Origin of the sequence: Faecalispora anaeroviscerum (assembly GCF_947568225.1) — a bacterium.
Lineage (GTDB): Bacteria > Bacillota > Clostridia > Oscillospirales > Acutalibacteraceae > Faecalispora > Faecalispora anaeroviscerum.
The window spans coordinates 57,672-171,808 of sequence record NZ_CANOOQ010000001.1 but is presented as its reverse complement, the minus strand read 5'-3'; the positions used below and the strand labels follow the sequence as shown (position 1 = coordinate 171,808).

The window sequence follows — 114,137 nt, the reverse complement described above, 5'->3', positions numbered from 1 at the left end:
AGCCGTAGTTGGCCGGGTAGTGCGTAGAGGTATACAGAATGCGATCCAGAATGATCAGACCGGTCTCTTTGTCGAGCTCATACTTTTTCTTGCTTCCCTTGGGAATTTCGATTACCGCGAGAAAGTCGTTGGGGTTGATCCTTTTCGGTGAAACATCATGCCAAATATTCATTTTTGAAACTCCTGTTCACAGTATATGCAGCGGTAAAGCTGCGAATTTTCGTTGCAAAGCTGAAAAATATGATCGACACCCTCCTCCGCATTGCTGATGCAGCGAGGATTTTTGCAGCGGATCACATTTGTTACCTGCTTTGGAAGCTCAAAGCTTCTTTTTTCCACTATTTTCCCCATATCAATTACATTGATGGTAATATTATGGTCTATTACCCCCAGAATGTCAAGATTCAGATCGGTTTTTCCCTCAATCTTGATAATATCCTTTTTGCCAAATTTGTTGCTCTTGGCGTTTTTAATGATTGCCACGCTGCAATCAAGTGAATCGAGCCCGAGCAGATGATAGATTTGCATTCCGGAGCCCGCGTGAATGTGGTCGATGACGATTCCGTGTTCCAGGCTGTCGATATTTAGCATGCTGCCACCTCCAAAAGCTTCAGAATCAGGGCCATTCTTACATAAACGCCGTTCTGCGCCTGCTCAAAATAGGCGGCGCGGGGGTCGTTATCTACCTCCGGCGTTATTTCATTAACGCGCGGCAGCGGGTGCAGCACCGCGAGATCGCTCTTGGCAGCGCGGAGCTTGTCCACAGTTAAAATGCAGCTGTCTTTCAGGCGGACGTAATCCTCTTCATTGAAAAAGCGTTCCTTTTGAATACGGGTCATATACAGAATGTCGAGCTCGGGCATGGCCTCTTCGAGTGTTTCCACTTCCTTATATGGAGCGCTGTGCGCCAGAAGAACATCCTGCATGATATAGTCTGGCACGCGCAGCTCTTCGGGTGAAATGAGCACAAAGCGGATGTCGCCGAATCGAACCAGAGATTTCATAAGCGAATGCACCGTGCGCCCGAATTTCAAATCCCCACACAAGCCGATGGTCATTTTGTCAAGGCGGCCCTTTTTTCGGCGAATCGTCATCAAATCCGTCAGCGTCTGGGTAGGATGCTGGTGCCCGCCGTCGCCCGCGTTAATCACCGGAATACCGGAATAGTGCGACGCCACCAGCGGCGCGCCCTCCTTCGGGTGCCGCATAGCACAGATGTCTGCATAGCACGAAACCGCACGGATGGTATCCGCTACGCTTTCCCCTTTGCTCACCGAGCTGCTCTCCGCAGAGGCAAACCCCAAAACGCTGCCGCCAAGGCGCAGCATAGCCGATTCAAAGCTGAGCCGCGTACGCGTGCTGGGCTCGTAAAACAGCGTGGCCAAAATCTTGCCGCGGCAGGCCTGGGCATAAGGCGATGAATCCAAAGCGATCTGATCTGCCAGTCGCAGCAGCTCAAGCGTTTCCTCCACCGTAAAGTCCAACGGGTCTATCAGGTGCTTCATTCCGGTCTTCCTTTCTTTTCCCGCGCGCTCAAAAGAAGCACACCTTGAAAATCCCTGATCTTTCAAAGTGTGCCCGTTCTGTGCTATTGTTTTTCTGTTTTTTCTTTCCACAGTATAGCGGAAAAAGTGACAACTGTCCATACCCTGCACCGGGAAATACACTAAAATTTTTCTGGCCGCTCCGCTCGTACACGCTCCATGGCACAGCCCAAATCCTGCAGCAAAGCGGTAATTTCCTGAATTTTCTGATCCCCAAACAGCTCCGCCACCGCATTCACGCGCTCTAAAAAGCGTTCAATCGCATCTGAAAAGATTTTTTCTCCAGCCGGGGTGAGCGCCACATACACTACGCGGCGGTCGTCTGTGGCGGCCGTACGCGTCACCAATCCCTTTTTTTGCAGGGATTTCAGCATTTGTGATACCGCCGGCATCGACATTCCCATCCGCGAGCTCAAATTAGATACCTTCACCCCGGGCAGCTCTCCCCGACACTCCCCTTCCTGAAGACAGCAATGAATCTTGTGCATCATCATAAATTCACCCTGCGGTACTCCCGGAACCTCAGGGATAAGATCCTTTGCCTTTTTCAGATAATGCAGCACCCCGAACAGCTCGTCTGTCCGATCCTTCGCAGCCATAACAGTCCTCCCCACCAGTTTCTGAACCCCTATACTGATCTTCCATCAAAACAGCGAATCATGTCAACGATCTCTCTGCCCTCGGCGGGAGAAAACATCATTGATTCCTTTTGAATCGCAGATTTCATATTGACTGAAATTAGTTAAGTATATGAAATAGTATAGATCGTTTTTTACTTTTGTCAAGGAAGGACCAGATTTTTCCTATTATATATAAAACTTCTTCCCCCGTCTTTGGCGGGGGAAGAAGTTTTATACTCTATCAAATGCTGTCAAAGCGCTTAAAATTCAGCCTTTTGGCTGCGCAGGAAAAGATCGGAAAGCACTTTGTCTGCGGCCTGCCCGCCATGGATCACCGCTTCCACCGCCTTGCAAATCGGCAGCTCAACGCCGTACTGCTCGCCCAGACGAAGCATTGCGCGGGTGGTGGCGACGCCCTCCGCCAGTTCGCCGTAGTGCTCGCCCCGCACAAAGCGCTCGCCAAAGGCGCGATTGTGGCTGTACGGTGAAAAAACCGTCGCCTGGTAATCGCCGAGGTGCGCCAGACCGTAAGCAGAAATCTCGTTGCCACCCATCGCCTTGATCAAACGGGCAATCTCGCGGGTACCGCGCGACATCAACGCCCCCTTGAGAGCCGTTTTATTCAGGCCGTCCAACATTCCGGCGGCAATGCCAATCACATTTTTGGAGGCGGCGCCCACTTCATTCCCGAGCAGATCGTCCCCGTAATAAAAGCGGATCATGCTGCCGGAAAACTGCTTAATCAGAAACCGCTTGGTTTCCTGGCTCTTGCTGTCGATCACCATGCAGTTGGGGATTCCGGCGGTAAAATCCTGCACATGGCCGGGGCCCACCCAAATGGCCAGACCCGTTTCGGGCGGAAGAAATTCCTCCGCCACCTCCGTCAGCCGTTTGCCGGTGGAGGCCTCAATGCCCTTCATACACAGCACGACGGTCTTCCCCGCCATCGAAAGCTGCGAGAGCTGCTGCATCAGCCCGCGCAGGCTTTGGGATGGAATCGAAATCACTACGATTTCAGCGCCCTCCAGTGCCTTTTGCAGATCATCACAAAACAGAACGGCATCGGAAAAGGTGACAAGCCCGTTGGTACGGGTTTGCCGCAGCTTGGAGAACTGCTCGCTGGTCGACCTGCCATAAATGGTAACTTCCTTTTTCAGCCCCGAAAGGTACCACGCGATAAAGCTTCCCCAACGTCCGCTGCCGATGACTGTTATTTTCATTCGCTTTTGCTCCTTTTACAATTCCTAATGCTTTTACTTGACCGCCGTTCTGCCGGGCGGCTCAAACAATACTCTTTTTTATCATAGGGTCTTTGCGTTACATTGTCAATCAAAGGCCATTTCAGTACCCGCCCTGCGGAAGCCGAGCGATGAGAAAAAGCCGGGGCAGTGTATCGGTGCGTACCGCATTTTCCGCCTCCGCGGAGATTCCCGGGAGCGCGGCGGCAAGATACTCCGCGGTACGCTTCCGAAGTGAAAGCGCAAGGTTCACCTTCTCAAACGCCGCCTGCAGCAACGGGAGAAGCTCCGTGTTTCCCCGGCCGCTCAGTTTTTCTTGCAGAGCGATCAAATCGTCCTCCGAAAGTTGCAGTGTGAAAGGATTCTTCCCGCACAGCACACACCCGAGCGCTGCCGTCAGTACCGGGCCGCACAGGTTCAGCGGGAGTTCCCGGTAATCCACCGGGAGACCGCACAGCAGTCTATGGATCACAGCCGGCGAAAAGCAGGTGCAGAATTGGTTTTCGCAATCCACACGCTCCACATATTCCCGAATAAATTCAACCCCAACAAGATCGGTCACCGGGTGCAGCAGCGGGTAATCCGCCGTAATGTGAATCTGCTGCGCACCGAACTGCGGCCGGTACAAATGAAAAAATCCGTTGATACCATCCTTCACCGTCGAGCGGTAAAACACATTCGGGGTTTCCATCAGCCGGCGAACAAGGCCGGCGTGAAACAGCCTGGTTGTTTTCAGCATCCGGTCTATTTTTTTGCCACCGCGCACAAACAGCGCTTCCGCTCCTTCGCTGACAAGCGCCAGAGCGGCATCCTCCGCATTTTCGTATTGCTTCAGACAAATGCCGATGGTAAACAGTGCCGATTCAAAAATACTCTCCGCTTCCTCTACCCGAACAGAACTGCTCTCCATCCCGTTATAAAGCTGGGTCTGCCGCGCCAGAACGGAAAGGCAGGCCATCTGCACCGCCTCGATCTGTGATGCGGAAAGTACCTGTGCCAGAAAAGCCTGTTCCAGCAGAGAAGTGAGATAATGCTCGCCGCTGAGCAGCGAACGGTCAATCCTGCTGATCCGTTCAAGAGAGTCCATCGTAATCCTCCTCGTCGTCCTCATCGAGCGCTTCGCTGTCAAAACTTGCAGGGCGGCCCCAGCGCAGATTTTCCGCCAGGTGGTACATCTCCCGCCCTGCCAAAAGCTCCAAAGAGCCGCCACAGGGGCCATCATACGCTTTCTTCATAAAATCGATCAGTTCATCATCGGAGATGCGGTCTGCCGTTTCGTTTTTATACGAATAAAACAGCTCCACCAGTTCGTGGAGCGTAGATTCATAATTTTGGCCCATTAAATAGGGAGAATCGCAGAAGGCATAAATCAGCTTCTGAATGACTCCGCCGCCAAACTCGATTCTGCCGGCCGTTTTCAGTGCGAACGCGCGGGTTTCCACCAGCTGCGCCGCCTGCCGCTCCGTCAGCTCCATGCCAAAGTGCGCCGAAATCTCGTTGCATTTCATAATTTCGTTGATCGCCTGTTTCTGTATCAGCCCCTGATTCAAAAATCCCAGCTCAAACCCCAAAGTGAATCACTCCTCCCTTAGCAGCAGAACGGTGCTGCGCACCGCTTGACAAACAACGGACTCACAAAACGCCTCTGTATCCTCAATCACGCGACGCCCTGAAATATAATTTGAGATTTCCCCAACAAGATAGCAGTGAATAAAATGTACAGTTTCCTCCACTTTACCGGGGGCCGCAGGATGACCGGACAACTCCTGCCAAATTTGAGCAACCGCGCGGTTCATTTTCTCCCGAGCCGCCGTTACAGCAAAAGTATTGCTCTCAGGACGCTGCTCCCCCAGATATTCGAGCCAGACCAACCGGAACCAGCCTGTATTTTTGAGATACACCTGCACCACGGCGCAAAAAAACGCTTGCAATTTGCACTCCGGCTGGAGCGCGGTATGGGTAGCATCGTCGATCTGTGCCGACATCCGCTCCACACAGGCAGTATGCGCCTCCCACAGCAGCTGCGGGTACGAGGAAAAATAATTATACAGATTTGTGTGGGCGCAGCCCAAAGCCCGCGCAATCTCGCGCAGATTCAGGCTTTGAACGTCGCGGCGGTTTCGCAGCAGCTTCAGCGCCGTATGGATGATCTGTTCCCTTGAAATGGGTTTCCGGCTATTCACACGTTCCCTCTCCAATCTATTACCATTGGTAATTACAGGTGGTAATAGATTGTATCACGCTTACCGCCCACTGTCAACCGGAAACAACGGTAAAAAAGCGATGCCTCAGACTACGCCTCTTCCCTGCGGGCTTTACCGTGCGTTCAGGATACAAGATTGAGCTTCTGCGGAGTAGGCCCTTTGCAGAAAAAAGAAATCTTAGTAATTCTGCGGATAGGATTGCAAAATAATCTGCGTTTGCTGTATGATAAAGGAATCAATGATCAGGAGGGAAACACAGCATGAGGGACGAAACCAAATGCATTCACTGCGGGTATACCCCAAAAAACTCAGAACCGAAAATGGTTCCGATCGTTCAAAGCACCACCTATGTGTTTGATTCGACACAGGAGGTCGGCGACGTATTCGACGAACCGACCAAAGCGCTGATTTATTCGCGCTTTGCCAACCCCACCGTGATGGCGGTCGAACAGAAAATCGCCGATCTGGAGGGTGGCGTGGGTGCGATGTGCACCTCCTCCGGTCAAGCGGCCACACTGCTTTCCGTTTTGAATCTGTGCAAGGCGGGCGACAGCTTTATCAGCACCTCGCAGATTTATGGCGGAACCATAAATTTATTTGCCGTCACCCTGAAAAATTATGGGATTGACTGCATTTTTGTGGATGCCGACGCGGACGAAGAAACCATCAGCGCCGCGGTACAGGAAAACACCAAGCTGATTTTCGGCGAAACGATCGCGAACCCGGCCCTGAGCGTGCTGGACATTGAGAAGTTTGCGCGGGTAGCCCACAGCCACGGGATTCCCCTGATTATGGACAACACCTTTGCCACCCCCATGCTGTGCAAGCCGTTTGAGTTCGGTGCGGATATTATCGTACACTCCACCTCCAAATACATGGACGGCCACGCGGTGCAGGTGGGCGGCGTGATTGTAGACAGTGGAAATTTTGACTGGACGAACGGCAAATTCCCGGAGTTTACCGAGCCGGACGAATCGTATCACGGCATTACCTATGTGGGAAACTACGGCAAGGCCGCCTACATTATCAAGGCCAGAATGCAGCTGATGCGCGATTACGGCGCATACCCGGCGGCAAACTCCGCGTTCCTTCTGAACCTTGGGCTGGAAACGCTCGCCGTGCGCATGGAGCGCTACTGCAAAAACGCGATGGAAGTCGCAAAATATCTTGAGACCTGCGACAAAATTGAAAAGGTGATTTATCCCGGCCTGGAAGGCGACAAATATTATCCGCTCGCAAAGAAATACCTGAAGGGCACCAGCGGAGTCATTTCGTTCATCATCAAGGGCGGCAAGGACAACGCGGTCAAATTCATGGACGGCCTGAAGCTGGCTTCGATTGAAGTACACGTAGCAGACATTCGCACCTGCGTGCTGCACCCCGCCAGCGCCACGCACCGCCAGCTGACTGACGAGCAGCTGTTTGCGGCAGGCATTAATCCCGGCATGATCCGTTTCTCCGTCGGGCTGGAAAGCGTTGAGGATATTATTGAAGATATTGAGCAGAGCCTGAGCAAAGTGTGATTCAGGCCGCAGAATAAGAGAAGCTTTTCAACATTTCTTATCAAAATGTTGAAAAGCTTCTTTCTTTTACCAGTTTAAAGGCAGTCCGCCCTCCCAATCGGGGGGACTGCCTCGTGTTTTCTGATTACTTCAGCGCCTGACGGATCCGGTCGATCAGCTCCGCGTTCTTCTCCGCATCAAAATACACCTGGTCGAGATTCATGGCAAATGTTCCGCCCCACTCGGCGCCGTCACGGTACTTTGGCACCAGATGGAAGTGCAGGTGATGCCCGGTATCTCCATAGGCGCCGTAGTTGATTTTATCCGGATGAAACACCTCGTGCAGCACCTTGGCCACACGGTTCACATCGGTAAAGTAGGCGTTTCTCTCTTCGTCTGAAAGCTCGACCATCTCGCTCACATGCTTTTTATGGGCCACGACAACCCGGCCCTCGTGGCTTTGCTCTTTGAACAAATACACCTTTGAGGTTTCCAGCTCACAAATTTTGATTCCAAATTTCTCCAGAAGCTCGCCTTCCACGCAGTATGCGCACGTTGCATCCATGTTATTTGCTCCTTTTATTTTAGTTTGATCAGCCTGTTATTTCCAATAGCGAATCAATTATAAATCGAAACACCTCCCGCGTCAACCGAAATCCCATGATTGCTGCGGGTTCTTTCCGATGATTTTTTTAGATAAAAACGAAGCGGAGACTTCCGAAGGAATCCCCCGCAAAGCCGGAAGCGGTACAGAATAAATCTTACTTCTTTTTCTGCGCTTTTTCAAAGGCGGCCTGCACGGAATGTGATTTTTCTTTCCGGTTGATCTGCGCGAGCAGCTCCGCAATCTCGCCGCCGACCATCTCCACCTCCTGGTGGAACAACCTGGCCGAAACACGAAGCGCTCCGTGACCGAGAATGATCATCTGCTCCATGCCGTCGGAGGTGGCAACCCGCACCCGGTACTGTTTGGCAAGCTCATAGGTTGTTTTCTCAATATAGGCGTCAGCCGTTTCGGCCTGCTTGGTATACACTACGCTGATGTTATGGTAGCGCTGTACCTCGCCTGTATTGCGGGGAACACGGTAGGCGTCGAACACCAGAATCAACTCACATTTGCGGTACCCCTGATAATTGCAGAGCAGATCCATCAGCAGCTTTCGCGCGGTGTCAAGACTCTCCCGCGCTACCGTTTTCAGCTCGTCCCACGCAAAAATAATATTGTAGCCGTCCACCAGCAGATATTCCGGCCCGGTCATAATCGGGCGGACGCTTTCCCGTGTCGTCGACGATTCCACCCCGCGCAAAAGCTGCTTCTGCGGCAAAAGCTCACGCTGTTTGGCCGGGCCATAGGTTCGCTCAAAAATGGCCTGCAGCTCCTTGTCCTGCTCCAAAGCACCGGTGTAAGAAACGGACGGCCGCGCTGAAAAAGTGGGAGAAGCTTTCGTTTGCTGATTCTCCCCGCCAAGGTGAAGCACGCTTTCTACGTGCATATAGTCCCGCACCCGGTTCCATGGAACGGAAAAGCCCGCTCCATGCTCGCAGAAAATAGAATCCGCCGGCTGTTCTAAATCCCGCTCTGGGTCATAGCCAATAGCGGCAACCACCGCCGCCTGATTGCGGCAGGGCTCATACCCACGGAAAAAGCAGGCAAGCTTTCCCCGGCCCCGAGTGTAGGAGAGTACCTCCCGCCCATAATCGCGCAGCTCCGCCACGGGGGCGCTGCCGGCGATGAGCGCCAGCTCGCCGCCCGGCTCCGGAGGGGCGCAGCTGCCGCCCATGCGCTGAAGGTCCGTCATGGCTCGGCCCACATTTTCGGCGGGCACCTCCAGCCGAACATCGTACCACGGCTCGAGAAGGATGCTTTCGGCGCTCATCAGCCCCTGCCGCACCGCGCGGTAGGTCGCCTGACGAAAATCGCCGCCCTCGGTATGCTTTACATGGGCCCGACCGGCCACAAGTGTAAGGTTCAGGTCGGTAATGGGCGCGCCGGTCAGCACGCCGCGATGAATCCGCTCCTCCAGATGCGACAGAACCAGCCGCTGCCAGCTTCTGTCGAGCTGATCCTCCGGGCAGGCACTCGAAACATGCAGGCCACTCCCCCGCTCCCCCGGCTCAAGGAGAAGATGCACCTCCGCGTAGTGGCGTAAGGGCTCGTAATGCCCCACCCCCTCTACCGCGGCGGCGATGGTTTCTTTATAGACGATGCTGCCGGAATCGAACTCCACCCGCAGGCCGAAGCGTTCCAGAATCAGACTTTTTAAAACCTCGAGCTGCACCTCACCCATCAGCTGCAGTGAAATCTCCCGCAGCGGTGTGTTCCACACCAGATGAAGCTGCGGGTCCTCTTCCTCCAGTGTACTCAGCTTCTGCATCGCGCTGTGCGGGTCACAGCCCGGCGGCAGAATCACCTTGTAGGTGAGCATCGGCTCGAGTGCCGGGGCTTCGGAAGCGCCTTCGGCGCCGAGGCCTTCCCCGGCACGGGTTTGGCTTAAACCCGTTACGGCGCAGATGCTGCCGGCTACGGCCTCGTCCACCGGCTGGAATTTCGCCCCGGAGTACACTCGAATCTGATCAATTTTTTCTTCCCAGTCCTGGCCGTTCAGCGGCATTTTCACCCGAAGGGTTCCCCCGGTCACCTTCAAATGCGTCAGTCGGTTCCCCTGTGCGTCCCGGGTGATTTTAAACACTCTGGCTGCGAATTCCGCCGGGTATGCGGGAATCTGCGTGTAAAGCGTCAGCCCCCGCACCAGCTCATCGATGCCAGACAGGCGCAGCGCGGAGCCGAAATAGCAGGGGAACACCTTACGGCGCGCCACCAGCGCGGCGGCCTCCGCCTCGGAAAGCTCACCCTGCGCCAGATACCGGCTCATCGCTTCCTCTTCGCATACGGCGATATTCTCCATCCAGGTGCTGCGGCTCTGCTCCGCCCCAAAATCAACACAGCCCTCCGAAAGGCCGGTTTTCAGCTCCCGCAGAAGCGCCTCGCGGTCTGTGCCGGATAAATCCATTTTATTGATGAACAGAACCGTGGGGATTCGGTAGCGGCTCAGCAAACGCCAGAGCGTGCGGGTATGGCTTTGCACGCCGTCTGACCCGCTGATGACGAGAATGGCGTAATCCAGAACCTGTAACGTGCGCTCCATCTCGCTGGAAAAGTCCACGTGGCCGGGGGTGTCGAGCAGGGTGATTTCCAGATCGCCGAGCGGCAGCACCGCCTGTTTGGAAAAGATGGTGATGCCGCGTTCCCGCTCGAGCGCTTCGGTATCCAGAAAGGCATTTTTATGGTCGACCCGGCCCAGCTGCCGAAGCCGCCCACAGGTATAGAGAAGCCCTTCGGAAAGTGTGGTTTTTCCCGCGTCTACATGTGCCAAAACTCCAACTACCAGTCGTTTCATTCCCGTTCCCCATTATCCTATCGAATTGCTGTGTTCAGTCTTAGGTTATCATACCATTTCACAGCGGGTGAATCAACCGCCGACTCAACAGCCGAATGCAGTACACCCCTGAATTCTTTCAAATTCAGGGGTGCTTATAATCAATGAAACAAAACAAGCGCTGACGCGTTCACCGATATTTCTTTGCCTGCTCCGAAAGCAGAGCTTGCATAGAAGCGATCAGGCTTTCCGGCGCGACGATCTCTGCCTTTTCCCCAAACTGAAAAATCCAGCTTAAAAAGACCGGGCTATTCGATACCTCAACGCAGATTTCAAACGAATCGCCGCACTCGCGAAAAGGCACCTCAGGCCCGAAGCGATCCAGCACAGCATTGACAAGGCTTTGATCAAATCGCAACGTCGCGCTGACCAGCTCGCCGCTGTACATACCAAATACCTGCTTGGTATGCTCAGCCACGTTAAACCGCCTTTGATCGGGCATGTCCGCTGTTTCCTCGCACACCGCAACCTGGCACATCCGGTCGACGCGGTAATGCGCGAAATCATCGTATTTGGTGCTGTAACAAATCAGGTAGTATTTGTCGTCATCCCAGCACAGCGCCATCGGGCTCTGGCAATACCGCTCACCGTCTTTGCGGTAAACGCGCTCTTTATCCGTGTTGTAATCAAAATATTGAAAGCTGATTTTGCAGCCGGAATTGATGGCGGCATGAATTGCATCGATATTGTAATAGATGCTCTCGTTGATGGTTTTGGGCCTGTCCGCCACATACACCTGCCGCCGAAGCTGGCTGGCCTGTGGGTTGCTCGTCAGCGCGGACAGCTTTTGAATCAGCTCCGTGCTTTTCTTTGGCGTAATAAAACGCGAGCTTTGCACGGCGTCTACCAAAAGCTTCAGCTCGGGAAGCTCAAATTTGCGCGCATCGATGTAATAGCCAACCGTTCTGCTCCTCTGCGATTCCACATCCAGGCCGAACTGGCTCAGCAGCTCCAAGTCTGAATAGACTGACTTGCGCTCAGCCAGAATTCCATACTCTGCCAGCGCGGCAATCAGCTCTTGTACCGTCATGGTGTGGTCCGCATCCGTGCGTTCCAAAAGAATTCGCATCAAATAAAGCAGCTTCATTTTTTGATTCTGTGAAACAGGCATAACGTCACTTTCCAATCGAATGAATGGTATTTTCAGCAAAGCCCCCATGTGTAAAATCAATTTTTGATTCTCACTAAGACATTCCGAAGCGCCCTTCTCGCCCAAAGTTTTTCTTTGAAGCAGAAAGAATAAGACCAGTATACCATAATTGCCAATGATTGGAAATTATTTCCTGAATTATTTTTGAAACAATTTAGTTTAACAATCGTCTAATCGGGTGTTTGCGTTCTGCTTTTTGCCGGATTCTTTCACAAACACGTAGTGATCTTGGTTAGAAAGCTCTTTGCGGTATGTATACCCCATTCGGTCAAAGCCGCGAATGTCAGCAGGATCGGTCAGCTGCTGTTCAGCCAGCCAGCGAACCATTTCGCCGCGCGCCATTTTGCACAGGGTCCCCTTTTCGATCACCTTGCCGTCTTTCCGCTCCCCAAAGGTGCAGGTGAGAAAACGCACCGATCCCGGCAGATACGGCAAAACGGCCTTGCTGTATTCCTTGGAGGCAAGGTTCAGAATCAGGCCGGTTTCGCTGCAGAGGCGGTGCGCCAGCCTGTTTCCCCAAAAGGCATACAGATCCTTTTCCCCGCCCACCGAAAGCCGGGCCTGCATTTCCAGCCGATAAGGCGTTACCCCGTCGAACGGACGAAGCAGACCATAAAAGCCCGAGAGAATTCTCAGGTGCTCGCTGATATACCGCAGCTGTTCCCTTTCAAACACGCCGGGAGCCATATATTGATACTGAATCCCCTCGTAGGATAAAATGGCCGGAGTCAGAGCATGACGCAAATCCATCGTTTGCACCCGCCGGTAATTGAGGTCGGCAATGGAATCATTACAGCGCCACAAGGCTTTCAGCCCGGCATAATCCATATTGCGCAGACAGCAAAGGAGCGTTTCGGTCTGCCCGAAGAACTGCGGCATGCTCTCACAGGGGAGGCTGTCGGTATCAGTATTCATTTTTTTCGCGGGAGAAATGATGATTCTCATGAGTACCCATCCTTGCATATCTGTTTGTATCTGATTGTACCATAACCACCGTAAAAAAACCACCTTACTTCCAAAGCCTTTTGGCCTTTTCTGACAGGATACAAGCACCTATCAAAGCGGCGGAATCATCAGCGTCATCTGAAACTTTCCACTCTTGAGATATTACGCAGAAATTGCTATAATAAAAGGCCATTAGGGTGTTTACCCGGTTTCAGCATCATCCTTTGGCCAAAAGCATTTCTGGGATTGCAAGGGACAAGCCGCAGATTTTGTTTGCAAAAAGAGACGTACCAAAAACACATCTCCTTGCTCGATCCCGGGCAGATACAAAAACGAACAGCAGAGGCTTTGCCGCTGCTGTCTGTTTTCTTCCGTTCTTCTACCAATTCGATCAATTTTAAAACTTCCCGGGCAGCTGGACAAACTCGCACACCATAACAAATCCATACCGCCTATTCAAATGTAAGAGAAAGCATTTCACCCGCCGCAGCGGCAAAATCAGCATCGTGGTGCAGAAAGGCACGTACCAGCCATGGGTCAAACTGTTCCCCCGCATGCAGCGCCAATTCTCTGCAGGCGCATCCGTGAGAATGTGCCCTTCGGTAAACCCGATCACTGGTCATCGCATCATACGCGTCGCAAACCGCCGTAATGCGGCTGAGAAACGGAATTTGGGGACCGAGCAGCCGGTGCGGGTATCCCTTGCCGTTCCACCATTCGTGATGATATAGGGCAGACTCCCGAGCAGGCTGCAGCAGATGCTGTGGAAATTCGCAGATACCACCTGTTTGCGCGCGTTCAAAAAAGAGCTGTGCGTATTCCGGGTGCCTGCACAAAATCATTCTTTCCCCTTCGGTCAGATGGCCCGGTTTTGTCAAAATTTCAGCGGAAACCCACGCCTTTCCGATATCATGATAGATGGCTGCCTGACCCCAAACACCTGACTCCTGCGCATATTTCCTAAAAAATTCATATTTTAGAAGGCGACGGACAAACAGCGCCACCAACGCACCAACGCGCTGCATATGCTGTGTTTCTTCGATGGGGAGTGCCTCAAAAATCTCCGCAACTGAATTCTGCGAATTTAGAACGATGTCCATAGTTTTTCTCCCTTACGCAGCGCAATAGAATTTCAGAAGGATGTTTCGCCACCCTCTTGGTTTCCCGAAGAAGATTCCTGCCGTAAGGTAAAATGCTTTACCAGTGTGTGCAGTGTTTCAGCCTGTGCGGAAAGCTCTTCGCTCGAAGCGGCACTCTCTTCTGCCGTGGCGGAGTTCATCTGAATCACCCCTGAAATCTGGCTGACCGCCAGATCGATCTGCTCGATGGTAATAGCCTGTGATTTGGAAGAATCTGAAATTTCATGAACCAGCTCAGCTACCACCGCCGCCTTTTCCGAAATCTGTCGAAGGGATTTTTCGGTCTCCACCACCATATGATTGCCGTTACTGATTGCAGCAAGTGTACTTTGTATTAAAGCGGTTGTGTTCTTCGCAGCCTCTGCACTTTTCCCTGCCAAATTTCGCACTTCGTCTGCCACGACGGAAAATCCCTTGCCCGCTGAACCGGCTCTGGCCGCCTCTACCGCCGCATTCAGTGACAGGATATTGGTCTGAAATGCAATATCATCAATCGTTTTAATAATTTTTTGAATTTCGCTGGAAATATTTGCGATCTCTCTCATGGCATTCACGAGCAGCTTCATCTGCTCGTCTCCGCGCTGAATTTCCTGCGTGGTTTCTTGCATATTATCACTGGCGCGCTGTGCCCCGTCTGCATTCTGCTTGATTCTGCCCGAAATCTCGCTAATTGATGCGGCTAGCTCTTCCGCCGAGCTGGCCTGCTCCGTCGCCCCGGCAGAAAGCGATTGGGCGCCTACGGAAATCTGCTCGGAACCTGCCGCCACATTCTGCGAGGAAAGGGAAATCTGAGAAAGCACGCTGTTCAACGATGTTAAAATTTGCTCCATAGAGTGCTGGATCGGCACAAAGTCGTTCTGGTATTCCATGCCCACCTGAACCGTCATATTCCCGTCAGACAGCCTCCCCAAAACATGCGAAATGTCGGAAATATAGCCGCGCAGGCTGACGATCAGCGAGCGGATATTTTCAGCCAGAGAACCGAGTTCATCTTTCGAGCAGTAGGTAACCTCTGCGTCGAGCCTTCCGTCTGCCAGGAGCTTTGCCGCTGCTTCAATCTCTTTAATTGGCCTTGTCAGGCTTCGGATCAGATAGGCGGAAAGTAGCAGGATAATCACTATCATCACCACAGAGCAGGTTACTTCTATAAGAATCGCCCAGTTTCTGGCCTGTTGTGCTTCCTGAAAATACTCGTCACCCACAGAAACGGCGACGGCATTAATTTGGGTGGCAATATCGAGGGCTTCCGTCATAAGAGGAACATACTCATTCTCATAAATCTGGTAAGCTCCCGTTTTATTCCCCGTCTCTATGGCGTCCATTATCTTCTGACGCACCGTTATTCTGTCCTCTTTTTTTGACAGAATGGTGTTTACCCTCTCCAAGTTTTCCTTGCGGGTCAGATTGTCTTTCAGGTAATCCAGATTTTCGTTAAACTGGGCAGCCCCTTCTTCGACCTCTTTCTGATACTCTTCCGTTTTTGATTTGTCGCTATTCATCAGCAGGTTCAGTATGCCTTTTTCTACCTCATTTACGGAGCGGCGCAAATCAAGTGAACGATAGCTGACCTGATGCGGCCCTGAGTAGAAGCCTTCAAAGGATTCAGAGACGGTGCGCAAGCCGAAAAGCAATGCCACCAAAACGGATGCCGTATATAGAATCAGAATCAGTGCAAAGGTGATAGATAATTTTTTTCTGATCGAAAGATTTTTCATGTTAGTTCCCTCACTCTTCAGATAAATAATCGTTACCCCCCCGGTAGCCCGGGAGTCAGCAACGATGCCACACGGACAGAGGTCACACACCCCGGTAGCCCAATCCGCGCATAGCGGCAAAAAAATCGGGTAATGTAACTTTAATGGAATCGCGGTTTATTTGAAACCGCGCCGACTCATCTGAAAATGGCAGGTTTTCTTGCTTTTTAGGCATTTATGACGGAGTCAGGGACGGCGAATGTATTCGTTTCTGAATGCAGAAGGTACATTGCGTTAAATTTTTCAATTGCTTTCTGTTTTTGCTCAAATAAAGAGTGGGCGTAAATATTAAGAGTGATAGAAACACTCGAGTGTCCCAGAATTTCACTGAGTGTTTTAATGTCAACACCAAGCTCCAATGCACGTGTGGCGAAGGTGTGCCTGATCGCATGAAATTTGCGGCTTTTAACCCCTGCCTGCTTCAGGATTCGCTGAAACAGCTTTTGATATCCCCTTGGATCAAAAGGGGTTCTTGATCCCGAAAGCACATAGCAGGATTCGTTGCAGGAATGTATTTGGAGTTCACGGCACAAATCCAGCAAAAATTCAGGAAGCGGTACCTTTCGGATGGATGACTGACTTTTCGGCATACCGACCGAAAGAATCGTTTTTGTTTCGCCAGGCTCAAAGTTTTTAATGCGTGAAACAGTTCTTATCACCGACATAGTTTTTGCATCAAAATCGATGTCGCCCCACTGCAGAGCGCACACTTCTCCCAGACGGATTCCGGTATAGAAGCAGCAAAGCAGGCCCAAGGCCGCTTTGTTATTAAATTCTATCACCGTTTTTTCAATCAATCTCTGCTCTTTCATAGAAAACACCTGAACTACTCCGCCTGAAGCTTTCGGCAACGTAATCATTTTGAGAATTGCTTCAAAATCGCCCGAGGTTTTTCCGATATTTCTTAGCGCGGTTTTAAAAATAGATAGTATTTTACGCTTGTAAGAGTCGGATAAATAGTCACAGTATTGTAGCTGTATGACAAATTCCCTTGCTTTTTCTGTAGTGATGTATTCGTTCCCTTTTTTCTCAAAAAAAGGAATGACGTATTTTGTCAGGCAGCGGTAATAGCTTTCATAGGTTGAGGGCTTAACCCGGCCAGAAAGTCCTCCGAACAGCCATTCTCTGAATAAATCAGCAGTTGTATGAGTCTTATACTGGTGTTTTTTTTCATGGCCTTCAGAATCCTGTAAAAGTCTTTTCTTTTCCTTCACTTCTTTATAGCTCTTTGCATACACGTATCGATATTTACCGTCAGACCGCAATACACGGCCTTCCCATCGCCCATCTTTGCGTTTATAAATATTTTCTCCTCGTCTTGGCATATCAATTGCTCCTCCTTTATTTGACCGTTTTTCTGACGGCGATTCACAGTAAATCACAATTTGTTTGCTTCTTTTTATCATTAAGGACTCTGTTTTTACTTCTGTTTGCACTGTATATTTCTGAGTTATTTTGTTTTATTATACAGTTACCAGATGAAAATGCGAAATTATATGCAAATAGAAAGGCCGCGGTTTCAAATAAACCGCGGCCTTTTTGTTTTATTTGCAACTTATTGCATAGATCTCCAATACAAATACAGCATTACGTCTGATGAAAATTCTTCCTTATGGAGAGCTGACTCTCACGCGCCAAAAACACTTTTCCCTCTACATGCTAAAACAGAAAGGATAGAATCATTCTTAATATTATATATATCGGCACAATAAATCATTTTTTAAGAAAAACCAATAAAAAGTACAAATTATTTCTTTTTTTGATCATAAGGAAAACAACAATTCATACCACATGGCTCTTTAATAGAGCATACTGGAATCAAAAGCTTTTGTAGTCAGACCAAGTTTCTATTTCTGATTTGGAAAGAGTATCGTAATATACAGTTTGTACTCGCTAACATATAAGCAGAAAAATAGAATCGCAAGGATGGCTAGCATAGCCTGTTTCCTTAAAACGTCAAACCAATAAATTGGTGAAGCCAATACCAACAGGTCAGCCTGTTGCAGATTCGCCAGAATACTGTTCATATCATCGTTTTGTACACAGACACCATCATGCGTAAAACAGTATTTACAGCCGAGGCAGGGGTTGACCTTTAACGTGCTTAACTTTCTTACCGTTACCTGATGTCCTGCCGCCTTTGCGGATTCGGCAAACGCCTCCGCCATAATCTCTGTATTCCCGCCCTTGCGCGGGCTCCCGGTAACAACTAATACATTCAATTAAATTACCTCCGACTCATTATGTGGCTGTTTCGCATGATCGATAAACTCGTTCACTTTATCTTTCTTGATGATATTTTGAGGCACTACTTTTAATAGCAATGAATTCTATCCTCAATTACCATTTTTCGTAATGCACACGCTCTGCCTGGTAGCGGTCAACAAACTCGTTTTTCTGCCCATCAGGGTACCCAACAGAAATCAGGGCAAATGGACGGATATTCTTGGGAAGCTCAAACAGCTGACGTACATTTTCTGCAACAAAATCAGCCGTAGCTACGCCAAACCATACGCCTCCAAGGTCCAAATGCACCGCTTCCAACAACATATTTTCCGCAGCCGTGCTCATATCCTGTTCCCAGGCGGTTGGAATTTTTAATTTGTTTTCATCCGCCAGTAATACGAAGGTTGCTGCCGACCCGGCCGCCGGCTTTGCATAAGGTGAAGCCTGCGCCACCTGCGCCAGCCGCTCTTTATCCTGTATTACAATAAATTCCCATGGCTGCTGATTGGCTGCGGAGGGCGCCTGCATAGCGGCACGGAGCAGTTTTTCGATTTTCTCGGGTTCAACCGCCTGATCTTTAAATTTGCGGACACTTCTTCTCATAAAAATTTCTTCCATAAATAACAGCCTCCAATAAAATTGATATTTATTTTGTTTTGCTCTCTAGTCTTTCCAAAAGTTTTTGGCTGATTTCAAGGAAACGGGCAGTTTCCGTTTTTGTCAAAATGTTTTGATACTCCTCGTGAAGATGGTTCCACGACGCTATAATTCGTTCCTGTTGCGCCAGACCGTCTGAGGTTGTTTGAAGATAGACATTTTTTCCTTCCAGGCGTTTTTCCACAAGACCTTTTCGTTCCAGCTTTTCAATCAGCCGGGTGATGGTGGAAGGCGTTAAATGAAGCATTTCTCCAATTGCTTTTTGCTGAATTCCTCCTCGTAAGTTAACAACATATAGCAGCACCGCATGGCTCGGGGACAGCCCCGTTTCATAAAAGGCGTCATCTGCCAGCCTGCCCAGCTCGCGAGCGAGCTTCGTCGTTGAAAAGAACAGGCAGCCGTCGAGCTTGCAGTCCTGATGATCCGTATTCTGTTCTCTGTTCAAAGTGCTTCCTCCTTTGGTTGTACATACAAATATATCACGCGTCCATTCTATTGTCAACACCGGTAAAATTCCGGCGAGGTAACAGAAAAGCAGGCCGGCTTCTATGACGCCTGCCTGCTGATTATTATACTATAGGGCTTCTCATTCTACTCATGAGCTAACCATCATAGTTTAAAACGTGTTCCAGTAATATTAGAAGAATCTGCCCGCTTTCCAAGATGTACGCCGTCTAAATTCCCCATGACTCTGATACTCTTGGTCTGGCGGTCTTTTCCAAATATCTTTGTATTACAATGAGCTTTTTCAGTGGACAATCAGCTTCTGTGCCCATTGCAGCATCCGTTCCGAAAACTGATCCAGAGAAACCTGGGAAATATCTGCAGACTGCAGCTGCCTTGCGCATTGCAGAATCTCCAAGTCCGCTCCCGTTAGCGCCTGTTCTAATGCAATATGGCTTCTGACATAGCTGCCGGTTTCAGCATAATGCTTTGCCTGCAACACAAAAGCCGCAGACTTATACAGCGCCTTCACGGTTTCCATATGGCCGCTGTGCAAATAATTGTGGCTGCACATATGGTAAAGATTGCAGGCACCCATCCATACCGCATTGCGGGCATCGGCATTTGATATTTCAGGAAGGATCGAATCCAGGCTGCCGTAATAGGGCGTCGTGTCGTGATAAAACTGGAATAAATCTGCCCGGTACCAGCCTGCAAGCTCCTCTTTGCCCGACACAAAGCCACAAATCTGAGAACTTTCAGGGAGCGTGTCTATTGCCTGTTTATATTGCTTGAGGTCGGAAAGTGATACCGTGTCCAGAATCATCACAACGTCGATGTCACTGGTTTCGTGCGCCTCATTTCTGCCGTAGCTGCCCTGCAGACCGATAAAAAGCACCCGGCTGCCGAACAACCTACAAACTACTGCTTGATATTGTTTCATCCACTGTTGAATATTAATCATCTTAATACAATCCTTTCCTCTTCCTTTAAAGACAGTATAACATATAAAGCGGCATTCTCCATATAGGCACTTTTTTAAGTTTAGCAGGATACAGTGAGGCGATCCTATGGTATAATGGTAGCAAATATTGTGATGGAGGAAGTGTGAATGCTACACATTGAGCATAAAGCCGACAAGCCGATTTATCAGCAGCTTTACGAACAAATCAAACGGGACATTCTGGTGGGAAAATTGCCTGCCGGCACACAGATTACCTCCACAAGAGCACTGGCAAAGGAATTGCATATAGGACGCAATACTGTGGAAAATGCCTATGCTCAATTAGCGCTGGAGGGATATATTAAAAGCAAAGCCGGTTCTGGATCTGTGGTCAATATTTTGCAATTCGATATTCACCAGAGCGCCACAGAACAAGTAACCGCCAAGAAAGACTCGATTTTCACTCCCAGCTATAAGGCCCAAAATATTCAGTATAACTTTCAGTATGGAAGTCTTGACGCCGCAAGCTTTCCGCACAAGCTATGGCGGCAGTATATGGCTGATGTGCTGGACGGGCTGTACGCGCAGGAAGTCCACCAAGAGGGCGATGTACAAGGGGATCGAGATTTCAGAATACAGCTAATGAAATATTTATATCATAGCCGTGGTGTTAACTGCAAACCGGAGCAAATCGTTCTTTGCAGCGGCACACAGGCCGCTCTTGAAATTATCATCAAATTATTCCCCTATGCGAATAAAAAGGTGGCTATGGAGGAGCCCTGCTACAACGGCTCCAGTGTGATCTTTCAAAGGAACGAATTCGAGATATTGCCGATTCCGGTTTGTAAAGACGGTATTGAGCTAACCGAACTGGCATCATCACCCGCAAGAATGGTTTACGTCACGCCATCTCACCAGTTCCCAATGGGTGCGGTAATGCCGATCCACAAGCGGATAGAATTACTGCGCTGGGCGCAGGAGCATGACAATCTCATTATTGAAGACGACTATGACAGTGAATTCCGCTACAACGGGCGACCCATACCTGCTCTTCAATCCATTGATCAACAGGAACGCGTCATCTATGTCGGCACGTTCTCCAAAGCGCTCTCCCCCGGCCTGCGAATGGCCTACCTGATCTTGCCGACATGGCTGCTCCCGGCCTATCAAAAAAGATTTGCCGGATACCAATGTACCGTACCATTGATCGAACAGAAAATACTTGCCCGCTGTGAGTTTTGATAGAGAATACAAAAAAGCTATTGGAAGGTGTGAAAAAACGTTCAAAGCCGTTTAAATGTGAAAAATGGCTTTAGACTGGCGTTTTTTAGGGCTTAAAAAGCGTTTTTATCAGTGAATTTTAACGTTTTTTGTAATTAGTGTGCAAACGGATTTTTGTGGTATGATTCTAAACGATAATTAAATCGGTCATTGCGAAAAGTCTTTAATTATGCCTTTAAAAGCTTTTAAAAACCTTTTTAAAGATATATTTGGAATCCCCTGTATATCGCCTAAAAATGGCGCTACACAGGGGATTCTTTTGTTTTAAGTGCCTTTTAAAGCTGCTTTTATAACACCACGAAGTTGTAGAAGGCCTGTTATAAAATTTTAATGGGAATATAGGAAGAATCGATGCGAAAGTGCGAAGCAATTGTTCCCATTAATGCGAAGCCCTTCGCATTAAGTATTCATGCGCTTTTTTGCAATTATAATTCTATATTAGTTATATTAAGCATCTTCGTATATCTTTTGGAAAAATATACTATTTTGATGAATAAAAATTCATTACAGTTTAATCGGCTCTGCTGTAACTACTTTTGTCATTTCAATAAATTTCAGGGCAGATCGAATCTCGTAATCTTCAATCTCAAAAACAATACCGCAGTCAGTCTTATCAGAAGATTGGTATGTAATAAAAATAAATTTCTTATGAATTGTTTTATTCTTATTCCCAACACCAGAGAGACCACCTATAATGGCTCCCATTTCACCAAACATCAATCCTCCGGCGATACTGCGGCCAACAACGCTTTTATTTTTTGAAGTAACATCTTGTTCTGTGAAAAATCCACTGCTTTTTATCTGTGATTTTTCAAGGGTAAATGACATATCTGAGTTTTCTATGGTAATAGAATCGTTATTTAAAGATACAGTTAAAAGGATACCATGCGGTATTACGTTCATCCCTGTGGTATTAGAAACTTTTCCTGTAAATCTACAATCATAACCTTTATCTTTCTTGAATAATCCCATATTTATCCTCCTTGTTGATTACCGCTAATCATTTCACGGTAAAAAAATTAGTCTTCGTGTTTGGAAACTAACGTATCTTTATGATCTGAATCAGCAAGTAAATCCCATAGTACTTTGGGAGAGAGCTTTTCGGAGTTCTCTTCCATTTTTTTATTATATATCATTTCAGATATTTTACCAAGAACAATCTGTTGTTCGCGTTTATCCAGCTTTATAAAATCTTCTAAAAGAGTTTGCTGGTTCTCCGGGGTGCTTTCATTATGTTTTCTTGCATCGGTTACATTATCATCGGCCAGCAGATCAAGCGATAAATTCAGAAACTCAGAAATCCGATATATCTTATCGAATGGTGGAGATTTTATTTTCCCATTTTTCCAATCTGAAAGGAAGCTGGTATTTACGTTGCTCTGTATTAGGCACTCCTTTGCTGTTATACCTCGCTGGTCGATCGCCAGCAATATCTTATTTAACATTGTTGTACTGTCGTACACATAAATCACTCATTTCGTAACAAAATAAGATTTATCCAATTTTATGCTTGACTAATTCGATATGTCGTATTATACTTGCATTAGATTAGTGATAACACAACTAAATAATATCACAGAAAAACGTTATAGTCTATCGGATTCCGTGATAATTTAACAGAATTATCCAGGAGGTGAAAAAAGTGGGACAAAGGACTCCACGGCCTTTAACCCCATTTGGCGTTTGGGTTAAAGCACAATCAATTCTTAAAGGAATAGAACTTAGAACAATTGCAAAAAAAATTGGGATCTGGCCCCAAAACTTGGCTGCTAAAATGCGTGGGGAACGACCTTTCAGCGATCAGGATATTGCTCAGATCGAAAAGATTTTCGGAGAGAAATATTCGGAACATCGCAGTGCGTAGCAGCAATGACCCCCTGATGGGCAGAAAGGGAAAACAGAATGGATGCTTATGTGGAACTAACAGCAGGAACCGTCTATGATCATTCAAACGGAGATCAGTACAAATGCCTGGGCAAAACAGAATCCGGCACTCTGATGGAGCGCGTCAGCGACGGATGGACGCTCGTTGCCCACGGTACGAGGCTGGATGAAAACGGTCTGATTTGCTGGAATTACAGCACTGGCGGCTATTGGCCCGATAAGGGCATCAGAGCGGAAAGAATTTGTAAACGTGGAAGCTGAAATTTTAGAAGCACTCAACGAAATGGAAGGACAAGCCTATAGCAGTCTTGAGGATGCACGGCCCATTTACAGCCCGCGAGAGCTGCTGGATATCTGGCTTCGGTACGAAGGTATCATCGGGTACACGGACACGATCCTGAACGTAATGGCCGCTGTGGGATTCCCCTTGGATATTGCTGACGATGACTTTTGGGAAATGTAGCCGAAACGGCCAACGGGCCGTCCACAGGAACCGCCCCACCTGTGCCGATGATGGCAGGGCAGAAAGGATAATCTTATGGATAGCGCAAAAAAAGCCGCCCCCGAAGTGCAAATTCAGGGACGGACAAAATTAGCAGCAAAAAGTGTTTTTGAACCTTCAGGGAATCCGTATCAGCCTGTTTCCAAGAGAGCAGAGCGTTTACTTAGAATCCGAAATCTTCTTTAGCACGGTTCACAAGCGATTTCCAGTCAATCAAGTTTTTACTTCTGAATTTTTCCATTAGTAAGGCTGTTTGGAACTGTGATATTTGCCTTCTTTCGAGTAGTTCTTCATTTTGAAAGACAAGGACAGAAGCCATGGAAAGTTCATCTACTGGCATAAAGCCATAACGTTTTTCAAAACTCAGAAGGGATTTAGAATCGTAACTCATTTGAGGGAAAATAGCATCCCCTATCAACTCGCCATCGCCATAACAATAATCTTCAATATCATGGGCGTACTTCCCATATTTAGAAAAATAGGTTGCAATTTTTCCAGTTGTATCAAGTGCCGCAAATAGAATATTTAAACGGTAATCCATAATGTACACACGATATGCTTCAGGAAATGTATCAGGTTTCAACTCGTCCACTCGGCTCGAATAATAAATCAAACATTCACTGAATTTTTGTAGGTACTTTGGAAGGGGCATTGGGATAATCCCTTTTAAGCAATCACAGAATACCGCAACATCATATTCCAAACAAGGTAAACCAGACTTTAGCGGAATGTCGTATTTAGGAATATAGTTTTCAAACTTATGCATAATACACCTCCTATTTAAAGAATTATAGCATATTCAGCCACTAATGAACAGCCGAAACGGGGATGCGCCCCGTCCTGCAGAGATAGCCGCCTGCAGCCGATGATGGCAGGCTAAATCATAAAATCAGCCGAAAGGCAGGTGAATAGATTGGAACTCCTTACTGTTAAAGAGGTCGCGCAGCTCAAGGGATGTACGGTTAGAACCATACAGTCTATGGCTACTACAGGAAGAATCCCTTGCCATGAAGATATGAATGCCAATAACCGAAAACAGTTTTTTATTCCGCTAACTGTGCTTGAACCTCAGATTCAGGCGAAATATTATCGCCAGAAATATGGTGAGATTCCAGCATCGCTGCGCAAGGTTCCCAAAAGGCAAATGCTTCCGGAACCAAAACCTCTGGAGAGGTTCACAGCGGAGCAGAGGAATGAAATTGAGCTGTGGGAAAATATCCTGTCTGAGTGGAAAAATTTCCGAACCGGCTTTATCGGCTCCAAGGCCGAAGCCGACGCTGCGTTTATAACGGAATGCCAATCAGAGCACCCGGAAATTACAATTTCAAAGGATATCCTATACCGCAAGCAAGCTGCCCTAAAGCGAAATGATTTGGACGGCCTGATCGACAAAAGGGGCCGCTGGAAAAAAGGAAAATCCAGCGTTCCTGACGCGATTAAAGATATTTTTCTTTATGTGTATTTGGATGAACGCGCACTGCCTGTCCGTAAATGCGAGGAAGCGACACGGATGATCGTTCAGCAAGAGCGTCCGGAGCTGCTTGCACAGTTGCCATCCTATGATACTTTTTACCGAATGGCCAAGGCATTTTCTAAACCGGTTGCCACTTTGGTTCGCGACGGAGAAAAAGCCTATAACGACCGCTACGGAATCTTTGTTGACCGTTTCTATGATGACATGGCTTCCAATGACTACTGGATAGCCGACGGACATACCATTGACGTTATTACGATGTCCGAAGACGGATTGGAGCAGCGGCACCGTATGACGCTGTCAGCGTTCATCGACGCGCGGAGCGGAATCTATGTTGGCTGGGTGGTTACCGAAAATCCAAGCTCCGACAGTACGTTGGCTGCATTGCGGAAAGCGGCTCTGCGGTATGGATTGCCAAAATACATTTATGTTGATAACGGCCGCGAATACTTGAATATCGATATCGGCGGTACCGGTCATCGTACACGGAAGAAAAAGGCTCAAATCCAGCTTCCAACGCCGATCCTTACGCGCCTCGGAATTACGATGACCAATGCATTGCCGAGAAATGGACAAGCCAAAATCATTGAACGTGAATTTCGAAACTTTACATTTCTCAGCCGGCTGTTCGATACATACTGCGGTTCCAATGTGGTGGTCAAGCCCGAAAAGCTGAAGCACAAGCTTAAGGCCGGCCAGATACCTACAGACGGAGAATTGATTCAGGTTGTAAACGATATGATCGATGGCTATTTCAACCAGCAGATATATAACGGCAAGGTTGTGGCCGATAAAGGCAAAACCAAGCTGCAGGTATATCAGGAACGATTGCCCAAGGTGATTCGCCGCGCGGCTGCAGAAGACTTGAACCTGATGATGATGCGCAGCGCCCGCCTGCAGACGGTCGGGAAAAACGGCGTATACCTCACGATTTGCGGAGAACGCCTCTATTATTTCAATGATGAATTAATAATCAATTTTACCGGGAAAAAGGTATTTCTTCGTTACGATCCTGAAAACTTAGATGAAGTCCGGATTTACGATGAAAATGAAAAGTTTATCATGACAGCTCCCCTTCGCACCGACATGCAGTTGTCCTACGGTGCCGGCAAGGAAGAAATCCGGGACGCGATGCACGAAAAACGCCGCCTGAAACGCAAGGTGAAAGAAGTGGCAGACGTACAACGTGAGCTGGTCGTATCACAATATGGCCATATTAACCTTTTGGATGTCTATGTCCGCGCTTCCAAGCGAAGCGTAACCGGCCTGCTTCTCCCATCCGGAACGGATGACCGTGTTGTGGAAATGGTTACAACAGACGAGCGCAGAGAAGAAAAAGTCGCTTCTGGTGGGGAAGGAACCCCCATTGTTGATATATCGCGTATGATTCGTAACAACGAAAAGAAAGGGGAAAATTTATGAAGCAGTACAGCCCTGAACTGCAGCAGAAACTGGAAGATTACATCACGGAGGCCGGAAGCCAGTCAAAGGCAGCAAATGATATCGGTTACAGCACCGGTACTCTTAGCACCTACCGCAAAGGTACCTATAACGGCGATGTTGAGAAATTTGAAAACCGGCTCAGAGAGTTTTTTAATCTGAAAGCTGAAGCTAAAACCTTGTATGTTTCTCCGGATTACGTTCCCACTTCCATCTCCGAAGGTGTTTACTCAACGATCCGGATGTGTCACCTGAAGGGTGGCCTTGCCGATGAATGCGGCGATGCCGGCATCGGTAAAACCAAAGCGGCCCTGAAATATGCCGCCGAATATCCGGGCAGCGCAGTATATGTGACCGTGAATCCGTGTGTATCCAGTTTAAACGCCTTTTTAAAGCTCCTTTGCCGGCAGTTAAAGCTGCCGACCGGCAGAAAAGACGATATGTGGATGGAAATTGACGAAGCCCTGCGCGGAGGCCGTAAGGTGCTAATCATTGATGAGGCCCAGCACCTGCCGATCAAAACCGTTGAAGCCATTCGCGCCTTCACGGATAACAATTCTGAGCTTGGCGTCGCGCTGATCGGCAATCCGGAAACCGTCACCAACGGGCGCAGCCGCCCTGCGTTCGCGCAGATCCGGAACCGCACCAAGTTAGTCAACATTCGCAGAACGCTGGAAGTTACTAAGGATGATATAAAGCTTCTGTTCCCGGCGTTGGCCGATGCGGGGCAGGAAAAAGAAATTGAACTGCTGCACACCATCGCCCGCAGTGAGCAGGGAATACGTGGCGCGGTTAACCTGTACAGCAATGCCAAGGACAACGAAAACACCACCTATCAGGGACTTATGGAAATGGCCAAGGCTATGAAAATTATAGCCTACTAAAGGAGGAAACTTTATGACGGTAAAAGAATTGGAAGCGTATCTTTCCCTCTGCCGGCTCTGGAAGCAAACACCCACCATTGAGGGACTGCGGGCATTTGTTGCCGCCACCCGCGCGGCGATCAAACGGTGAGCTATTCACCGCCGCCTTGCAAAGACTGCACCTACCGTTACATAGGGTGCCATTCCGGATATCCGTCATGGGAAAGCTGGAAGGCTGAAGAGGATGCAAGGAAAGCGGAAATTTACAGAACCAAGCAGGAAGATATGGCTTTTCGGACAGCACAGCACGAAAAAAGCACACGGTTTCAGCGGAAAATGCACAGCAATATTGCAAGGGGACGTCCTTTGTGGTAGCTAAAATTATCGGGGCGGATGCCCCACCCTAATGCAGCCAATGGCGGTCACAAGCCCGTAAAAATGCAGAGTGGGGATTTCCGGCGACGTGGTTTTTGCCCTCCGACCACGCCGCCCAAAATCGCATCCGGAGGAATTTAATTAAGGAGAGGATGAAAATGAGCTACCAGAAATTAGTTCGCAATCTTCGTCAGTCATCCGAATTGTGCGATCTGAAGCCCGGCGATCAGGTAATCATGATCAACTGCCCGGAGGCCCGGAAGCATCAGGGCACCGTTTGGACGGTGGAGAGCGTACCGTTTACGCTATGCCGCCGTTTGGTTGTGATATTGAAAGGATATCACGACTGTGTCGATGTTGAGAAGTTGGGACGGGTGAGCTGCTAATGGAGAGATTAACAACAGATAATCCGCAAAGCAACATGGAATCGGCACATAACATTTTCAGCATTAAGGAAGGGACAACGGTCTGCTGCCTTACGGAGGATAGCCACGAAATCACACTCTACGACTTTATGCGGCATTGTGCCGAAGTGCTTCACTGCAGTATCTCTTACGACGATGAATCGGATGATGACATCGGGGAATTTTTGACCGATCAACTCTTTGATGGTCTGAATTCGCCGGAAGGAATCTTAGCACATTTTTTCACGACTGCATGGGCTTTTTCTGAATTACGCGCAAAGCTCAAAGCCTACGAAGATACCGGACTTTCTCCGGAAGAGGTTATTCAGGTCAATGATTTTTCGCACAGCCAGTGTGCGAGGCTACTGGCTGAGAATGCAAAGCTAAAGGAAAATCAGCTTGATCCTTTGGAACTGGCAAAAGTGGCAATTGCTCTCAAAGAAAACGCCACATTGAAAAAGGCACTGGAACAGGCGTGTATTGCTTTAGTTTATCCCAAGAAGGAAATGCCTCAAGCGCTCTATGATCGTTTCATCCGGATGGCACAAGAACAGGAGAAGGACAATGAATAATCAGCCTACCGCAGACGAAGTCATAAAGGCTATCGGGGCCATGGCAGAAATGAGCTGGGTATTTTATTCCACAGCGGTACAGCGGGGCTTTACAGCCGCGCAGGCCCTTCAGCTGACGCAAACATACCTTTCCAGCACAATTATGAAACCTCCGCTTCCCCCACAAGAATCTTGATTTCCGGAGCGCTGCGCTCCGGCCTTAATGCAGCCAATGGCGGTCACAAGCCCGCGAAAATGCAGAGTGAGGAATTTTATTGATTGGAAGCGATGACGTGAAACACGGAAAAAGACCGACCCGGAAACAAAAAATCCTCATTTCCAATCTGAGACTGAATCCTGATAATTGGCTGGTTCTCAGTGAGGATAAGGAATTTCTCACAGTGGTACATAGGCATACCGACCGGGTGCGGAAGCTTCCCAAAATTTGAACAGGAGGAAACAAAATGAAAGCATCAAAAAAGCTGACATCCAAAAGCGGAATTACGATTCCGAAGCAACTGCGCATCGATACCGGTTTTCAGCCCGGTATGGCTGTCGACATTGAAACCCAGCGGGATGGAATCTTAATCAAACCACATGTTCCCACGTGCCGTTTCTGCGGCAGAACGGAGAATGTAAAAAAGGTTGCTGATTTGGATATTTGCCTGTCCTGTGCGAAGGCGCTGGCAAAAGAGCTGGGTGAAAAACATGGAATATGATCGCAGCGAGATTCAGGGCAAGGTTGACCGTCTGGTTCGGATCAAAGGCGAGATGGAAAAGCTGAAGGCGGAGCAGGATGAAATTGAAGGCTTTTTCCTGAAGCTCTGCGACGCCGATCTGAAAAACACGAAACTGAAAACAGTAGCCTATTCCGGTACAAGCGCCAATCGGGTAACGGCCACCATGTCAGAAAATCTGAAACAGATCTATCCAAGTTTTTTTAGAGAGATCTTCGGCAGCGCGTATTCCGACGCCGTAACCGAGGAAACAAAATACAAACTTTCCGCGCCGGCAACCCGGATGTTGACCAACCTTTGGCAAAAAAGCTACACCAAGATGACGGTGGAGCAGGTGATCCAGCAGCTTCCCTGTGATGATGCGGCAAAAACGGCTTTGAAGAAAAAGCTGAAGGGCGCAAATTTTAAGACCGATGTTAAAAACTTAGTGGCCCTTGCAGGTTTCAGTCAGGCCGATGCAGAACAATACGCTTATTTCATCTCCGAGGCGGCTACATGGGAAAGCTTCCTGCAGCTTATGAAAGTCAACAAGAAAAATTCAGAATCGGAAATGAAGGATGTTCTGGACACGATCAACAGCGCCGTTGTGGTTGAGGAGACACCTAAAATTCAGGCTGAAACGAATTAACGTTTAGGGGGATGGAAAATGACTTCGAAGCAGATACAGCGAATATACAAGCTTGGAGCTGCGCTGGGCCTTGTTAAAAATGATGAGCTGCATACGCTGGTTTTGGGAATTGCAGGGAAGGAACACGTAAGCCAGCTTTCTGAAGATGAGTATAAGGCAGTTGAGCATGAGTTGCTGGAGCGGCTGAAGGTACAGCATCTGATTCCTCCCCCGAAGCCCAAAAAACAGCGCAGCGCATCACCGTCCGGAATGACTGCCGGACAGCAGAACAAAGTGTGGCAGCTCATGTACCGGCTGGCTGCCTGCGACCAACAGCCGAACAGTGCAGCTCTTGGCACCCGGATTTGTGGAATCATAAAAAGACAGTTTCACATTGATGCCACCGCCCAACAGCCTTTCCGCTGGCTTGATTATCAACAGGGTTCGCAGTTGATTGAATTTCTGAAAAAGTATGTTTCCAGCGCGGAGCAGAAAGAAAAAAGGAAGGATGCGCAATGAGCTTTTTAGAGACTGTTACGCTGGATGATCTGAGCGGTGAGCAGCTCGAAATCGCTGAACTGATCGGAATTGAAAATTACCGAAATCTGGTAAGGCATTTCGGGGGGAACCAAATTCGCATCCTGCAGGAAGACACTTTGGTAAAAGAAAAGCGTGACAATGAAATCCGGAAGTTGTATAATGGTCGCAATGAGTTGGAACTTTCGCAAAAATACAATTTGAGCGACCGGACAATCCGCTCCATCGTTGCTTCTCTCAAACGCATCGACGGGCAGATCGGATTCTTTTAGTACAAGCAATTTCGGAAGAATTTCCGGGAAGAACGTGTTTAGACAAACAAGTTTGAATAGGGTATATTCATGGTAATACATGGATATGCCCTATTTTTTTATGCGCGGAGGATTGGAACATGAGTGCGGAAGTCTGGTGGGTGATCACGTCGCTGGTTACCCTTGCCCTTGGGGTGATTGGCTATTTTCTGAAACGGACAGTTTCCCAAACCGATGAAAATGAAAAGGATATTCAGGTCATCAAGCAGACCTATGTTACCCAGGACGATTTTAAAGAATATAAGGATCAGTCTCGCGGCGACATAAAGCAGATCACAGCAGATATCAATGAGTTGAAGGAAAAATGCCTTTTCAAAGAGGACTTTTACCGCACTCAGGCGAACACGGACGCAAAGCTCGACCGTATCTATGACATGCTGTATCAAATGCAAAAAGGGGGATCAGACCGTGGATAACGCTGAAATGCTTCGCAAAATGCGGGCCGGAAGGTTCGTGGAAAACAACGGCAAGGTGCTGCGTACCATCAACATCTTGCGCCATAAATATGAGCAGCTGAAGGATGTTAAATACGCGCTGGATATGGAAATGTCCGAAACGGAATATCTTGACTGCATCAACTATTTGGCTGAAGCCGGGTATATTGCACTGCGCGATATTTCTACAAAAAGCCCGGCCAATATCGCGGATGCCGATTACACCAGATTGGAAGCAAAGGTTACTGCGCTGGGAATCCAACTGCTCGGTGGAGCGATTGATGACAAAATGATAAAGGCATAGGTGACGGAATGGGCAGAAAAAGAAACCGCAGCTCCGGAAAGATCGACGCGCTGCCGGATAACTTGAAAAGCATTGTTGAACAAATGCTTTTGAGCGGCCAGTCTTATCGTGAAATTGTCGAATATCTGAGCCAAAACAATGTATCTGTATCGCAGATGTCGGTTTGCCGTTACGCCGGAAAATACTTGGCCAGCGTGGAAATGCTGAAAATGTCTCAGGAAAATATGAAAATGATGATGGAGGAAATGGACAAATACCCGAACCTTGATGCGACGGAAGCCATTCTACGTGTTGCCTCGCAGAATGTTTTTAATGCCATTTCTTCAGTTGATCAGGATGCCTGGGAGAACATGGAGCCGGACAAACTCCTGAAGGAAGCCAGCAGCCTGATTCGTGCAGCGGGATACAAGCGGCGCGTCGACCTTCAGAATAAAACCGATACGGAAGCGGCGCTGGATGCCAGTCAGGCCTTACTCGCTGACGTTCTGGCAAAGAAGCACCCTGAACTATATAAACAGGTTATGGATGTCCTGAAACAGGAAAAGGAAAAGCAGTCGGCGGAGGGATAGTTTATGAAATGGTTTGTCCTTCAGGTTATGACCGGGCAGGAAGATCCGATTCGGGACAGCCTGCTCAGCAAAGGAATCCATGCCGCTGTTGCCCACGAGCGGCGTGTACTGCGATCAGGTGGCAAATGGCTGGAACGCGACTATGTTGTAGTTCCGAGTTATGTGTTTATCCGGATCGAGTATACCGACGCCTTGTATTACGTTCTGAAAGGAACGCAGGGAGTTATCCGATTGCTGGGAAACGGAAGCCAGCCTTCCCCCCTTCTTCCGGAAGAAGAAAAATGGATTCAAGCATGGGAACAGCCGCTTGTTCCATCCAAAGTGCATTTTTCCCGTGACGGCACCTATCAGGTGATCGACGGGCCGCTTGCCGGTGAGAACGTGAAGCTGCTGAAGCTTGACCGACATCGCCGTCGTGCGAAAGTGGAAATCAGCATCTTGGGAAAGCCGCAAATCACCTATTTATCGCTTGAGGTTTTAAAGGAGTTTTAAAAACGTCCGGATGCGGGATGGGTTGATTCGTCCCTATGCCGCGAAGGACCGTGATAAAGAATAAGAATCTGACAGTTTACCGCTGTTTGGATGGCAACGCACAGCCAAATTACGGTAAATAATTGTGCAGACTCTTATTCTTTTGTTTTAAGGCCCTTTAAGAGGCTTTAAAACCGTTCATAGCGAATGATTAGGAAAATTACACCAATAAAAAAATAGGCGCGTTACAGGCCGAACAAACAGCGGGAACGGAAGGGATGAAACTGGTGAACGTCAAAAAGCAGAAATTAAATAAGCTCTACCAAATCATGACCGCTGTACCGGATGATGAAGAGGAGAAAACCGAGCAGGATTTAAACGCGCTTAAACAGCTTATTATAAAGCATTTGAATGTTGATGCGTTTTCAGATCACAAAGAAGAGCGCCAAGTGCTTGCCCGGATGCTGAATGCCGGAGCACCATTGACCGGAGAAAACGGGATTCGGAAACAACTGGGCGCTTTTGACCTCTCTTTCTTTGGACGCGCATATCTGCCGCATTATTTTTCAAAGCCCTCGCCTGAATTTCATCAGGAGCTTGATGCGATATGGAGCAACGGGGTCTTAAAAGAGCGCAATCCTTATTCTGATCCAAAAATGATTGACGCTCAGACCGGGTGCCATCATGCGGTCGCGGCTCCCCGTGGTCATGCGAAGAGCACAAACCTGACTTTTAAGGATGACCTTCACGCGATTCTATACCGGTATAAGCATTATATTTTGATTCTGTCGGATACTTATCCGCAGGCCGCGAGCTTTCTTGAGGCTATCAGTGATGAATTGGAAGAAAATGCAGCTATCATTGAGGATTTTGGAAACATCGTTGGCAGCGTATGGCGCGAGGATGTCATTGTTACTAAAACAAAAATCAAAATTCAGGCAAAAGGTGCCGGACAGAAAGTCCGTGGTCTGAAACATAAAAACTGGCGCCCTGACCTCATCGTATTGGATGATATCGAAAACGACGAAAACGTCCGGACGCCGGAGCAGCGCAGAAAACTTGAAAGCTGGTTTTATAAGGCTGTTTCCAAGTGCGGAGATACCTATACCGATTTCGTTTATATCGGAACTGTACTTCATTACGATAGCCTGCTGGTAAACGTGATGAACAATCCGGAATATGCCAGCATCAAGTACAAAGCGGTACTGAGCTTTTCCGTCTCTCCGCTGTGGGATATTTGGGAAGCCCTGCTGACCAACAAAAATAATAAGAACCGGAAAGCGGATGCTCTGGCCTTTTTCAATAAGAATAAAGCCGCTATGCTCAAAGGCACGGAGGTTCTGTGGGAAGAAAAGCTTTCCTATTACGACCTGATGTTCATGAAGGTCACGGAAGGCGCGGCCTCGTTTAATTCCGAGGAACAAAACGAGCCGATTGATCCGGATGACTGTTTATTCAACGAAGAAAAATTCGACTATTATAATCCTCACGATGTCAATTTTGTGGATAAGGACTTCGATTTTTACGGGTTTGTTGATCCTTCCCTCGGCAAAAGCAAAAAGTCGGACTTTTCCGCGATTATCACGATTGCAAAATCCCGAAGCACCGGTTATATGTATGTGGCCGACGCCGACGTGGATCGGCGGCTGCCAAGCGCAATAATTGACGCTGTGCTGAGTAAATCGGTCTGGATAGCGAAATCCTTCGGGAAAAAATACAAGGCTTTCGGATGCGAAACAAACCAGTTCCAGTATTTTCTCAAAACAGAGCTGGCAAAAGAAAGCGCACGGCGCGGAATTTATCTTCCTATTAAGGAAGTCCAGCAGACTTCCGATAAGGTGATGCGTGTCCAGACACTGCAGCCGGACATTGAAAATAAGTATATCAAATTCAACCGGCAGCATAAAAGGCTGCTGGAGCAGCTGCAGTATTTCCCGATGGCCGACCATGATGACGGCCCGGATGCGCTGGAAGGATGCCGGACGATTGCCTGCGGCGGTAATAAAAAGCGCCTGAAAATTGGAAAAAGGAGATTTGGGCTGTGAACGGTGATATAAGAAACAGGATACTGCGTCCAGAGAAAATCAAGCTGGCCGATGACACTGACGTGACTCCGAATGTTATTGATTATTGTCTGAAGAAATTTCACCGCCATGAGCGCCGGCTTGCCATCCTCGAAAAATACTATCAGAACGAAACGGCGATTCAGGCGCGTATTATGGACGATCCGGATAAACCAAACAACAAAGTTTCCCATTCATTTGCAAAGTACATTACAAAAATAGCGACGGCCTATTTTATGGGATACGGAGTCAAATATGAAATTGACAGTCCGGACGAAACGTATAAGGCGGCATATAAACAAGCGCTGGATGATATTCTTGAATCCAACATGACCAAAATCAAGCATTTTGAAGAGGCCAAGGAAATGGGAAAGCGCGGAATCTCCTATGAGCTGCTTTTTATTAATCCGGAAGGAAAGCTCAAAACACAGTATTATCAGGCTGATGAAATGATTCCGGTCTTCAGCCAGACGCCGGCGAATTTTCTCACGATGGTTTTACGTCCGTACAGGCTGATCAGTATTGATGGCAGCAGCGACGATGTGGAATATGTGGATGTGTATACAAAGCTCTACGTCTACAATTTCGTGCACCGGCGCGGCGGACAGTGGAAGCTGCAGCAAAAATTCAGCCATAATTTTTCCGATGTTCCCGTCATCGTTCGGATGAACAACGCCGAGCTGAAGGGTGATTTTGAAGACGTAATGCCTCAGATTGACACTTACGACAAAGCAGTCAGTGATACCTCCAATAATTTAGACTACTTCTCAGATGCCTACCTCGTATTTGAAGGTATAGACGATTTACTCGGAGAAGACGAGGAAGGTAACGAGCTGTCATCCGATCAGGTGGCCAAGCTTATGAAGAAAAACCGTATGCTTTTCGCTCCGGCTGGATGCAAGCCGGGCTTTATCACGAAAGACGCAGATGACACCACATCGGAAAACCATAAAAACCGCACATTCAAGGATATTTTCTTTTTAAGCCAGGTTCCAAATTTGACCGACGAAGAGTTTGCCGGAAATCTTTCCGGTGTGGCCATCAAATATAAACTGTTTGGCCTTGAAGAGCTTTGCATCGAAAAAGAGACTTATTTCCGCTCTTCCGAAACGAAAAAAGTCCGACTGATCACTGAGTACATCAATGCGCTGCATAATACAAATTACGACTGGCGTGATGTGAAACTTTCCTTCGACCGTTCGGCGGTCGCCAATACTTACGAAGCGGCGCAGACAATCAATCTTCTGCGTGATGTGCTTTCAGAGGAAACGCTGATCGGCCTTTATCCGGAAATTGATGATCCGGCAGCGGAGCTGAAGAAAAAGCAGAAAGAACAGGCCGCTGAGGAAAACACCGGTGACGGCAGTGAGTCTGCGGATGACAGCTCCGAAGAACCCGAGGGGGTCTTCTAATTGGAAAATTTCGATTACTGGCTTGACCGTGCCGAACAGAATGCTAAGAAAGAATACCAATACGCACAACGCAAGGCGCAGCTTGTCACCCGCTGGTTTAACCGCTGCACCCATGAGATGCAGCGCAAAATCAATGATTATTACCGGCAATACGCTGACAAAGAAAGCATCAGCTACCAGGCAGCTAAGATAATCCTATCCGACCGGAAAGAATTGGATATGACGCTGGAAAAATATCAGCAGCTTGCACTGCAGTATCCACAGGATACTGTAGCAAAAAAACTGCTGGATAAGCTGTATCGCCAGCGCGCGGTCAGCAGGGAAGAATTTTTAATCCTTCAGCTGAACATGCTGGCCACCGAGCTTTATGGTAATTATGCGGAAGCATCCGGGCAGAGCCTGACCAAAACTTTTGAAGAAGTCTATTACAAAACACTTTTTGATTATCAGCAGTATACCGGATTCGGAAGCGCCTTTAACCGAATCAGCACCCACCAGATACAGGCTGCTGTCTCTACCGCCTGGAAGGGAAAGAATTATTCCGAGCGCATTTGGGGAGATCATCGTGTGTCCCTCGCCCGCTACCTGAACCGGATCATTACCAGCGGGGCCGTTCAGGGAACTTCCAACGGCCAGATGGCAGCGGAACTGCAGAAGGCGATGGATATGAGCGCCTATCAGGCACGGCGGCTGATTCGTACAGAAAACAGCCATGTAGCGTCTAAAGCCAATCTTTTAGGCTATGAGGAAAATGGAACAGCGCGTTTTCGGTTCCGAGCGGTGCTGGATTACAAAACGTCGGAGATCTGTCGGAGCATGGACGGAAGAGTGTTTCTGGTCAGTGAAGGCAGACCCGGCATAAACATGCCGCCGCTTCATCCGTTCTGCCGTTCCAAGACGGTTCCCGCTGTTGAATATGATGAAGACGATACCCGGATTGCGCGAAACGGAAAGGGCGAAACCTATAAAGTGCCGGCTGATATGACATATCGGCAGTGGTACGACGAGCATGTGAAAGGTCACGCCGACGAGTTGCTGGCAGAGCAGAAATATAAAAACGGAATGGCCGACGCGAAGCAGTATGAAAAGTATAAAGCCACGCTTGGCAAAAAGGCCCCGCGCAGTCTCGACCAGTTCCAAAATTTGAAATATGCCGATCCGGTCGCGTGGGATTCCCTCAAGTCACGGTACCGAAGCCAGAGTTATCAAGACCGTAAATCCGGAAAATAAGCCGGTTTAAACGCCTTTTAAAGGGCGTTTTTATTATATAAAAATTTGTAAAAGGAGCTATCAAAATGAGAAAAAACAAGTATCTCCAGTTTGGAATTCCCCGTTACTGCTGCTTTGCGGGAGGCGGTGCAGCTGCACAGCCTGCTGATCCCACTCCTGCCGATCCGGCACCCGCAGACCCCGCACCGAAGCCTGCAGACCCGGCCCTCAAGGAACCGGAAAAGGCAGAGCCGGCGAAAGGGGCAGAAAGTACCATCACCGCCGAACAGCTGGAAACTGCCAAACAGCAGGCGGCCACCGACGCCGTTGAAGCGTATAAGCGCCATCTGGAAGAGGCAAAAGATTTTGAAAAGATGACTGCCGATGAAAAAGTGACGTACCTTCAGAAGCAGATGGCGGACGAAAAGCTTTCCGGGTATACCACTCAGAAGCTTTCCACTGCCGGCTTACCGGTCGAATTCGCTGCCTTTGTCAAAGGGACGGATGAAAAGGACACCGACGAGCGGATTAAAACGCTCAAGGCCGCCTATGACAAAGGCGTACAGGCCGGTGTTGATCAGCGCTTCAAGGCGAACGGCTATGTTCCGAAGGGCACGGCTGCCGGCCAGCCGGGCGAAGAGGAAAAGAAGCGTCCGCGCGGCGTTTCTGTGAAATAAGGAAGGAGCTAAAAGACTATGGCAAATGATATCGAATATTCGGAAGTATATCAGGGCTTTATTGATGAAGAACTGGAAGCAAAATCATCCACTCAGTGGATGGTACCTAATGATGACCAGATCGATTACAGCGGCGGCAAGGATGTCAAAATTGCTCAGCTGAGCGTCAGCGGCCTTGGTAACTACAACAGGACAGACGCCAACAAATATCCCGCCGGCAGTGTAAAGCTCGGCTGGAAAAATTACACGATGGAAATGGACAGAGCGGTTAAGTTTGAACTGGGCCGACTCGATCCAAACGATTCCCATTTCATGGCTACCTCGGAAAACGTAACGCGCGAATTTGCCCGCAAGCAGCTCGTGCCGGAGCAGGATATGTTCCGCTTTAACCGGATTTATTCAAAGCTCTCTGCCAGCGATGCGTACAAAACTTCTCATATTCTGAGAGTCGCCGCGGCGGATGCTGCCACGAATGTTGTGAGTGCATTGAAAAATCTGTCCGTCGTTGTTAAGGATGATTCCGGAGACGATGCTGATTTCGTGGCTTTTGTGTCCCTGAAAAACGAGCAGGCGTTTCGTGATGAATCGAAAAACACAAACAATTCTGTAACCTTTCAGCGGGAAATTTCCGTTAACGGCGTTTCCTATCGCGGCGCGATTCTAAATGATCTGCCGTGCATTTTCGTTCCGTCAAAACGTCTGCAGACGGTAATCAAAATTCTCGACGGGCGCACTTCCGGTCAGGAAGCGGGCGGTATTATTGCCGACAGCACGTCGGAGCAGATCGAATTTTTGATTATGAACTCCTCCGCGCCGGTTGCCGTCAGCAAAATCGACTCCCTGAAAGTTTTCAGCGCGGACGAAAATCAGACCGGCGACGAAACCACCATCAACTACCATCTACTGTACGATTTGTGGGTGTTGGAAAATCAGATTTCTACACTGGCCGCCTGTGTCCGCAGCAAGACCTAATTTGGCTGCCGGTTGCCATAACGAAAGGAGATTATCATGATCAAAATAAAGAACGGCGGCATCGTGAGGGAAGTTGAAACCCAACGCGAAGCCGATTATTACGCCGACTTCGGATACGAAGTCATTTCCACGGATCAGGAAGAAAAAACCGTTCCGGAAGATGGAGATACTGAAAAAGTTCCGGAAGACGGGGATGAAAACAATTCCGACAAAGACAAAAAGCCGGACGGTTCCGGCAAAAAGGGCGCTCCGAAGGAGGGATAACAATGGCTGCTGCCGACCGGGAAAAGGTGACGGAAAAAGTTCAGACCGCGCTTCCCAGCGTCTCCCCGGATCAGGTTAACGACCTGGTTGATCAAGCCGAAGAATATTTTCTGGCTAAAACTGGACGCCGGTCTGTTCCGGATCGCGCAGCCAGGCTTTGGTCTGACCTTGCCGTTCAAATCAGCAAGGCCGGGCTGGCAGCCAACGGCCAGCAGGTGGTTTCGTCGATCAAGCGAGGCAATACCACCGTTGAGTACGATAGCGCCGGCAGTTCCGGAGGCGGACTGAGTGGCATCGATGCGCGGATCGCGCTGTTTAAGGTGGCGAAAATCATATGACGGAACGTGAAGCGATTGAAAGCACCTATTTTGACCGCTGCAGCACTTATCGTCGCATCGATACCAAAGATCCCGAAACAAAACAAACGAAACAGGTTGAAACCGCTGTGCTGAATAACATTCCCTGCGCCTTATCTCAGGATAAGGGCGGGGAATTATCTTTGAGTGGGAATCATGGAGAAGCAGCCGGAAGCTACACCCTTTTCTGTGCTCCTGACGCTGATATTAAAAAAGGAGACAAGATTGCAGTAACAACCGCAGCCGGGCAAAGCTTCACACTATGGGCTGGAAAAGGCTTCAGCTATGCGGATTCCCACAGTGAAATTCCGCTGTCGGAGGATAACTGAGTAATGATCATAAATCCGGAACCGTATAAAGAATACGCGAAAAAGCTGAAGAGAGTAAGAGAGGCTGCGAGGGCGCAGGCCCGCATGGAGCTAAACAACATAGCGGATCGGCACCTTGCCCGCTGTAAAGACAATACGGCTACCGGCAGCAGCCCGGATTCCCCTACCCTCGGCCCCGCATGGGACAGAAGCGGCGTGGTCGAAACCATTGGCGGCCTGCAGGCGGAGGTCTTTAACCCGAAAGACTATGCTTCTTTTTATGAACTTGGCCATCGACAAGAGCCGGGCAGGATCGTTTTTATCGAGCTCCGACCCGGCGAGTCAAAATACGGTCAGGCCGCGCAGCTGGTGAAAACCGGAAAGCACAAAGGGCAATGGGGCATCTGGATCAGGCTGAAAAAGCCGTATGTCAAAGGCGCGTTTGTTATGACAGACAGCGAGAAAAAGGCGCAGAAAGAACTTGAGAGCGCCGCCCGCCGCATTGAGGAAACCATTCAGAAAGGGCTGGGATGATGGACATTTTCAATATGATCCTGTCGGCGCTGTCAGTCGGCCTCGACGGGATTTACCCGGATATTCCGGTTTATACTGAGTGGGTGCCGGATAAACTTCCGGCACGCTGTTTTTTAATCGGATTTGCCGGGGACGTGGATGTCACAAAAGAACTTGGGGGCCGGGTGAACGTTTCCGGAAAATTGGATATCACCTATCTTCCTCCTGAAAAAACGGAGGAAATGAAAATCAAGAAGGAACTGAACAAGGTATTTGCCACCATCAGCCTGCAGCTCCGTCAGCTCACATTTTCCGGCTGCGCCCTGAAGCTTCGCAACCACACCCGCCATGATGATGGCGATGAGCTGCACGATCTTTGTGATTTCACCACATTGCTACATCCTGTGGATGAAACACCCAAAATTAAGAACATTGATATTGACAAGGGGGAATTGAAATAATGGCTAAAGACGAATCTGTTCAGGCTCAGCCTGAAAAAGAAGTCACGGATGCCGAAGCGGTCGCAAAGCCGGCTGTACCCAAAGAGCCGACATTTTCCGGAGAACAGCTGATCCGCTCCGCGACCGGGATTAACCGAGACGTTATGACAGCGGCTCTTGTTTCGGATCGACAGTACACGGAAACGGATGCGAAAAAGGCCGTAGATGCATTTTTAAAAAAGGAGGTAGACCACGATGGCGGGCGGAAACTGGACAACTCAAAATAAAGTGCTGCCGGGCGTTTATATCAATTATGCAGGCAGCGGCACAAATCCCACGGTGGAAGGCGATAAAGGTATCGTCGGCATTCCTGCCGTTTTTCCATGGCTTAAGGAAAAAACTCTGATTGCCCTTACAAGGAAAGACGCAAAATCGCTTGCAGCCGACTTTGGTGCGAACGCGCTTCCTGTCACAGAGGCAATGAAAAATTCAGCCTTTGTTTATTTCTATCGGCTGAACGTTGGCACAGAAGCAACAGCAACCATCGGGAACCTTGTTTGTACAGCTCTGTATTCCGGAACGTATGGCAACCGTCTGAGCGTGTCAATCGAAAATACGGTCGGCCAGACCGGAAAATATGACGTGATCACCTGGCTTGATACCACGGAAATCGACAGGCAAACCGCCGCTGATATTTCAGGTCTTGCTGACAACAGTTGGATTCAATTTTCAAAGGCGGCCAGCGACGCCGCCCTTTCGGTAAATGCCGGTACAAAATTGACTAACGGTACCGATGGCACAGCGACCATTGCGGATTATGCCGATTTCCTGAGTCAAATCGAGCTTCAGACGGTCAACGCAGTTGCTTGCCCGGCTGATGATGCAGACATCAAAGCGATGTTTATTGCGTTCGAGAAAAGGATGATTCAGGAGGAAGGGAAATACCTGCAGGCTGTCGTTCCTGATTCTCAGGCGGATTTCGAAGGCATGTTGTCCGTAAAAAACGGCGTTATCCTCGAAGACGGAACGCACGTCACCAAGGCGATGGCCACCGCCTATGTTGCAGGAGCCACGGCGGCCTGCGCTTTGACGGAGAGCCTGACAAACGCAAAGTACATCGGAGCGGTCGATGTGGATGAACGGTATACGACCGCTCAACAGATCGAATACGCGAAATCCGGACAAATGGTATTTATTCCTTCGCCTGTCGGCGGCAACAGCGTCCTGATCCAGAAGGATATCAATACGCTTACCACGTTCACGGCTGACCATACCTATGCCATGAGCAAAAACAAGGTCATCCGCATTCTGTACAGTATTTGTACGGAGATTAACAATCGTGGCGTGCTGTATTACAACGGAAAGGTTTCCAACAGCAAGAATGGCCGGAAGCTGTTTCAGGCGGACATCCTGTCCTATTTCCGGTCACTGGAAGCAAACGGTGTACTCCATGACGTCGTTCCGGATGATATTACGGTTTCGCAGGGCGATCTGATTGACGCGATGGTGGTCAGTTACGCTGTCCGTCCGGTAGATGTCATTGAGACGATTTACAATACCATCGTGGTGGAAGGGTAGGCGATTAAACAATGGCTTTGGAATTTGACCAGAAAGACGCAATCGGCAGTAACGAAGGGACAGCCTTCGTTACAATCGACGGAAGAAACTACGATCTGTTCTTTGCAAAAAAGATCGAAGCAAAAATGAGCAAAAACAAAGAAGATGTAAAGTCCATCGGAAAACGCTCGGTCGGCAAAAAGGCCACGTCTTGGTCTGGCTCCGGAACGCTGACGATCCACGCCGTAACAAGCCTTTTTAAGGAAATGTTCGTGGATTATGCGAACGGCGGCGCAGACCGGTATTTTTCCCTTCAGCTGACAAACGAAGACTCCAGCACATCATGGGGGCGTGAGACCAAAGTTCTGACGGGATGCAATTTTGACGAAATCGACTTTGCAAACCTCGACAGCGACGACGGCCTGCTGGAACAGGAGCTTCCATTCACGTTTGATGGAGTGGAGCTGCTGGAAAAATTCAATTCATAATTTTTGGAGGTAAACAATATGTCACTTTCCGCATTTTTCAGAGATCAGGCTATTAAACCGGAAAATCAGAAGATCATTGTAAGCGAAAGGTTTCAGGAGAACGGAAAATCGATTCCGTGGGAAATTCGGGCAATTACCGAGGAAGAAGACGCAAAAATCAAAGAAGACTGCACTACTGTCAGCATCTTCAAGGGGCGGCAGACCACCAAGTTTCACAATCAGAAGTATACGAACAAGGTCATTGCGGCCTGTGTCGTATTCCCTGACCTGAAGAACGCAGAGCTTCAGAAAAGCTACGGCGTTGTCAGTGATGATGCGCTGGTGCAGGCAATGCTGCTTCCCGGAGAACATACGAACCTGTTGCAGATCATTAATGAAATCAACGGGTTTGATGCCGAAAAGGCCGAAACGGCAAAAGAAGAAATAAAAAACTCCTGAAATCCGGGGATGCGGAAACCAACTATGCGTATTACACGCTGGTAAAGTTCCACCGCTTCCCCGGAGAACTTTTCCGCCTGCCTTGGTATGAGCGTGCCACTGTATGTGCATTTATCGACGAAAAGGTCAGGCAGGACAAAATTGATGCCGCAAGAATTCATCATAGCAGAAGGAGGCGATAACCTTGGCAACCGTATCATCCATGCTGGATTTGCAGGACGGATTTTCAAAGACAATTGATAACGCCGTCAACGCAATGAACCGCCTGACAGCTTCTATCGACACGCTCAACCGTGCTGTGAGCATACCGAACATGGATCGGCCCTTCACGGAAATCCATACGGAAGCCGGGGCCGCCGACACATCGGTGGATCACCTGACCGTTGCGGTTGATAAGCTGATTCGCGGAATGGAAGATCTTCAGATGTCTTCCCGTATGGATAATGTTGATAAAGGCTTTGAGGGAGTCCGTTCCGAGATCCTTCGTACAAACGAACAGCTCGATAAGCTGAATAACAATTTTCAGAAAACAGGAAACCACAGCAAAACGGTCGCCGCTGTCACTTCCAGCTTCGGTGGTCTGAGCCGGGCAATCCTCGTTGCCAACAATGGCATTCAGCTGATGCAGACCGCTCTGCAGAGTGTTGGTCAGCTTGGAAGTCAGGCAGATCAGCGCATCGGCGTGGACGCCCGGCTCAGCCTGATCAACGACGGCCTTCAGACGCAGGCGGGATTGGAAGCCAAGGTAATGGCGGCCTCGAACGCGACAAGGACATCTTACGCAGCTACCGCTGCATTGGTGGCTCAGATGGGCCGTCAGGACTATTTCAAAAATAACAACGAAAAGGCAATCCAATTCGCCTCAACCATTAACAAGGGACTTGTGGTCAGCGGCGCAGGCGCTTCGGAAGCGGCTGGGGCAATCACCCAGTTAAATCAGGGCCTCGCTTCCGGTGTCCTTCGCGGCGACGAATTCAACAGCATCATGGAAAACGCGCCGATTCTCGCGGAAATGATGACTAAATCTATGGGTATCACAAAAGGCAAGCTTAGGGAAATGGCAGAGGACGGGAAGCTGACCACCGACGTGGTGGTCAGCTCTATCATGGCGCAGTCCTCGACACTGGATCAGCAGTTTTCAAAGATGCCGATGACGTTCGGACAGGCCACGACGATCATGGGAAATGACATGAGTCAGCTGATGGATTACCTTTCCCAGCCGGGCCATGCGGTTGATATCCTCATCCAAAAAATTGAGGAGATGACCGCTTACCTGAATACGCCGCAAGGTACCGCCATGGTGGACAATATCGCAGCCGGCCTTACGACTGCCGCAAATGTGCTTTCATGGTTTTTCACCCTTGGCGTTAATACCTATCAGTTCTTCGCGGACAACTGGTCATGGATCGGGCCGATCTTTTGGGGAATTGCGGCGGCGATAGGAATTGCCACTGCTGCGAACCTGATTTATAATGCGGTGAATGTTATTTCTCAGGGCATTGAACTTGCTGGCGCTGTAGCAAAGGCCGTCATGACGGGAGCTACTCTTGCAAAGACGGACGCCACTGCGGCAGAAACAGCGGCTCAGTGGGGATTAAACTCGGCTATGCTGGCCAGTCCTATCACATGGATCATTGCGGCGGTCATACTGCTCATCGTGGTCATATACGCCGTAGTCGGTGCTATCAATCAGGCGACCGGTTCCAGTATTTCAGCCACGGGCGTGATTTGCGGCGCTTTTGCCGCAGCCGGCGCTTTCATTTGGAATACCGTCATCGGAGTACTGAATGCAATCATTCAGATGATTTGGACAATATTTGTGGAGCCGTACCTGGGAATCATCGAATGGGTTTTGAATGTCACAAACGGCGGGTTCAACAGCTTCGGAGACGCAGTCGCGAACCTGATCGGTCAAGTTATTTCGTGGTTTTTATCTCTTGGCAAAGTAGTCACCAAAATCATAGACGCCATCTTTGGAACAAACTGGACAGCGGGCCTTTCGTCCCTTCAGGACAGCGTGCTTGCCTGGGGGAAAAACGATACCGCCATTACCATTGACAGAAAAGCGCCAACGCTCGGTTCGCGGATTGAATACGGTTCGGCGTACAATGCCGGCTATAAAGTGGGCCAAGGGATTGACACCAAGGTCAGCGGTCTTATGAACAGCGTCACCGGCCTCTCTGATCAGCTGGCAAACCTGAACAAATCGGCTACGGGAGCCGGCACCGGGAAAACACAAGATTTCGGTACCGCCTATAAAAATCCGACCGGGGGCAAAATCGACAAGGTCGGAAAAGTCAGCGATGCGGTCGATATTTCCGACCAGAGCCTCGAATATCTGAACGACATAGCGGCAACAGCGGCTTTAAGCCGGTTTGACAGCTATCAGACATTAAGCTACGAACAGGCAAATGATCTTCAACTTTCCCGTCAGGACGCCGACGCGCTGAGAGCCAGTGCCAACAGCAGCAACAACATTTATTATCTCAATTATTCTGGCGGGGCGCTCAGTATTAAAAACGACGTCAAAAAAGGTGAGGATTGGGAAGACATCAAAGCAAAAATTCACGATGAAACAGAAAGCGCGATTGAGACGGGGCTATCCGGTATTGATGAGGTGGTGTCCGGATGATCAAAACTTTTTTTAACAGCGTGCAGCTGCCGGTCAACCCCTTCGAGGACATCACCATCAAGGTTCAGGGCGACAACAAACAGTATAATATCGTCGATCTTGGGGAGCTTACGGTGATCGGAAAACGGAAGCTGAAGGAACTCAGTATTAAAAGCCTGTTTTCCGATAACGTGTATCCGTTCTCCACCACAAGCTCCCCTCTTGCGACGGAAACTTATGTAGACAACATCAACAGCCTGATGGAAAAATCACTGCCTGGCCGCCTGATCATCACCGGAGATGGTATAGACATCAATCTGCTGTGCAGCATAGAAAGCTTTGAGCCTTCTTATCACTTTGGCGAAACAAACGAATGCTACTATACCCTGTCGCTGAAAGAGTACCGAGACCCGGTGGTTAAGCGTGTCGTAATTATGCAGACTGTCACCGCCGCACCGAAAGCTCTTGCCAGCGCTCAACCGGTTCGCGCCGTACAGGCTCCGACAACCAGAACCTATACGGTTAAATCCGGGGATTGCCTTTGGAATATCGCAAAAAAATATTATGGCAATGGTGCGCAGTATACGAAGATTGTGGATGCCAATAAAAGCAAAATCAAAAATCCGAACCTGATTCAGCCCGGCTGGGTGTTGATCATACCTTAAGGAGTGATGGATATGCTTGAAGCCATGCTGACAGCGGCAAACGAAGATACTTTTGATATCTCTCAGGTTGTTGATTCCATCGAGTTTACGGACAATATCAACCAAGCCGGTGTCTGTACATTCAGTATTTTGCAGAACGATGTTGTGACGCCGGAAGAAGGCAGCGCTTTCAGCGTCAAATATGGCGGTGATCCTTATTTTAAGGGATTCGTGTTCAAGAACGGATTCAGTAACCGAGATCCCGCCAAAATCACCGCTTATGATCAGCTGCGATATCTGAAAGCAAAGGATACCTACAGCTTCAAAAATAAAACCGCCTCTCAGGCCGCGCAGCAGATATTCTCCGATTTCGGTCTGAAGGCGGGAACGATTGAAGATACCGGCTATAATCTCGGAAATCTTTCCCCTTTTGACGATAAGGTTGTTTTGGATATGATTTCCGATTGCATCAACCTGACACTCCGCAGCACTCAGAAATATTTCTATATTAAGGACGAATACGGTCTGGCCGTGCTGCACAACATCCAGTCCACCATTTCGGATTTACTGGTCAGCACCAGCACCAACATCGACGATTTCAGCTATGAGCGCGGGATCGATGACGAAACCTATAACCAGATCAAGTTGGTTCGAGACAATAAGGATACCGGAAAGCGTGAGGTCTATATTTCCAAAGACAGCAGCACCATTAAAAAATGGGGGCTGCTGCAGTATTATGAAAAATTGGACGATTCCGTCAACGCCGCGCAGGCGAAGGCAAAATCGGACGCGCTGCTCGGCCTGAAGAACAAGGTGCAACAGAAGCTGACCGGCGTGGAAGTGCTGGGCGACAAAAGTATCCGGGCCGGGTATATGGTCTACGTGGACATTCCCCGCGCCGGGATCAAAAAATTTCTTCTGTGCACCAAGGCGGTGCACACTTTTACAGATGTTTCTCATACCGTAAAAGCGGATTTTAAATTAGTTTAAAGGGGGCTTTAAAATGCTTGTTGACGTGGATCAGTGCAAGCGGATCATCCGGGCGTATCTTGATCATACGGGGAGAGGCGGTTTTCAGACCGGCACGGTTTCTTCCGTTTCCCCTCTGAAGGTCAAGCTGAGTGAAAAGCTTGAGCTGGAATCAGACGATTTTTATATCACTGACAACTGCATTGGGCTGCAGCATGGAGATTCGGTTTATCGCTCCCCTCTCAAATCCGGCGACGGGGTCTTGCTCCTTTGCCGGCCTGCCGGAAACGACGGAGTAAAATACATATTGCTCGACCGAATCCAACCGTATAAGGCCGTCAGGGAGGTGTCGCCGTGATCCCTGAAATTGAAATTCAGGACACTGAAACAGCTCAATCCCCCTCGAAAACGTGGAGGCTTGACCTTGAAAACAGTCGCGTATCGGGGTTTATCGACGGGCTTGACGCAGTTGTACAGTCCGCAGCGATGGCCGTTCAAACCGAACGGTACGAGCACCTGATCTTCTCATGGCAATGGGGAAGCGAACTGAACACACTGGTCGGAAAAGATGCTGACTACGTGGCCAGCGAAGCAAAAAGAATGATTACGGACGCGCTGAGCACAGATACCCGCATCACGGGTGTCCGTGATTTTTCTGTCGAAAACGGTGTGATCCATTTTACAATTGATACGATTTTCGGCAGCAGGGCAGCACAGACGGAGGTGGCCTCATGAAAAGTTTTGAAGACTTTATGCGTGAGATGCTGGATAATATTCCGGACAATCTCAAAAATCAGGTTGATACGCGCGAGGGCAGCATTATCTATACCGCTCTGGCCCCCGTGGCCGCGCAGCTTGTCGAGCAGCAGTATTATGCCGACAATATTCAAAACGCTACCATGCCCGACACAGCGCAGGGAGACGATCTGACACGCCGCTGTGCTGAACACGGCATAAATCGATATCCAGCGACCAGCGCTATCCGAAAAGGACTGTTTACCGCCGCAGATGGAAGCCCTATGGATGTTCCGGAAGGCTCAAAACTCGGCGCAGACGGAATCATCTATACCGTTTCAAGCAGGATATCTTCCGGTACCTATCAGCTGCAGTGTCAGCAAGCCGGCATTATCGGAAATAGCTATTTCGGCGCTTTGCTGCCGATTGATAACATCGCCGGCCTTGGTACGGCAACGCTTTCGGAAGTATTGACAGCCGGCGAAGAACAGGAATCCGATGATGAGCTTCGCGCAAGATTTTATAAAGAAATCAATGAGCAGCCATTTGGCGGAAATATTGCCGACTATGAGCAGCAGATTCTTAAAATATCCGGTGTCGGAGCTGTAAAGGTCTTCCCTACTCCGAATGATGAAGGAGGAAAGGTTCAATGTGTGATTGTTGCGCCGGAAAACAAGCCGGCAAGCGAGAGCCTGATCCAGACCGTGCAGCTCATGATTGATCCGGAGCCGCACGGAAAAGGCTATGGATTGGCTCCAATTGGACACTGCGTGACCGTTTCGACGGTATCGGAATTCCCGGTTGACGTGTCGGCTTCCCTGGCCCTGAAAACCGGAGTTGAAATATCCGGAATACAGGCGTCTGTAGAAGCCGCCATCAAAGAATATCTCGCATCTTTGGCGTTTCAGGACAGCATTATACGGACGTCGCGTGTGGAAGCTGCCATCCTGTCTGTAAACGGAATAGCCGATGTCTCCGGCACGTTGTTAAACGGCAGCGCGGGCAATATTACCCTTTCTTCAGCTTTCGATAATTATCAGATTCCGGTCGCGGGCAGCGTGACCATAACGGAGGACACCGATGTATCAATATCTTAACTACCTTCCGGAATATCTTCAGACCGTAAAAGATTTTCAGGCGCTGGGAGGCGCAGTTGATCCACAGACGGATAACCTTCTTCAGAAAGCGAAGCAGGCCTATCAGAATCAGTTTGTGCTTTCGGCGGATCTCGCGACTGTTGAACGGTGGGAGAAACTCTTTAATCTTGCCGGATCCGGTACGCTCTCCGAACGTCGAAAGCTTGTGGCGGCAAAAATTCAGGCCAACAGTATCATTAACGGTTCGGCTTTGCTGAATCTGATTGAAAAACAGTCGGGGGTTTCCGCAAGGCTTGAAATCGCACCGGGACAATATGAATTTTCGATTTATCTTTCGGCACTTCCATCAGAGGAAATTCCTCATAAAGCAATTGTCGGAATGGTTAATCAGGCCAAGCCGGCAAATATGGTCTTCCATTTACAATATGAGCAAGGAGCTGGCGGCCAGTTCTTTTTTGGTGCTTTCATGCAGATGGGCAAAACTTTGGAAATAAGGCAGGTGAATTAAGCGTGGCCATAGAAAAATTTTATCTGACCGCAGCCGGAGAAACGCTGGTGGCGAAAGCTCAGATCGGGCAAAAGTTGAATTTCTCCAAGATGCAGATCGGACAGGGAACTCTTCCGGACGGCACCGACATTACGGGGCTGCAGGGGCTGATTGATCCGGTTAAAGACATTCCTATCATTGGAATGGAAACTGCGAATAAAACTGCCAAGGTGAAAGGATATTTCAGCAATCAAGGAATTTCCGTACCGTTTTATTGGCGGGAGGTCGGCTTGTTTGCCGACGATGCCGACCTGGGGACGGTGCTGTATGCCTACGGATATGCCACTGTCAGCGCGGATAGAATTCCTACCTACAGCGTTAGCCCCACTGAATTCACGTTTATCATGGCCGCTGTGATCGGAAATGCGACCAACATTACCGCTACGATTGATGAAAGCCTGATCTTTGTTCCATCAAGTCGTAAAATCAACGGAAAGAGTCTGGCCGCCGATATTACCCTGACCGCCGAAGACCTGAATATTCCGCAGGCAGATGACAGCCATTACGGGCTGGTCAAGCTCTCGGAAGATTTCAAGCTCGACGCCAGCGGGGCGTTGGTGGTCAATAAAAGCAAAATCGGAGGGGGCGGATCAACCGTGCCAATTGAACTGGTAGACAGCAACGCAACGGCAGCAATGGAGCTGCCCATAAAATTTAACGAGGCCGGCGAAGTTGTTTTCACGGATGACGGTACCGGAACCGGGATCATCTCGCTGCAGAATCTTGGCGGCAAACTGGAGTTTGTCGCGCAAAATATTTTATAAGGAGATTGGCCATGAACATTATTTTAGCACCCAAGTCGTATGTGGACGCGCAGACTTTCAATAAGTTCTCGGTTTACGGATTTAATTCCGACACCGGAAGCGCACCGGAACAGGTGAGCGATGCCAACGGTATACCCGCTGCATCATTCAAAGCGGACGAAGACCGTGAACTGCTGATGGAAACAGATTGGGCACAACGCGCTGATATTCCAGTGTCGTTGGAATACTATATGGATTCGGAGCAGAGTGCGCAGAAAATCAGTCTGCAGTTGGCTTACAGCTTTGATGGAGCCGCTTTTGTTTGGATGAACGCCGAAACCATAGACGCTCCTTCCGATAAGCTGATTCACACAATGGCATTTGCAAATCCGATTCCCGTTTCGGCAATTCCTTCAGGAGACGGTCACACCTTAAGAATTAAAATCCGGCGCGTGGGGTCGAGCGAATTGGACACGCACAGCGCGAACTTCTGCCTGACAGCGGTTAAATACTACAGGGCGGTATAAGGGGGATAAAAATGATTAGTACAGTATCGGGAACCTATCCGGATATTGCTTGGGATATAACACCCGAGGTGGCCGATGGAAAGCTGAAGCTTCCGGACGCCGGCGTTCAGGTTTGCAATATTACATATCAGATGCCGGCAGCTGAATTCGATTTGACAAACGGTGTGGTTTATCTTACTCCCAGAGGTTATGTTTTTGTCGCTGCGGAGGATGACATACCTTCCGACATGGAACGGTTTCCAAACCACCAAAACTACTGGATATGTGCCGTTCAGATTGAAGACGGAGAAGAAAATGTTATGGTTTTGAAGGCGGTGCTTGCAGAATGATTATTATGGGGTTAAACAAAAAAACGGAGCCTGAGCTTCCGGTAGACAACTTTACTTTAAACAGCGACGGTGTCGAGGTTTTCGCCAGCTTATGGCAGCGAAGGCACTGGAAGGACGTTTCTCACACGCTCTCAACGGTTTTGGGGCTTGCTGTTGAAACAATAGCCGCTGGTAGCCAAAGTGCAAACATTTATAATACCAACGGGACGCTTACCGGCAGCATTAATAAAACGGCTATGATCAAAATCGGAGGGAACTATCACCTTGTAGCTGCAGGAGGCACTGCAGCGGGAAATAAGGTTCCTGTTTCAATTTATCCTCCAGCTCCAACAGGAGGGTACGCCGATGGAACCCAGGTTGAGTTCTGCGACTCATCCTTGGAGGTGCATGATTTCAACTTGGGAGCAAATGCTTGGGTTTACCAGCCCGGCTTCCGAGCATACCAACTGATAAACCCTTCCAACTGTGGTTACTCCAGCCGGCCCAAAGGATTTTTTGTAAAAAATCGCCCTTCAGGAATAGATGGGACGGACTATAACGTTCTCATGTTTCATCCGTTCTACGCAGCCAAATATCAAATGTCTGCATCCGATTCCTCCGCATCCTCGCAGGGTTCCAGTGGCGTCGCGGTGTCAAAGCAAGGGGTTGTTCCTTGGGGAACGATCACTTATGATGATGCTGTCACGGCATCCGCTAAAACTGACACAGTAAGCGGAAAAGATATTTCGACCCGGCTGATCCGCGACGAGGAATGGGTATCCCTTGCGGTGTATGCGCAGATTCTTGGGCCGGATGTGTTCGGTAGTAACCGTTGGGAGCCTTTTGGAAACAATAACACTTTAAAAGATGTTGACGATACCGGAATAACTTTCACTGCTGACCCAACGGTTTCTTCCCGCGCGCTTACGGGAACCGGGGTGAAATCCGCATGGAAATTGGGCCAGAATTTAACATCGCATACGGGCCGAGTTAATGGTGTATACGACCTCAATGGCAATGTCTACGAATGGACATCCGGTTTAAAACTCAAGGTTGGCTCCAGCGGTCACGGCTATTTCTTTGTTGACGAAACGGACACTGGAATTCAGTTTCCAAGTGGTTGGAGTGGCAGCAGAGTAACAGAATTGAACACCGATCCTAAAGTAGCAAAACATGCAATTGCTGGTGCTGGAGATACGACGGGCCGGGCCGAATTTGGGCTTGATGCCCAATATGAAGGAACATCGGCGAACACAGAATATGTGTCCTTTCGCGGCGGCTACTATAGCTACGCGACCAATGCCGGCTCGTTCTCTTTGTATTTGAGCGGCACCCGCACCAATTCGGGTGCGAGCCTCGGGTTCCGCGCCGCTTTTGAAGCCTGATCACTGAAACACTGTGTTCTGAACACCCGGCGATAGCCGGGTGTAAATTTTTGAGAAAAATAACGTATTTCGTTAGAAAATAACTTTTTGATATTTTTTCACGGAATGATGCTATAATCTATCGCATACGGTGTTTTTATAACGGATGGTGTTATTTTTGGAGAGCTTGAAAATACTGCAGAAGGTTTATGACATGATCCAATATGGATACGGTGCGCTGGCACAATTTCCAAAAACGGAAAAATTCGCGCTGGCCGCCGACATCAAGCGCTGCCTTGACCTAATCTTGGAGCGCGTGATCGAAGCGAGTAAAAAATACTATAAAAAGACCACGCTGCAGGAGCTGGACGTCGAGATAACAAAACTGAAGGCGTATTTAAGGCTCTCCCAAGACCTTGGCTTTTTGCCCTTCAAAAAGTATGAAATATGGTCTGGAATGGCCGTTGAAATCGGCAAAATGGTTGGGGGATGGATCAAATCCGTTAATCAGTCGGGAGCAGGCCATTAGTGTCCTATCGCGGCGGCAACTATAGCAACACGACCAATGCCGGCTCGTTCTATTTGAATTTGAGCAACACCCGCACCAATTCGGGTGCGAACATCGGGTTCCGCGCCGCTCTACCCCAAAAGTCAGATGCTTCAGGCTTACGGGCCTGATCCCGGTACAGGGGGATAAAGGGGTCTGTTTCCATGCCGCAAGGCAAAAAATTGCGTAATTGTGTATGCCGATATTAGCGTCAGCGAATTCCGTAAAGCACAATAATCTTTTAACTGCGGAGAGAGTCAAATGAAACATTTTAAAAATTTGTATCCGAAAATTTACGACTATGAAAATCTGCACCGTGCATATCTCTCCGCACGTAAAAACAAACGGTATCGTTCGGAAGTACTCGCGTTTTCCGCTAATCTGGAGGAAAACCTGATTGAGCTTCAGAACGAACTGATTTACCGCTCTTATAAAGTTGGAAGATATCGCGAATTCTATGTGAGTGAACCAAAACGCCGGCTTGTGATGGCTCTCCCGTTTCGAGATAGAGTCCTACAATGGGCCGTTTACCGGATCGTCAATCCTCTTTTTTCAAGAGCCTATATTTCAGACAGTTATGCCTGTATCCCTGGGCGCGGCGAATTCTCAGCAATACAAAGGCTGCACTATTGGCTCCGACTGGAATGCAAGGCTCAGCGAATGTACTATTTAAAGCTTGATATGGCTAAATTTTACTATCGGGTGGATCATAAAATTCTTCTCGAATTACTGAGCAAAAAAATAGATGATTCAGACCTGATGCAGCTGCTCCGGATAATCATTGAAAGCGAGGATACACCATTCGGCCTGCCGCTCTGCGGAGATCTTGCGGAGAGTGCCCGGCTGTTCGATATTGGAATCCCAATTGGAAACCTCACGAGCCAGATGTTCGCCAACCTTTATATGAATGAACTGGATCAATTCGCAAAGCGCACCCTCCGGATAGGACGGTACATCAGGTATATGGATGACATTATTATATTGTCACCAAGTAAAGAGCTTCTTCATCATTATAAAATCGTTCTGGAAAAATTCATCAACGAAAAACTTCATCTGGAACTGAACAAAAAGACGGCCATACGGCCATGCAGCTTGGGGGTCGACTTTTGCGGATATAAAATCTGGCCGGATCACATCAAAGTCCGCAAAAGCACGGCGCTCCGGATGAAACGCCATCTAAAACTTGTGACGGAGCAATACGCTGAAGGCCGGATCAGTCTTGAAAAAGCGAATCAGACTTTTACGAGCTATTTTGGTCTACTCAAGCATTGCAACAGTTATCAACTTCGAAAAAAAATCTCGAAAACATATATTTTAAAGCGAAAAAATAATAGCGAAAATCAGAAGGGCAGTGCCTAAACGGCGCGGCTCTTCTTATTTTATATCTTTTTTAGGAGGTACAGAAATGTTCCAATTAAAAGGCTTGGATGTTTCCAAGCACAACGGCGTAATCAATTGGGAGCAGGTAAACCTTGCCGGCTATGATTTCGTTCTGATCAGAGCCGGATACGGAAACTCTGCGGATCAAAAAGATGCCCAGTTCGATTACAACATGAAAGGCGCGATTTCGCGCGGTATGCACATAGGGGCCTATTGGTTCAACTATTGCCGCTCTACCGCCGAGGCCGTGACAGAGGCACAGGTCTTCAAACAAATTTTGCAGCCTTATGTGGGCCATATCGATTTTCCGGTTTCTCCGGATTTCGAGTATGACAGCATCCGGTACTTCAAAGAGCAGATGGGAACCGATCCTACTAACGCCCTTATCACTCAGATGATGCAGGCGTTTATAGAAGAAATGAAAGCCAGCGGCTGGTTTGTCAATCTCTATACCAACCTCGACTTCATCCGTTCCGGACGCTTCAGCGATGAACTGCGCAATGCCGTTGACCTTTGGCTGGCAGACTACAGCGGCAGTCCTGATTTCCCTTGTGGTATTCAGCAGACAGGTAGTACCGGTAAAGTTCCCGGAATCAGCACAAATGCGGACATTGACGTCGCTTATAAGGATTATCCGTCGATCATTCGTGCCGCCTCGAAAAATGGCCTGCAGCCCTCTGCAGCACCGACTCCCGCGAAGACTGAAACGACCAGCGGTATCGGCGTCGGAACCAAGGTTCAGTACAGCGGCCCGCTCTATGCGGACAGCTACGGAAATGGTGAAGGCAAGACGGTTTCCGGCACATTCTCCGTCCAGCGTGTCATCAGTGGCCGTAAATGCGGTATTCTTCTTCCCCTTGGATGGGTTCCGGCCAGTGCCTGCAAGGTGCCTTCGGCAGCCGCGACGGCTCCTGCTACTTCTTCGAAAGCTGTGGTTAAGGCTGGCGGAAAAGTTCAGTACAGCGGCCCCCTCTATGCCGACAGTTACGGCAACGGAAAAGGTAAAACGGTATCTGGTACATTTGCCGTTCAGCGCGTTATCAGTGGCCGCAAGTGCGGCGTTTTACTCCCTTCCGGATGGGTACCTGAATCTGCTTGCAAACCGGTTTAAAGCCGCTTTAAACGGCTTTAAAGGGGGTGGTTAAAATGTAGAAATTTATAAACTTACAATCCTAATTAACCGGATGTTCCGGTAGAAAGGAATCGTATGCAACAGTATATTGGAACAAAGATCATTCAAGCAGAACCTATGTCCAGAGGTAATTACAATATCTATCGCGGATGGAAAATTCCAGAAGATGAGAATCCTGATGACGAAGGATATCTTATAAAATACCAAGATAGTTATATGTCTTGGTCACCGAAGGACGTTTTCGAGGAGGCCTACCGCCCAACTGACGGCATGACTTTCGGGCTTGCACTGGAAGCTCTTAAAAAGGGTGAAAAAGTCGCACGTAAAGGCTGGAACGGTAAAGGAATGGCTTTATTTCTCACACCCGGTTCTCAAATAACCGTATCGGAAGGAAGGCCCCTTGCGGCGGTCTTTCCGGTAGGTGCAGTTGTTGAATATCAACCTCACATTGATATGAAAACAGCGCAAGGAAGCATTGTCCCGTGGCTCTGCAGTCAAACGGATATGCTTGCTGAAGATTGGACAATCGTAAAATAACAGCCTCTCACGAGGCGGAAAGAGGTTCAAAATGGACATTATGAAAAAACTTACATCCCGCAAATTCTGGATGGCGCTGGCTGGCTTGATTGTTGGTATTCTGGCGCTGTTTAGCGTAGATGGCAACACTGCCACGCAGATCAGCGGCGTAATTATGTCGCTTGGCTCCGTCATTGCTTACATTGTCGGAGAAGGGCTTGTGGATGCCTCAGCAGCTGCGCCGGCAACGACCGTTATAACCGGAAGCGTTTCTGCAGGCGCTGCTGCTACTACACCCAATGATCCGCCGGTGGTTGATAAGGTCGATTCCACAGCTGCAGAAGGCGCGCCTACCGGCTCAGAACAGGCTGCGACGGTGAAACAGGATACCGCGCTTTCCGATCAGACAAAGTAATTGAAGTAATTAAAATAATAAATCTGCCCTTCTTTCCGAAGGGCAGATTTTCACTATTATTAGGAGGATTTTTATGAATAGTTTTATTTCACGAATCGGTGGAAAGAAGCTTCTAAGCAAAGAAATCATCCGGCGTTTTCCAGACTCATTTCCAGAAAGATATATTGAGGTATTTGGAGGTGCCGGCTGGGTCTTATTTGCCCTTCAGAAATGTGCCAAATTGGAAGTTTTTAATGACATTGATGGGCAGCTCATCAATCTCTTCAGATGCGTCAAGTACCATCCAGAAGCAGTACAAAAAGAGATAGAATGGGTGCTGAACTCCCGCGAAGTTTTCTATGATTTCAGAGAGCAGCAATCATGCCGTGGTTTTACAGATATTCAGCGTGCTGCGCGGTATTTCACATTAATTAAAGAAAGCTATGGGTCGGATGTTCGCTCTTATGGGTGTTCTCACAGAAACATGGATGATGCATCAAAGTATCTTACACAAGTAAGAGAGCGCCTGCAGGACACGGTAATAGAAAACCGCGACTTCGAGCCGCTGATTAAAACCTATGATCGGCCTGATAGCCTTTTTTATCTCGATCCGCCCTACCATGGCACCGAACGGCACTATGCAGATGCCTTTTCAGAGGATGATCACAGACGTTTAAACGGGTCTTTAAAGAGCCTTAAAGGGAAGTTTATACTTTCTTATAATGATGATGATTTTATCCGAACTCTATATGACGGTTTTAAAATTGAATCAATTTCGCGTCAAAACAACTTAGCAATGCGAAATCCATCAGCACCTCACGAATTTAAGGAATTGATCATCACAAATTTCTAATATTCTAAAACATGATATTTTTTTAGGATATAAATAACGGAATACGTTATATCTTAACAAAATACCATGTAAATTCTGGAACGGTGTTATTATTCCCCATAGGAAAGGGGGGATAATGAATGGTAAGAATTTACTTATCCAAGCTGTTGGGAGAGCGAAAACTGACGCAAAATGACCTTGCTCAAATGACCGGAATTAGGCCGACCACCATCGGAGAAATGTATCATGAACTTATTCAGCGCGTGAATATCGATCATATCGATAAGATATGTGAAGCGCTGGGATGCACGATTGAAGAACTGATGGAGTATGTGCCTAAAACTCATTCCGGCCATCAATCTTCCCAATCCGGGCATAAAAAAGCGGAAGATTCTTCAAGGTAACTTGGAAGAATTTCCGTAATTTTATGCATTTCAAGGGCCTTTAGAACGACTTCAAAACCGTTTTAAAGGCCCGCTTTTTTTGTATTTAGTGTGCAAATTTTTTGCATTTTGTGTGCAAAGCAACACCCGCTTTATGGCGGATGGGCATTGGGAAAAACATGTGCGAAGGCTCTGCCTGCTCCAGAAAAAGAAGCACGATCTTTTGATAGATGCGATCGAACAAAAAATGGGAAGCAAGGTGCGCATTTATGGCCACCAGGCGGGGCTGCACATTCTGCTGGAATTTTTAGATGGACAGCAAGAGGATGCGCTCATTTGTAAGGCACTGGAATACAAGATCAAGGTATGTGCCGCATCTCCTTTCTGGCTGGATAAGCGGAATTACAACAATAACGCACTCATTCTCGGGTATGGCATGATTCAAGAGGCAGATATTCCAAAAGCGGTGGAGATTTTATCACAAGCATGGTTTCCTCAATCAAACTGTATCCTATAAATTTATTGAAACCGGTTCTTACAAAGAGGCCGGTTTTGTTGTATCGTAATGGAAAAACAAGATAGGAATGATTGATGATGCAGTACCGTATGAAAACACACCCATTGACCGAGGATCAAATCACTCACTTGCTCGAGCGGACACAAACCTGCAATTTAGCAACACTGAATCCCGATGGAACACCCTATTGCACCCCCATCCATTTCATATATTGGGGCGGCGCAATCTATTTTCACGGGCTGCCGATAGGCCAAAAGCTCGGTAATATTGCGCGGGACTCCAGAGTGGGAATTTCGGCTTATGAAATGGAGGGGCTACTGCTGGACCCGGGCGAAAAGCCATGCGATACCAATACAAAATATGAAAGCGTGATTATTTCAGGGATCGCCAAGCGCCTGGAGGATCAAAATGAAAAAAGAAACGTTCTGACAAAAATCGTGGAAAAGTACACACCGCATCTGGCAAATAAAGAGCTTCCGGACAATATGGTAAAGGGTACGGCAGTGATACGAGTCGATCTCGCAGAAATAACCGGTAAATACTACGCATAAAGCAAAGACCGCAATACAATGGACTGCTTTTTGCGTATCCGATTAATAGGTACAACAAAGCAGGGCCGCAGCGCTTTCATGCCGCTGCGGCCCTGCTTCTATCAACCATTACAACCCGTGCTGATCCAAAAATTTTTCAAACTTTGCCGGGCTCAATATCTCATTCGTCACAAACACGCCATCATAGAAAAAGGCGTAGGTGGTAACGGGCATGGGTGCCGACTGCGCTTGCTCCGTGGTCTCGATCTTGTGGACGCTGATTTCCGCGCCCCGTTCCTTCGCAAGATTCGCGATGATCGGCACATATTTGTCGGTGTGGGGACACTGGTTGGTGTAATACAGCACCATCCCCCGCTCCTCTATTTTGCCCTGCTTTACGCAGTCCTTAAACTTTGGAATCGGAGCGTTCCCGGTAAAAGGCAAATAGTAGAGGACGAAAAAAGGCTCGGCGGTATCGGTAGCGGAAAAGCCCTTGTATTTTAAATAACCCGAGTCGGAAAGGAAGGGGCGCTTTTTCTCCGAGGCGATTACGGTAAGACCACAGCAGCCCTTGGATTTGGCGTCCTGAATACACTCCTCCAGCAGGCGGTCGGCATAGCCTTTCCCCTTAAATTGCCCCGAAACCCAAAAGCAGTTAATGTGCATATACCCCGACGCATCGATGGGACACCATGCCTTCTCTGCGGGGATATACTCAATGAACACTTTCCCCCGTGCGTCCAGCTTCCGGAATACAAGCCCGTCCGCGAAACGCGCTTTCATCCACGCTTTTTTCGAGGAAACGCAGGTTTCACCTTTTTTGTCGGCAATCGCACAACAAATATGCTCAAGGTCAATATTCTCCGCCGTTACGGTGATGATGCTTTCCATTGCTACACCTTCTTTTTGATTTTTCTTCTGGTTTGGATCAGGTACTTTACGTCCTCCAAAATTGCCTCACTGGTCACACCCATCATCAGCCATCGTCCCCCCGCACTGAAGGCGGTATTTGAAAAAAGCTCCTGCGTATACCGGTCGCACATCGGCATCAGCAGCTCGGCCTCGGCCTGCTCCGCCGCACCGATCACGACCAGCGCAATAAAGTACCCATCCATCGGGTAGAGGGTGCAGAGGGAGCGCCCGCCTTTCTGATATTTTACATTCCAGCCCGGTTGAGCGAAACAGCTGCTGTAGCTGTAGCTTGGCTGGGCCTCGTAATTCTGTTGCAAAAAGCGATTGATTTCACCCCAGAGAGGATTGTTACTGTATTCCGCAATTTCAGCGGCGCTTGGCTGCCTGTCCGGCCCGTAAAGCTGTGTCCATTCCATTCTCATCACTCCCGAATTCATGATACATCAGAAAACATGACAACAGTACGTCATGTTTTGTTTCACTTCTTCTCCAGATTGTCTGCAATATGTGTGGGGCGAAGCACTTTTACATCCTTGCCCAGAGAGAGCAAAAAGCTGTAGAGCCAGCCGTCTTCCGGCAGCCGAGCAAAAACATGATAGAAGCCGTCGTCATTGCGCTCAATACAACCTTCGTCAAATTCATCGTAAACGCGGTAGGCGGACTGTGCCGAAAATTCCAACTCCAGGTCAACAAGAGAAAAAGCGGAGGCGGCCGCTGATTCGATAGGCGGCGGGCTATATTGTCCTGCTGGGAAAGGCTCGTCCGTCAATTCCACATGCAGCACGCGGTTAATCTTAAATGTGCGGTAATCCTGTCTTTCAAGGCAATAGCCCTGCAGGTACCAGGCCTTGGACTTGAAGACCAGTTTTAAAGGGTATACCTTTCGGCGGCTTTCCTCCCCATAGGCGCTCACATACTCAAAGCAGATCGCGCGTCTTCCCAGAATTGCGGTTTTGAGCAGCTCAAAGCGCCGATGATCCTGCACGCCCTGCCCCCATCGGGAAAAATCCACCTCAAGCCAGTCTGTTTCGGTGTTTTGAAACAGTGCGCCCAGCTTTAAGAGAGCTGCTTTTGCATCCGTGTTTCCCGTGGCGGCCAGGCTTTGCAGCGCGATTAAAGTCTGGTTTTGTTCGTCCCTGCTCAGCGCAGCTTTATTGAGTACATAGCTGTCAAGAATCGAAATTCCGCCGCCTTTTCCCTGGGTGGTATAAACCGGGATATTGGCCGATGAAAGCGTGTCGATATCCCGCAGGATTGTCCGCACGGAAACCTCAAAGTGTTCGGCAAGCTCTTTTGCCGTCATTGTTTTTCTGCCCAGCAGCAGGTATACAATTTGAAAAAGCCGATCAATCTGCATATCATCACCTACCAGCAGTATACCACAAAAACATGACATCGTGCTGACATGTTTTATTCTTTGCTACCCGGCAGGAATTCGCAGTTCTTCTGCAAAACTACATAAGAGTTACCGGTTATGAGTTGCCTGCAACTCGCGGTGCGATCACCTATGCGGATACCTCCCGCATCGGCAGCGCTTATCAAACAGTAGTCACGGCCATACAGCAGGCGGGCAACTCATGGGCAAACAGAACAATCTGTTTACCCCCAAAGCGAACGCAACCAGAGCCGAGGTCAGCACTATGCTCCACCGTACACCAAGCTGACCATTGATCCTGTTACGGCGCAGGGCTGGGCACGAAACGATGACGGGCAGTATATGTACTATCAGAACGGTAAGAGTGTTACCGGCTGGCAGACAATCGACGGCGTGAAATATTTCTTCATCACCAACGGCACACTGAAAACCGGCTGGGTAAAGGACGATGCCGGCAACTTGTACTTCTACTCCGGCAATATCCGCACCACCGGCTGGCGCGATATTGAAAGTAAACGCTACTATTTCACCAAGGACGGATTCATGCTTTCTGGCAAATGGTTGGGAATCGACGGAAAATGGTATTATTTTTACGACGATGGCGCTCTTGCCAGAAGCACCAAAATTGGTTAGTTTGAAGTGGACAAAAACGGTATAAGAAAAATGAAGTAAGCGTAGCATTAACAGCTACACATCGGAGGGACGAACCGAAATACACAAAAGGCTATCCAATGTAAATGTGGCAATTTTCCACTACCTCATGCGAAATCCTGTCCGTGATATGAGTATAGAATACAACGATAACAGGCTGTCCCTGTACTGTTCACAGCAAGGAAAATGTGCTGTAACAGGAAAGATTTTAGAAATTGACAGGATACATTGTCACCATAAAACAGCAAAATATTTTGGTGGCAATGCATCTATGCGAATCTCACATTGATTGATGTTAAAGAGGGAACCATCAACAAATACCTTGTAAATGAATACTTGACTAAATCTTTGGTCATTCATATAATTATTTGAAAGGAGGTGCTAGAATGAGATTGATTTTAATGAATAGCAATATAAAAAATAACGAGAATTCCATCTCTGTTTTTAAAAGATAAATTTCTAGCAGTGGATAACTGTATATTGTTGATGGTATATAGTGTTAGAAATTATTTATCCAACAGAGAAGGGATGTTATCGAATGAATAACAAGGTAGTTACAAGATTATCTTCATCAGGAAGAATAAGCAAAGCCGTAGGGAATTATACTCATATAACAAAGATTAAACCCAATTCAACGATTTATACATTTTCAGGACAAATTGGAGCAGATTTAGACGGAAATATTCCTGAAGAGTTTAATCAACAAGTAAATAATACATTTATAAATATATCAAATCTACTTAACAGTGTTGATTTGGGGCCGGATAATATTATAAAGGTAAATATATGGTCAAAAGAAGAAATTGATTGGGAGTATTTCGATAAGATATATGGTGATTTTTTCGGAGAAATCCCTCCTTCTATGACAATTGCTTATGTAAATGCTTTAGGTTTGGAAGCAATAAAAATAGAAATAGAAATATGGGCTGCGGGATAATGAAGAAGCACACCTTATGAAACAGAGCGCTGTAATAACCCCATAGCAAATTATGAGTATTGGAAAAATTAGTAGTCAAGATGATTGATAGATTATTGTTCATTTTCGGGCGATCACAATTGTGATCGCCCTTTTCTATTGCCCCAAAAAAACAGAAAGGAGGCCGCCAAGTAGAAAATTTAAGGTTTATTCTCTTGTTTTAATTCGGTTAAACGAATACAATAAATACATATACCTTGAAAGGATGCAATGAAATGGACTATATGACTGTGCGGGAAGCAGCTGAAAAATGGAGTATCACAGAACGCTGGGTTCAGAAGCTCTGTGAAGAAAATAGGGTTGAGGGTGCCGTTCGATTTAGTCGAGTATGGATGATACCAAGGGATGCTAAAAAACCTATTGATGGTAGGCTAAGACAAAAATCAGGTGATACAAATGAATAGTAAAATCTTATTGGTAGATGACGAAAAGGATATTGTTGATCTGATACAAGAAGTATTGCAACAAGATGGTTTTCAGGCCATTCAGAAAGCGTATACAGGGCTGGAGGCGTTACAAATTTGTCTGGAATTTCAGCCTGACGTTGTTGTTTTGGATATTATGCTTCCAGACCTTGACGGCTTAGAGGTGTGCAAAAAAATACGGGAATTTTCCTATTGTTCCATTCTGTTTCTTTCCTCCAAAAATGATGACATTGATAAAATACTTGGCCTTTCCTGCGGCGGTGATGATTACATTACCAAACCATTCAGCCCACGGGAAGTTGTTTTCCGTATTAAAGCGCAGCTTCGCCGTCAACAGTATCAGGTTACACCAGATTCAAGCTCTAACGATACTTTGAGTGTCGGCCCTCTTTCTCTCGATAGGGAAAGCTGTCGGGTTTATAAATCAGGACAGGAAATCAGCCTGACCGGGCGTGAATTTCTGCTTTTGTCTTATCTAATGGAGAACGCCGATAAAATTATCAGCAAAGAACGTTTATATGAACAGGTTTGGGGCGAATATAGCAGCATTTGTGATAATACCATTATGGTTCATATACGGCATATCCGCGAAAAGATTGAGGATACTCCCTCAAACCCGCAACAGCTTATTACGGTGAAAGGCTTGGGGTACAAGTTAAAGAAAAGGACTGATTAGATGAAGAAATCCGGCTACCGCACAATTTTTCATATTTACCTGATTTTCTTCTTAGCGCTGCTTGGGGCGATTATCGCAGCGATTAGCCTTTTCTATTTATTAGTTACCGTTCAAACACCGGGCGGCTCCACGATAAAGAGCGATTGGCCGAAATCATTTACAGAGGATTTCAGGGCGCAAATTATTTTTATTAATAATAAAGCACAGGTCAAACAAAGCGGAATAGAACTGTTGCAGAAGAACGATATCGGGCTGCAAATTTTAGATCATTCCGGCTATGAAATATTCAGCTATCAAAAACCCGAACAGGCTGATAATACTTATTCCACCACCGAGTTTTTGTATCTTTACCAAACAGGACAATTAAAAGACAGCAAATCCACTTCTTTCATCGGAACGGTTACAAACGATGGAAACGACTATGCATATATCCTCCATTTCCCTGTAAAAATCTCAAAGATAACCATGTATTTAAATGCAGAAAGATTTACAGGCGGGAAAACAATTATCATCTTCATTGTTGGCATACTGTTTATTGTTATTCTTGTTTCGGGAATTATCTATGGATTTTGGACAACGCGGATAATGAACCGTCTAACCGCTTCTATCAGGGAGATTGCAACACGCAGTTATTTTCCCATCCAAGCTCACGGCACTTTCAGGGACATATATGACAGTTTAAACACCTTGGACACAGAGATTAAGGCAAGTGACAAATTGCGAGAGCAGACAGAAAAAACGCGCAAGGAATGGATTGCCAACATCACCCATGATCTGAAAACGCCTTTGTCACCCATTAAAGGCTATGCTGAGATATTACAGGAGCATGGCACCAAAACCGAGGAACAATGTAAGCGGTATGCACTGGTCATGTTAAAAAATGTTGCTTATATGGAAACGCTGATTGACGATTTGAAACTAACCTATCAATTAGAAAATGGTATGATTCCCTTGAAACGACAGGAGCAAAATTTCATCCGCTTCTTAAAGGAATTGGTAATTGATATTTTAAATAATCCCGAATATGAGCACCGAACCATCCATTTTGAAACCACTGGAGAAACGGTTTGGTTTTCTTTCGATCAAACGCTTTTGATAAGAGCCTTTCAGAATTTAATCATCAATGCGTTTGTGCATGGGGAGGAAAATACGGAAATCACCCTGCAAATTTCCGTTTCTGATACCATACTTAAAATTGTTGTGTCTGATAATGGAAAGGGAATGACCGCAGAGGAAGCAGGCTTGCTCTTTCAGCGTTACTATCGGGGAACCAACACGGAGCATAAGCTAGAGGGAACCGGTTTAGGTCTTGCCATTACGAAAAGCATTGTCGAGCTTCATGGAGGCACAATTTCCGTATCCAGCATACCGGGTATTGGAACCGCTTTTCAAATACAATTCCCCATCAATTAAGGTTAATTAAGGTTGCCTGAAAAATAGATTAAGGTTGACGGTTTATCATTTGATTATGATAGCTGCCAACCTTTTTTATATGTCAGGAGGTGAAAAAATGAAATTGAAAAAGATGCTGCCATTCGTGGCTACTACGGCTATTACGCTCCTTGTTGCATTTGTGGCTGTAGCATTCCTGCTACGACCGCAGACCTTAGAGATTGGGTCTGTTGATTTGGATATGGTGGCTGACGGGGAGTATATCGGAATATGCCAAAACAAAATTTTGTTGGCTGTTGTAAGGGTAGATGTAAAAGACCATGAAATAACCAGCATCGAAATTCTGGAACATAAATCATCTAATATGGAGCAGGCCAGACAAATTGCCGCTGATGAGTTCCGGGCAATCTTTGGACGTTGACGCTGTTTCAGGGGCAGCCCCCACCAGCGATACCGTTTTGAAAGCAATAGAAAACGCATTGGAATAGGTGGCTAAATGGTTTATCTCCAACAGAAAGTAGGTGTTTGATTGAAAATCATATTGAAGTACATTCTGACGAATGTAAAAGAACGCAAAACAAGAACAGTCGTTATGATGCTGTCGATACTTCTATCTACTACATTGCTGTTTGTGTCTTTTTCTATTGGTGCGTCCTATGAAAGCGCACAGCGGAAAATGGCACAGGACATGGCGGGAAGCGCAACGATTTCCGTTACCGTCACAGATGATACGAACGGAATTGATATAAGTGCAATTCCCGATTTATCCTCTATTGGGGCAAGTGTGGGTATGCTGGAGGAAAGTTCCTTATATCACGAAAATGGCTATTATGAAACGGTTGACCTGATCGCTGCTGACCTCTCGCAGCTTAACCAAATCAATAAGCCGCGTTTGTTAGATGGTGTAGAAATCACTGACTTCTCCGGTAACAAAATTATTCTGCCGGATCGGTTTACTTCAAAATATGGAATTGAAAAAGGTGATACCATTACCCTGCAAATCAATGGAAGCCCTGTCAGTTTTGAAGTAGCGGAAATTGCCGCCTATGATACTGTCTTTTTGAGGCATACAAGGGGCGCAACGGCTCTTTTGCCTCTTTCTACATTGACTGAACTTTTAGGACAAACGGACGGATATAGCGAGATTCTAATAAAACCCTCAGATGGTGTCTCTACAGGTGATTTGATAAGCGAGCTGACGGCGACGCTTCCTGACAGCAAATATCAGGTGTCCAAGATTGTAAACGAAGCACAAATCACAGCCGACGCAAGGCAAAAGTCTATGCCGTTTTTCCTAATCAGCTTTTTCTCTCTGACAATTAGCATCTTTATCATTTACAGTAGCTACAAGGTAATCACGCTAGACCGACTGCCGGTAATCGGGACGTTTCGCAGCATTGGAGCAACCCAAAAAGCGGTTACCCGCATTCTTCTTTTGGAAAGCTTGCTATATGGCGGTCTGGGGGGACTGATAGGTATTCCGGTAGGAATGTTTGTGCTGAAATTGATTTTACAGGGCATGGGGCAATCTCTGTCGCAGGGAATTGAAATCCCCGTTGTTATTTCACCGTTCAGTATCATAATTCCCTTTACTGTGGCTATTGCCGTTTCTCTGCTGAGTGCATGGCTCCCGGTACGCCGGGCAAGCCGCCTGCCAATCAAGGACGTTGTGCTTGGAACTGTAGAGGAAAAACGCATCCCCCGACGCTTTATCGTTGGGATCGGAATTGTCCTGTTTTTGGTTTCTGTTTTTCTGCCAAAGATTGTTTCTGGAAATATGTTATATCTCGCGGGTGCTTTTTCCTTGTTGGGACTGATTGCCGCAACGATACTTATCATTCCTATTTTGACAAACCTGATTTCTATGGGACTGGAACGCTTGTATGGCCTGATTTTTAAAAATGAAGGTAGACTTGCCGCCCGGAACATGCGGGACAACAAAAGCATTGCACAGAACATTACACTGCTTTTTATCAGCATTTCCGCGGTCATAGCAATCAGCGTTGTGGGGAATTTTGTAACCACCTATATCAGCGACGTATTCAACGGTGCAGAGTTAGAAGGTTTTGCTGACGGACAAATGGAGCCGGACTTTGTGGAGAAGGTGGAAAACATGGACGGCATTGAAAAGGTACTGCCCCTTTTTGTGTTTGAGAATGAGGCGCAAGGGAACGGTATTACTTTCTCACGACTTGAAGCAACGGACAATCTGGAATGGTATAGCTCCATGTTGGCACTTCACTACACAGAAAGCAGTATGCAGGAACAGGCTATTTCTGCATTTGCCGCAAAACGGTCAATTATATTAAGCGAAAGCTGTATGGAACGGATGGGATTTTCCGTAGGTGATACGCTCACCTTGTCAAATGGAGCCGCAGCTAACTCTTATGTTGTAGTCGGCAGTTTCAAGTCGAGGGCAACGGATGTGGAAGCGGTCATTCCTTCGACCTATGCGGTTTCCGATTTTGGCAAGGCTACCTATGGATTTTTAGCCTATACTGCCGCTGACCCAGATGCAATCATGGTACAAATCCGTGACTTGTTCGGAGATACCTCAAATTGGAGCCGGACGGTGGAGGAATTTAACACGGACGCTCTTTCCACTGTGGGAGCTTTTTTACAACCTATGCACAGCATGACCTACTTCATTTTGCTGCTGGCAACGGTGGGCGTTATCAATAATCTTCTGATTAACTATATGCAAAAGCGCCGCGCAATCGCTATGTATAAATCCGTTGGATTGAGCAATCGTCAGAATATGAGAATGACGTTGATTGAGGGGTTTTCCTCCGGCCTGATTGGTGCGGTAATCGCTATCTTCGTTTCCTATATGGAAATACAAACGATTTTTCTTGTGGCTGGCCCAAAAATCTCAATGGTGCCGCAGCTTAGTGCAAAGACATTTCTCATGGCCGGGGCTATGGGAATACTGGTCACTTTATTTGGCTCTGTCGTTCCGATTTTCAAAAGCCGTCAGATGAAATTAGTAGAAGAAATTAAATTTGAGTAATAGAGAGATTGGAGGTCTTACAAATGAAACCATTAGTCGGTAATATTGCCGTTGAAGGCAAACATATTGTGAAAGATTTTCGGCTTGGCAATACCACAACAAAGGTATTGAAAGACGTATCCTTGCAGGTTGTGCAGGGAGAATTTGTATCCATCATGGGGCCGTCCGGCTCCGGAAAAAGCACGCTCCTTTATATTCTTGGGGGTCTGGACGCTCCGACTGGCGGCTCCGTTCATCTCAACGGCACAGATATATCCCACTTGGAAGATGAAAAAATGAGCAGAATACGGCGGCAAAATATAGGCTTTGTATTTCAGTTTTATAATCTTATTCCTAACCTGAATGTAGAAGAAAACATTATGCTCCCCTTGCTTCTGGATGGCAAGAAAATGAGGGATTACAAGAAACAGTTAAATCACATCTTAGAAGTGGTGGGCTTATCTGACAGGCGTAGGCATACTCCCCGCGAATTGTCAGGAGGACAGCAGCAGCGTGTGGCAATTGCCCGCGCATTGATCGGAAGCCCTGAAATTCTGTTTGCAGACGAACCAACGGGAAATCTGGACAGCAAAACCGGGGCAGAAATCATGCACCTGTTACGCAACATTAACCGGGAAAGTGGACAAACAATCATCATGGTAACACATTCGCCGGAAGCTGCCAAAAGCAGCAGCCGGGTCATTACAGTCCAAGACGGAGTAATTGAACAGGCCATAGCATTGTCTGAATAACCCTACACCGATATAACCACCATCCGCCAAATTAAAAAAACGTGAGTTTGGCGGGGCTTTATCTATGCCTAGATTCCTTAACCCTCCAAACCCGTAAAGTTTTGGGGGATCTCTTATGTGTTGGTCTCTACAGACTACACCTCTGCTCATTAGTGGAGGGCCGTATGACAAAAGCCACAGAGAGTGCAAAAAGCCTGCCCCTGTAAAAAAAGGGCAGACTTTTACATAGCTTTTGGCAACCAGGCTATCATAACGCTTTTCAGCGCCTTAGACCCTACGGCTTTGCGTCCCCATCTTTTGACGGGTTCGCCCTTGGCTTTATTATGTTTTGTTATAATCTCATCGTCTTTTGGAATAGTGCGACGCTTTACTCGACCTTTCTTGCCCCGTTTTCATCCACCTTGTAGCCGTCAATGGTGGTACTTCGGGCAAGGAACCCATCAGCGTAGAAGTAATACCACTTGCCGTCGATTTCCAGCCATTTACCGGCTATCATCACGGCGTCGGCGCCGAAATAATAGCGGTGACCGCCGATGTCTTTCCAGTCGCGTGCCGCGCTTCCATCCGCTGTCAGGTAAAACCACTCACCTTGGCTGTTTTGCCGCCAACCGTTGGCATAGGCGCCGCCGCTGCTGTCAAAGCAATAAATCTTACCGTTGATGGTCTGCCAACCAATGAGGGCTTTGCCGTCTTTGAAATACATCCACTGGCCGGAATCATTCTTAGCCCAGCCCTGCGCGGTTGCAGGGTCGATGGTCAGCTTGATATACCGGGTCAGCATGGCGGCAACTTCCGCGCGGGTGGCGCCCGCTTTGGGACTAAATTTGTTGTTGTTTTCACCCAGCATGATACCGGCCTGCTGCATGGCTGTTACCGCGTCCTTGTAGGCGTTGCCGATGCTGCTGCTGTCCGCAAAGGTCACGGCCACACGGGTAACTGGCAGGGTGTAACCTGTCGCCTTGGCGTAATTTTGCAGAATCACTGCGATTTCCTCGCGGGTTACGGCGCGGTCGGGGGCGAACTGGCCGCCTCCGATGCCCTGAACAATCCCTTTCTGATACGCCCACTCAATGTAAGGCTGGAAGGCGCTTCCCGCTTTCACGTCCGTAAAGCTGTTGGCGGTATAGAGCTTGGCGTCCACACCGGCCAGTCTGCCCAGGGCTGTCACCAGCATCCCGCGCGTCATGGCGATATCTGGGGAGAAGATGGTGTCTGAGGTCCCTGAAAGCAGCCCCCTCCCTACCACATAGTCGATGGCGTCTTTGGCCCAATGGCCGGAGATGTCCGTGAATTTTGCGCTTGGCGCGGTATAGCCCACGCCGTAAATGGAAAGGTGACCGGTGTTGAAAATCAGACAGCCGCTGTTCGCGTCATAGGAGGAACCGTCAATGCGGGTGGCATTGCCGCTTCCGTCCACATACACCCCATACAGATAACCCGCCGATTCGCCCTGCGCCGGAGTATAGGGGATGGAAACCGTCGCGGTGCCGCCGCTGAGGTTCGTCATGGTGAAGGCGCTGCCGTTTGCGGTGTAGCTCACCGTGATGTTGTAGACCGGCCTTGTGCCGATCATGGTTTTGGCGCTACCCAAAATATCCTTTTTCGTAGCAGCGGTAATGGTGACATTGCCGCTGCTTTGCGACTGGATTGTACGAAGTGCCTTCTGATCAAAGCTCACGTTGACGGGTAGGCAGTTGATTTCTAGGCTGGTTACGCTCGCGTCAACAAGAGCTTTCAGCGCGGTTTGCGAAAGGGTCGCGGAAAGCGTAGAGGTTCCCTGTGGCGCGGTGATGTTCAGTGCCACGGAGATACCGTCCGCGGTTTTGCCCTGTGCTTTCGCCTCAGACTGCGCTTTGGCGATGGCGTCGGTGATAACCTTATCCGGGATGGCCGCGCCGACTGTATCTTTCGTGCCTACTGCTGTTATAGACACAGAAGCCGTTACCGGCTGGTCGGGTCTTTTTTCCGGTGCTTTCGTTACGGGAGTTACGGGTGAGTCACTGTCGGAGCTTCCGCCGGAAGAAGAATCGCCGCCTGTGCTGCCGAGATAAGGCGTCAGGGAACCGGTCCTGACACTGTAGTTGGTGGTATCATCCGGTGTAAACGTCCAGTTATAGGCTGTACCATGCGTGACAGCCGTCGTATCGGGGAGATCCCAGTTCAAGGTGCCGGAAATCGGCGAACCGTCATAAGGGTTTGTAAAGCTGCCAGTGAGAACCGCATGGAACAGGGTTTTGCCCGGTATGGAAATCTGTGTGATTGCCGGGGTTCCCTGCGGTGCCGCCTTGTTTACGGTAATAGCCGCCGTGCCAGTCACAATTTCATAAACGCCTGTGTCGCTAGGCGTAAACGTCCAGCTCTGGGCTGGAGCGCCTACAGCCGGTTTGCTGCTCGGGTCATTCCATACGATGCTGCCGGAAACCGGGGTCGAGCCATTGTCCTCTAAGGCGGTAGCATTGGTGGTCAGCGTTGAAAGCGGCTGGCCATAGCTGAGAGAGCCGCTGACGGACGGTGTGACTACCGGAACCTTTTTGTTCACGAAGCTTACCGTAACGGTAAGCACAGCATCTTCATAATTCCGCATTTCCACTTCGACAGTAACATTCTCCGTAGTGACGCTGTCGGAGCTTAAGATATCAAAGTTCATGTGGCCGAAAGCGTTTACAGAAACGTGTTGGACCAGCGTGTTTGAGCTAGTGACGCTATAGCTGGTCGTGCCGCGGTCAGCGGGCAACAGCGCCGCCAGATCGATCGTATTGCCGGTGCTGGCCGTTCCCCTGTAAATGCTGATTGTCTGCGGTGAAAGCGTAGGCGCGGGAGCCTTATTCACGGTGATTTGCACGGCTCTGGTGGTTTCCGTGATAGCCTCGTAGTTCGCCGCGGTAGCCGCGCTGGGCGTAAAGGTCACGCTGTAGCCGCTGTTCCCTACGGTGAGAACCGTATTGCCATCTGTCCACGCGAAGCTACCGTAGGCGGTGGAACCGCCTGTCAGCGCGGAATCCGACAGTGTGTCGCCGTACGTGACAGTCGCTGCCGCAGGCCAAACGAGGTTAGGCGCGGGAGCCTTATTCACGGTGATTTCCATAGTTTTGGTAGTTTCCGTGATGGCCTCATAATTCTCCGTGGTAGCCGCGTTGGGTGTAAAGGTCACGCTGTAACCGCTGTTTTCTACAGTGGGGATAGTGTTGCCGTTTGTCCACGCGAAGCTGCCGTAGACGGTGGAACCGCCTGTCAGCGCAGAATCCGACAGCTTAGCGCCGTATGTGACAGCCGCTGACGCAGGCCAAACGAGGCTAGGCGCGGGGGCCTTGTTCACGGTGATTTCCACGGCTTTGATGGTTTCCGTAATAGCCTCGTAGTTCGCAGTGGTAGCCGCGCTGGGCGTAAAGGTCACGCCGTAGCCGCTGTTTTCTACTGTGGGAACCGTGTCGCCGTTTGTCCACTCGAAACTGCCGTAGGCGGTGGAGCCGCCTGTCAGCACGGAATCCGACAGCGTATCGCCGTAGGTAATGCTTGCTGCCACAGGCCACGATAGGGCGGGTGCGGGAGCCTTATTCACGGTGATTTCCACAGTTTTGCTGGTTTCCGTGATGGCCTCATAATTCGCCGCGGTAGCCGCGTTGGGTGTAAAGGTCACGCTGTAGCTGCCGTTCCCTACAGGAGGAACTGTATCGCCGTCTGTCCACGCGAAGCTGCCGTAGGCGGCAGAGCCGCCTGTCAGCGCGGAATCCGACAGCGTGTTGCCGAAGGTAATGCTTGCTGCCACAGGCCATACGAGGGTGGGCGCGGGGGCCTTGTTAATTATATATGTCACAGATTCGGTGCCGCTAAAGTTACCCTTGCCGGAGATTGTCAGACTGACAATTCCTGTCTGCGTACCTGCACTGGTGCCTTCGCCGTCTATACTGGTGATAGATACCTCATAATCCTCATCCTTCACCAGCGTCGCACCATCAAATTTAACGACCGGAGTAATCAGGCTGCCGGTGTAGGTGTAGGAGGCACCAGTACCTATATCAGCATATTGGATATCCCGCATGGTCAGATACAGGCCGCTGTCGCCGGACTGTACGCCACCTACATTTTTCAGAATGGGCAACTTGCCGTCCTGTATTGTCCAGAAGGCGGAATCCCAGCCGGAGGTACCCCAAATGCCCGCATCTATCCAGAAAGAGGCAGTATTAATCTGTGAAACGGTGATATCCGCACCATCAAGGCCGCTTGCGGTTTTATCACTGCCGCCGCCCGTAATCCCGGAAAAGGCATAGTTACCGGATAGAGTTTTTAAATTTTGCCCAACCACGCATCCGATGTTAATACTGCCGCTGACGTTTGGATTCAGGGCGATGCAGCTAGTTACCCCTCCGCTGTTTTTCCCCACCACACCACCAACGATGCCGTTACCACTGACAGCGCCAGTAGAATAGCAGTTGGTTATACAACCGCTTTCAATATAACCCACCACACCACCAACGATGCTGTTACCGTTGACAGCGCCGGTAGAATAACAGTTGGTTACACAATCGCTATTTCCCACCACACCACCAACGTAGTAGTTACCATTGACAGCGCCAGTGGAATAGCAGTTGTTCATATTGCCCCTGCTATTACTACCAGAAATGCTGCCAACAAAGTTGTTGCCGGTAACCGTTCCGGTGACGTAGCAATTGGTTACGCTTGTATCAACCATATGGCCTGCCACGCCGCCGACTAAGTCTTTTCCAGTAATCTCAGCACCCGTAACGCTAAGATTTTTCACCGTACTGCCGTCCATATAGCCGAACAGCCCCGCTATACTCAAGTTGTTATTATTGATATAAAGTCCGGTTATTGTATGTCCGTTACCGTCAAACGTGCCATGAAAATAGTAATTTTTCATCCCAATCGGCACCCAGCCTTTGCCGGCGTTAAAGCCGGTGTTGGATGCATTGTAACCGGAGAGGTCGATGTCTGCGGTGAGCTTGTAACATTTACCGTAGAAGTAGTTTATATCTCTTGCATTGACCAGCTCCGCCAGCTTTGCAAGCTGCGCGGCGGTGGAGATTTTGTAAGCCTGCGCCTCGCTGGAGCCGTCCCCGCCGCCGAAATAGCTGCCGCTGATGTAATAGGGAATGACAGCGTCCTGCGTGCCTTCCGCAAAGCCCGCGAGAATCGGCAGCTTCCCGTCGGCATAGATCCATGCGGAATCATTGCCGAACAAGTTTTGGAAGAAACTCGCTCCGGCGATTGCGGCGGCGTCCTTATCCGCTCCGTTCAGACTGGCCGCATCATCGCTGGAGACCGTGCTGCCGTTCACTGTCATACCGGAAAATGCGCAGTTGCCCGATAGAGTGCCAGAGTTTAGCAGCCCTACCACACGCCCCACATTGCTGCCGCAGTTGACGCTTGGGTTTAGAGCGGCACAATTGGTTAAGCTACTGGATGCGATAGCGCATCCAGATATGCCGCCGACAGACAGATTGCCGTTGACCGTACCTGTAGAATAGCAGTTTTGTAAACTGCTCATGCTAACATCGCCCGCCACACCGCCGACAGTTTCGCTACCAGTGACCGTACCGGTGGCATAGCAATATTGCACCGTACTGCCGCCATACACAAAACCCACCACACCGCCGACAGTTTTGCTGCCAGTGACCGTACCGGTGGCATAGCAGTTGGTTACGCTGCCATTATACACAAAGCCTGATACGCCACCGATATTGCTGTCGCCAGTGATGCTTGCACCCATCACGCCAAGTTTTTGCACCGTGCCGTTCTTTACGTATCCGAACAGTCCCACATTATACAAGGCGCTGTTGTTGATAAATAGTCCTGTTATTGTTTTTTCGTTGCCGTCAAACGAACCTACAAAAGCATGATTGTAATTTGTTCCAATCGGTATCCAGCCCTTACCGCCGTTAAAGCCGGTGTTGGAGGCATTGTAAACGGAAAGGTCGATATCTGCCGTAAGCTTATAGTATTTGGCATTGTAATTTGTATCGCCCGCATTCACCAGCTCCGCGAGCTTAGCAAGCTGTGCGGCGGTACTGATTTGATAGGGGTTTTCCGGCGTGCCCTTTCCTAAAAAAATGGGGTCGCTGCCACCCATGATATAGTCGGGTATCTCTGCCGCTTTGCCTATACCCGGTAGCTTTCCATTCTCAACCGTCCAGCCGTTTTCTTCAGTGAAGCGCCCGCCCAGCGAGCCGTCCGCTTTGATGGCCGCTGCGTCCATATCCGCGCCGTCTATGCCGCCCGCATCACTTATAATTGATTTTGGAGCGCTGTTTTCCGTGACTGTCATGCCGGAAAATGCCGCGTTACCTGAGAGAGTACCATAATCAGCATACGCTACGCGTCCGACAAAACTGCGACCGCTGACGCTGAGATTTAATGCGACGCAATCTTGCATCTTGCTATCCATTTCTAAATCGCCCACCACGCCGCTGACATCATTATTGCCGCTGACCGTACATGTCGAGTAACAGTTGGTTATGCTGCCGTTGTAAACAGAGCCAGCCACGCCGCCAAAATATCCGCTTCCTCCTCCGATGACCTCGCCTGAAGCATAGCAATTGGTTATACTGCTACTGCCATTAAGATGGTTTCTAAACTCGCCAACAACGCCGCCGACAGTTTCGCTACCAGTGACCGTACCGGTGGCATAACAGTATGTTATACTGCCACTATAGGAGCTAAAAGAGCCAACAATGCCGCCGACACACCTGAAACCGGTGATCGTGCCGATGGCATAGCAATTGGTTATGCTGCCGTTGTAAACGAAGCCTGCCACACCGCCAATATAGTTGCTGTCATCTGTGATGTTCACGTCCACCAAGCCAAGGTCTTGTACCGTACTGCCGTCCATATAGCCGAACAGTCCCGTATTATTATATAGGCTGCTGTTGTTGATATACAGTCCGGTTATTGTATTTCCGCCCCCATCAAACATGCCTTTGAAGTGGTGGGATTTTGTCCCGATCGGTATCCAACCCTCGCCGTCGTTCCAGCTTTCTCCATAGTCCGAGAGGTCGATGTCGTTTCCTAATCTCAGGTAAACAGTAGCTTCGCTGTCGTTAAATAAAAAAGTTTCCAGCCGTCCTGCGTTGACCAGAGTGGCAATTTCCGCAAGCTGGGCCGCCGTGGTGATCTCCAGCGCGCTATCGGATGTTCCCGCACCCGCCATTAACCGTAGCCTCTGCTGTACGGCAGGGATGTATACGGTGATCCGGGGCGATTCCACACCGTCGGCTACCGTATTGCCTGAACTGACCTTCGCTGTGAATACATACAGCCCCTTTGCGGGGGAATCCGCATCGTATTTGTGGTCGGCCTCCCATGTGACGGGAATATCCGTGGCTTCTCCCGCGACGGTGCCGCTTACCGTTTCCGGCAGGATGGGTGAAACGGTGTTTTGCCAGCGCAGCTCATCCGCCAGCGCGTCGAACGCTGTGATCTCGCCATAAGACGCCGCTTGCTCTACCGTCACGGTGATCGTGGGCAATGAAACGCCATCCGCCAGAGTAAAGCCCTCCAGCAATGTCGGCGTAAATATGTACTCGTCAGCCGCGTCGCCGTTATATTCCGGTGAGGCTGTCCATGTAACTGAGACAGCCATTGCAACCGGCTCCGAGACGTCCGTCTCGCCGGTATCCTGCTGTTCGTCCTGCTCTGGCTCATCCCCATCAATTAAGGTTAGTGCCGAATCTGTAGTTGTGGAAGTATATACAGAATCCGTAACTGATAAAGTATTTTGTTCGTCCGTTTCTGTTTCTTCCGCTTGCTGAGGTTCTCCGGAATCCTGCACCTGTTCCTCCTGCGGAGTTTCTTCGGCTTCCGCCGCAGAAGAAAGGCGCACCTCCGCCATCAGTGTTTCCGGCAGGCTCAGTTTAGATTCAGACGTACCAAGAGGCACCGTTTGAGCCGTAATCTCCGGTGTTAATTGTGCAAAGGATATTATTTCACCGCTTTCGCTAACAGTGAGACCGCCTGTTTCCGCCATGACTGAAATAGGCGTCAATCCCACAACCATAACAAAAGACAGCATCATGGCCATGCATTTTTGAAGCGTCTTTTTTCCCCTCATATGGGTTCCTCCCTTTCATCCCCCAGTAAACCAGCCTGTTTCAAGTCATCATGCCTTGGCTTTTGACGGCTTGTGTTTATTATGAGTAAGTAGTAAAATAATGATGTAATCCGCCGCTAATAAACTCGGTTAGTAGATGGCTAAATTATATACCTTCTTTATGATAAAATCAATATGGGAGCATATTACAATGGAAACGAAAATAAACAATCGGACAAAGGAACAGGGCGCGGAAACCAAGAAAAGATTATTTGAATGCGCGGAGAAGCTGTTTCAGCAATATGATTATAAAGATGTCAGCGTAGAGGCCATTACAAAAGCAGCTGGGGTAACCAAAGGCACATTTTATGTGCATTTTGATTCCAAAGACGCGCTGTATATCGCTCTTTTCTCAACTTATGTGGAGCATCTGGATCTGGATTATACGGCCTTTCTTGATAGTTTGCCACCTGATCTGCCGGCTGCCGATACCCTTATGGCCTTTATCGGAGAAATCATCGACTTGATGGTGGACAAGGTCGGTTATGACAACCTGAGGACCGTCTATAAGCTGCAGCTCACAAATGCGCTGGATATGCATACTATTACAGGATACGGCCGGGGGATATACAAGCTTTTCAGCGATATACTTGATCGGGGGATACAACGGGGAGAATTCAAAACTTCTCTGCCTCTTGAAATATTGACAAAGCATTTTGTGATGGAAATCAGAGGGCTTACCTATGAATGGTGCATACGCTATCCTGACTTTAACTTAAAGGAGCAGGTTCTGGCGCATTTTAGATTATTGCTGTATGGAATCACGACTAATGAGGGCTGAACTCAGTTGGTCGGTTATTATTTTTAAGGCTTTTGGTGGCCAGGCAGATACGATCTTTTATCCTGAAATTCAACATACAGACAATCGACTTTCGTCAGATAAAACATGTTGCTGCTCGTGCCGCCGTTTTCCCGCCAGCGCTGCTCACTGCGCAGGTAGCCGCTTTTTTCAAGATCTGCAATCGCGCGTTTGACGGTGCTGAGGAGCAGCTTCAGTTCCTTGGCGATGGTACCAATAGCGGGGTAGCATTTGCCGTCCTTATCGCATCGGTCGCGCAGATACATGTATACGGCTACCCCCGGTGCGGAAGCTCGAAGGAATACAGGGATGTAAAGTAACCCACAGCTTCACCTCTTATTCAATCCGAATAGGCACTTTTGAATGAACCACGGGTTCAGGCTGCTGAGTCGGCACATGCTGCATACCTCCCGGTAGCGCACCTGTCCCGGCTTCTTCCGGCGTTTCCTCGCAAGCGGCGTTTCTGCGGATAATTTCCGCTTCCAGCTCATGCCTGTCTGCATATTCCACCTTTCGGGCCGACTGATCCGCAATTTCATACGGTTTGCCTAAGGTGATGACCCATTCGAGGAACAGTTTTAGACGTGTACGCATGGGGTAAGCGCCTGTTTTGGTCACGATAAAGTGGCCTTTAGGCATGGCCTTCAGTTCGTCGGCAGTCATCAATATCTGTTTTCTTTTCTGTTCATAGACTTAGCTCCTTTCATTTTTTTCAATGACACAGGATACCATGAAGAAGATCGAATAGCTCATAGATAGCGGAAAAGGGCATAAAAAAACGGGTGTATCTTCGTCTGAAAACACACCCGTTATTTGTGGGAAAATCCATATATAGTTGTTTACGAGGGTTCAAATCTATTAGCTATGTTAAAAACGGCCTATGTCATCTATAAAATTAAGGCATAAAAAACGAGAGTAAAAATCCCAAAAAGGCGGATGCCATGCGGCTTTGACCGCATGGCATCTATAATCACCTAAAATTTTGGCGGAAGCGGTGGGATTCGAACCCACGAGACCTTGCGGTCTACCTGATTTCGAGTTATTTGAGGGCAAGTTCCGATGAGATTATCAAGGTGACTTTGAGACACCTTGAAATCCAGCAAACCCGCATGAATCAAGGCTTTTCGGGCGAAAACCATGAAGTTGCCACGCTTCGGCTCAACCCCCGAATTTTACGGTTTTCAGAGCAAAGTGTAGAAAAAGCGTAGAAAAACAACCAGCGAAATAACCTTAAGATACTTTAGTTTCCTGGCATTTATAAAAACATAAACCACAGCGAACCCTACCATTGACATTGATTAAAACTGAATAACGCAAAACAGACAGAGCTGATATCTGTCTGCACCATCAATGCATTGGAGGGATGGACATGGCAACTGACTACTCTCACCTTCTGGCTGAATACCCGGAAAAGATATGTCACGACCAATTTTACAGAATTTGCAGAATAAGCAAACGAAAAGCCACATGGCTTTTAGAGAACGGGTATATCCCCTGCGAGGATACAGGGAAAAAGACCCGTAGGTTCAAAATCCGGATAACGGATGTGGTAGAATACCTTACCCGCTTAGAAGATTCTCCGGAGTCCCTGCTGACACCTCCCGGAATTTTTTCAAGCGGAATAAAATATAGACCCAAGCGTCGGGCAGAGGTTCAAATAGATGCGGGTAAATTCATGGAGATGCTAAAGAAAAAGTGGAGCAGCTTTCCGGATGCCCTTACCGTGGGCGATGTCATAAAAATGACGGGCTACAGCCAAACCGCAGTATCACAATGGATATCCAAAGAGAAATTATTCGGAGTGTGGTACTACAACAAATACTTGATACCAAAGGACTGCCTGATAGAATACATGGCAACCAAAGCTCACCGCATCACTCAGAAATCAAAGAAGCATATGGACTTGATACAACAGTACCAAGTTGGACAGACACCGACTGAATGTCGAAAAACCTCATAATCAATTATCCAGTTAAAGAGCCGGAGAATCGGAGTGCAGAATGCGCTTCAATTCCCCGGCTTTTTTTGTTTTTCAGAAGGGAGGAAATCATGTTAGTGCATTACAAGAAAAATAAAAAACCAGCTTGTTATGATTCGGATTCCATCATAACAACAGGCAGAATACCGCCTGACGAGCGGCCCCACGGCCCGTTCAAGAGCTGTGGCAACTGCCCATATCCCTCGCATGGATTTATCTGTTACGGCTCCGAGGGTGACTGCCTAAGAACAGATATGCAGAGGATTCACAGTAGAAATAAGCAGAAAAAGGAGGAACTCACATGAGACATCAGCAAGAATTTCTGAAATTTATAAAAGAACAGTATCCGCCCGGCACCCGCATTCGGTTAACAGAAATGCAAGACCCCTATGCGCCTGTGCCGTCAGGTATGGAGGGAACAATTAACTTTATTGACGATGCAGGCCAGTTCCACATGAAATGGGATAACGGCCGATCCCTCGCTCTCATCCCAGGCGTAGATAAATTTTCGGTTATCCCACAGCCCCTCCAAACGCTAAAGCTGTATATGCCTCTGGCTGTGATGCAGTATGAACGCGATGAATGGGGCTCTTTGGAGGAATACCCCTCGGAACTCGACCAGGGAACGATACTTTCCTATCACGACCGAATCCTTGCCGCCATCCTCAAGGAGCGGATGCCGGAGGAAACGGAACGAGGACTCATGGAATATTATCACGGGGATGACAGCGTAAGTCAGAAAGTGAAGTCCCTCTTTTTCACAGTGGAGCAAGTTGGGAACAAGCTGATGGGTGTGGCTGAATGCCGGGTACAAGGGGATTTGAATGATGCGGAGCTGGAGCAGCTCAAAGATTATGCTTCTGGTCAGGCATCAGATGGTTTCGGTGAGGGCTTCGAGCAGCATCCGATTAAGATTGGCAGCGATGAACTATATGTCAGCCTTTGGACGGCGTCAAGGGACTGGAGCATAACGACAAAGGATGAATTAGAGGCTATGAGCCAGCAAATGGGAGGAATGCATCTTGGATAAACAATCAAGGAATAGGCTTCCCGAACAGTGCCTGTTCATGAATGCGAATGGCGAAATTATGCGCATTGAATATGGGAAGCCAGGATTCAGCCGCTCCGAACTCAACACGGAGAATAGAAAGGCAAACCAGGTAATTGTCAACAGCTACAATGAGAAGCACGGCATTACAGCCGAACAGGTCGATACCATGCATCAAGGGGCGCTGTTTGGCTGGAATGTTCCCCAGCTTTCCCAACAAGAGCATTCCGGCATGGAAGGCGGCCGTATTTTTGAAGTGGAAATTAGCCGCCCCGGTTCATTTGGTGCGGAGACTTCCTCCACTCTCAAGCTCCCTGCTACACCATACCAAATATTGGATGCGCTGGACAAGGCCCGCATCACCGATAAACGTGTCATCTATTCTACGAAAATCATAGGCTGCGAGCTGGACTATCTGCCTCAGTTTATCGGCACGAATGCGAACCTATATGAGCTGAATCATCTGACCGAGCGTTTGTCCTCATTAAACGAATGGGAGCTGGACTGCTTCGAGGGGATGGTCATGATGGATACCATCCGGACCCAATACTCCCCCATCGCAATAGACCGCCTCATCAACATGACCCACAGCATGAAGGACTGCCATGTCGTCTATGAAGCCCATAACGACAGCACCCTCGGTAAATTTTATGCGGATAACGACTTTGTGCCGGAACTCGAAAATGTGCCGGATGAAATTTACGAATGCCTGGACTTCGGTAAAATTGGCAAAGAGATGCGTGAGGGCGAGGGTGGCGTATTCACTCCACATGGCTATGTGGTCCAAAATGGCGAGATTTCGCAGACCTACCATAGCGGTGATGCCGTCCCCTTGGAAAAACCGGATTATACCGTGCTTCTCCGTATCACCAAAGGGTATTTTAACGATCCGCAATATGATAACAATCTGGTTGCTTTCCTGAAGCTCCCCGCGGATGATGAGATGCTCTCTCAAGCCGTTGAAGCGGTGAAAGCAGCATCACCGGAGGAATGTGTATTCTCCGCTGCGGACTGCATGATACCCTCCCTTACTGAAAAAATCGAAGATTCCCTATATGAATCGGAGGGCGACAGATACGGCTTGGTCAATGAATTGGCACAGCAGCTCCGCCACATCAAAGAGGAAAATGGTGTCCTGACCTACAAAGCGATGCTGGAAACAACCCCTGCGGATATTTCGTTAGAGGATGCGCTTGATCTTGCTTTTCTGACGGGGGAATTTGAGATTCTGTCCGAAACTGCTTCTCCCGCCGATTACGCTGAAAAGGAAGTTCAGAGGATGATGTCATTTGAAAGCGACGATGGCTTGGAGCAATTCTGCAACTTGGAAGGATACGGGCGGTATCTCATGGAGAAATACGGCATTGCCGAAACCCCTTATGGACTGCTTGAACAACAAAATGGTCGGACGGTGGAGCAATGCCTTAACCGTCCAAGCCAGAGCCACGGCATGGAAATGAAATAGCAGAATCTTTGTCTGCATTTGGTATAGCTATTTTCATAAATCTGTGGCATGGTGTTGTGCTTGAAGGAGGTGAGCGGAATGGAGCAATGGAAAGACTCCCTGCAAACTGCTCTGGATGATCGGCTCAATGCGGCATTTGCAGAGCTGGCGGAATCCAACGCCGATGTCCGAGATGCTATGAAACAGCAACTGGAGGCATCAATACTGTTAAAGGATCATCCCAAATACGATGATGAGCTGAAACAGATCGCAGACTCATACTTTGAAGCCATGCAGCTTTTATTAGGCGAATACAGTCAGCATATGTACATCCAGGGCGCCAAGGACTGTGTGACAGTTTTAAGGGAGCTTGGCGTAATCAAGTAGCACAGGCAATGATGTCTGTGCTTTTTTAGACCCCCAATATAGAAACAAGGCCGTTTCCCCGACAGGAGGCGGCCCTGTTTTTTTATGCCCTTTTTGCCTTGACTTCCTTTCCGGGGAAACAACCGGAAAGGAGGCAATGATGCTCAAGGAGCAGCTTGCGGAGTATCTGCATCGTTATCATCACGGCGCCGAAAATGCCGTCACAAGCAAAATGATGGAATACGCATTCCACGTTTCAGGTAAGGAACTGCGTGACCTTGTCAATGCCCTGCGCCGTGAGGGTATCCCCATTGCCAGTGATCAAAGCGGCTATTTCTACGCAAAGACCGAGGCTGAAGTGCGCCTGACCATCCGGCACATGAAAAGCCGTATCAGCGGAATCAGCGCCGCCATCACCGGACTCAAGCGTTCCCTCACGGCGTTTGACGATACGCAGATACGCCTGCCGCTGGAGGGAGGTGATGACTCCTGAACAGCTTTATGTCTTGGATCGGTGGCAAGAAATCCCTGCGTGAGCTGATCGTCACCCTTTTTCCCCTCTACTATGAAAGATACATCGAGGTATTCGGCGGGGGCGGCTGGATTCTTTTTCATAAGTTCCCCGGCAATGACTTTGAGGTGTACAACGATTTTAATGGGTTATTGGTCAATCTTTACCGCTGTGTGCGGGATAAGCCAGAGGAACTCATGGACGCACTGCGTTATGTTCTCAATGCCCGTGCAGATTTTGACCATGTCAAAAATACCCTTGCCCGTGACAGCCCTGCCTCGGATGTGCAGAAAGCCGCTTGGTTTTATCAGCTCATCCGCTACAGCTACGCATCGGGGCTGACGAGCTACGGCAGCCAGCCACATGATATTCGGTCCAATTTTCCGCTGATTGAGCAGGCCCACAGGCGGCTTGCCAAAGTGGTCGTTGAAAACAAGGACTTTGAGAAGCTGATTGGGCAGTATGACCGCCCCGTTAGTTTCTTCTACTGTGACCCGCCGTACTTTGAAACAGAGAACTACTACAAAAACGTAGGCGAGGATGGCTTTACAGAAAAAGACCATATCCGCCTGCGGGATGCACTGCTGCGGATTGAGGGCAAATTCCTGCTGTCCTACAATGACTGCGAATTTATCCGGGAGCTATATGATACACCGGGCATTCAAATCGACTCCTATACCCGAATCAACAACATCAAGCAAAGGTATGACAATGGGGCGCAGTTCCCTGAAATCCTCATTGCCAACTACGATATGCGAGAACGGACGAGGGAGGCTCCTTCACAGCTCAACTTATTTGATGACGGAGGGATTGAACTCTGACCGGAAGCAGAAAACAAAATTCGCCCCATATCAAGGGGCAAACATTTTAAGGAGGAACAGACCATGAAAAATCATCAGAAGAAAACCGAGCAGACCCTGCAAATCCCTCTTGTTATTCAGCAGCGGTGCGGGTTTACCGATGCCGAAACCCTTGCAGTGATGGCTGCCGATGGTGTATGCGTTATCCACAAGGGTAAGATGACGGCGCTGGAGCTTATCCGTGTTATCACCGCACTCAGTGAACTGGCAAGCGATATGACGATCCATCTCGCCAAAGCCTGCGGCCTCTGCAATAACTGCGGCGATGAAAATCCTGAAGCTGGTACGGAATGCGGCTGTGGCAACAACCCCGCCGAGTGGGTGGCTAACTGCTCCCTCTGCCATGATCTGCTGGACGAGAGCCAGAGCATCCATATTCCCGACTATCTGCTGGAGGAAGCGGGTATTCCCGAGGGTGCCAAGCTGGAAGCCTATACCGATGGGGACAGCGGTGAAATCACGGTGGTGGAGGCGGACATCCAGCAGGACATCAACGATGTGCCTCCCTGCATTCTTTCAATGCTGGCGCAGAGCGGCATCTGCCTTGCGGCATTGGATGAACTGATTATGCAGGAAAGCATCATCTATGGCAAATAACCCGTATTCGCTCTCCAAAACACCGCTTGGGAGGTGAGAATATGCCGGGGATTTCCCTGAAAAACGGCCTCATTTCTTATTACGGAAACCCGGCCGGTTATACAGAAAAAGAAAATGCAGTTGTGGACAACATCTTTCAGAGCAATGAGCTGTCTGCTTGGCTGAAAAGCCGTTCCCTAACACCGCAGTGGACGGATGGCGTGATGGAGCGGCTTCTTGCCGGGGAACGGCTGGGTGGTATCGAAACTGCTGCTCCGCTGAAAAATGTTCGCATCTGGCAGCTCAAGCCCGACGTGGATATCCACATGAAATTTATTTCCTATGAGGAAATGGTGCGGAAGTTCGGAGAACCGTCTCCCGGAAATTACCGTATCGCCTATGACGGCCAGCTTGATACCAATGATCCAGAAACTATCTACGAGCGGTACAGCATACGGCAGCCTCCCGGCTTTTTAGGGAATCCACTCTCCATGTCAGACATCATTGAGCTATACAACGCTGCCGGAAGCGAGTTCTACTATGCGGACCGTAAGGTATTCCGGCAGATCGAATTTGAATCACCCGAACCCATCCAAACCATGGACATGAGTATGTAGGCAGCCTTGGGCTGTCTTTTCTTATGCCCGCCATCAATAGAACGGAGGAAAACCATATGATTTATGTTATCAAAAAAGTAAAGGCTGCGGTTTCTCATAAGCTGACGGCGGCAAAGGACACCGCCGCCAGACTTGCATTCCGCGGCAGGCGCATTCTCTCAGAGAGTGCCGGGGAGGGCTACATCGACACGGCCATTAAAATCCTGCTGGCCGTTGTCATTGGCGCCCTGCTCCTTGCAGGGCTCTACGCACTGTTTGGCGAAACCGTGCTGCCGACTCTGACTCAGCGTATCAAGGAGATGTTCAACTACGCCGGTTAAGAGTACCGGCAATTTTAAGAAGGAGGAAAAACCATGCCTAAGAATACAACACCGGCTGTCCCCAAGTACGATGTGAAAATCCATTCCATCCGCCCGGAGGGAAGCTGCAAGGCCACCGCCTCGGTTAACATCTACAGTGATTTTGCCGTGCGGGGCATCAAGATCATGGACGGCTCCAAGGGGCTGTTTGTCTCCATGCCCAGCTATAAAGCCGGAAACGGTGAGTACAAGGATATCTGCTTCCCTTGCACCAAAGAAGCCAAAGCAGAATTTGACAAGGCGGTCATCGGTGCCTACCAGCAGGCGCTCACCCAAGGGCAGACCGCCGTACAGAAACAGGAATCTCCCGAACCCCAGCAGGAGCAAAGCCAGCCTGTCATGGGTGGGATGTAGGAGGTAGACGATGAAGGAGAAAATGAAAAGACCTCTCAGCATCCTCCTCGTGGTCTGCATGGTTGTTGCCCTGCTTGCGGGCAGCGCCTATGCGGTAAACCGATATTTTGAGGATGCCAAAGGCCATTGGGCGGAGGAAGCCATCCAAATCCTCACGGATAAGGGCGTCATCAGCGGCTATCCCGATGGTCTCGCACATCCCGACGCAATCATTACAAGAGGCGAGTTTGCCGCCCTGATTGCCAGGACTATGGAACTGCCGGAACCGGATGAAAGTGAAGTCACCATTCGCTTTACTGACATTGCCGGACACTGGTCGGAGCAGTATGTAGAGTCGCTCATCATTGCAGGAATTATCCAAAAGGACGATTTCGGGACGAAGTTCCTGCCGAATGATCCAATCACCCGCATGGAGATGATCCGAATGCTGGTGAGGGCTATCGGCAAGGGCGACCATGATGTATCCTGCCCCTGTGTCACCGGGTTTTCCGATGACGATGGACTCGCTGATGGGGATAAAGCCTGTATCTGTACAGGCAAAAAGTACGGCATTGTGACTGGTTACCCGGACGGTACAGTAAAGCCGGAAGGCAAAGCCACCCGTGCGGAAGCCTTTGAAATGCTGGTGGATACGGAGAAAGCAAAGGAACAGATCAAAAAAGAAGAACCTCCGAAGCCGCCCGTAACACCCAAGCCGGAGGATAAGCCTTCCGGTGGCGGCGGTTCTGGCGGTGGTGGTTCCTCTTATGTTCCCGCTCCGCAGTTCAGCTTCACATTGCCCAAAACCGCCTACACCGCCGATGAAATTGAGATTAAGCCGGAAAGTCGCTATGTGAGCGGTGTGACATGGACAATTCTTAAAAACGGACTGCCCGCCGAGCTTCCCGGGCTGACAGAGGGCGAACTGACCGCTGCAGGCGGCAAGGTGAAATTCACGCATACCGGTAGCATCACCCTCATTGCCACGGCAAAAAACAGCCGGGGCGCCACGGTGACCCATGAGCAGACGGTCAGCATCTATCCGGTGGTGACAGCGGCATTCACACTGCCCGAAACCGCCCATGCCGATACCGGCGTGCCGGTGGAGCTTTCCACGGAGAATCTCGGTTCCAATTCGGTGCTGTGGTCCCTCCAAAAAGATGGAACCGCCGCCGATATGGAGAAAGCCGTCACCGGAGAGCTGACCGCTGCTGGCGGCACGGTGCTGTTCAAGGATAAGGGCAGCTATACGCTCACGGCCTCCATCACAGACGAGCTGGGCAAGGTTGTCACCGCACAGAGCAGCATTACCGTCTACCCTGTGGCGGAGGTGAATCTCACCCTGCCGGCAGTTACCCATACCGATAAAACCGCCCAGCTAAAAACAGAAACAAAAGAAACGGATGGGCTCACGCTAACCTACACCCTGACCCGCAACGGAGAATCCGCTGACATCGACACATGGATTGAAGGAGATCCCGACCATGGCAGCATCCGATTCAAGGAAAAAGGTGTCTATGCGCTGACCGCTTCCGTTACCGATGCTACCGGCAGAGTGTTTGCCGGTAGCGCAGGCATCACGGTCTACCCGGTGGGCTCGGCGGGATTCTACTTGCCCGAAGTCTTCCATACCGACAAAGCGGTTGTGGTGGAAGCGGTGTTCGGAGAGATCGGCAGCCATACCGCCAAATGGTCCCTGCTGCATGACGGCAAGGAGGTATCCCTCACCAATGCGGCGGAGGGTACGCTGGGCAACAACGGCGGTGAGCTGAAGTTCCGCTCCAAAGGCAGCTATATCCTGAAAGCGGAGTTCACCGATGATGGCGGCAGGAGCTACCGCTATGAGCAGGGCTTCAAGGTTTATCCCGTGCCCAACCTTACCTACGGCCTGCCAAAACACGCCCATACCGACACCGATATCGTGGTCAAAACCGAAGCCAACCATCTGGACGGTCTCGCCGTTGAGTGGCTGGTGGATAACACATTCGGTTTCCAAGATTGGTCGACTTATGTGGACGGAAAGCTCTCGAATGACGGAGGTACCATCCGCTTCAAAAGAGCGGGCATCTATGAGCTGGTAGCGAGAATCACCGATGATACCGGCCGTGTCTTTCTGTACGAAAGCAAGGACAGGTGCGAGGTGCTTCCCGTACTGACTATCGGCTTTGAACTTCCTGCCTTTGCCTACACTGATACCGCCATTGACCTCAGAACTCATGGCAATAATAATGTTCTGCCTGTGGAGTGGTCCGTCAGCAAGGACGGCAAGAGCATTCCGCTCTCCGAGGCGTTTGACGGCAGCCTCACCCCCCAGGGCGGCAAGATTACCTTTAAGGGCGGCGGCGAGTATGTTCTTACCGCAGCCATGACCGACTATCTGAAACGCAGTTATTCCCACAGCGAAAACATCCGCATCCTGCCGGTGGTGCAGTATGCTTTCACCATGCCGCAGACTGTTCACTACAGTACGGAGTTTGAGGTTGCCGCAAGGGATGTTCGGCATATCGGCAGCTATGCTGTGGTCTGGACACTGCAAAAGGATGGCAATACCGCACAGTATCAGGGTACCCTGGGCAATGACGGCGGTAGAATTGCCATCCGTGACATCGGCACTTTTACCCTGACCGCTTCCATCACCGACAGCGCAGGACGTGTAATCTCACATGCGGAGAGTATTACGGTAACCAATACGGCGCCGAATGCTCCTGTGGTAGAGGCCGTTCCAACCCGTACAGCCAAGGATGGAAAGTTTCTCGTCAACATCACCGCCAATGCCACAGATCCCGATGGAGATGCGGTGACCTTGGAGTATGCGGACACTGCGGCTGACGGCTACTATGCGCCGGGTACCCACACCATCCGTGTCAGGGCGAAGGATATTGCCGGGGCTTACTCTACCTGGACCGAGAAAACTTTCACCGTGACCAATGCCGCCCCCACTGTTACCCTGACAGCCGAGCCAACCCGCATTGTCAAGGACGGCAAGTTCCTTGTCAATATCAGTGCGACAGCCGCCGATGCGGACGGCGATGCAACCACGCTGGAATGGGACAACAAGGCGGCTGACAACTACTATGCCGCAGGCACGCACACCATCCGCGTCCGTGCCAAAGATATTGCCGGAGCATATTCTCCTTGGGCATCAAAGACTTTCACCATCACCAGCTCCGCACCGACTGTAACTCTGACCGCAACCCCCACTCGAACAGCGAATAACGGCAAATTCCTTGTCAATATCAGCGCAACAGCCGCTGACTCGGACGGCGATGCCACCACTCTGGAGTGGGACAACAAGGCGGCTGACAACTACTATGCCGTTGGCACGCACACCATCCGTGTTCGTGCCAAAGATGCTACCGGGCTGTATTCGGAGTGGGTGTCCAAAACATTCAGCATCGTAAACTCTGCACCGACTGCGCCGGTCATCAGCCGAACTCCAAACGGCAACAGCGTAGCGCCGGGAACGCCGGTCACCATTAAGGCAACCAGCTCTGACCCCGATGGCGATGCTGTCACCCTTGTCTGGGAGGGCCGAAATGCTGAAACACAGACCTATCCCCGTGGAAAGAACGTGGTCCGCGTCAAAGCGGTGGACTCCGCAGGCGCTGAATCGCCTTGGGCTGCCATCGTTTTCTTTGTGGCGGACTCAAACGGCGGTGGTGGGATGGTCTTAACAGGGCCTGACTCCGTTATCATGGAAAACGGGCTCGAAGGCGCCACCATCACAGAATATACCTTTACGGTGCCTCCTGTAAGTGGTCACAGCGGCTCGGACTTCGGCAGAGTGCGTGGATACAACAGGCTGACCAGCCAGTGGGATCAGCTTGACTACGGTACCACCACCAACGGCATCACTTTCACTCGCAGCCTTGGCGCAGGCGTATACACAAGGCTGGAATTCTATTATTACACCAATCACGACTGCATGTATAACAAGAGCAACATCACGTATTCCGTAACCTATCATTTCGAGTAAGGAGGAAAATCTATGAAATCTCTCATTTGCAAGCTGAAGAACAAGTCTGCCACAGCCGTAGTCAGAACCCGAAACACCCTTTCCGGAAACCGCGGGGAGGGCTACATTGATACGGCCATTAAAATCCTGCTGGCGGTTGTCATCGGCGCTCTGCTTCTGGCAGGGCTTTATGCCCTGTTTGGGGAAACGGTACTGCCGACCTTGACACAGAGAATCAAGGAAATGTTCAACTATGGAGGCTAATGGCATCGCACAGGCGGCGCTTTTTTCTTCTCTGCTTCTGGCGGCTTCTGTGTGGGACCTCCGCAAACGGATCATCCCGGACAGCATCTGCCTCCTGATTGCACTGGCGGGGCTGATTGATTTCAGCCCCGCCAATTTCTTGGGAGTGCTTGCGGCGCTGCCGCTACTCATTGCCGCCCTATACAAACCGGACAGCATTGGCGGCGGGGATATCAAGCTCACTGCCACCGCGGGCATTGTTTTGGGATTTTGGGGATGCACGGCCGGGTTGACACTCGGTCTGATGGCATCCCTCTTTTTTTATTTCTGGGCCCAAGCCATCAGAAGGCTCCGCAAACTGGAGCCTCAGAAAGCGGCGCAGGCATCCCTGCCGATGGCGCCGTTTTTGTCCCTCGGCTTTCTTGCCATAACCATTCTAAATATCGGAGGAGTTATCTCATGAAAAGAATCCATATCAGCAGAAAAAAGACCATTCTCATCGCCGGTATCGCCGCCGTTTCGCTGGCTGCCGCCCTTATTCCGGGGGCTGTGAAAGCAGCGAAATACCGCAAATACAGCTCCGTCAGCTTCTAAATCACAATGAAATAAAGGAGGAAATCCTATGAGTCTTTTTAAGAATCGCACTGTTGTCGGTGTAATCTGCATCCTTTTGTCCCTGCTTATCTGCTTCGGCGTAACGCCGCTGTTCAACAAGTCCGTCAGCCAGAAAACCGAGATCGTCCGCGTGGTTAAGGAAATCAAAGCAGGCGATGAGATCACAAAGGATACGGTCCAGACCGTGGAGGTAGGTGGCTTCGGTCTGCCCGACAACGTCATCCGCCAGAGCGAAATGGTCATCGGCAAGTATGCCAAATCCGACCTCTCCATCGGTGATTATATCTTGAACACCAAGCTGTCCGACACCCCCGCTGCGGAGAATGCCTATCTTTACAATTTGGACGGCACCAAGCAGGCCATGTCGGTGACCATCAAGAGCTTTGCAAACGGTCTGTCCGGCAAGCTCCAGAGCGGCGATATAGTGTCGGTCATTGCCGCCGACCACAAAAAACAGGGCTCCACCGTCATCCCCGCCGAGCTGAAATATGTGGAGGTCATCAGCGTGACTGCCTCCTCCGGCTATGACGCCAACACCGGTGAGGCCAAATCCGAGAAGGATGAGCGTGAGCTGCCCTCCACCGTAACCCTGCTGGTATCTCCCGAACAGAGCAAAGTGTTGGCGGAGCTGGAGGCTGACGGCAAGCTCCACCTCGCCCTCGTTTACCGTGGCACGCCTGCCAACACCGCAAAGTTTACAGAGGCGCAGGACAAAGTCATTGCCGCTCTGTATCCTGTGGAGGTGCCACAGGACAGCTCATCTGAACCCAAGTCTCAGGAATCGGAGGAAAGCACTGCATCCGAAACACCCGCGGAAAGCGAGGTGCAGTGATGCTGAATTTCAAGAAAAAGAGCATCTTCACCCGCCAGTCCGCCAGGGAAGATGCCCCACCGGAGCAGGAGCCTCAGAGCGGCATTCTTGCCGTTTGGGGCTCTCCCGGCAGCGGAAAGACGGTCACCGCCGTGAAGATTGCAAAGCATCTTGCGGACCGGAAGAAAAACGTGGTACTTCTGCTCTGTGATATGACCACACCCATGCTGCCCTGTGTCTGCCCTCCCTCCGATCTGGAGAGTGAGCATTCGCTGGGCAGTATCCTTGCCGCTACCCATGTGACCGAAGCCCTCATCAAGCACAATCTGGTGACCCTCAAGAAAAACAGCCACCTGACCATCCTCGGCATGAAAAAGGGTGAGAACGAGTACACCTATCCGCCCTATGAGCAGCTACAGGCACAGGAGCTGATGGACGGACTACGGGAAATCGCCCCATTCGTTGTGGTGGACTGCGGCAGCTATATCGCCAACGACATTCTCTCCGCCGTGGCGCTCATGGAGGCAGACAGCGTCCTGCGCCTTGCCAATGCAGACCTCAAGTCTGTGAGTTATCTCTCCAGCCAGCTCCCTCTGCTTCGGGATTCCAAATGGGATGCTGATAAACAATACAAGGTTGCCAGCAACGTAAAGCCCCAGCAGGCCAGGGAGCAGATCGGTCAGGCGCTGGGTTCGGTAGCCTTTACCATCATCCATTCTCAGGAGCTGGAGGAACAGTACCTTGCAGGAAATCTGCTGGCTGATTTGTCCCTAAAAGACAGCCGCTTGTTCCGCAGGGAGATTGAAAAAATTGCAAAGGAGGTGTTCGGATGTTAGGGAAAAAGAGAAATACCCCGGCATTTGCCAAGGGAAAAAATAAGGCACAGGCCGAACAGGAGCAGAAAAAACAGACACAAAACCAACCATCCACACCCCCGGCGACGGCTCCCGCTTTGAGCAACACCATGGATCAGGAGTCTACGGTGAACCGCACTGTGGATTTTTCAGGGGTAAACCGCACCCATACGCTGTTCTTCACACCTGAAGCAGAGGGTAAGGATTTCTCATCAGTCCTTGCCGATGTGCAGGAGTACATCTCCGAACATTACAGCACCCTCATCACTGCGGGCGGCGAGGATGCCAAGGCACAGCTCAAACGCTACATCACAAAGTACGTTCAGGACCGTCGCGTATCGGTAAACGGCATGAGCGGCGGCAAGCTGGCGGATGCTCTCTACACCGAAATGGCGGAGTTCGGATTTCTGACGAAATATATCTTCGGCACCGGAATCGAGGAAATCGACATCAACTCGTGGCGGGACATTGAAGTGCAATATTCGGACGGCCGCACGGTCAAGCTGGAGGAACGCTTTGAGAGCCCCCAGCACGCTGTCAATGTAATCCGCAGGATGCTCCACATCAGCGGCATGGTCTTGGACAACGCCAGCCCCATCGTGCTGGGGCATCTTTCTAAAAACATCCGAATTGCCGTTCTCAAAAGTCCCATCGTGGATGAAGATGTGGGCGTCGCCGCCTCCATCCGTATCGTCAACCCGCAGAGCATGAAGAAAGACGATTTTGTCAAAAGCGGTACGGCGACCGACCCCATGCTGGACTTTTTATCCCTCTGTATCCGCTACGGCATATCGGTCTGCGTGGCGGGCGCCACCAGCTCCGGCAAAACCACCGTGGCGGGCTGGGTGCTGACAACCGTCCCCGACAATAAGAGAATCTATACCATTGAAAACGGTTCCCGTGAGCTGGCATTGGTTCGGGAAAAGGACGGTAAGGTGATCAATTCGGTCATCCATACCCTGACCCGCGACAGCGACAATGACCGCCAGCGCATCGATCAAACCAACCTCCTGGACTATGCGCTCCGTTTTAATCCGGATATTATCGTAGTGGGCGAAATGAGAGGCGCCGAGGCCAATGCCGCCCAGGAAGCCGCCCGAACCGGAGTTGCGGTGCTGACCACCATCCACTCCAATTCCTGCGAGGCTACCTATCGCCGCATGGTGTCCCTGTGCAAACGTGCGGTGGATATGTCCGACCAGACCCTTATGGACTATGTCACCGAAGCCTACCCCATTGTGGTGTTCTGCAAGCAGCTTGAAAATAAGCAGCGCCGCATGATGGAGATTCAGGAGTGCGAGATCCTCCCGGACGGCACAAGAAACTACCGTCCATTGTTCCAGTATATCATTACCGAAAACCGCATGGAGGACGGCAAATTCATCATCGAGGGACACCACGAACAGATCAATGCCATCTCGGAGAGCCTTGCCAAGCGGCTGCTGGAAAATGGTATGCCCCAGGCGGTCATCGAGAGCTTGCGGGGAAAGGAGGCGCAAAGCGCATGACAACGGTACTCTTAATCGCCTGCATCGGAATGATAGCAGGCTCTTTTATTTTACTCGGCCTTACTCCGATAGAGTTCACCACGGCAGTGTTCGGAAAGCTCACCGACAGGCCCAAGTCTCTCCGCGACGAAGTGGGTGAATTCACCCGCAGGAAAAAGCAGTCCTATCTGCGCCGGGAAATTGCCGAGGTGCAGTCTATTCTCAAGGTAACAGGCAGGACGGCACGCTTTCCCATGCTCTGTGCCCTGTCTCTGCTGTGCTTTGCCGTGGGCGCATCCATCGCCATCATGCTCTCGAACTTTTTCCTTGTTCCTGTGATGGCGGTAGGCTGTATGTTCCTGCCTTTCTGGTGGGTAAAGCTCACAGCCAGCCACTTCAAGCGGGATATTGCGGCGGAGCTGGAAACAGCGCTCAGTATCATCACCACAGCCTACCTCAGAAACGAGGACATCCTGACGGCAGTAGACGAAAATCTGCCGTATCTTAACCCTCCCGTGCTATCGGTTTTCAAAGGGTTTGTGTCCCGTGTCAGGTTGGTTGACCCCGATGTGACGGCAGCGCTCCATGACCTGAAAGACCGCATCGACAACGCTGTATATGTCGAATGGTGTGATGCCCTCATTGCCTGCCAGCACGACCGCAGCCTCAAGACCACCTTGACCCCTATCGTCAGCAAGCTGTCCGATATGCGGGTGGTTAACGGTGAGCTGGAAAACATGGTGTTTGAGCCGAGAAAGGAATTCATCATCATGCAGGTTCTCGTCGTCGGCAATATCCCGCTCATGTATTTTTTGAACAAGGATTGGTACCACACGCTGATGCACACACCGCTGGGGCAGATTATTCTGACCATTTGCGCCGCCGTGATTTTCGTTTCTACGGCGTTTGTCATCAAGCTCACGCAGCCCATCGAATATCGAAGATAGGAGGACGCTCATGACAATCTACATCTTTTTATTTGGAGTCCTCCTGTCGGCAGGGCTCTTTTTCATTACCGCCGATCTGCTGCGGCTGCCCACTCTCGCCACCCAAAAGGCGATGCTGTCGGCGGGTAAGCAGGCCAAGGCAAAACCCAAAGCCACCGATGCACTGCTGCGAAACGCCGCCGTCCAGCTTTCCCGCTACCTCCGCATGGATGAGTACAAGAAAAGCAGAATGGAAAATGTGCTGTCGGCGGCAGGACTTTCCGACTCGCCGGAGCTGTTCACGGCAATGGCAATCGTCAAGGCAATGAGTATTGCGCTTTGCATCATTCCCTGCCTTATCGTCCTCCCGCTGCTGACACCCATTGTACTGTTTGCTGCCGTGCTGGTCTATTTCAAAGAGATACGCAAGGCGGACGAGGCTCTGGCAGCTAAACGAGGCAAAATCGAACAGGAACTGCCCCGCTTCGTTGCAACCATCACCCAGGAGCTGAAAGCCAGCCGGGATGTGCTGTCCATGCTGGAGAATTTCAAGAGAAATGCGGGAGAAGATTTTTCCGCAGAGCTTGATATCCTCACTGCAGATATGCGCTCCTCCAGCTACGAGGCGGCACTGACGAGGTTCGAGTCAAGGTTCAATTCGCCCATGCTCTCGGATATCACGCGAGGGCTGATTGGCGTACTTCGCGGAGATGACGGCGGGATGTATTTTCAGATGCTGGCACACGACATGAAGCAACTGGAACTCCAGCGGCTTAAAGCGCAGGCCATGAAGATTCCGCCCAAAATCCGAGTATTTTCCTTTGCCATGCTGATGTGCTTTCTCATGACCTACATGGCGATTATTGTCTATGAAATCATCACATCCCTCGGCGGGATGTTTTAAGGAGGTGTGCAAATGCAGCGAGAACAGATGATAGATGCATTTCGGGAAAAACTCGACCGCAACTGGAACGATTACCTCCGTGAACTGGACGGACTTTCCAAAGGTGTTCTCATCGGAAAAAGCGATGAGATTACTGCCGCCCGCTTTGTCTATAACGAGCTGTACGGTGGTGGGTACCCGGAGGACTATATGGAATACCTCCTGTGTTTTGAAAACCCGCTGGAGGTCGCAAGGGATCAGTGGATATCGGAGCAATCGGTGGATTTCAGTGAAGAACTCAATCATGCGCTCTGGAGTCTGATGGACAAGGGTACAGCAGAACAGGATTATGCTCTTGACCCGGAATATACGCCGGGTCCCGCAACAGACAAAAAAAACACTGTGCGGGAATTCATTGAACACCATCCCTGTGCCAATCTCGACATGTTGACTCCCGGTGGTAGTGTGTATCTGACTCCGGAAAAAGCACAGCTTCTGCTGTCCGGGCAGAGCATAATGGGGCATCCTGGCAGTCCTGAGTATGGGAGGGAAATCACCGCGGAGGAACTGCTTAATCAAGAAGTCCGTAGGGCCAGTTTCAGCAAGGGTACATGGCGCATATTAAGCGATTACATCCGGGAGCCGGAACAGGAGCAGGCCCCCTTTGAACAGGGGGTGACCATGTGCTGAAAATACTGAAAAGCAAAGCCGGAGAAGGCTACATTGATGTGGCGGTGCTGGTGCTGTGTGCCATGCTGGTTATCGCCCTTGCGGTGAAGGTGTTCCCGGTGTATATCCAAAAACAGCAGATTGACACCTTTGCCGTGGAACTCATTCGGGAGGCGGAAATCTCCGGTCAGATCGGCAGCGAAACCGGCCGCCGTGAACAATTCCTGCGGGAAAAGACCGGACTGACCCCCACCGTGACATGGTCCAAGACCGGCAGGATTCAGCTTAATGAAGAAGTCACGGTGACGGTCACCTACAAGACCAACATCGGGCTTTTTGCCGGGTTTGGCTCGTTCCCCATTACGCTGAGAGCAGATGCAGCGGGAAAAAGCGAGGTCTACTGGAAATGACGGAAAAAATCAAGCAAATCCTACAAGGGAAAAGCGGCTCAGGCTTCCCGCTCATCATTGCCATCGCCTTGTCGCTGGTGATTATCTTTACCGGCATTTCAGAATATTTCCGGCTTGTAATCGTAGCGCAGGGCGTGCGGGATGCGGTGCAGACCGCTGTTATCTCCACCGTCAACGACAACTACGACGATGTGTACCACGGCGTGCGGGAGGGTTATTCGGGAGCCTACCAGCCCATTGCCGAGGATTTTGAGGAAAGCATTGATTACGGCGATATCTATGACAGGCTGGATGGTGTACTCGGTCTTTCCTACAGCGGCGGCTATCATGAAAAACGCACTCCGGACGGCAAGTTGGAATTTAAGGTGTGGAATCTGGAGGTGGATATCCGAAACGCTCCCTTTGCATCGGGCGACCAAGCCTCCTCCCGCTTTGAAGCTGACAGCACCATCATGCTGGAGGTTCCCGTGTCTTTTGGCGGAAAACTGCTGCCCCCCATGACGATCAAAGTCAAGACCAGCGCCGGATACACACCGAGGTTTTAACCCTGCGGAGAAGTTTTCTTGGAATAATGATAGACTTTTTGAAAAGTTCGTGGTAGGGTGTGACTTAACAGGAACCTATCAAAATTTAACAAATAGGAGGACACTCTTATGAAAAATATGAATGCCAAAACGAAGAAATGGCTGGCCGTAACCGGATGCCTCGCCCTCTGTGCGGTGCTTGTGGTACTGATCGGACAGCAATTCATAACCCCAAAGCCGGTGGATACCCCACCCTCGCCCCAAAGCTCCGAGGTGAGCAATGTGACGGTGGACACCAGGGTGCCGGATAGCACAGAGAAAGAAAAAGAGAGCACCGTAGCCCCGCCTGATACCACCCAACCGACAAACATCAACAACGGTGCAGTTTCCAGCGGCACGGAACAGACCATCCAAAGCGATGCAACCAAGCCGGAATATACTGAGGAACAGCTCAAAGACCCCACGCAGAAACCTGACGGCGAAAAGGTCACGGAGCCTCCCAAGCCCGTCGACCATGATAAGGTGGAAAAGCCCAAGGATACCCCAAAAAACGACAATCAGCCGCAGGGCGGCGAAACCAAGGACGGCAAGATTTATGTGCCGGGTTTCGGGTGGATTGACGATAACGGCGGTGGCGGTCAAGGCACAACTGTAGACGGTGACGGCGATATCAATAAACAAGTCGGCAATATGGGGGAATAACAGAATACTTTCACAAGGCACGGTTGAAACAGACCGTGCCTTTACTTTTGCAAAAAGGAGGCCGCAATGAAGAAATTATTCAAGAGCATAGCCAGTCTTATGCTGGTGCTTTGCCTATTCTGCCCCCTAACCGCATTTGCTGATACCGGCGGCAGCGGAAATATCGATGGCGGCGGTGGAGGCATGGGCAGCGGAACCAGCACCAACACATGGAGCGGCGGTAACGAGGGTGTGCGTATTACTGTGGTTCGGGCAAGTGATCACGCAACGGTCACCACGCCGGTAGATTTTACAAATAAGAAACCGGACAATATTCGTGTTCATTTTGGAAAGGTAAGCAAACTGTCCTATAGCTCCGGTCAGCAATTAAGCCCTACCACAAGTGTGTACCATTATATCAATCCAGCTCAAACCATACCCCGCATTATCAGTACCAACGGAAGCAACAATATTGCCGCCATCAAGAAGTATTTCTGCTCGGAATATGTCATCAAACGCATTGCAGATGTAACAGGCATGAATTACGATGTTCTCATCGGCGGTGAGTATAAAATCCTCTTGGAGCCCATTGCCTACTACAAATTTGAGGGAGTTATGATTGCCACCACCGCTACCGAAGCCGCCCTGTATGATGAACAGGTTAGCGGTCTGCTCCGCAGAAGAATGGTGTCTCTTACCCACAAGAATCTGCCCCTCGCCATGTTTTTGGAGGTAGGCGACCTCGGCTATCCCGCATGGGGAGGCAGCAAAAGCAGCGCCGCATCCAATGCGGATATCAAGTCCAGCCTTGGACTTGGCATTGTCCGTTTTACGGAGAAACCAGAGGAACCTCAGATTGACGCCTACGATTATGAGTACCGGGTAAACACCAATGTCATCACGGCGGTGAGGATCAGCGGAGGTCAGTCCGATCCCGACAGGCCCACCCGCATCAGCTTTAATATCGGTGGGCAAACCTACAGTGTGGGCAATGTCTACTACCCCGAAGGCGATAGCCAGCTTGCGTGGGTAAAATGGAAAACCCCCGATACTGAGCAGAACATGACAATTCAGGTGACGGTATCCGGTCCCGGCAGTACGGCGAAAATGACCCTCAACGTCAAAATCCTTGACCTTGATAAGAACCCTCCGCCCAATCCCGTAGCCGATGACCGCAACGATAGCTTCCGTGCTTCTGCCATACCAAGCAGAGCGGTAAAAAGCTCGGCAAGCTGGAGTGTCTGGCGGCCGTGGTGGCAGGAATATTGGGTGTGGCACAGTGATTATGACGATGAAGGAAACGATAACGGATATTGGTGCGATCACGGATGGTGGGAGTTTGACCTGAACCGTTACAGTGCCAGCCTGACCGCCGCCATGAGCATCAAATGCGACAGCATGAATCCGACTGCCAGCGGAAGAACGATGAAATCGGGATATGGCATCAACCAGACCGTCACCGGAAGTATCAGCTCCAACCAAAGCTCGGCGGTTACCCAGCCGCAGAATGCGGTCAGCTATTTTCCCGAATTTGCCTATGAAACCTATTGGCGGCTCTTGGAGCGCATGGGATCGGGGCGATTTGAGCTTCAGCAAAACCCTTACTCCACCTACAAAAACCGCACCCATTTCAGCCCGATCTGGATGCCGGACGGAGCATATACCGTTAACACATGGCTCATTGATGGGTGGACTCCGGATGGAATGCTGTCGGCCAACCTTACAGACAGCCTGACCATAAGGGGCAACTTGTGGCAGGACTGGCACGTCGCTCCTAAGAAGCCATAGCAGGGAGGATACAATGGCATATGAACGAATTGAGGCGCCAAAAGGCAGCCTGTACCACTACACGCAAAAGGACCGGCTGGATGCAATATTGCAGGATGGGCGCATCCGGCGATTTGGAGATCGTGAGTGCTGGTTCTGCACTTCTCTCGCAGACACCCTGCAGCTTATGGAAATGACCGTCATGAAGGAAGGACATCCCTATGTTGATACACGGGGATTTTTACAGAGATACCCCGCTTTTGTACCAGAGGGTTACATCATCCTAAAGCTGGAGCAACGGCATCAAAATGGGGAATGGGTAAGATGGAATCAGGAGATGCCACCCGGCGTCCTCCCGAAATACTTGCGGAGGCTGAAGAATTCAGCTTGTTGAAGAAAGGCTTCCGCGGTGACCTGAAATTTTATCAGAACCCCCAGGTAATTGAAGTGTCCTCGCTCCTGGAAGAACAGGCTCAGGGCATGGATATGACAATGAAACTATAAATACAGAAAAAGAACAAGGCTGCAGGAGCAATTCTGCGGCCTTTTCTTAACTTTTAGAAAGGTGGTTTTTATGAAAAGGTATAAGAAAATTGCTCTTATGCTTATCCTCGTCCTCATGGTAACCATGTTCTTCAGCACAACCGCTTTTGCGGCAAATGGCGATGTTGCGGGAGCTATTGAGGGCACATGGAATGACGCCTCCGGGCAGATTAAGACGGTGGTCAACAAGGTGGTGTTTCCCGCAATCGACCTCATTCTGGCGGTGTTTTTCTTTGCAAAATTAGGGATGGCGTACTTTGATTATCGAAAGCATGGTCAGTTTGAGTGGGCGGCTCCGGCGATTTTGTTCGCCTGTTTGGTGTTCACCCTTACGGCTCCGACTTACATCTGGACGATTTTGGGGATGTAGTAAGGTGTTCCGATTATGCATGATGGTGTTTACATCAGAAAAGTAAGGAGAGCAGCTCGTGCCACTCTCCTTACTTTACAAAATGATTCCGCTATTCTTTTTCGCCCTCAGGCCCGGATTCTTTTCTAATCTCAAGTACGATGCCATCATCGCCAGAGATAAAAAGCTCCTCCGTTTTTTGCTGTGCGCGCTGAAGCAACGATATCGCGTCCGTCACATCATTGAACAGCGAATCGTACATTTTTTTGTAATCTGCCATGCAATTGACCTCCTAAGATTATTTCGGCGGCCACCGTTGTGTGGTATTGAAACTCTGAAAGAGCTGATTGTCAAGTTGTTTTTGAGCTTTACTCAAATAAAAATCATTGCTCGAAATTTATTAACCGAGATGAATGAACACACCGTGTGCCTTGCTACGGTGTGATTTTTTATGTCTCGAAGGAGGTGAACTTCCAAATGTTTATATGGGATTTTGTCCTCGGAACCGTGATGGATCAGATCATCGAATGGCTCTACGGACAAGTGGTTGGCTTTCTTGCTGACTTTTTTGCACAAATGGGAAATATGGGCGTGGAGCTGTTCTCTATGGAATGGGTACAGTCCATCGTCCTGTTTTTCTCTTATCTGGCTTGGGCGCTGTACGGGACCGGGCTTGTGGTGTCGGTGTTTGAAACCGGAATCGAGTACCAGCACGGCCGGGGCAGCATAAAAGACGCCGCCTTAAACGCCATCAAAGGCTTTATGGCGGTGTCCCTTTTTACCATCTTACCGGTGGAGCTGTTCAAGCTCTCGGTCAATCTCCAGAGCAGCCTCACGGCAGGAATCACCGGCTACGGAAGCAGCTTCGGTGACCTTGCGGGGAACATCATAGCAGAGCTTGGCAGCTCGTCAGACCTGGGCGGTGCTATGGGCTCCGGTATCTTTGGAGGGCTGTCGGGCATCACAAACCCCATCATGATGCTTTTCCTGATTATCATGATGGGATACTCGGTCATTAAAGTTTTTTTTGCCAATTTAAAACGTGGGGGCATTTTGCTGATCCAGATTGCTGTAGGCAGCCTGTATATGTTTTCCGTTCCTCGCGGTTACATTGACGGATTTACACAGTGGTGCAAGCAGATCATCGGTCTGTGCCTCACCACATTTTTGCAGGCAACCATCCTTGCCGCAGGGCTTATGGTCCTGAGAACCCACGCCCTGCTGGGGCTTGGGCTGATGCTTTCCGCAGGGGAAGTGCCAAGAATCGCTGGAGCTTTTGGGCTGGACACCAGCACAAAGGCTAATGTGATGAGTGCCGTGTACACGGCGCAGGCCGCTGTGAACACCACCCGAACTGTGGTGCAGGCGGTTGCACCGAAATAACGCAGAAAGGAAAAAGGCCATGAAATTGATTTATATGGCGTCCCCCTACGCCGGGGACATCGAAAAGAATACCGAGTTTGCCAAGAAAGCGTGCCATCATGTAATGAACGAGGGGTACGCTTTTTTTGCGCCCCATTTGCTATACCCCACCATTCTGGACGAACATCAGCCGGAACAGCGTCAGCTTGGGCTTGACATGGGAATCGCCATGTTGTCCCGTTGTGATGAGTTATGGTGCTACGGCGACCATATCTCACTCGGAATGCACCTTGAAATCGAGGAAGCGGGCAGACTCGGAATCCCGGTACGCCGGGTAATGGAACAGGAAAACGGCTTTGCCATAGGCAGAGTAAAAAACAATGTACCGGCCGAGGCTCCCGAACAGGCTATGAGGATGGTCTGATGATGACGATGGGGAGCCTCTTCGATGGGATCGGAGGCTTCCCGCTTGTTGCTGTCCGCAATGGAATCACCCCCTTATGGGCAAGTGAAATCGAAGCCTTTCCCATTGAAGTGACAAAAATCCGATTTCCTGAAATGCTCCATGTCGGAGATATCACAAAACTTGACGGAGCGGCATTGCCTCTTGTGGATGTGATCTGCGGGGGCAGCCCATGCCAGGACCTGAGTGTGGCTGGGCAGCGTGCCGGACTTGCCGGAGAACGCTCTGGTCTATTTATGGAGCAGACACGGATTGCAAAGGAGATGAGAAAAGCCGATGAGCAGCGAAACGTACCAGCTCACTTTATTCGACCTCGATACCTCGTTTGGGAGAATGTCCCCGGAGCCTTTAGCTCCGCAGACGGCGAGGATTTCAGGGCGGTCATCGAGGAGATCGTCCGCATTAAGTACAGTGCCTGTGATGTGCCTCGACCTGAGTCCGGGCGCTGGGAATCTGCTGGGGCTGTCATATTGGGAACTGAATTCAGCTTGGCTTGGCGTGTCATGGACGCTCAATTCTGGGGAGTCGCCCAGCGTCGCCGTCGCATCTTCCTTGTCGCAGATTTTGGAGGCACAACCGCACCCGAAATACTATTTAAGCAAGACGGCCTGTTTGGGGATATTGCGGAGAGCGGAAGCCAGGGGCAAGGAGCTGCCGCCCCAGCTCAAGGAGGCACTGACGATACAGGCGGAGCTTGCCTGACCCCATGGGATGTGCAGAGCCGCCGCATCTTTGAGGAAACTGGAACATGGCCCTCTCTTTATGGCGGCGAAGGCGGCGGGCATGGGTATATCCAGACAGAGGAAAAAACAGCGATAGCCTTTGCCGCCAACCAGCGTGATGAAGTGCGGAACCTCCAGGATGTAGCCGGAGCCTTGGGTGCCAGCCCCGGCATGAAACAGCAGACTTTTGTGGCGGATGCTGAAAAAATCAGCGCTTTTCATGTCAACCAACGGGACGAGGTGATTGATCTTGACGGCATATCAGGCGCTCTGCTGGCAACCCGCAATATGCAGATGCAGACCTTTGTCACCCAGCAGCCATTGGTCTGCTTAAACGACCATGGCGGAGAACGAATGGATATCACCGAGGAAGTAACCCCTACGCTCCGTGCAGACATGGGAGGTCATCCTCCCCTTATATCCCAGCCGAACTGTCTAAACGGATGGGATACCCAGCAAAGCCGTGTGTTCACGCCGGAGGGTGTGGCGCCCACTCTTGCCGGAGCGGACGGGGGCGGCGGAAGAAACCCGGCAGGACTTCTATTTGCGGCAGGAGTTATCAGCAAAGGTGACGGCGATTGTTTTCTCACGCCGGAGGTTCATACCTCCATCACCAGCGGCGGCGGTCAGGCCGGACAGGGCTATCCCTGTGTGCTTACCGCAGGATTCTGCGGCAATGCCAGCGCAGAGGCCAGAGGAATCGGTTATCAGTCAGAGTGTTCGCCCACTATTAAAACCGGTACTGCTCCATCCGTGCTTTGCTTAAACGATCAAGGCGGCAGCCAGATGCACTGCACGGAGGACATCACAGGTACGCTCCGCGCCCAGGAGCATGGTCACCAGCCGCTGGTCATGGCGACCCAGCAGGGAGGCGCAGAAATCGGCGTCGGCATCTGCCCAACCATCACTGCCAGCGCAGGCATGAGCGGAAACAACCAGCCGGTGCTGTTTGATAACCATGCCAAGGATTGCAGATATAACGGACCGTTGGAGGTAGCCCCTACCGTCACCTCGACCTATGGTACCGGCGGCAATAATGTACCGCTCGTGGGAAGTGCTATTTTGCAGGAAACCATCTGCATTGCTGGCAACACCATTGACCGGGAGCCGGAGAACGGCGGCAACGGATTGGGCTGTCAGCCGGACATCAGCTATACCATTACCACCAGCGACCGCCATGCGGTATTCAGCCGACAGCGGAGCGATGAATTTTCCGAAAATGATGTGGTTGCCACACAAAGTGCAAGGCAGCATAAGGATGCCACCGATCTCATTTGTCAGCCTGAAGTATTCGGCCAATCACAATATGGCAACTATGCGGAGGGCTGTACCACTCTGCGTGCCCAGGGTGGCGACAACGGAGGCGGAAGCGAAAATCTTGTAAAAGAGAATGGACGCAACCTCATCCGCAGACTTACTCCTCTGGAATGTGAGCGGCTCCAGGGCTTTCCTGATGGCTGGACGTTGATACCGGGAGCATCGGACAGTGCCAGATACAAGGCACTTGGAAACAGCGTGGCGATACCGTGCGTGGACTTTGTCCTCCGTGGCATCGCTTATTTTTTGCGAATAATCCATGAGGAACAGGAGGAATCACCCCCATGTATATCTACCCCGACAACTTAAAGTCAAAGGCTACCCTGTGGCTATGGGAGCTACGGGATATTGGAATCATCGGCGTCGGATGTCTGATTTCTGTCTTTGCCCTTTCCCAGCTCGGCTGGCTGCCGCCCATCGTCCTGACGGCGCTCTATGCCTTTTTATCCATACGTTTTGAGGACGTGAGTATCCTCGATTTTATCCGCTATGCCGCCGCTTTCTTCTTCGGCAAGCAACAATCCTATGAATGGAGGGCATGAATATGAACAGAAAAAGGAAACAGGAGGCAAGGGAGAAAGCCTCCACCCGCCAGCTCATCGGCATCGAGGACATCACAGGCCACAGCCTTGTGACTCCCCATGGTGAGCTGGTGTTTTTTATGGTTAAACCCACCAACATCAGCGTCCTGTCCGATTCCAGCATCGGGGCAAGGATTTATGCTCTTATGAATGTGCTGAAAGGCATCTCGGATATTGAAATGCTGTGCCTTAACAGCCGTGAAAACTTTGAGGGCAACAAGAGCTATCTGAAAGCCAGGATGGATGCCGAGCAGAATCCTGTCATCCGAAAGCTGCTGGCACAGGACATGACCGCCCTTGACCGTATGCAAGTGCAGATGGCAACAGCGCGGGAATTTTTAATCATCATCCGCCTGCGTGGAGAAAAAGAAAAGGACGTAGGCCCCTACCTCTCCCGTATCGAAAAGAGCCTCAAGGATCAGGGCTTTACTGCGCGCAGAGCCGGTGAAGCCGATACCAAGCGTCTGCTTGGAGTCTACTATGAGCAAAATGTCACTACTAAGATGTATGAGGATTATGACGGCGAGCGCTGGGTGATTCTCGGAGAATAAGTAAAATTCAATAGGCCGTAGGGAGGTACCTTGCGGCCAAAAGGCATGGAACCTCCCACGGCTGGACAGGAGGTATTTTTTCATGCCTAAAATCAAAAAAACAAAGGCTGATGCTGGGGCGGCAGAGTCGAAAATCAAGGATTTTCTTGACATGATCGCACCGGGCATCATCAAGTTCAATACGGACCATTTTATATGCGGCAACACCTATCGGTGTGTCTGGGCTCTCCGTGAGTACCCTACCGCAACCGATGAGCAGGCCATCCTGCGTCATCTTGGGGAAAAGGACGGTGTGACCCTGCGTATCTACACCAGACAGGTAACGGCGGCAGAGGAAAAGAGAATCATCCATAACGCAGCCAATAAAAACCGCATGGATAAGAGCAGCACCAACGATCTCCAGCAGACAGTCACCGCCGAAAGCAATTTGCAGGATGTGGTCACACTGGTGTCCTCCATGCACCGAAACCGTGAGCCGCTCCTCCACTGCGCTGTTTTTATTGAGCTGACAGCGAACAATTTGGACGATTTAAAGCTCCTCCAGACCGACGTCTTGACTGAGCTGGTCCGCTCAAAACTCAATGTAGACCGGCTGATACTGCGCCAGCGGGAGGGCTTTCTGTCGGTCGGCCCTGCGGGACGGAATGTGTTCGGCAGCCAATTTGAACGGGTTTTACCCGCCAGCTCGGTGGCAAACCTCTATCCGTTCAATTACAGTGGCAAGACCGATCCCCACGGCTTCTATCTTGGCCGTGATAAATTTGGTTCAAATATCATTGTGGACTTCGATAAGCGTGACGATGACAAGACGAATGCGAACATTTTAATCCTCGGTAACTCCGGTCAGGGCAAGAGCTATCTCCTCAAGCTCATCCTCTGTAACATCCTCGAATCGGGTAAGTCCGTCCTGTGCCTTGATCCTGAACATGAATATGTTGACCTCGCAGAGAACCTCGGCTGTTTCATCGACTTGATGAGCGGGCAATACCGTATCAATCCTCTGGAGCCTAAAACATGGGATGAAGGAGGCAGCCCGGAGGACACCGACGCACCCCAGGCATTCCGCCAGTCCACCAAGCTCAGTCAACACATTTCCTTTCTTAAGGATTTTTTCCGCTGTTATAAAGATTTTTCCGACCGCCACATCGACGCCATAGAAATCATGCTGGGCAAGCTGTACGAAAAATTTGGCATCAGCGACCGCACTGATTTCAGAAGCCTTGCCACCACAGACTATCCTGTCTTATCTGACCTTTATGCTCTCATTGACGATGAGTTTAGGGGATATGACAAAAGTAACTATCAGCTCTACCCGCAGGAATTGCTGCAGGAAATCCTGCTGGGGCTCCACTCCATGTGTATGGGAGCCGAAAGTAAATTCTTCAACGGCCACACCAACGTGACCGACCACCGCTTTATTGTGTTCGGAGTAAAAGGATTGCTGCAAGCCAGCCGGAATGTGAAAAACGCCCTGCTGTTCAATGTGCTTTCCTTTATGAGCGACAAGCTCTTGACCGGGGGAAATACCGCCGCATCAATTGATGAGCTGTATCTGTTCCTGACCAATCTGACTGCGATTGAGTATATCCGAAATTTCATGAAGCGTGTCAGAAAAAAGGAGTCGGCGATAATTCTGGCTTCTCAGAATTTGGAGGACTTCAATATAGAGGGCATCAGGGAGCTGACAAAACCGCTGTTCTCCATTCCTACTCACGCTTTCCTCTTTAATGCAGGGAACATTGACAAACAGTTTTATATCGACAGCCTCCAGTTAGAGGAATCCGAATACAACCTAATCCGCTTCCCCCAGCGTGGTGTGTGCCTCTACAAATGCGGCATAGAGCGGTATAACCTTGCGGTCCATGCCCCTGCCTACAAGGAAAAGCTGTTCGGAAAGGCGGGTGGCAGATAATGAAGAAGGGAGAAAAAGTCATGGACAGAGTTCAAAATCAGAAAGAAAACAAGGCGGGTATCCTCGATGATATGCTGTCTTTTATCCGCTACACTCCGAACCGGGAAGCGGATATATTAGCTTTTATGGAGAAGTACCAAAAAGCGGATCACGAAGAACGCCCTGCTATTTTGGAGCATCTCCGGTGCTGCATGGACGGAAAGGAATACCCCAACCCTTACGCCGGGGGCTACCATTATACGCCGGATGATGTGTCCCTCATGGGAAAGATTCTGGATGAGTACATCGATGATCTCGTATCCGCAGAGGGTGATCCTGCCGCTATCTCGGAGTGTGTGCGGGATACAGTCTTGAAAATCAATGCTCTCAATGAGGAATGCGGACGGTACCTGATTGATACCTGGCGCAGGGAACGGCTGTGCGGATTCATCAACTCTGCTGCGGAAACAGCGGGACTGTCACAGGAAAAAGACCTTACCCTGCAGCACAGGATGTGGTAAAGGCGGTGGGTAAATGGAGATACAAGGTCAGAATTTCGGGATTGAAATTGAAATGACTGGGATTACACGAAGCCGTGCCGCCGAGGTGATTGCAGAACATTTCGGCACGACAAAGGAATATGAAGGCAGCTTCTACGATGCCTATTATGCCTGTGACAGCCAGCGGCGAAAATGGAGGGTCATGAGTGACGGCAGTATTGACTGTCAGAAGAAAGACGGCCGCAGAAAAGTAAGCGCCGACAGGAGCTACAGCGTAGAGATGGTCAGCCCCATCTGCCAGTACCAGGATATCGAAACTGTGCAGGAATTGATGCGCAAGCTCCGGGAAGCCGGGGCATTTGTGAATTCCTCCTGCGGTATCCATATCCACATCAATGCCGCCCCCTTTGATGCCCCCAAACTCCGCAACTTGGTCAACATCATGGCGGCCAAGGAGGATATGATCTATAAGGCATTAAAGGTTTCAAGAGGCAGGGAAACCAACTACTGCCAAAAGATTGACTCTGCCTTTTTAGAGCGGATCAACCGGCAGAAACCCACTACCCTCGACCAACTGAAGCGTATCTGGTACAACGGCAGCGATGGCAGCCGGGAGCATTATCACGATAGCCGCTACCACTGTCTCAATCTGCACAGCGTGTTCCAGAAAGGCACGGTGGAATTCCGTGCTTTCAATGGGGACCTCCATGCCGGAAAAGTCAAAGCATATGTGCAGTTCTGCCTCGCCATGACCGCACAGGCGCTCAACCAGCGGTCGGCAAGCCCGACAAAAACACAGTCCACCAATGAAAAATATACCTTTCGGGTGTGGCTTTTGCGCCTCGGTATGATTGGGGATGAATTTAAAACGGCCCGTAAGCATCTGCTGGATCACTTGGAGGGCTGCATCGCATGGAAAGACCCGGCACAGGCAGAAAGGCAAAAAGAACGGCTGCGGCAAAAGCGTGAAGCGGAGCGGTCGCAGGAGCAGACACCGCCGGAAGAAGCTGTGCCGGAAACTGTATTGGAAGCGGAGGATGAACAGTCCTCCGCTTTTACTATGTCAATGTAAAGGAGATCGTATGAAAAACAAACTGTATATTGCCTATGGCAGCAACCTCAATCTGCCGCAGATGGCTGGGAGATGCCCCACCGCCAAGGTGGTCGGGGCTTCCGAGATAAAGGATTATGCCCTTGTGTTTCGGGGCGGCAGGCACGGTGCGGTGGCTACCATTGAGCCTTGCGAGGGTTCTTCTGTTCCTGTTTTGCTGTGGAAGATCACGCCGAAAGATGAGACTGCCCTCGATATTTATGAAGGCTTTCCCAGATTTTACGACAAGGAAACCATGGACCTCCCGTTGGACGGCAAGACTGTTTCAGCCATGGTCTACGTTATGACGCCGGGGCATCGCCTGGGCTATCCCTCCGACTATTATTACAATACCATCCATGACGGTTACAAAACTGCGGGCTTTGATACCGCTGTTTTGGAGCAGGCGATAGATTATACCGAGCAGCTCATGGAAAGCGAACCGGAGCCGGAACAGCAGAACCTGTTCGGTTTTGGCAGCCAGAAATGGTGGTGATGGCATGGCAGATCCCGCTACCATTACGGCTGTTGCAAAAGCCGCCGCTGCCGCTCTTTCGGATGAACGCACCCGAAAGACCATCGGCTGGACCATTGCCGCCATCCTGTCGCCGCTTATTTTAATCATCGTGCTGGTCTGCTCCCTGCTCTCCGGAACCACCAACCACAACAACACCGCCGTGGAGCTGTGCTTCCATGGCGGTGTGATACCGGGGAGTATGCCCGCGGATTACAGGGAATACATCGGGGATATGCGTCGCAGCTTTACCCTCATAGACGGAGCCATCGCCACAGTGAATTCGCAGATGGAGGACGGCAACAGCCTTGACGATTACCGGGTCAAGGCTATTTTTTATTCTCTGTTTTTCGGCGCTGAGTCCCCCTCCCGGCTGGAACACCGGAAATATGTGGACTGTTTTGTGACCTACGAGGAACGCACCCGCACCGTGGAAAATGATGACGGAACAACCTCGGAGGAAACTTATACCGTGGCTGTTCCCATTACCTCTCTGCCTGCCATCTACAACAACATCAGGACATTGTTAGGCAGAGCTATTACCTATGAGGATCAGGCAAACGCCAATGAAATCTATTACCGTGCCTTATACGGTATCGGAGCTCCGGCCGAGGATGATGATTTCACCATGTGGGAGGGTTGGACTCCAGACCAGCTTGACGGTTTCTTTTCTGACTTGCCTGTGGGTGAGGTGGGAGCTGAAGCTGTCCGCCTCGGCCTTTCCCGCCTCGGTGATCCCTACTCCCAAGAGCTGCGTGGACAAGGAAGCTACACCGACTGCAGCTATCTTGTGCGGTGGGTGTACAAAAAGCTGGGGGTAAATCTTCCCGGCACGGCTGCGGCGCAGGGAAAATACTGCGTGGACAATGGGCTGACCATTCCAAAATCAAGTCTTGCTCCCGGTGATTTGGTGTTCTGGAGCCATAAACCTAACGGCCGTTTCATGAACATCACCCATGTGGGAATCTACGCCGGTGACGGCAAAGTGGTTGACGCTTCCTCCTCCAGAGGACAGGTCGTCTACCGGGACTTATTCGATTCCGGCAATCAGGTTCTGTACGGCAGACCCTACGCCGAGGCACAAAAATCTTCTGCCGATGGCTTTATTTCTCCCCTCGGCAGCGGCTGGCGTTCCATGGTGACCTCGGAATTTGGTGGCAGGACAGACCCCCTCACAGGGGAATGGGCGGGACATACCGGCCTTGACCTTGGCGCCTCCAAAGGAACTGCCATCCGCTCGGCAAAGGCGGGGACAGTGAAAACTGTGGTCTACGGAAACACCGGCTACGGCTACTATCTGACCATTGACCATGGGAATGGAATGGTCACTTTATACGGACACTGCTCTCAAATCCTCGTCCGTGAGGGGCAGACGGTAAAGGCCGGAGAAACCGTTGCAAAGGTAGGTTCCACAGGGCGAAGCACCGGAAATCATCTGCACTTTGAGGTGAGAGTGAACGGTGCGCAGAAGAATCCGAGAAACTATTTGCCGTAAACAGGCTGGTTTTTTCTTTCTGTTTTGCGGCATTGATACCAATAAAAAATTCAAGGGAGGACACTCAATATGAAAAAAGAAGCCATCACCGTACAAATGGATGCCGAAAAACTCCGAGCGGTCAAACGCTATATGGAGAAGAAAGATGCGGACTTGGAGCAGGAGCTTTGCGACCAGCTCCAGCGCCTTTATGAAAAATTCGTCCCTGCCAATGTGCGGGAATACATCGATGAAAGTGCCGATATCGAAACCCCGGCAAGCACTTTGTCTAAAAAACAGAAAGAAAAAATCAGGCAGACCGCAGAGCCGAGGCAGGCGGATGAGCAATGATGCAGTATTTTGATAAGCACGGCAATGAGATTAAGGCCGGAATGTTTCTCCGAATGGAGGACGGCAGCATAGAGGAAATATACGCCTGCACTGACTCATACGGCAAAGAGGATCTCGGCATCAATGCCAGCAATGATGAATTTCTGAAACAGCACGGCTTGGGCGAGTTTGACCGGGAGTTCTATCCGCTTTCCTCTTTCAGCCTAAGAGAAACAGAACTTTGCCAATCTGAGCCTACCCAAGGTTATTCTGGCATGGAGATGAAGTAGCGTACCGCCCTACTGCCCCCGTCACCCAGCGTTGCCCCCTGTTCGCCCCTGTGTGGGCTTTTGCGGGGCTGGGTGACAGGTTTACCCGCCAAACCGAATACAACCGATTTTGAGGGCTTTGTGCAGAGCTGTAAGAACCCCGCTTCTCAGCCAAAGCATACAGAACCCTCATGCGGCCTCTACGGTCGAAAAAAGAGCAGGATAAAGGCGGGTGGTCGCAAGCGCCCTCCTGCCAACCATTTCGCCCAGCAGTGCTGGGCGTTTTTCGCACTTTCCCATGAGGTGGTCGGATTCCGGATTTGTCACGGTCAGGGTGGTCGGGATTTTAGAAAAGGCAAGAAAACAAAGGAATTTACACGGTCACCTCACAGGTGGACACCCATGAAAGGTCGGATTTCACATGAAAAATAACAAGGAACGAACAGCGGTCTGGCTGTACCCCGAAACAATGGAACGGCTGGACGGCTGGCTGTCAAAGGATAACTGCAAGAGCCGCAGCGAGTTTATTGAAAAGGCACTCAGCTTCTACATGGGCTACCTTGGGACGGAGGACATCTCCTCCTATCTCTCCAAGGCTCTGCTTGTATCCATCCAGGGCACATTGCAAAAGACCGAAAACCGGGTGGCAAACAATCTGTTTCGGCTTTCTGTGGAAATCAGCATGATGATGCATCTGCTGGCAACTACGCTGGAGATTACCGATGAGGAACTGCACCGGCTCCGCGGCCGATGCGTTGCCGAGGTAAAACGGACCAGAGGGAAAATCCGTCTGGACGATGCGGTGGATTTCCAGAGCAGCCCTGAGACGGAAGAATAATGGCCCGCATCATTCTCAAGTGCCCCTACCTCAAAGGCGGGGAAAAGACTGCTGCCCATTTAAGCAACCTCGTCAAATACATTGCCACCCGCGACGGCGTAGAAAAAATGGAAAGTGGTCATAAGCTCTGGCACTCCACCAAAAAACAAAAGGATTTGATTGCACAGATACTCCGGGAGTTTCCCGATGCCAAGGAACTGTTTGAATATGAGGATTACCTCGAAAATTCCAACCGGGGAAACGCCTCCGAATTCATCACCATCGCATTGGAACGGCATCTTGATAAAATCAGCGGCCGGGAAAAATATCTGGACTACATCGCAAACCGTCCCCGTGTCGAAAAGTTTGACAGCCATGGCTTATTCACAGCCGGTGACGATCCGCTAGTTTTATCACAGGTCGCTGATGAAGTAGCCAACCACACCGGAAATGTGTGGACTCCGATTATTTCTCTCCGGCGTGAGGATGCCGCACAGATGGGATATGACAATGTACTTGCATGGAAGGCTCTGCTTTCTGAAAAGGCTGTGGAAATTGCGGAGAACATGAAAATCCATCCTGACCATCTGAAATGGTATGCCGCCTTTCACAATGAATCGCACCATCCGCATATTCACATGGTCTGCTATAGCACCGACCCAAGAGAGGGCTATCTTACGAAACAGGGCATCAAAAAAATGAAGTCCTCTCTGGCAAATGAGATTTTTCGTCAGGAGCTCATTCCGCTCTACGGAGAAAAGACGCAGCGGCGGGATGACCTGAAGGAACAGGCGGCCGAGTCCATGAGGGAGATGATCCGTCAGATGAAAGGCGGCGTTTTACAGAGCGGCCGCATGGAGCAGCTCATTACACACCTTGCTGAGCGCCTGCAAAACACCTCCGGTAAAAAACAGTATGGCTATCTCAAAGCAGACCTGAAAAATGTGGTGGATGAAATCGTGGATGAGCTTGCCAAGGACAGCCGTATCGCAGAAGCCTATCGCCTGTGGTGGGAGGTCAGGGGCAGGATCGAATCCATCTACACCGAAACACCGTCAGAGCCGCCGCCCCTTTCCCGCTGTGATGATTTTAAGCCCATCCGCAACATGGTCATTCAAGAAGCATTGCTGATTGGGAGCATGACCTTTGAGGAACCGGCATCTGTGGAAACAGCCCTGCCGGAGTCGGAGGATGATCTGGAGATGCCCTCCTCTGACATGGCGGATGAAGAAGATCAGGAACCGGCAGATGATTCCGGGGAACGGTCCTCCAGCGATGAAGCCTCTGCCGATAAGGAATCCTCCGACTCATGGTGGACGGATGGCTACAAACAGGCAAAGCAATATTTATATGGCGATGAGGATGCCGGAATTTTG

At 49.7% G+C, this 114,137-nt stretch carries 130 protein-coding genes, 2 pseudogenes and 1 riboswitch (2 of these 133 cut by a window edge); of the genes and pseudogenes, 103 read left to right on the top strand and 29 right to left on the bottom strand.

The features are described from left to right. The 8 genes from QOS46_RS00890 to QOS46_RS00855 all read right to left on the bottom strand — a co-directional run. Positions 1-172: the 5' portion of an inorganic diphosphatase gene (locus QOS46_RS00890; RefSeq protein WP_283606568.1), read on the bottom strand. 359 nt of this gene lie to the left of the window's left edge; only the first 172 of its 531 coding nucleotides appear in the window; its start codon is at positions 170-172; its stop codon lies off the left edge, out of view. Further along, the gene (locus QOS46_RS00885) at positions 169-591 is read right to left on the bottom strand and encodes an aspartate carbamoyltransferase regulatory subunit (protein ID WP_283606567.1); all 423 of its coding nucleotides are present in this window, start codon (positions 589-591) and stop codon (positions 169-171) included. Before QOS46_RS00885 ends, QOS46_RS00890 begins: the two co-directional genes overlap by 4 nt. Further along, complete coding sequence (pyrB, locus tag QOS46_RS00880; protein ID WP_283606566.1) at positions 585-1,505, bottom strand: aspartate carbamoyltransferase; 921 nt, start codon at positions 1,503-1,505, stop codon at positions 585-587. The genes QOS46_RS00885 and pyrB overlap by 7 nt, the downstream gene beginning before the upstream one ends. A gap of 161 nt (positions 1,506-1,666) precedes the next feature. Next, positions 1,667-2,143 (bottom strand): MarR family winged helix-turn-helix transcriptional regulator, encoded by a 477-nt coding sequence (locus tag QOS46_RS00875; RefSeq protein ID WP_283606565.1) that lies wholly within the window; start codon positions 2,141-2,143, stop codon positions 1,667-1,669. A gap of 281 nt (positions 2,144-2,424) precedes the next feature. Further along, positions 2,425-3,384, bottom strand: a complete 960-nt coding sequence (locus tag QOS46_RS00870; protein ID WP_283606564.1) for an NAD(P)H-dependent glycerol-3-phosphate dehydrogenase — start codon at positions 3,382-3,384, stop codon at positions 2,425-2,427. 121 nt (positions 3,385-3,505) lie between these two features. Beyond that, positions 3,506-4,489: a DUF6179 domain-containing protein gene (locus QOS46_RS00865; protein ID WP_283606563.1), complete on the bottom strand. Its 984-nt coding sequence runs from the start codon at positions 4,487-4,489 to the stop codon at positions 3,506-3,508. Then, complete coding sequence (locus QOS46_RS00860; protein ID WP_283606562.1) at positions 4,476-4,973, bottom strand: DUF6323 family protein; 498 nt, start codon at positions 4,971-4,973, stop codon at positions 4,476-4,478. Before QOS46_RS00860 ends, QOS46_RS00865 begins: the two co-directional genes overlap by 14 nt. Positions 4,974-4,979: 6 nt before the next feature. Next, positions 4,980-5,585: a TetR/AcrR family transcriptional regulator gene (locus tag QOS46_RS00855; RefSeq protein ID WP_283606561.1), complete on the bottom strand. Its 606-nt coding sequence runs from the start codon at positions 5,583-5,585 to the stop codon at positions 4,980-4,982. A 281-nt stretch (positions 5,586-5,866) separates the two neighbouring features. Here QOS46_RS00855 and QOS46_RS00850 point away from each other — a divergent pair, with 281 nt between their 5' ends. Beyond that, positions 5,867-7,129 (top strand): O-acetylhomoserine aminocarboxypropyltransferase/cysteine synthase family protein, encoded by a 1,263-nt coding sequence (locus QOS46_RS00850; RefSeq protein ID WP_283606560.1) that lies wholly within the window; start codon positions 5,867-5,869, stop codon positions 7,127-7,129. Between the two features lie 124 nt (positions 7,130-7,253). Here QOS46_RS00850 and QOS46_RS00845 read toward each other — a convergent pair whose 3' ends face one another. From QOS46_RS00845 to QOS46_RS00795, 11 genes are all read right to left on the bottom strand, one after another. Next, positions 7,254-7,673: an HIT family protein gene (locus QOS46_RS00845; RefSeq protein WP_283606558.1), complete on the bottom strand. Its 420-nt coding sequence runs from the start codon at positions 7,671-7,673 to the stop codon at positions 7,254-7,256. 196 nt (positions 7,674-7,869) lie between these two features. Continuing rightward, positions 7,870-10,506, bottom strand: a complete 2,637-nt coding sequence (locus QOS46_RS00840; RefSeq protein ID WP_283606557.1) for a translation factor GTPase family protein — start codon at positions 10,504-10,506, stop codon at positions 7,870-7,872. A gap of 169 nt (positions 10,507-10,675) precedes the next feature. Next, on the bottom strand, positions 10,676-11,656 hold the full coding sequence (locus QOS46_RS00835) for a helix-turn-helix transcriptional regulator (protein WP_283606556.1): 981 nt from the start codon (positions 11,654-11,656) through the stop codon (positions 10,676-10,678). A gap of 198 nt (positions 11,657-11,854) precedes the next feature. Further along, the gene (yaaA, locus tag QOS46_RS00830) at positions 11,855-12,640 is read right to left on the bottom strand and encodes a peroxide stress protein YaaA (RefSeq protein WP_283606554.1); all 786 of its coding nucleotides are present in this window, start codon (positions 12,638-12,640) and stop codon (positions 11,855-11,857) included. A gap of 452 nt (positions 12,641-13,092) precedes the next feature. After that, entirely contained in the window at positions 13,093-13,740 is a 648-nt protein-coding gene (locus QOS46_RS00825) for an HD-GYP domain-containing protein (RefSeq protein ID WP_283606553.1), read from the bottom strand. Positions 13,741-13,772: 32 nt separating this feature from the next. Next, a complete protein-coding gene (locus QOS46_RS00820; RefSeq protein WP_283606551.1) occupies positions 13,773-15,494 on the bottom strand; it encodes a methyl-accepting chemotaxis protein in 1,722 nt (573 codons plus the stop codon). Between the two features lie 206 nt (positions 15,495-15,700). After that, positions 15,701-16,858: a site-specific integrase gene (locus QOS46_RS00815; RefSeq protein WP_283610743.1), complete on the bottom strand. Its 1,158-nt coding sequence runs from the start codon at positions 16,856-16,858 to the stop codon at positions 15,701-15,703. A gap of 522 nt (positions 16,859-17,380) precedes the next feature. Further along, the gene (locus tag QOS46_RS00810) at positions 17,381-17,755 is read right to left on the bottom strand and encodes a flavodoxin family protein (protein WP_283606549.1); all 375 of its coding nucleotides are present in this window, start codon (positions 17,753-17,755) and stop codon (positions 17,381-17,383) included. 118 nt (positions 17,756-17,873) lie between these two features. Beyond that, positions 17,874-18,377, bottom strand: coding sequence for a nitroreductase family protein (locus tag QOS46_RS00805; RefSeq protein ID WP_283606547.1), 504 nt, complete (start codon positions 18,375-18,377; stop codon positions 17,874-17,876). Between the two features lie 28 nt (positions 18,378-18,405). After that, a complete protein-coding gene (locus QOS46_RS00800; RefSeq protein WP_283606546.1) occupies positions 18,406-18,861 on the bottom strand; it encodes a MarR family winged helix-turn-helix transcriptional regulator in 456 nt (151 codons plus the stop codon). 303 nt (positions 18,862-19,164) lie between these two features. Next, positions 19,165-19,824 (bottom strand): nucleotidyltransferase domain-containing protein, encoded by a 660-nt coding sequence (locus QOS46_RS00795; protein ID WP_283606544.1) that lies wholly within the window; start codon positions 19,822-19,824, stop codon positions 19,165-19,167. Between the two features lie 147 nt (positions 19,825-19,971). On the opposite strand from QOS46_RS00795, the gene pdxR reads away from it, so the two are divergent. Beyond that, a complete protein-coding gene (gene pdxR / locus QOS46_RS00790; RefSeq protein ID WP_283606540.1) occupies positions 19,972-21,045 on the top strand; it encodes a MocR-like pyridoxine biosynthesis transcription factor PdxR in 1,074 nt (357 codons plus the stop codon). A gap of 543 nt (positions 21,046-21,588) precedes the next feature. On the opposite strand, the gene QOS46_RS00785 is transcribed toward pdxR, so the two are convergent. Then, a complete protein-coding gene (locus tag QOS46_RS00785) occupies positions 21,589-22,056 on the bottom strand; it encodes a hypothetical protein (protein WP_283606539.1) in 468 nt (155 codons plus the stop codon). Between the two features lie 47 nt (positions 22,057-22,103). Continuing rightward, positions 22,104-22,547, bottom strand: coding sequence for a helix-turn-helix domain-containing protein (locus tag QOS46_RS00780; protein WP_283606537.1), 444 nt, complete (start codon positions 22,545-22,547; stop codon positions 22,104-22,106). A 179-nt stretch (positions 22,548-22,726) separates the two neighbouring features. Here QOS46_RS00780 and QOS46_RS00775 point away from each other — a divergent pair, with 179 nt between their 5' ends. The 3 genes from QOS46_RS00775 to QOS46_RS00765 are packed head-to-tail and all read left to right on the top strand — an operon-like array spanning position 22,727 to position 23,431. Beyond that, positions 22,727-22,948, top strand: coding sequence for a hypothetical protein (locus QOS46_RS00775; protein ID WP_283606536.1), 222 nt, complete (start codon positions 22,727-22,729; stop codon positions 22,946-22,948). Positions 22,949-22,986: 38 nt separating this feature from the next. Further along, positions 22,987-23,229 carry a hypothetical protein gene (locus tag QOS46_RS00770; RefSeq protein WP_283606535.1) on the top strand — a complete coding sequence of 81 codons (243 nt, stop codon included), beginning with the start codon at positions 22,987-22,989 and terminating at the stop codon, positions 23,227-23,229. Positions 23,230-23,251: 22 nt separating this feature from the next. Then, positions 23,252-23,431: a hypothetical protein gene (locus QOS46_RS00765; protein ID WP_283606534.1), complete on the top strand. Its 180-nt coding sequence runs from the start codon at positions 23,252-23,254 to the stop codon at positions 23,429-23,431. A gap of 202 nt (positions 23,432-23,633) precedes the next feature. On the opposite strand, the gene QOS46_RS00760 is transcribed toward QOS46_RS00765, so the two are convergent. Further along, positions 23,634-24,236 carry a hypothetical protein gene (locus QOS46_RS00760; protein ID WP_283606532.1) on the bottom strand — a complete coding sequence of 201 codons (603 nt, stop codon included), beginning with the start codon at positions 24,234-24,236 and terminating at the stop codon, positions 23,634-23,636. Between the two features lie 147 nt (positions 24,237-24,383). On the opposite strand from QOS46_RS00760, the gene QOS46_RS00755 reads away from it, so the two are divergent. The 48 genes from QOS46_RS00755 (at position 24,384) to QOS46_RS00525 (ending at position 59,041) form a co-directional block, all read left to right on the top strand. Continuing rightward, entirely contained in the window at positions 24,384-26,366 is a 1,983-nt protein-coding gene (locus tag QOS46_RS00755) for a Mu transposase C-terminal domain-containing protein (protein WP_283606530.1), read from the top strand. Beyond that, positions 26,363-27,268 carry an AAA family ATPase gene (locus QOS46_RS00750; protein WP_283606528.1) on the top strand — a complete coding sequence of 302 codons (906 nt, stop codon included), beginning with the start codon at positions 26,363-26,365 and terminating at the stop codon, positions 27,266-27,268. The genes QOS46_RS00755 and QOS46_RS00750 overlap by 4 nt, the downstream gene beginning before the upstream one ends. Before the next feature lie 512 nt (positions 27,269-27,780). Then, a complete protein-coding gene (locus QOS46_RS00745; protein WP_283606526.1) occupies positions 27,781-28,008 on the top strand; it encodes a hypothetical protein in 228 nt (75 codons plus the stop codon). Further along, the gene (locus QOS46_RS00740; protein ID WP_283606525.1) at positions 28,008-28,598 is read left to right on the top strand and encodes a hypothetical protein; all 591 of its coding nucleotides are present in this window, start codon (positions 28,008-28,010) and stop codon (positions 28,596-28,598) included. The genes QOS46_RS00745 and QOS46_RS00740 overlap by 1 nt, the downstream gene beginning before the upstream one ends. Then, positions 28,591-28,773: a hypothetical protein gene (locus QOS46_RS00735; RefSeq protein ID WP_283606523.1), complete on the top strand. Its 183-nt coding sequence runs from the start codon at positions 28,591-28,593 to the stop codon at positions 28,771-28,773. Before QOS46_RS00740 ends, QOS46_RS00735 begins: the two co-directional genes overlap by 8 nt. Before the next feature lie 97 nt (positions 28,774-28,870). After that, entirely contained in the window at positions 28,871-29,026 is a 156-nt protein-coding gene (locus tag QOS46_RS14250) for a DUF6906 family protein (RefSeq protein WP_408611428.1), read from the top strand. Positions 29,027-29,041: 15 nt separating this feature from the next. Continuing rightward, positions 29,042-29,296, top strand: a complete 255-nt coding sequence (locus QOS46_RS00730) for an AbrB/MazE/SpoVT family DNA-binding domain-containing protein (RefSeq protein ID WP_283606522.1) — start codon at positions 29,042-29,044, stop codon at positions 29,294-29,296. Then, positions 29,286-29,942 (top strand): hypothetical protein, encoded by a 657-nt coding sequence (locus tag QOS46_RS00725; protein WP_283606521.1) that lies wholly within the window; start codon positions 29,286-29,288, stop codon positions 29,940-29,942. The genes QOS46_RS00730 and QOS46_RS00725 overlap by 11 nt, the downstream gene beginning before the upstream one ends. Before the next feature lie 18 nt (positions 29,943-29,960). Then, positions 29,961-30,440, top strand: coding sequence for a regulatory protein GemA (locus QOS46_RS00720; RefSeq protein WP_283606520.1), 480 nt, complete (start codon positions 29,961-29,963; stop codon positions 30,438-30,440). Further along, the gene (locus QOS46_RS00715; protein WP_283606518.1) at positions 30,437-30,730 is read left to right on the top strand and encodes a Mor transcription activator family protein; all 294 of its coding nucleotides are present in this window, start codon (positions 30,437-30,439) and stop codon (positions 30,728-30,730) included. The genes QOS46_RS00720 and QOS46_RS00715 overlap by 4 nt, the downstream gene beginning before the upstream one ends. 119 nt (positions 30,731-30,849) lie before the next feature. Then, positions 30,850-31,185 (top strand): hypothetical protein, encoded by a 336-nt coding sequence (locus tag QOS46_RS00710; protein ID WP_283606516.1) that lies wholly within the window; start codon positions 30,850-30,852, stop codon positions 31,183-31,185. Continuing rightward, positions 31,178-31,507: a type VI secretion protein gene (locus tag QOS46_RS00705; protein ID WP_283606514.1), complete on the top strand. Its 330-nt coding sequence runs from the start codon at positions 31,178-31,180 to the stop codon at positions 31,505-31,507. The genes QOS46_RS00710 and QOS46_RS00705 overlap by 8 nt, the downstream gene beginning before the upstream one ends. 8 nt (positions 31,508-31,515) lie before the next feature. Beyond that, a complete protein-coding gene (locus tag QOS46_RS00700) occupies positions 31,516-32,076 on the top strand; it encodes a phage protein Gp27 family protein (RefSeq protein ID WP_283606512.1) in 561 nt (186 codons plus the stop codon). 3 nt (positions 32,077-32,079) lie between these two features. Further along, the gene (locus QOS46_RS00695; RefSeq protein ID WP_283606510.1) at positions 32,080-32,568 is read left to right on the top strand and encodes a transcription termination/antitermination NusG family protein; all 489 of its coding nucleotides are present in this window, start codon (positions 32,080-32,082) and stop codon (positions 32,566-32,568) included. Between the two features lie 257 nt (positions 32,569-32,825). Beyond that, positions 32,826-34,592, top strand: coding sequence for a phage terminase large subunit (gene terL / locus QOS46_RS00690; RefSeq protein WP_283606508.1), 1,767 nt, complete (start codon positions 32,826-32,828; stop codon positions 34,590-34,592). After that, a complete protein-coding gene (locus tag QOS46_RS00685; RefSeq protein WP_283606506.1) occupies positions 34,589-36,022 on the top strand; it encodes a phage portal protein in 1,434 nt (477 codons plus the stop codon). Before terL ends, QOS46_RS00685 begins: the two co-directional genes overlap by 4 nt. Beyond that, positions 36,023-37,252, top strand: coding sequence for a minor capsid protein (locus QOS46_RS00680; RefSeq protein ID WP_283606504.1), 1,230 nt, complete (start codon positions 36,023-36,025; stop codon positions 37,250-37,252). A gap of 65 nt (positions 37,253-37,317) precedes the next feature. Beyond that, positions 37,318-37,908 carry a capsid assembly scaffolding protein Gp46 family protein gene (locus QOS46_RS00675; RefSeq protein WP_283606502.1) on the top strand — a complete coding sequence of 197 codons (591 nt, stop codon included), beginning with the start codon at positions 37,318-37,320 and terminating at the stop codon, positions 37,906-37,908. Positions 37,909-37,926: 18 nt separating this feature from the next. Further along, complete coding sequence (locus QOS46_RS00670; protein ID WP_283606501.1) at positions 37,927-38,880, top strand: hypothetical protein; 954 nt, start codon at positions 37,927-37,929, stop codon at positions 38,878-38,880. Between the two features lie 36 nt (positions 38,881-38,916). Next, entirely contained in the window at positions 38,917-39,144 is a 228-nt protein-coding gene (locus tag QOS46_RS00665; RefSeq protein WP_283606500.1) for a hypothetical protein, read from the top strand. Between the two features lie 2 nt (positions 39,145-39,146). After that, positions 39,147-39,482, top strand: a complete 336-nt coding sequence (locus tag QOS46_RS00660; RefSeq protein WP_283606499.1) for a hypothetical protein — start codon at positions 39,147-39,149, stop codon at positions 39,480-39,482. After that, positions 39,479-39,829, top strand: coding sequence for a hypothetical protein (locus QOS46_RS00655; RefSeq protein WP_283606498.1), 351 nt, complete (start codon positions 39,479-39,481; stop codon positions 39,827-39,829). Before QOS46_RS00660 ends, QOS46_RS00655 begins: the two co-directional genes overlap by 4 nt. Before the next feature lie 3 nt (positions 39,830-39,832). Next, entirely contained in the window at positions 39,833-40,342 is a 510-nt protein-coding gene (locus QOS46_RS00650; RefSeq protein ID WP_283606496.1) for an HK97 gp10 family phage protein, read from the top strand. Continuing rightward, complete coding sequence (locus QOS46_RS00645) at positions 40,339-40,782, top strand: phage tail terminator family protein (RefSeq protein ID WP_283606494.1); 444 nt, start codon at positions 40,339-40,341, stop codon at positions 40,780-40,782. The genes QOS46_RS00650 and QOS46_RS00645 overlap by 4 nt, the downstream gene beginning before the upstream one ends. Then, positions 40,782-41,048: a hypothetical protein gene (locus QOS46_RS00640; protein ID WP_283606493.1), complete on the top strand. Its 267-nt coding sequence runs from the start codon at positions 40,782-40,784 to the stop codon at positions 41,046-41,048. The genes QOS46_RS00645 and QOS46_RS00640 overlap by 1 nt, the downstream gene beginning before the upstream one ends. Further along, a complete protein-coding gene (locus QOS46_RS00635; protein ID WP_283606492.1) occupies positions 41,017-42,339 on the top strand; it encodes a phage tail sheath family protein in 1,323 nt (440 codons plus the stop codon). The genes QOS46_RS00640 and QOS46_RS00635 overlap by 32 nt, the downstream gene beginning before the upstream one ends. 11 nt (positions 42,340-42,350) lie before the next feature. Then, positions 42,351-42,806 carry a phage tail tube protein gene (locus QOS46_RS00630; RefSeq protein WP_283606491.1) on the top strand — a complete coding sequence of 152 codons (456 nt, stop codon included), beginning with the start codon at positions 42,351-42,353 and terminating at the stop codon, positions 42,804-42,806. Positions 42,807-42,824: 18 nt separating this feature from the next. Then, positions 42,825-43,244: a phage tail assembly chaperone gene (locus QOS46_RS00625; protein ID WP_283606490.1), complete on the top strand. Its 420-nt coding sequence runs from the start codon at positions 42,825-42,827 to the stop codon at positions 43,242-43,244. A gap of 184 nt (positions 43,245-43,428) precedes the next feature. Beyond that, positions 43,429-45,876, top strand: a complete 2,448-nt coding sequence (locus QOS46_RS00620; RefSeq protein WP_283606488.1) for a tape measure protein — start codon at positions 43,429-43,431, stop codon at positions 45,874-45,876. Next, positions 45,873-46,520, top strand: coding sequence for a LysM peptidoglycan-binding domain-containing protein (locus QOS46_RS00615; protein WP_283606486.1), 648 nt, complete (start codon positions 45,873-45,875; stop codon positions 46,518-46,520). Before QOS46_RS00620 ends, QOS46_RS00615 begins: the two co-directional genes overlap by 4 nt. Before the next feature lie 12 nt (positions 46,521-46,532). Beyond that, a complete protein-coding gene (locus tag QOS46_RS00610) occupies positions 46,533-47,489 on the top strand; it encodes an XkdQ/YqbQ family protein (protein ID WP_283606485.1) in 957 nt (318 codons plus the stop codon). Positions 47,490-47,502: 13 nt separating this feature from the next. Next, entirely contained in the window at positions 47,503-47,826 is a 324-nt protein-coding gene (locus QOS46_RS00605; protein WP_283606483.1) for a DUF2577 family protein, read from the top strand. Next, positions 47,823-48,203: a DUF2634 domain-containing protein gene (locus tag QOS46_RS00600; RefSeq protein WP_283606482.1), complete on the top strand. Its 381-nt coding sequence runs from the start codon at positions 47,823-47,825 to the stop codon at positions 48,201-48,203. The genes QOS46_RS00605 and QOS46_RS00600 overlap by 4 nt, the downstream gene beginning before the upstream one ends. Continuing rightward, on the top strand, positions 48,200-49,300 hold the full coding sequence (locus QOS46_RS00595) for a baseplate J/gp47 family protein (RefSeq protein ID WP_283606481.1): 1,101 nt from the start codon (positions 48,200-48,202) through the stop codon (positions 49,298-49,300). Before QOS46_RS00600 ends, QOS46_RS00595 begins: the two co-directional genes overlap by 4 nt. Next, positions 49,284-49,808, top strand: coding sequence for a putative phage tail protein (locus QOS46_RS00590; RefSeq protein ID WP_283606480.1), 525 nt, complete (start codon positions 49,284-49,286; stop codon positions 49,806-49,808). Before QOS46_RS00595 ends, QOS46_RS00590 begins: the two co-directional genes overlap by 17 nt. Before the next feature lie 2 nt (positions 49,809-49,810). After that, positions 49,811-50,611: a phage tail-collar fiber domain-containing protein gene (locus QOS46_RS00585; protein ID WP_283606479.1), complete on the top strand. Its 801-nt coding sequence runs from the start codon at positions 49,811-49,813 to the stop codon at positions 50,609-50,611. Positions 50,612-50,622: 11 nt separating this feature from the next. Beyond that, complete coding sequence (locus QOS46_RS00580) at positions 50,623-51,117, top strand: hypothetical protein (protein ID WP_283606478.1); 495 nt, start codon at positions 50,623-50,625, stop codon at positions 51,115-51,117. Positions 51,118-51,128: 11 nt separating this feature from the next. Next, on the top strand, positions 51,129-51,446 hold the full coding sequence (locus QOS46_RS00575) for a hypothetical protein (protein WP_283606477.1): 318 nt from the start codon (positions 51,129-51,131) through the stop codon (positions 51,444-51,446). After that, the gene (locus tag QOS46_RS00570) at positions 51,443-52,810 is read left to right on the top strand and encodes a hypothetical protein (protein WP_283606476.1); all 1,368 of its coding nucleotides are present in this window, start codon (positions 51,443-51,445) and stop codon (positions 52,808-52,810) included. Before QOS46_RS00575 ends, QOS46_RS00570 begins: the two co-directional genes overlap by 4 nt. A 145-nt stretch (positions 52,811-52,955) precedes the next feature. Then, positions 52,956-53,318, top strand: a complete 363-nt coding sequence (gene avd, locus QOS46_RS00565) for a diversity-generating retroelement protein Avd (protein WP_326521335.1) — start codon at positions 52,956-52,958, stop codon at positions 53,316-53,318. 279 nt (positions 53,319-53,597) lie between these two features. After that, a complete protein-coding gene (locus QOS46_RS00560) occupies positions 53,598-54,695 on the top strand; it encodes a reverse transcriptase domain-containing protein (protein ID WP_283606474.1) in 1,098 nt (365 codons plus the stop codon). Between the two features lie 46 nt (positions 54,696-54,741). Next, positions 54,742-55,827, top strand: coding sequence for a GH25 family lysozyme (locus QOS46_RS00555; RefSeq protein ID WP_283606473.1), 1,086 nt, complete (start codon positions 54,742-54,744; stop codon positions 55,825-55,827). Between the two features lie 96 nt (positions 55,828-55,923). Continuing rightward, positions 55,924-56,385 carry a DUF2829 domain-containing protein gene (locus tag QOS46_RS00550; protein WP_283606472.1) on the top strand — a complete coding sequence of 154 codons (462 nt, stop codon included), beginning with the start codon at positions 55,924-55,926 and terminating at the stop codon, positions 56,383-56,385. Positions 56,386-56,416: 31 nt separating this feature from the next. Further along, positions 56,417-56,779: a hypothetical protein gene (locus tag QOS46_RS00545; RefSeq protein WP_283606471.1), complete on the top strand. Its 363-nt coding sequence runs from the start codon at positions 56,417-56,419 to the stop codon at positions 56,777-56,779. 73 nt (positions 56,780-56,852) lie between these two features. Then, entirely contained in the window at positions 56,853-57,611 is a 759-nt protein-coding gene (locus tag QOS46_RS00540; RefSeq protein WP_283606470.1) for a DNA adenine methylase, read from the top strand. A 119-nt stretch (positions 57,612-57,730) separates the two neighbouring features. Beyond that, on the top strand, positions 57,731-57,994 hold the full coding sequence (locus tag QOS46_RS00535; RefSeq protein WP_283606469.1) for a helix-turn-helix domain-containing protein: 264 nt from the start codon (positions 57,731-57,733) through the stop codon (positions 57,992-57,994). Between the two features lie 133 nt (positions 57,995-58,127). Further along, positions 58,128-58,490, top strand: a complete 363-nt coding sequence (locus QOS46_RS00530; RefSeq protein ID WP_283606468.1) for an aminotransferase-like domain-containing protein — start codon at positions 58,128-58,130, stop codon at positions 58,488-58,490. Between the two features lie 74 nt (positions 58,491-58,564). Then, a complete protein-coding gene (locus QOS46_RS00525; RefSeq protein WP_333782963.1) occupies positions 58,565-59,041 on the top strand; it encodes a pyridoxamine 5'-phosphate oxidase family protein in 477 nt (158 codons plus the stop codon). 108 nt (positions 59,042-59,149) lie between these two features. Here QOS46_RS00525 and QOS46_RS00520 read toward each other — a convergent pair whose 3' ends face one another. The 3 genes from QOS46_RS00520 to QOS46_RS00510 form a co-directional block, all read right to left on the bottom strand. Then, a complete protein-coding gene (locus QOS46_RS00520) occupies positions 59,150-59,911 on the bottom strand; it encodes an N-acetyltransferase (RefSeq protein ID WP_283606467.1) in 762 nt (253 codons plus the stop codon). A gap of 2 nt (positions 59,912-59,913) precedes the next feature. Then, a complete protein-coding gene (locus tag QOS46_RS00515; RefSeq protein ID WP_283606466.1) occupies positions 59,914-60,348 on the bottom strand; it encodes a DUF3788 domain-containing protein in 435 nt (144 codons plus the stop codon). Between the two features lie 62 nt (positions 60,349-60,410). After that, entirely contained in the window at positions 60,411-61,289 is an 879-nt protein-coding gene (locus QOS46_RS00510; RefSeq protein WP_283606465.1) for a helix-turn-helix transcriptional regulator, read from the bottom strand. 360 nt (positions 61,290-61,649) lie between these two features. Between QOS46_RS00510 and QOS46_RS00505 the strand changes: the two genes are divergently transcribed. The 9 genes from QOS46_RS00505 to QOS46_RS00470 all read left to right on the top strand — a co-directional run bounded on the left by QOS46_RS00505 (position 61,650) and on the right by QOS46_RS00470 (position 69,168). Then, positions 61,650-61,940, top strand: a complete 291-nt coding sequence (locus tag QOS46_RS00505) for a hypothetical protein (RefSeq protein ID WP_283606464.1) — start codon at positions 61,650-61,652, stop codon at positions 61,938-61,940. Positions 61,941-62,496: 556 nt separating this feature from the next. Next, the gene (locus tag QOS46_RS00500) at positions 62,497-62,895 is read left to right on the top strand and encodes a RidA family protein (RefSeq protein ID WP_283606463.1); all 399 of its coding nucleotides are present in this window, start codon (positions 62,497-62,499) and stop codon (positions 62,893-62,895) included. A gap of 254 nt (positions 62,896-63,149) precedes the next feature. Then, positions 63,150-63,338 (top strand): helix-turn-helix domain-containing protein, encoded by a 189-nt coding sequence (locus QOS46_RS00495; protein ID WP_283606462.1) that lies wholly within the window; start codon positions 63,150-63,152, stop codon positions 63,336-63,338. Continuing rightward, positions 63,331-64,035 carry a response regulator transcription factor gene (locus QOS46_RS00490; protein ID WP_283606461.1) on the top strand — a complete coding sequence of 235 codons (705 nt, stop codon included), beginning with the start codon at positions 63,331-63,333 and terminating at the stop codon, positions 64,033-64,035. Before QOS46_RS00495 ends, QOS46_RS00490 begins: the two co-directional genes overlap by 8 nt. Then, positions 64,036-65,448, top strand: a complete 1,413-nt coding sequence (locus QOS46_RS00485) for a sensor histidine kinase (protein ID WP_283606458.1) — start codon at positions 64,036-64,038, stop codon at positions 65,446-65,448. It abuts the gene before it with no gap. Positions 65,449-65,545: 97 nt separating this feature from the next. After that, entirely contained in the window at positions 65,546-65,848 is a 303-nt protein-coding gene (locus tag QOS46_RS00480) for a hypothetical protein (protein ID WP_283606456.1), read from the top strand. Continuing rightward, entirely contained in the window at positions 65,820-65,915 is a 96-nt protein-coding gene (locus QOS46_RS14245) for an FMN-binding protein (protein WP_408611466.1), read from the top strand. The genes QOS46_RS00480 and QOS46_RS14245 overlap by 29 nt, the downstream gene beginning before the upstream one ends. Before the next feature lie 41 nt (positions 65,916-65,956). Continuing rightward, on the top strand, positions 65,957-68,437 hold the full coding sequence (locus tag QOS46_RS00475; RefSeq protein ID WP_283606454.1) for an ABC transporter permease: 2,481 nt from the start codon (positions 65,957-65,959) through the stop codon (positions 68,435-68,437). A gap of 23 nt (positions 68,438-68,460) precedes the next feature. Then, positions 68,461-69,168 carry an ABC transporter ATP-binding protein gene (locus tag QOS46_RS00470; protein ID WP_283610740.1) on the top strand — a complete coding sequence of 236 codons (708 nt, stop codon included), beginning with the start codon at positions 68,461-68,463 and terminating at the stop codon, positions 69,166-69,168. Between the two features lie 231 nt (positions 69,169-69,399). After that, a riboswitch (cyclic di-GMP riboswitch) is annotated at positions 69,400-69,489 on the bottom strand. A gap of 46 nt (positions 69,490-69,535) precedes the next feature. Here QOS46_RS00470 and QOS46_RS00465 read toward each other — a convergent pair. Next, on the bottom strand, positions 69,536-77,233 hold the full coding sequence (locus tag QOS46_RS00465; protein ID WP_283606452.1) for a GLUG motif-containing protein: 7,698 nt from the start codon (positions 77,231-77,233) through the stop codon (positions 69,536-69,538). 190 nt (positions 77,234-77,423) lie between these two features. Here QOS46_RS00465 and QOS46_RS00460 point away from each other — a divergent pair, with 190 nt between their 5' ends. Next, positions 77,424-78,053 carry a TetR/AcrR family transcriptional regulator gene (locus tag QOS46_RS00460; protein WP_283606450.1) on the top strand — a complete coding sequence of 210 codons (630 nt, stop codon included), beginning with the start codon at positions 77,424-77,426 and terminating at the stop codon, positions 78,051-78,053. A gap of 23 nt (positions 78,054-78,076) precedes the next feature. On the opposite strand, the pseudogene QOS46_RS00455 reads toward QOS46_RS00460, so the two are convergent. Both QOS46_RS00455 and QOS46_RS00450 read right to left on the bottom strand, forming a co-directional pair. Then, positions 78,077-78,396: pseudogene (locus QOS46_RS00455) on the bottom strand (helix-turn-helix domain-containing protein). Positions 78,397-78,407: 11 nt separating this feature from the next. Then, positions 78,408-78,737 (bottom strand): annotated as a pseudogene (locus QOS46_RS00450) (type IV secretory system conjugative DNA transfer family protein); the annotation flags it as partial. 703 nt (positions 78,738-79,440) lie between these two features. On the opposite strand from QOS46_RS00450, the gene QOS46_RS00445 reads away from it, so the two are divergent. From QOS46_RS00445 to QOS46_RS00320, 26 genes are all read left to right on the top strand, one after another. Beyond that, entirely contained in the window at positions 79,441-80,031 is a 591-nt protein-coding gene (locus QOS46_RS00445; RefSeq protein ID WP_013623327.1) for a helix-turn-helix domain-containing protein, read from the top strand. 319 nt (positions 80,032-80,350) lie between these two features. Beyond that, positions 80,351-81,079, top strand: a complete 729-nt coding sequence (locus tag QOS46_RS00440; protein WP_013623325.1) for a DUF4314 domain-containing protein — start codon at positions 80,351-80,353, stop codon at positions 81,077-81,079. Then, positions 81,072-82,562 carry an antirestriction protein ArdA gene (locus QOS46_RS00435; RefSeq protein WP_013623324.1) on the top strand — a complete coding sequence of 497 codons (1,491 nt, stop codon included), beginning with the start codon at positions 81,072-81,074 and terminating at the stop codon, positions 82,560-82,562. Before QOS46_RS00440 ends, QOS46_RS00435 begins: the two co-directional genes overlap by 8 nt. 78 nt (positions 82,563-82,640) lie before the next feature. Beyond that, entirely contained in the window at positions 82,641-82,928 is a 288-nt protein-coding gene (locus QOS46_RS00430) for a hypothetical protein (protein ID WP_013623323.1), read from the top strand. Positions 82,929-83,064: 136 nt separating this feature from the next. Then, positions 83,065-83,400: a hypothetical protein gene (locus QOS46_RS00425; protein ID WP_330616073.1), complete on the top strand. Its 336-nt coding sequence runs from the start codon at positions 83,065-83,067 to the stop codon at positions 83,398-83,400. 8 nt (positions 83,401-83,408) lie between these two features. Continuing rightward, entirely contained in the window at positions 83,409-84,239 is an 831-nt protein-coding gene (locus QOS46_RS00420; protein WP_013623321.1) for a DNA adenine methylase, read from the top strand. A 63-nt stretch (positions 84,240-84,302) separates the two neighbouring features. Beyond that, positions 84,303-84,875, top strand: coding sequence for a hypothetical protein (locus QOS46_RS00415; protein ID WP_013623320.1), 573 nt, complete (start codon positions 84,303-84,305; stop codon positions 84,873-84,875). Between the two features lie 41 nt (positions 84,876-84,916). Continuing rightward, on the top strand, positions 84,917-85,471 hold the full coding sequence (locus tag QOS46_RS00410) for a YodL domain-containing protein (protein WP_013623319.1): 555 nt from the start codon (positions 84,917-84,919) through the stop codon (positions 85,469-85,471). A gap of 56 nt (positions 85,472-85,527) precedes the next feature. Then, positions 85,528-85,791: a DUF6133 family protein gene (locus QOS46_RS00405; protein ID WP_013623318.1), complete on the top strand. Its 264-nt coding sequence runs from the start codon at positions 85,528-85,530 to the stop codon at positions 85,789-85,791. Between the two features lie 33 nt (positions 85,792-85,824). Next, the gene (locus tag QOS46_RS00400; protein ID WP_013623317.1) at positions 85,825-86,184 is read left to right on the top strand and encodes a SpoVG family protein; all 360 of its coding nucleotides are present in this window, start codon (positions 85,825-85,827) and stop codon (positions 86,182-86,184) included. A 10-nt stretch (positions 86,185-86,194) separates the two neighbouring features. Then, the gene (locus QOS46_RS00395; protein WP_283606442.1) at positions 86,195-90,139 is read left to right on the top strand and encodes an S-layer homology domain-containing protein; all 3,945 of its coding nucleotides are present in this window, start codon (positions 86,195-86,197) and stop codon (positions 90,137-90,139) included. 12 nt (positions 90,140-90,151) lie between these two features. Further along, the gene (locus QOS46_RS00390) at positions 90,152-90,382 is read left to right on the top strand and encodes a DUF6133 family protein (RefSeq protein ID WP_013623314.1); all 231 of its coding nucleotides are present in this window, start codon (positions 90,152-90,154) and stop codon (positions 90,380-90,382) included. Then, the gene (locus QOS46_RS00385) at positions 90,372-90,824 is read left to right on the top strand and encodes a prepilin peptidase (protein WP_013623313.1); all 453 of its coding nucleotides are present in this window, start codon (positions 90,372-90,374) and stop codon (positions 90,822-90,824) included. Before QOS46_RS00390 ends, QOS46_RS00385 begins: the two co-directional genes overlap by 11 nt. Next, a complete protein-coding gene (locus QOS46_RS00380) occupies positions 90,821-90,955 on the top strand; it encodes a hypothetical protein (protein WP_013623312.1) in 135 nt (44 codons plus the stop codon). Before QOS46_RS00385 ends, QOS46_RS00380 begins: the two co-directional genes overlap by 4 nt. Before the next feature lie 28 nt (positions 90,956-90,983). After that, positions 90,984-91,808, top strand: a complete 825-nt coding sequence (gene cpaB, locus QOS46_RS00375) for a Flp pilus assembly protein CpaB (RefSeq protein WP_013623311.1) — start codon at positions 90,984-90,986, stop codon at positions 91,806-91,808. After that, positions 91,808-92,623, top strand: coding sequence for a P-loop NTPase family protein (locus QOS46_RS00370; protein WP_283606436.1), 816 nt, complete (start codon positions 91,808-91,810; stop codon positions 92,621-92,623). Before cpaB ends, QOS46_RS00370 begins: the two co-directional genes overlap by 1 nt. Next, positions 92,617-94,149, top strand: a complete 1,533-nt coding sequence (locus QOS46_RS00365; RefSeq protein WP_013623309.1) for a type II/IV secretion system ATPase subunit — start codon at positions 92,617-92,619, stop codon at positions 94,147-94,149. Before QOS46_RS00370 ends, QOS46_RS00365 begins: the two co-directional genes overlap by 7 nt. After that, complete coding sequence (locus QOS46_RS00360) at positions 94,146-95,075, top strand: type II secretion system F family protein (RefSeq protein ID WP_013623308.1); 930 nt, start codon at positions 94,146-94,148, stop codon at positions 95,073-95,075. Before QOS46_RS00365 ends, QOS46_RS00360 begins: the two co-directional genes overlap by 4 nt. A 10-nt stretch (positions 95,076-95,085) precedes the next feature. Then, positions 95,086-95,958, top strand: coding sequence for a hypothetical protein (locus QOS46_RS00355; protein ID WP_013623307.1), 873 nt, complete (start codon positions 95,086-95,088; stop codon positions 95,956-95,958). Positions 95,959-95,970: 12 nt separating this feature from the next. Further along, positions 95,971-96,627: a hypothetical protein gene (locus QOS46_RS00350; RefSeq protein WP_013623306.1), complete on the top strand. Its 657-nt coding sequence runs from the start codon at positions 95,971-95,973 to the stop codon at positions 96,625-96,627. Further along, the gene (locus QOS46_RS00345; protein ID WP_013623305.1) at positions 96,621-97,016 is read left to right on the top strand and encodes a DUF4320 family protein; all 396 of its coding nucleotides are present in this window, start codon (positions 96,621-96,623) and stop codon (positions 97,014-97,016) included. Before QOS46_RS00350 ends, QOS46_RS00345 begins: the two co-directional genes overlap by 7 nt. Continuing rightward, positions 97,013-97,561, top strand: coding sequence for a hypothetical protein (locus QOS46_RS00340; RefSeq protein WP_013623304.1), 549 nt, complete (start codon positions 97,013-97,015; stop codon positions 97,559-97,561). The genes QOS46_RS00345 and QOS46_RS00340 overlap by 4 nt, the downstream gene beginning before the upstream one ends. A 108-nt stretch (positions 97,562-97,669) precedes the next feature. Next, positions 97,670-98,242, top strand: coding sequence for a DUF6550 family protein (locus QOS46_RS00335; RefSeq protein WP_283606430.1), 573 nt, complete (start codon positions 97,670-97,672; stop codon positions 98,240-98,242). Between the two features lie 66 nt (positions 98,243-98,308). Continuing rightward, complete coding sequence (locus QOS46_RS00330; RefSeq protein ID WP_013623302.1) at positions 98,309-100,009, top strand: hypothetical protein; 1,701 nt, start codon at positions 98,309-98,311, stop codon at positions 100,007-100,009. A gap of 13 nt (positions 100,010-100,022) precedes the next feature. Further along, positions 100,023-100,382 (top strand): hypothetical protein, encoded by a 360-nt coding sequence (locus QOS46_RS00325; RefSeq protein WP_330615988.1) that lies wholly within the window; start codon positions 100,023-100,025, stop codon positions 100,380-100,382. 180 nt (positions 100,383-100,562) lie between these two features. Continuing rightward, positions 100,563-100,901: a DUF3852 domain-containing protein gene (locus QOS46_RS00320; protein ID WP_013623301.1), complete on the top strand. Its 339-nt coding sequence runs from the start codon at positions 100,563-100,565 to the stop codon at positions 100,899-100,901. 91 nt (positions 100,902-100,992) lie between these two features. On the opposite strand, the gene QOS46_RS00315 is transcribed toward QOS46_RS00320, so the two are convergent. Further along, a complete protein-coding gene (locus QOS46_RS00315; protein WP_167875176.1) occupies positions 100,993-101,160 on the bottom strand; it encodes a hypothetical protein in 168 nt (55 codons plus the stop codon). 197 nt (positions 101,161-101,357) lie between these two features. Here QOS46_RS00315 and QOS46_RS00310 point away from each other — a divergent pair, with 197 nt between their 5' ends. The 14 genes from QOS46_RS00310 to mobP3 all read left to right on the top strand — a co-directional run. Beyond that, positions 101,358-102,263 (top strand): conjugal transfer protein TrbL family protein, encoded by a 906-nt coding sequence (locus tag QOS46_RS00310; protein ID WP_013623299.1) that lies wholly within the window; start codon positions 101,358-101,360, stop codon positions 102,261-102,263. 19 nt (positions 102,264-102,282) lie between these two features. Beyond that, entirely contained in the window at positions 102,283-102,666 is a 384-nt protein-coding gene (locus tag QOS46_RS00305; RefSeq protein ID WP_013623298.1) for a DUF7768 domain-containing protein, read from the top strand. Beyond that, on the top strand, positions 102,666-105,053 hold the full coding sequence (locus QOS46_RS00300; protein ID WP_135659048.1) for a DNA cytosine methyltransferase: 2,388 nt from the start codon (positions 102,666-102,668) through the stop codon (positions 105,051-105,053). Before QOS46_RS00305 ends, QOS46_RS00300 begins: the two co-directional genes overlap by 1 nt. Continuing rightward, on the top strand, positions 105,029-105,286 hold the full coding sequence (locus tag QOS46_RS00295; protein WP_013623292.1) for a hypothetical protein: 258 nt from the start codon (positions 105,029-105,031) through the stop codon (positions 105,284-105,286). Before QOS46_RS00300 ends, QOS46_RS00295 begins: the two co-directional genes overlap by 25 nt. Before the next feature lie 2 nt (positions 105,287-105,288). Further along, the gene (locus QOS46_RS00290; protein WP_013623291.1) at positions 105,289-105,876 is read left to right on the top strand and encodes a hypothetical protein; all 588 of its coding nucleotides are present in this window, start codon (positions 105,289-105,291) and stop codon (positions 105,874-105,876) included. A gap of 82 nt (positions 105,877-105,958) precedes the next feature. Then, a complete protein-coding gene (locus QOS46_RS00285; protein ID WP_013623290.1) occupies positions 105,959-107,788 on the top strand; it encodes a VirB4 family type IV secretion system protein in 1,830 nt (609 codons plus the stop codon). Between the two features lie 20 nt (positions 107,789-107,808). Next, positions 107,809-108,288 carry a hypothetical protein gene (locus QOS46_RS00280; protein WP_135659050.1) on the top strand — a complete coding sequence of 160 codons (480 nt, stop codon included), beginning with the start codon at positions 107,809-107,811 and terminating at the stop codon, positions 108,286-108,288. Between the two features lie 13 nt (positions 108,289-108,301). Further along, the gene (locus QOS46_RS00275; protein ID WP_013623288.1) at positions 108,302-109,339 is read left to right on the top strand and encodes an amidoligase family protein; all 1,038 of its coding nucleotides are present in this window, start codon (positions 108,302-108,304) and stop codon (positions 109,337-109,339) included. 10 nt (positions 109,340-109,349) lie between these two features. Continuing rightward, the gene (locus tag QOS46_RS00270; RefSeq protein ID WP_013623287.1) at positions 109,350-109,853 is read left to right on the top strand and encodes a gamma-glutamylcyclotransferase family protein; all 504 of its coding nucleotides are present in this window, start codon (positions 109,350-109,352) and stop codon (positions 109,851-109,853) included. Positions 109,854-109,875: 22 nt separating this feature from the next. Beyond that, on the top strand, positions 109,876-111,366 hold the full coding sequence (locus QOS46_RS00265) for a peptidoglycan DD-metalloendopeptidase family protein (RefSeq protein ID WP_333782980.1): 1,491 nt from the start codon (positions 109,876-109,878) through the stop codon (positions 111,364-111,366). Between the two features lie 69 nt (positions 111,367-111,435). Next, the gene (locus QOS46_RS00260; RefSeq protein WP_013623285.1) at positions 111,436-111,696 is read left to right on the top strand and encodes a DUF6103 family protein; all 261 of its coding nucleotides are present in this window, start codon (positions 111,436-111,438) and stop codon (positions 111,694-111,696) included. Then, positions 111,693-111,965 (top strand): hypothetical protein, encoded by a 273-nt coding sequence (locus tag QOS46_RS00255; protein ID WP_013623284.1) that lies wholly within the window; start codon positions 111,693-111,695, stop codon positions 111,963-111,965. The genes QOS46_RS00260 and QOS46_RS00255 overlap by 4 nt, the downstream gene beginning before the upstream one ends. A 400-nt stretch (positions 111,966-112,365) precedes the next feature. Next, positions 112,366-112,782 carry a hypothetical protein gene (locus QOS46_RS00250; protein WP_013623283.1) on the top strand — a complete coding sequence of 139 codons (417 nt, stop codon included), beginning with the start codon at positions 112,366-112,368 and terminating at the stop codon, positions 112,780-112,782. After that, a protein-coding gene (gene mobP3, locus QOS46_RS00245) for a MobP3 family relaxase (protein WP_027096097.1) crosses the window boundary here: on the top strand, positions 112,782-114,137 show its 5' portion. It continues 1,521 nt past the right edge of the window; 1,356 of the gene's 2,877 nt are visible here — the first part of the coding sequence; it begins with the start codon at positions 112,782-112,784; its stop codon lies beyond the right edge, outside the window. Before QOS46_RS00250 ends, mobP3 begins: the two co-directional genes overlap by 1 nt.

Coding starts and splice junctions, on each gene's coding strand:
- QOS46_RS00885 (WP_283606567.1), bottom strand. CDS start 591: ATGCTAAATATCGACAGCCTGGAACACGGAATCGTCATCGACCACATT.
- pyrB (WP_283606566.1), bottom strand. CDS start 1,505: ATGAAGCACCTGATAGACCCGTTGGACTTTACGGTGGAGGAAACGCTT.
- QOS46_RS00875 (WP_283606565.1), bottom strand. CDS start 2,143: ATGGCTGCGAAGGATCGGACAGACGAGCTGTTCGGGGTGCTGCATTAT.
- QOS46_RS00870 (WP_283606564.1), bottom strand. CDS start 3,384: ATGAAAATAACAGTCATCGGCAGCGGACGTTGGGGAAGCTTTATCGCG.
- QOS46_RS00865 (WP_283606563.1), bottom strand. CDS start 4,489: ATGGACTCTCTTGAACGGATCAGCAGGATTGACCGTTCGCTGCTCAGC.
- QOS46_RS00850 (WP_283606560.1), top strand. CDS start 5,867: ATGAGGGACGAAACCAAATGCATTCACTGCGGGTATACCCCAAAAAAC.
- QOS46_RS00845 (WP_283606558.1), bottom strand. CDS start 7,673: ATGGATGCAACGTGCGCATACTGCGTGGAAGGCGAGCTTCTGGAGAAA.
- QOS46_RS00840 (WP_283606557.1), bottom strand. CDS start 10,506: ATGAAACGACTGGTAGTTGGAGTTTTGGCACATGTAGACGCGGGAAAA.
- QOS46_RS00835 (WP_283606556.1), bottom strand. CDS start 11,656: ATGCCTGTTTCACAGAATCAAAAAATGAAGCTGCTTTATTTGATGCGA.
- yaaA (WP_283606554.1), bottom strand. CDS start 12,640: ATGAGAATCATCATTTCTCCCGCGAAAAAAATGAATACTGATACCGAC.
- QOS46_RS00825 (WP_283606553.1), bottom strand. CDS start 13,740: ATGGACATCGTTCTAAATTCGCAGAATTCAGTTGCGGAGATTTTTGAG.
- QOS46_RS00820 (WP_283606551.1), bottom strand. CDS start 15,494: ATGAAAAATCTTTCGATCAGAAAAAAATTATCTATCACCTTTGCACTG.
- QOS46_RS00815 (WP_283610743.1), bottom strand. CDS start 16,858: ATGCCAAGACGAGGAGAAAATATTTATAAACGCAAAGATGGGCGATGG.
- QOS46_RS00805 (WP_283606547.1), bottom strand. CDS start 18,377: ATGGAAGAAATTTTTATGAGAAGAAGTGTCCGCAAATTTAAAGATCAG.
- QOS46_RS00795 (WP_283606544.1), bottom strand. CDS start 19,824: ATGATTAATATTCAACAGTGGATGAAACAATATCAAGCAGTAGTTTGT.
- pdxR (WP_283606540.1), top strand. CDS start 19,972: ATGCTACACATTGAGCATAAAGCCGACAAGCCGATTTATCAGCAGCTT.
- QOS46_RS00785 (WP_283606539.1), bottom strand. CDS start 22,056: ATGGGATTATTCAAGAAAGATAAAGGTTATGATTGTAGATTTACAGGA.
- QOS46_RS00770 (WP_283606535.1), top strand. CDS start 22,987: ATGGATGCTTATGTGGAACTAACAGCAGGAACCGTCTATGATCATTCA.
- QOS46_RS00765 (WP_283606534.1), top strand. CDS start 23,252: ATGGAAGGACAAGCCTATAGCAGTCTTGAGGATGCACGGCCCATTTAC.
- QOS46_RS00760 (WP_283606532.1), bottom strand. CDS start 24,236: ATGCATAAGTTTGAAAACTATATTCCTAAATACGACATTCCGCTAAAG.
- QOS46_RS00750 (WP_283606528.1), top strand. CDS start 26,363: ATGAAGCAGTACAGCCCTGAACTGCAGCAGAAACTGGAAGATTACATC.
- QOS46_RS00745 (WP_283606526.1), top strand. CDS start 27,781: ATGAGCTACCAGAAATTAGTTCGCAATCTTCGTCAGTCATCCGAATTG.
- QOS46_RS00740 (WP_283606525.1), top strand. CDS start 28,008: ATGGAGAGATTAACAACAGATAATCCGCAAAGCAACATGGAATCGGCA.
- QOS46_RS00735 (WP_283606523.1), top strand. CDS start 28,591: ATGAATAATCAGCCTACCGCAGACGAAGTCATAAAGGCTATCGGGGCC.
- QOS46_RS00730 (WP_283606522.1), top strand. CDS start 29,042: ATGAAAGCATCAAAAAAGCTGACATCCAAAAGCGGAATTACGATTCCG.
- QOS46_RS00725 (WP_283606521.1), top strand. CDS start 29,286: ATGGAATATGATCGCAGCGAGATTCAGGGCAAGGTTGACCGTCTGGTT.
- QOS46_RS00720 (WP_283606520.1), top strand. CDS start 29,961: ATGACTTCGAAGCAGATACAGCGAATATACAAGCTTGGAGCTGCGCTG.
- QOS46_RS00715 (WP_283606518.1), top strand. CDS start 30,437: ATGAGCTTTTTAGAGACTGTTACGCTGGATGATCTGAGCGGTGAGCAG.
- QOS46_RS00710 (WP_283606516.1), top strand. CDS start 30,850: ATGAGTGCGGAAGTCTGGTGGGTGATCACGTCGCTGGTTACCCTTGCC.
- QOS46_RS00700 (WP_283606512.1), top strand. CDS start 31,516: ATGGGCAGAAAAAGAAACCGCAGCTCCGGAAAGATCGACGCGCTGCCG.
- QOS46_RS00695 (WP_283606510.1), top strand. CDS start 32,080: ATGAAATGGTTTGTCCTTCAGGTTATGACCGGGCAGGAAGATCCGATT.
- terL (WP_283606508.1), top strand. CDS start 32,826: ATGAAACTGGTGAACGTCAAAAAGCAGAAATTAAATAAGCTCTACCAA.
- QOS46_RS00675 (WP_283606502.1), top strand. CDS start 37,318: ATGAGAAAAAACAAGTATCTCCAGTTTGGAATTCCCCGTTACTGCTGC.
- QOS46_RS00670 (WP_283606501.1), top strand. CDS start 37,927: ATGGCAAATGATATCGAATATTCGGAAGTATATCAGGGCTTTATTGAT.
- QOS46_RS00665 (WP_283606500.1), top strand. CDS start 38,917: ATGATCAAAATAAAGAACGGCGGCATCGTGAGGGAAGTTGAAACCCAA.
- QOS46_RS00660 (WP_283606499.1), top strand. CDS start 39,147: ATGGCTGCTGCCGACCGGGAAAAGGTGACGGAAAAAGTTCAGACCGCG.
- QOS46_RS00655 (WP_283606498.1), top strand. CDS start 39,479: ATGACGGAACGTGAAGCGATTGAAAGCACCTATTTTGACCGCTGCAGC.
- QOS46_RS00650 (WP_283606496.1), top strand. CDS start 39,833: ATGATCATAAATCCGGAACCGTATAAAGAATACGCGAAAAAGCTGAAG.
- QOS46_RS00645 (WP_283606494.1), top strand. CDS start 40,339: ATGATGGACATTTTCAATATGATCCTGTCGGCGCTGTCAGTCGGCCTC.
- QOS46_RS00640 (WP_283606493.1), top strand. CDS start 40,782: ATGGCTAAAGACGAATCTGTTCAGGCTCAGCCTGAAAAAGAAGTCACG.
- QOS46_RS00635 (WP_283606492.1), top strand. CDS start 41,017: ATGGCGGGCGGAAACTGGACAACTCAAAATAAAGTGCTGCCGGGCGTT.
- QOS46_RS00630 (WP_283606491.1), top strand. CDS start 42,351: ATGGCTTTGGAATTTGACCAGAAAGACGCAATCGGCAGTAACGAAGGG.
- QOS46_RS00625 (WP_283606490.1), top strand. CDS start 42,825: ATGTCACTTTCCGCATTTTTCAGAGATCAGGCTATTAAACCGGAAAAT.
- QOS46_RS00615 (WP_283606486.1), top strand. CDS start 45,873: ATGATCAAAACTTTTTTTAACAGCGTGCAGCTGCCGGTCAACCCCTTC.
- QOS46_RS00610 (WP_283606485.1), top strand. CDS start 46,533: ATGCTTGAAGCCATGCTGACAGCGGCAAACGAAGATACTTTTGATATC.
- QOS46_RS00605 (WP_283606483.1), top strand. CDS start 47,503: ATGCTTGTTGACGTGGATCAGTGCAAGCGGATCATCCGGGCGTATCTT.
- QOS46_RS00595 (WP_283606481.1), top strand. CDS start 48,200: ATGAAAAGTTTTGAAGACTTTATGCGTGAGATGCTGGATAATATTCCG.
- QOS46_RS00590 (WP_283606480.1), top strand. CDS start 49,284: ATGTATCAATATCTTAACTACCTTCCGGAATATCTTCAGACCGTAAAA.
- QOS46_RS00580 (WP_283606478.1), top strand. CDS start 50,623: ATGAACATTATTTTAGCACCCAAGTCGTATGTGGACGCGCAGACTTTC.
- QOS46_RS00575 (WP_283606477.1), top strand. CDS start 51,129: ATGATTAGTACAGTATCGGGAACCTATCCGGATATTGCTTGGGATATA.
- QOS46_RS00570 (WP_283606476.1), top strand. CDS start 51,443: ATGATTATTATGGGGTTAAACAAAAAAACGGAGCCTGAGCTTCCGGTA.
- avd (WP_326521335.1), top strand. CDS start 52,956: ATGGTGTTATTTTTGGAGAGCTTGAAAATACTGCAGAAGGTTTATGAC.
- QOS46_RS00560 (WP_283606474.1), top strand. CDS start 53,598: ATGAAACATTTTAAAAATTTGTATCCGAAAATTTACGACTATGAAAAT.
- QOS46_RS00555 (WP_283606473.1), top strand. CDS start 54,742: ATGTTCCAATTAAAAGGCTTGGATGTTTCCAAGCACAACGGCGTAATC.
- QOS46_RS00550 (WP_283606472.1), top strand. CDS start 55,924: ATGCAACAGTATATTGGAACAAAGATCATTCAAGCAGAACCTATGTCC.
- QOS46_RS00545 (WP_283606471.1), top strand. CDS start 56,417: ATGGACATTATGAAAAAACTTACATCCCGCAAATTCTGGATGGCGCTG.
- QOS46_RS00540 (WP_283606470.1), top strand. CDS start 56,853: ATGAATAGTTTTATTTCACGAATCGGTGGAAAGAAGCTTCTAAGCAAA.
- QOS46_RS00535 (WP_283606469.1), top strand. CDS start 57,731: ATGGTAAGAATTTACTTATCCAAGCTGTTGGGAGAGCGAAAACTGACG.
- QOS46_RS00530 (WP_283606468.1), top strand. CDS start 58,128: ATGGCGGATGGGCATTGGGAAAAACATGTGCGAAGGCTCTGCCTGCTC.
- QOS46_RS00525 (WP_333782963.1), top strand. CDS start 58,565: ATGATGCAGTACCGTATGAAAACACACCCATTGACCGAGGATCAAATC.
- QOS46_RS00520 (WP_283606467.1), bottom strand. CDS start 59,911: ATGGAAAGCATCATCACCGTAACGGCGGAGAATATTGACCTTGAGCAT.
- QOS46_RS00515 (WP_283606466.1), bottom strand. CDS start 60,348: ATGGAATGGACACAGCTTTACGGGCCGGACAGGCAGCCAAGCGCCGCT.
- QOS46_RS00510 (WP_283606465.1), bottom strand. CDS start 61,289: ATGCAGATTGATCGGCTTTTTCAAATTGTATACCTGCTGCTGGGCAGA.
- QOS46_RS00505 (WP_283606464.1), top strand. CDS start 61,650: ATGTACTATCAGAACGGTAAGAGTGTTACCGGCTGGCAGACAATCGAC.
- QOS46_RS00500 (WP_283606463.1), top strand. CDS start 62,497: ATGAATAACAAGGTAGTTACAAGATTATCTTCATCAGGAAGAATAAGC.
- QOS46_RS00495 (WP_283606462.1), top strand. CDS start 63,150: ATGGACTATATGACTGTGCGGGAAGCAGCTGAAAAATGGAGTATCACA.
- QOS46_RS00490 (WP_283606461.1), top strand. CDS start 63,331: ATGAATAGTAAAATCTTATTGGTAGATGACGAAAAGGATATTGTTGAT.
- QOS46_RS00485 (WP_283606458.1), top strand. CDS start 64,036: ATGAAGAAATCCGGCTACCGCACAATTTTTCATATTTACCTGATTTTC.
- QOS46_RS00480 (WP_283606456.1), top strand. CDS start 65,546: ATGAAATTGAAAAAGATGCTGCCATTCGTGGCTACTACGGCTATTACG.
- QOS46_RS14245 (WP_408611466.1), top strand. CDS start 65,820: ATGAGTTCCGGGCAATCTTTGGACGTTGACGCTGTTTCAGGGGCAGCC.
- QOS46_RS00470 (WP_283610740.1), top strand. CDS start 68,461: ATGAAACCATTAGTCGGTAATATTGCCGTTGAAGGCAAACATATTGTG.
- QOS46_RS00465 (WP_283606452.1), bottom strand. CDS start 77,233: ATGAGGGGAAAAAAGACGCTTCAAAAATGCATGGCCATGATGCTGTCT.
- QOS46_RS00460 (WP_283606450.1), top strand. CDS start 77,424: ATGGAAACGAAAATAAACAATCGGACAAAGGAACAGGGCGCGGAAACC.
- QOS46_RS00445 (WP_013623327.1), top strand. CDS start 79,441: ATGGCAACTGACTACTCTCACCTTCTGGCTGAATACCCGGAAAAGATA.
- QOS46_RS00440 (WP_013623325.1), top strand. CDS start 80,351: ATGAGACATCAGCAAGAATTTCTGAAATTTATAAAAGAACAGTATCCG.
- QOS46_RS00430 (WP_013623323.1), top strand. CDS start 82,641: ATGGAGCAATGGAAAGACTCCCTGCAAACTGCTCTGGATGATCGGCTC.
- QOS46_RS00425 (WP_330616073.1), top strand. CDS start 83,065: ATGATGCTCAAGGAGCAGCTTGCGGAGTATCTGCATCGTTATCATCAC.
- QOS46_RS00420 (WP_013623321.1), top strand. CDS start 83,409: ATGTCTTGGATCGGTGGCAAGAAATCCCTGCGTGAGCTGATCGTCACC.
- QOS46_RS00415 (WP_013623320.1), top strand. CDS start 84,303: ATGAAAAATCATCAGAAGAAAACCGAGCAGACCCTGCAAATCCCTCTT.
- QOS46_RS00410 (WP_013623319.1), top strand. CDS start 84,917: ATGCCGGGGATTTCCCTGAAAAACGGCCTCATTTCTTATTACGGAAAC.
- QOS46_RS00405 (WP_013623318.1), top strand. CDS start 85,528: ATGATTTATGTTATCAAAAAAGTAAAGGCTGCGGTTTCTCATAAGCTG.
- QOS46_RS00400 (WP_013623317.1), top strand. CDS start 85,825: ATGCCTAAGAATACAACACCGGCTGTCCCCAAGTACGATGTGAAAATC.
- QOS46_RS00395 (WP_283606442.1), top strand. CDS start 86,195: ATGAAGGAGAAAATGAAAAGACCTCTCAGCATCCTCCTCGTGGTCTGC.
- QOS46_RS00390 (WP_013623314.1), top strand. CDS start 90,152: ATGAAATCTCTCATTTGCAAGCTGAAGAACAAGTCTGCCACAGCCGTA.
- QOS46_RS00385 (WP_013623313.1), top strand. CDS start 90,372: ATGGAGGCTAATGGCATCGCACAGGCGGCGCTTTTTTCTTCTCTGCTT.
- QOS46_RS00380 (WP_013623312.1), top strand. CDS start 90,821: ATGAAAAGAATCCATATCAGCAGAAAAAAGACCATTCTCATCGCCGGT.
- cpaB (WP_013623311.1), top strand. CDS start 90,984: ATGAGTCTTTTTAAGAATCGCACTGTTGTCGGTGTAATCTGCATCCTT.
- QOS46_RS00370 (WP_283606436.1), top strand. CDS start 91,808: ATGCTGAATTTCAAGAAAAAGAGCATCTTCACCCGCCAGTCCGCCAGG.
- QOS46_RS00365 (WP_013623309.1), top strand. CDS start 92,617: ATGTTAGGGAAAAAGAGAAATACCCCGGCATTTGCCAAGGGAAAAAAT.
- QOS46_RS00360 (WP_013623308.1), top strand. CDS start 94,146: ATGACAACGGTACTCTTAATCGCCTGCATCGGAATGATAGCAGGCTCT.
- QOS46_RS00355 (WP_013623307.1), top strand. CDS start 95,086: ATGACAATCTACATCTTTTTATTTGGAGTCCTCCTGTCGGCAGGGCTC.
- QOS46_RS00350 (WP_013623306.1), top strand. CDS start 95,971: ATGCAGCGAGAACAGATGATAGATGCATTTCGGGAAAAACTCGACCGC.
- QOS46_RS00340 (WP_013623304.1), top strand. CDS start 97,013: ATGACGGAAAAAATCAAGCAAATCCTACAAGGGAAAAGCGGCTCAGGC.
- QOS46_RS00335 (WP_283606430.1), top strand. CDS start 97,670: ATGAAAAATATGAATGCCAAAACGAAGAAATGGCTGGCCGTAACCGGA.
- QOS46_RS00330 (WP_013623302.1), top strand. CDS start 98,309: ATGAAGAAATTATTCAAGAGCATAGCCAGTCTTATGCTGGTGCTTTGC.
- QOS46_RS00325 (WP_330615988.1), top strand. CDS start 100,023: ATGGCATATGAACGAATTGAGGCGCCAAAAGGCAGCCTGTACCACTAC.
- QOS46_RS00320 (WP_013623301.1), top strand. CDS start 100,563: ATGAAAAGGTATAAGAAAATTGCTCTTATGCTTATCCTCGTCCTCATG.
- QOS46_RS00315 (WP_167875176.1), bottom strand. CDS start 101,160: ATGGCAGATTACAAAAAAATGTACGATTCGCTGTTCAATGATGTGACG.
- QOS46_RS00310 (WP_013623299.1), top strand. CDS start 101,358: ATGTTTATATGGGATTTTGTCCTCGGAACCGTGATGGATCAGATCATC.
- QOS46_RS00305 (WP_013623298.1), top strand. CDS start 102,283: ATGAAATTGATTTATATGGCGTCCCCCTACGCCGGGGACATCGAAAAG.
- QOS46_RS00300 (WP_135659048.1), top strand. CDS start 102,666: ATGATGACGATGGGGAGCCTCTTCGATGGGATCGGAGGCTTCCCGCTT.
- QOS46_RS00295 (WP_013623292.1), top strand. CDS start 105,029: ATGTATATCTACCCCGACAACTTAAAGTCAAAGGCTACCCTGTGGCTA.
- QOS46_RS00290 (WP_013623291.1), top strand. CDS start 105,289: ATGAACAGAAAAAGGAAACAGGAGGCAAGGGAGAAAGCCTCCACCCGC.
- QOS46_RS00285 (WP_013623290.1), top strand. CDS start 105,959: ATGCCTAAAATCAAAAAAACAAAGGCTGATGCTGGGGCGGCAGAGTCG.
- QOS46_RS00280 (WP_135659050.1), top strand. CDS start 107,809: ATGGACAGAGTTCAAAATCAGAAAGAAAACAAGGCGGGTATCCTCGAT.
- QOS46_RS00275 (WP_013623288.1), top strand. CDS start 108,302: ATGGAGATACAAGGTCAGAATTTCGGGATTGAAATTGAAATGACTGGG.
- QOS46_RS00270 (WP_013623287.1), top strand. CDS start 109,350: ATGAAAAACAAACTGTATATTGCCTATGGCAGCAACCTCAATCTGCCG.
- QOS46_RS00260 (WP_013623285.1), top strand. CDS start 111,436: ATGAAAAAAGAAGCCATCACCGTACAAATGGATGCCGAAAAACTCCGA.
- QOS46_RS00255 (WP_013623284.1), top strand. CDS start 111,693: ATGATGCAGTATTTTGATAAGCACGGCAATGAGATTAAGGCCGGAATG.
- QOS46_RS00250 (WP_013623283.1), top strand. CDS start 112,366: ATGAAAAATAACAAGGAACGAACAGCGGTCTGGCTGTACCCCGAAACA.